The following is a 115,343-nucleotide window of genomic DNA, read 5'->3' on the forward strand; positions in this document are numbered from 1 at the left end:
CTGGGCCCAACCACAGCCGGGCGCATGGACTCCTATGTGGATTTACTGCAGTCCCACGGTGGCAGCATGATTATGCTGGCGAAAGGCAACCGCAGCCAGCAGGTGACGGATGCCTGTAAGAAACACGGTGGCTTCTACCTGGGCAGCATTGGTGGCCCGGCGGCGGTGCTGGCGCAACAGAGTATCAAGAGCCTGGAGTGTGTGGCTTACCCGGAACTGGGTATGGAAGCTATCTGGAAAATCGAGGTGGAAGATTTCCCGGCGTTTATCCTGGTGGACGACAAAGGTAACGATTTCTTCCAGCAAATCTCTGGGCGATGCGATAACTGCGCAATAACGAAGTAATCCTGCCGACAGACTGCGCTATGCAGTCTGTCATTTTGTTCTGATATTCATGCTATAAGTGACACTGTCACATTTTATTTCCCAATCTGTGCTCATCCTGTTCTTTATAACGCTACACAGGTATGAATTGACTATCTTTTTAGAGAAGACTTTTTTCATGCGGGAGGAAATATGGCTGAAAGCAGGATGGAACATGATTCAATGGGCGATATCGCCGTAGATGCGCAACGCTTATGGGGCGCGCAAACCCAACGTTCATTGATGCACTTTCGGATATCAACAGAAAAAATGCCTGGCGTATTGATTCACGCGCTGGCATTAACCAAACGAGCGGCGGCCACCGTCAACATGGATTTGGGTATTCTGGATAAGGTAAAAGGCCACGCCATTATCGCCGCAGCGGATGAGGTGCTCACAGGGAAGCACCAGGCTGAGTTCCCGTTAGCCATCTGGCAGACTGGTTCGGGTACGCAAACCAATATGAACATGAATGAAGTGCTGGCTAACCGGGCCAGCGAATTATTGGGCGGCGAAAGGGGGAATAACAGGCTAATTCATCCGAATGATGATGTGAATAAAAGCCAAAGCTCTAACGATGTATTCCCCGGTGCGATGCATGTGGCGGCGGTACTGGCGATACAACGTGATTTATTGCCTGCACTCGCCCGGCTTAAAGAGTGCCTCGAAGAAAAATCTGCCGCTTATATGGCGGTTGTGAAAATCGGGCGCACACACTTGCAGGACGCCACACCACTGACACTGGGCCAGGAAATAAGCGGCTGGTACAGTATGCTGGCAGATCAACAAGCTTACATCGAAGCAACATTACCGCAATTATATCCTCTGGCGTTAGGGGGAACAGCTGTGGGAACCGGGCTGAATTGCCCCCCTGGTTATGCATCCGGTGTTGCTGCTGTTCTGGCTCAATTAACTGGAGTGCCTTTTGAAAGCGCCACCAATAAATTTGCAGCGCTGGCAACTTGTGACCCGCTGGTGCGTACTCATGGTGCGCTGAAAGCTCTGGCGGCTTCATTAATGAAAATTGCCAATGATGTTCGCTGGCTCGCTTCTGGTCCACGTTGTGGTATTGGTGAAATCACCATTCCGGAAAATGAACCCGGCAGTTCAATTATGCCTGGCAAAGTGAACCCGACACAGTGTGAAGCACTGACCATGTTGTGCTGCCAGGTTATGGGCAATGATGTTGCGGTGGGAATGGGCGGTGCTTCAGGGAACTTTGAACTGAATGTCTACCGGCCAATGATCATCCACAATTTTTTGCAGTCCGTTCGTTTGCTGGCAGATGGCATGACAAGCTTCACTGAGCATTGTGCCAGTGGCATTGAACCCAACCAGGCGCGCATTACTCAGCAATTGAATGCTTCTTTGATGCTGGTGACGGCGTTAAATACTCACATTGGGTATGACAAAGCATCAATGATCGCCAAAAAAGCCCACCATGAGGGCACCACACTCAAAGAAGCGGCTCTGGCAAGCGGTTATTTGACAGAGGCAGAGTTCGATGAGTGGGTTCGCCCGGAAGCAATGACCGGCCTGGCTTCGGGCTGACTTGACTGGTGCTGGTAAGGTTAACATCCGTCATCCATCAGCCACAGATGCAGTCGCGGGATCAGTAGCCTCCCTTGCTGTGCAGAGGGTTTATGCCGCCAGGTGATACTGGCGGCTTCATAGTTCAGCAGTTCGCCAATGTCTGGTACAGCAGTGTGTTCCTGGCACAGAACTACTAAAGGTGAAGAGCAGGCGAGCTGTTGTTGCCTGCGTTGCCCGGCATACCATACACGGGCAATGGGCTGCACTTTTACCGGGCGGCGGATCTTGAGCCTGACCCGCTCGGGTAATGAGGCTACATCCTGATACTCGCGCGAAACATGGGCATACCATTGTTCCTGCGTCCAGGGTGGGACTGCGCGCTTTGCCTTCAGGCTCTTTTCCAGCATCGCCAGTACTTCATCACGGGTGAGATTTTTAATAATTTGCTTATTTGCCCAGCCAAAATTAATCGAGGAAGGGTTTTCTGGTCGCATAATCTGGCGCCAGGCGTTCAGGGTTATCAGGCCTGGCAGGTGTTGGTGCACCCACTCAAAACGGGCCGTTGGTGGCAAATTAACAGTTTGAGTAATAAGGGTTTTTAGTACCTGCTTATGCTGATTAATATCGTCAATCAGTGAGTTGAGTTCACTGTGTTGGTGATGATTAACAGCAACGCACAACGCACCAGGCAGACGCACAGCGGCTTTGCTGCTCTGCTTTGCTGACTGTTGTTGGATAAAAAAGTGGCGGAAATGGTGCAGGGCACGGGTGCGGGCCGCATGGCCGACAAGTGCAGTTACGCTGATTTCGTCAATGTCATCCTGTTCTGTACCTTTCAGCCGTTCTGGCAGAGCAAAAGTGCGTGCAGCAAGTAGCCGGCATTCTGCCAGAATCCCGGTAAGCCGTGCTGTCTGATGTTCAATATGGCTGAATGTTTTTTTGAGAGCCTGAGTACAATCCTGGTGTGCCATGTCAGTACCTGCCTGTGGCTAATCTGGTATATTATTTTAGTTACAACATACTCATAGTGTGGCACAAACTCCCGTCATTAGCCAATGTGCCCGGTCTGGCCGGATAGGGAATAAGTATCAAAGACGTTGTAAAGGCCAGCTAAAGCTCAGACGGGCACCACCCAGCGGACTCTTCTGTGCACTGACTTCACCGTTCATCGCCACCGCAATAGAATATACAATAGCCAGTCCCAACCCACATCCACCTGTGGCTCTGTCCCTGCTCGGGTCAAGGCGAACAAACGGTTCAAATACCCGTATACGTTCTGCTTCAGGTATCCCCGGGCCATCGTCATCCACAGATAATGTAGCCCGTTCACCGGAAACAACCAGCGCGACATGGAGCTGTTTTTCACTGTAGCGCAGGGCATTATTCACCAGGTTATCAAGCACACGTTCCATAAGACGCAGGTCAACCTGGCAAGTAAGTGCCTGTTGGGGAATATCCAAATCCAGTTCGCGCTCAGGGTGAATAAAGCGCACATCATCAATGCGCTCTTCAAGCCAGAGTGGCAAATCAATTTCTGTCAGGTTCAGTACTGTTTGCGGCCGGTCCAGCCGGGCATACGTCAGTAGCTCTTCAATCAACCCCTCTAACTGGCTGACATCCCGGTTTAACGCCTGGGATTCTTCTTCTGACAGCCGGTCACTCATTTCCAGCCGGTAACGTAAGCGAACCAGCGGGGTGCGTAATTCATGGGCGATACCATCTAACAGCTGCTTCTTACTGGAAATCAGCGTATTGACGTTATCGGCCATTTGATTGAACGCAACCCCCAGCCTTTCAAAGCTGGAGCCATTGTCAAAATGAATGCGCTCGTCAAGGTGTCCATCACCAAAACGCTGGGCGGCTGATTCAAGTTTCAGCATATCTTTCCAGTGTGGGCGCATCCAGATAAACACAGGAACGGCCAGAGATATGGCAATAAACGCCATGAGCGCGACATCCAGCAATCGCATTTGATGGAGGAAAAACAGATAAGGAACCGGACCAACCACCAGTGCGTAATGGCTGCGGGGAATACGTTGTAAAAAAGTATATTCCTGGTCCAGCGCAACAATGTCGCCTTCTTTCAGACGTTGCTCTGTGGCAGAGTCCAGATGGAAGTTGCTCAACGGTTCAATATGTAACTTGAAAGATAAATTGAAATCCAAATCGCTGAGTGTCTTATTCCAGTCTCGCGGGGGGATCTCGCGCAATTCGCTGCGCATCAGGTAAAGCGAACTCTTCATCAGGTCGTCAAGGGACTGGCGTCCGGCACGTTCTGCCGTGAATTTATAGACCAGTCCAACCAGCATTGCCATTAGCAGAAAGCAGACAAACAGCAGTAAATAGAACTGAATAAAAAGTTTCTTCATAGTCCACCGTAAGGTACGCACATAGAACAAGCCGCAACGACTGACACAAAAGGCTCAGAAATAGCGATGCAAAGTATACTCTGAAATGCGTTTTCGGCGACGAAATACCTGCGGAATGGTGCTAATGGTAATCCCGCGTCAGATGACAGGCAGGAGAATAATGTATACAAAACTATCTGGTTGGACCATAAAAAAAAGAGAAATTTTCGTTAAGGAAACTTCACGGCCTGCCGATAACCTCAATACGCAGGGGTGCAGCACTATCAGCCACTCTTCACACCGAAGGTGTTGATAGTGATTCACCTCATGTTGATAACCATAGCGTAGTGATACTTCTCAGGGCCGTGTTGATGTCGCCGGCCCTCTTTTTTTTCTGTAAACCGGGCTTAGTGCGAGGTTTCCCACGCGTGGGGAGCAAATAAGTAACCTTTATTGCGAATGGTTTTAATACGATAAGGTTCTGTTGCACTGTCGTGTAGTTTTTTGCGTAAACGGGAAATCGCAACATCAACACTGCGATCCAAACCATCGTAACTCACACCCCGCAAGTTTTTCAGTAACATGTCTCTGTCCATGATTTGCCCGGCGTGGCTGGCAAGTTCCCATAACAGTTCAAAATCTGCCGTTGACAGCAAAATAGTCTCTTTACCCAGAGTGACCTGGCGGTTAAGCGGATCAATACAGAATGTACCAAAATGAATGGCCTGCTGATGACGGGGGGCAGAGGCAGAAGCTGTCTGTGTTGAACTTTGCCGGGTTCCTGCATTCTGGCGTAAATGCAGACGTAACCGGGCCAGTAGCACCGCAGGAGGGGTCGTTTTTAGAATATAATCGCTGGCTCCCATTTCAAGTGACAAAATATGGTTCATATCACTATCAAGTGAGGTAAGTAAAACTATCGGGCCTTCCCATTTGGGGCGCAGGTCGCGGCACAATGACATCCCGTCTTTGCCTGGCAGCATTATATCCAGAAGAACCAGGTCCGGGTTTTCCCGGGCGATAACCATTTCAGCCTGATCTCCACGGGTTTCAATAATGACATCTATGTCGTGCTTGCCTAACCAGGCGGCAATTAATGATCCAACTTCCGGATCATCTTCAACGAAAACGATTTTAGTCATAATAGGTGGTGTTAGTTGTCCTGCTGAATGTACGAATATGCTTAGCGCAAATGCCGCCCGCCATCAACCGCGAAAGTGCGTCCTGTAGCATACTGACTACTCAGTAAGTAATCTACCAGATGGATGATTTCCTGTTCTCCTGGTGCAATTCTCATTAATGATTTGTCCAGTGCATTTTGGCGATAGCTGGCATTATCTTCAGGATTAAACATAATAAGGGACGGAGCAATAGCATTGACTTTAATACGCGGCGCTAATTTTCGTGCGAATGAGCGGGTTAAATTATCCAGCGCAGCTTTACTTGCCGCATAAGCAATATGTTTATCGCTGCCACGCTCAACTACATAATCAGTGAAATGTACAATATCGCCGCTGGCGGTTTCGCTGCTCCCGACAATACTGGCAAGAGTTTGGTTCAGTAGATAGGGGGCGCGGACATGAATTTGCAGCATGGCCGTCATGACATCAGCATCGCTGCTTGCACCACCTTCCGCAATCCACTGGCTGGCATTATGAATAATAGCGCGTAACCCCGCAGGATTCTGTTCTCTAATCTGACGGGCAAAATTCAACACACCTTCATCGGTGGAGAAATCAGCGGCAATACAGCAAACCCCGGCCTGTTCCAGCTCACCGATTACCGGGTAGTGGGTACGATAACTGATAATAACCGGTTGCCCACATGTAACAAAATGCTGTGCAAGTGCCAGGCCAATACGGCGTGCACCGCCTGTTATCACTATGGGTTGAGCCTGGCTCATTACGCTACCTTTTCATTATGGTTATGTTATGCAGTCAGTTTACCAGCATCCATGTCGCAGGGAAGGCCGCTAACAGAATCAAACTGATGCCAGCTTTTTCCAGCCACCGGAGTTGGGCATTATCCTGATGTGTCCGGCGGGCATAGAGAAATACAATTATGCCGGGTGCGTACAATACCACGGACAGCAATAAATGCATTAGGCCGGAAGCATACAATAACCAAATACCGTATACGCAGGCGCCATAACCAATAATTCGGTGTGCTGGTGACCGCGCCATTTTGACCAGAAACGCACCAACCAATAAATAAGGCACCAGAATCATTTCGGAGGCAATGTTCAACAGTGCGTTGTAATCCGCACCAGTCAGCCAGATAAGCACCAGGCAAGCCTGAACGCTGAGATTGGTTAACCATAATGAAGCTGCTGGCGCATTGTTTCTGTTTTGATGCGTGAAAATACGTGGAAATGCTTTATGGGTGGCTGCCAGTAAAGGGACCTCTGCTGCCATAATAGTCCAGCTCAGATATGCCCCGCATACCGAGACAATCAGACCTGCGGCAATAATCACTTCACCCCACGACCCCATCATTTCGACCATAATGCCCGCCATTGATGGATTCCGCATGGCTGCCAACTCCGGGCGGCTGACAACGCCCAGGGAGAGCAATGTAACGAATAAATAAACCACTAATGCCGCAATGACGGCCAGAATGGTGGCACGGCCAACATCCTTTTTGTGGCGGGCACGGGCAGAAACCACCACAGCACCTTCCACACCAATAAATACCCACAGAGTGATGAGCATGGTGTTTTTGACCTGCTCCCATACCGGCACACCCAGTGCGATACCAGTAAAGTCGAACTCAAAACGTGAAAACTCAAAGGCGAGGGCAGCCAGAACAATAAATAAACCCAGGGGTAATAATTTAGCCAGCGTGGCGACCAGGTTAATGCCTGCCGCAGTCTGAACCCCCCGCAGAACCAGTGCGTGAACAATCCATAACAGGCAGGAAGCACCAGCAATTGCCTGCCAGGTGTTACCATCGCCAAACAGGGTATGACCAGGGCTGTCAGTGAAAAAACTCAGTGCGGAGAAGACAATAACCAGGTAGGAGACATTGGCAATCACGGCACACAGCCAGTATCCCCAGGCTGAACAGAAGCCAATCAGCTCGCCAAAACCTTCTCGCGCATAGGTAAATATACCGCCATCCAGGTCCGGGCGAAGACGTGTCAGCAGCAACATCGCGCCAGCCAGAAGCAGGATCCCTATTCCGGTTATCGTCCAGCCAATCAGTAACGCTGAAGGGCTGGCTACGGCCGCCATATTTTGCGGCAGGCTAAATACACCGGCACCGAGCATGGAGCTCAAGACCAGCGCTGTCAGGGCCGCAAGGCCAAGTTTTTTTTCCATTAACAACCTGTCAGTAAATGCATCAATCAGAATAATTATTTCGTTAAGACGCATAAAAATGGTGAATTTTACTAAGGCGCGGGATTTTACGGGCTGTGAAAACTGCATGCAATGACTTAAACCAGAAAAAACGCTGAATGACAAAAAAACAAGCAGAATTGAGATATGCAAAGCAGAATGGCGCAGGAATGATTAGTAGGTGCCCAAAAGAAAAAAGTAGCCGGAAAACCGGCTACTTTCATGGTGGAAAATTTGTAGCAAGACAACAGTTATTTATTTGTACAGGTCTGCACTGATCGTCATATTGCCACCACGCTCCTGCCACTGGCGGGTAATGTGGTAGTATTTTGCACCTGCTTTTGCAGCGCGTTTGGCAACATTGTAAGAAACATCAGTCATACTGGAATAGTGCCCGGTGAATCTGATGCTGTCGAACGGCGCCATCTGAGCTGCGGTGATTTTATTCAACTCTTGAATCTTCGTTCCATCTGGCAGTGTGACAGTGTAACGGCCACCTTCAGAGGACTGCGTTTCGAAGAACCGACCAACATCACTGCTCAGCATCCCAGAAGAGGCCACTCCCGGAATTTCAACTTTCTTCGCGGCTGCACCACCTTCGGCAAGCAGTTTGCGGCCTGTCTCAGAGTCTGCCGGAATGGCATTCGGGCTCTGCAGTATACGTTTCTTCGCATCCGCCTTATAGATAAAAGCAGTGATCATCTGGTTGCCGCCCTGGTTAGTATCCATTTGGCGAACAATATAAAAAGATGCGGCACCTTTTTCTTTGGCGGCTTTCGCAATGGCGGCGTTCACGTCAGGTTGTGAGCGGTAGAACCCCTGAACAGTCACTGTGTCGAACGGCTCAAGTGCGATAGCCTGATCTTTAGGCAATTCCATCACACCTTCGATGACACGATTTTTGGGTTTGTCTGCTTCCCTGGCATCGGCATGGTAGATATCCGCAGTAACACGAGAGTTACCACTGTTACCATAATCGTGTGAGTCAACAATATAAAATGATGCTGCACCCATGCTGTCCGCTTTTTTGGACACGGCGGCAACTGCATCGCTAATGGAGTTAAAATGGCCGGTCAGAACAATACGGTCATAGGGTTTTAATGCAGCTGCTTTTTCTGGCGTCAGTTCAGTTGCGGCATGAGCCGATACTGCCACCACAGAAAAGAGCGTGGACGCCAGCAGGGTGTACTTAAAATTCATAGTTAATCCTTCGCCTTGCGCATAAAAAGTACTGATTACAGCATTATAATACTGTTGAGTATTGACCGATTATTGCATTGAAAAGCCTTACTGTCTTCGCCAATTTTGCCGGTAAATGCGTTTCCTCTCACGCGAAGCAATATTATTAAGCGATATCTGGTAAAAACGGTCACTTTATCAGTATATTCGTTAATACTTACCACTTTTATAAGTTAAAGTAATGTTAATTATTGCTAATACGTCAAAAATTGGATCGTGTTTTAACTGGCTTTTGTGGCTGAATATCTCACTTTTTTTTAAAATATAAGTAAAAAATATCACCTGGATGTGCACCTGACTACACTTTCACTGTTCAGATGAGAAATGTAAGACCTGGGATATAGATCACAGGCGTTATTTTCAGTAGGTTATAGAAACATTGTTACAACAGGATTTTCTTGCAGATTAAAAAGTCGTCAGTGGGTTAATGTGCCTGTTGTGCGTCTTTTTTCTCATTTTCATTAAAACCATCACGAGAATCGATGGAAGGGAAAACTATGCGTATTGGTGTACCTCTAGAACGCCTCAACGGCGAAACCCGGGTTGCCGCAACGCCGAAAACGGTGGAACAACTGCGTAAACTGGGGTTCGATGTTGTCATTGAACATGACGCCGGAAAACTTGCCAGCTTTGATGATGACGCTTACGTCCAGGCTGGTGCGGAAATTGTAGATACGGCACAAGCCTGGCAGGCTGACGTAATTTTTAAAGTCAATGCACCTGAACAAGGCGAAATTACGCAAATGCGCGATGGCGCAACGCTGGTTAGTTTTATCTGGCCTGCTCAGAATCCTGACTTAATGGCCATGCTCAGCGCGCGCAATATCAATGTAATGGCGATGGATGCTGTGCCACGTATTTCTCGTGCTCAGGCGCTGGATGCATTGAGCTCGATGGCTAATATCGCTGGTTACCGTGCGATTGTTGAAGCTGCACATGAATTTGGTCGCTTCTTTACCGGGCAAATTACCGCTGCCGGGAAAGTGCCGCCTGCAAAAGTCATGATTATAGGTGCGGGTGTGGCAGGTTTAGCCGCGATTGGTGCCGCCAACAGCCTTGGGGCAATAGTTCGTGCCTTTGATACCCGGCCTGAAGTGAAAGAACAAGTGCAAAGTATGGGCGCTGAGTTCCTTGAGCTTGATTTCGAAGAAGAAGCTGGCAGTGGTGATGGTTACGCAAAAGTTATGTCAGAAGCTTTTATCAAAGCGGAGATGGCGTTGTTTGCCGCCCAGGCTAAAGAAGTCGACATCATTGTTACTACAGCGCTGATTCCGGGCAAACCTGCGCCAAAACTCATTACCCGTGAAATGGTAGACAGCATGCAACCGGGAAGTGTTGTGGTTGACCTTGCTGCACAAAATGGCGGTAACTGTGAATACACCGTACCCGGCGAAGTTTTTGTCACGCCGAATGGTGTCAAAATCATCGGTTATACCGATTTACCGGGCCGTCTGCCAACACAATCATCTCAGTTGTATGGCACTAACCTTGTCAACCTGATGAAGCTGCTGTGTAAAGAAAAAGATGGCATCGTCACCATTGATTTTGATGATGTTGTGGTTCGTGGGGTAACCGTTGTGCGCGAAGGCGAAGTTACCTGGCCGGCTCCCCCTATTCAGGTTTCAGCACAACCGCAGGCACAGGCAGCACAACCGAAAGCCGTTGCGCCAGCAGCACCCGAGAAAGCCTCATCACCATGGCGGAAATATGCGCTACTCGCACTGGTGATAATCCTCTTCGGTTGGTTATCTACAGTGGCACCGAAAGAATTCCTTGGTCACTTTACGGTATTCGCTCTGGCGTGCGTTGTGGGGTATTACGTGGTCTGGAATGTGAGCCACGCGTTACATACTCCCCTGATGTCGGTCACCAATGCCATTTCCGGGATTATTGTGGTGGGCGCTCTACTGCAAATAGGCCATGGCGGCTGGGTCAGTTTTCTCAGCTTCATCGCGGTATTAATTGCCAGTATTAACATCTTCGGTGGTTTCACCGTGACTCAGCGTATGCTGAAAATGTTTCGTAAAAATTAAGGGGTAACAAATGTCTGGAGGATTAGTTACTGCTGCATACATTGTTGCCGCGATCCTGTTTATTTTCAGTCTTGCCGGGCTTTCCCGCCATGAAACTTCAAAACAGGGCAACGTGTTTGGTATTGCAGGGATGGCTATTGCACTGGTCGTAACCATTTTGGGGCCGGACACCAGCAATGTCGTATGGATACTGGTTGCTATGGTGATTGGTGGTGGGGTGGGTATCCATCTCGCCCGTAAAGTTGAAATGACTGAAATGCCTGAACTGGTGGCAATTCTGCACAGCTTCGTCGGCCTCGCCGCTGTGCTGGTCGGTTTCAACAGTTACCTTGACCATGCTCCTGGTATGGAAGCCGTAATGGAAAACATTCACTTAACGGAAGTTTTCCTGGGGATCTTTATTGGTGCGGTGACGTTTACCGGGTCTGTGGTGGCGTTTGGCAAACTGCGCGGTAAAATCTCATCAAAACCATTGATGCTGCCTCACCGGCATAAACTGAACCTGGCTGCTTTGGTGGTGTCATTCCTGTTACTTATCATGTTTGTGCGCACTGGCAGCGCGGGTACTCAGGTCTTTGCATTACTGGTCATGACCGTTATTGCCCTGGCATTCGGCTGGCATCTGGTCGCCTCCATTGGTGGGGCAGATATGCCTGTTGTGGTTTCCATGCTGAACTCCTACTCTGGTTGGGCAGCCGCAGCCGCAGGCTTTATGTTAAGTAACGACTTGCTGATTGTTACCGGTGCACTGGTTGGTTCATCAGGGGCAATTCTGTCGTACATCATGTGTAAGGCTATGAACCGGTCGTTTATCAGTGTTATTGCTGGTGGCTTTGGTACTGATGGTGCCTCTGGTGGTGAAGAAGTTACGGGTGAGCATCGCGAAATTAGTGTGGAAGAAACCGCTGAAATGCTGAAAAATTCCACTTCGGTGATTATCACTCCGGGCTATGGTATGGCTGTTGCTCAGGCTCAGTATCCAGTTGCGGAAATCACCGAGAAACTGCGTGCACGCGGTGTAAAAGTACGTTTCGGTATTCACCCGGTTGCCGGGCGCTTACCTGGGCATATGAACGTTCTGCTGGCTGAAGCCAAAGTCCCTTATGACATCGTACTGGAGATGGATGAGATCAATGATGATTTCGCCGACACCGATACCGTACTGGTTATCGGTGCTAACGACACCGTTAACCCGGCCGCTCAGGATGATCCGAAAAGCCCTATCGCGGGTATGCCAGTATTGGAAGTGTGGAAAGCGCAAAACGTAGTGGTATTCAAACGCTCAATGAATACCGGTTATGCTGGGGTACAAAACCCACTGTTCTTTAAAGAGAATACTCAAATGCTGTTTGGTGATGCCAAAGCCAGCGTGGATGCCATTCTTAAATTGCTGTAACTCTGAACAGTAGCTAACCACAACCCCGGATGCCATCATCAGGCAACCGGGGTTTTTTGTTTTTACGCATTAAGCTGGCAATAAAAAACCCGGCATTGGCAGCCGGGTTATTGATTAAACAAACTCTGTGTTTATGAGGCCTCAACACTATCTTCTGGCAATACGGGTGACTGGTAGTTATCGGGCTTTAATGCCAGCAGGTCGCAACGCAGGTGGTCAATAACTTGCTCCGCTGTATTCCCTAAAAATGCGGCCGAAAGCCCGGTACGCCCCACAGTTCCTAACACCACAATTCCTGCCTCAAGGTGAGTGGCTAAATCCGGGATGACTTCTTCCGGTAAGCCTTTTTCTACGTGAGTCAGGTTTTCTGGTATACCATATTGTTGGCGCAACGCTTTCATTGCCAGCAAGTGTTGCCCACGGATGGCATCATTGTAAATGCTGGGGTCGAAGTCGGGTAACTCTATAGCGATATTAATCGGTGTTGAAGGGTAAGCGCTGACCAGATGAACTTCGGTATGGTCGACTTGTTCAGCCAGGCTTATGGTTTCTCGAATCAGTTTCTCATTGAGTGCGCTGTGATAAGGCTCTTCACTGGACAGATTTACTGCAACCAGTGCTTTGCCACCAACGGGCCATTCCTGATCTTTTACCATCCATACAGGGCAAGGGCATTTACGTAATAAGTGCCAGTCTGTTGGTGTGAAAATTACGGACTCAAGTTTGTCATGCTGGTGGGTCATCTTCAGAACTAAATCATGACCACATGCCAGCACTTCCTGGATAATGGCTTCATAAGGACGGTTATGCCAGACCACTTTAATATCAATAGGAATGCCAGCTTCAAGATAATATTGTGCCTGTTCCCGGATCCATGCAGTCCGTTGGGCAATCACCCCTTTACGCATTGCTGTCCGCTCATCCGGAGACAACAATGTAGTCATTTCATAAGAAAAGTCATAGATCGGTAAGAACGCTTTAATGGTACCGCCAATCCGTTGATGCAGGTACACCGCACGCCGTAATGCAGGTTGTTCATCCTGATTTGGGTCGATAGCTACCAACATGTTATGAAACTTTGCCATACAAGGGTCTCCTTACAACAAACTGTAATTACAGCTTAAATTAAGAGTAACCTATAAGCAGGGAATGAAACAGAGGGAAAAAGCCTGCCGGATCAATAAATCAGTAAAATTTAACAATCCGGCAGTTCAGGAAGGATTACGCAACGCTTTTTGACTGTCCGGCCAGCACAGCCAGCTCGTCATTGTTTTCAATAGTAATATATTTGCCTTTAACTGCCAGCATGCCACTTTTCTGAAAGCGGCCTAATAAGCGGCTTATTGTTTCAACGGTCAAGCCCAGATAGTTACCTATATCACCACGAGTCATTGTCAGACGGAACTCACGCGGTGAAAAACCACGTTGGGCAAAACGGCGTGACAAGTTATAGATAAAAGCGGCCAGGCGCTCTTCAGCATTTTTCTTGGAAAGAAGCAGGATCATATCCTGGTCGCCTTTGATCTCTCCACTCATTAGACGCATCATTTGCTGACGAAGATTGGGCATTTTACCGGACAGGTCGTCCAGCGTTTCAAACGGAATCTCACAGACCATGGACGTTTCCAGAGCCTGAGCAAAGCTTGGATGGTGCCCGGCGCCAATCGCATCAAAACCCACCAGGTCACCTGCTAAATGGAAACCGGTAATCTGCTCATCACCTTGTTCTGTGATAGTGTAGCTTTTGATTGTTCCTGAACGAATAGCATAGAGAGATTTTAGCTCATCACCCGCTTTGAACAGTGTCTGGCCTTTCTGGATAGGCTTCTTACGCTCAATGATATTATCCAGTTGATCAAGCTCATGTTCGTTTAATGTGAACGGGATACACAACTGGCTGATACTACAATCCTGGCAGTGGATTGCACATCCGCCCGATTGTATGCGTCGTATAATTCGCTTTTCTGGGATCATAGGTTTGCTCAGGCCATAATTGATTTTAGTCAATTTTAACATCTTTTTGGCGGCAAGGTACAGTGTGACGAAACGTCCGGCAACTCGGAATGAAACAACCTGGCCAGAACAGGCCTGGCATCTTCTTGATATACCTGAAAGAGTTTTAGAACTTCTTGATATAGCAGATGTAAAAACGCACGAAATGTCACCTGTTGACTATAGAGAGGTTGCGAGTAAGAGCCATTTATCGCACTAATCGTGTGACCATTTGTCCGGTGCATCAGTATGCATTGCCTGGCTCAGTATTGTAAGCAGCAAAATAACGCGGTTGTCTCATAAAATACTTAACCTAAATTGTCAGTGTGGTGCTGATTGTAATTTCGATGCGGTTAAAAAATATACTTATATCGGGCCGGGAGGAATTTAACTTAGGTAAACATACAACATTGTATGTTAAATTTTGAACATCATTAATAGATGAAGACGTACAGTAATGCTATAAGGTAACGTGCTATTTATAGCAAAATACTGTAAGTGATAAATCTGGTAAAATATATTTTCATGAAAACCATTCTCATTAACTTAACCATATAATAACTTTTGGAGAACGATAAACAGGTAGTAAACTCTCCTGTACAATTAGCATTCATCAGTTTGTCAAATGTTACTTATTGATAATATGATATTTTTTTGCTTAAATGATATTTAAGTATTTAACTACCTGTTTAAAAAAAAGAGCCTGACGACATCAATCAGGCTCTCAATTTCACACAGCAAGCTAGTATCCATTTTGTATTTAACTGTGCTCCTTTATATGCACAGAATTAATTTTATAGCACAAACCTAAATTTTTCCTGTTGTATGCAGTGACTGATTTCACGAAATTTATCTAATGAACCATAAAAACCACTTAATGAATAAGGTTAAGTGCTTTCATGGGTAAGTAAATGCGATCTATTCCTTTCTTTTGAGTGAAAATAACCTTTATTTAAGTCTTGCTTAACTATTCAATGGAATAAAAGGCAGTCAAAGTCATACATACAGATTAATAAATGAGAAATGTAATCATTTTTATAGGATAAAACTTTATTGTGACAGTAAGCAGGTCATTGCTGGTTGCTACGCGCGTTACTCAACACAGGAGGCTTTCTGCATGTGACACGGTGGGCTGCAAGCCTTGTCGCAAGCAGTGTGATTTAAGGTATAGTATAAGGCCGGAACGGGTCTGATGGTGGAGGATTGGTAATGAACCCTGACGACAAAGCCTTTTTTCTTGACGCCATGTCTGATGTCAAACCACTCAAATCAAACCAACATGCACATCTGCAACCTGCCAAAAAGCCCGGTTTTGATAAACGTGTGTACTACCAGGAAGATGAAAACTTCCTGACAACCGGCTTTCTTGATGTTATTCCGCTGAGTGAACCGTTGTATTTTCAACGAGAAGGTGTGCAGCGAGGCGTAGTTGAAAAGCTTCGTAGTGGGAAATACCAACAACAGGCGAGCCTTAATTTGTTGCGTATGCCAGTGGCAAAATGCCGTCAGCAAGTGTTTGAGTTCATTGTTCAGGCTGAGAGCGCCGGGTTGCGTAACTTATTAATTATTCATGGGAAAGGTAGAGAAGACCGGTCTCATGCTAATGTTATTCGTAGTTTTCTGGCGCGCTGGCTCACTGAGTTTGAGAGTGTACAGGCTTTTTGTCGTGCTGCAGATAATCAGGGGGGCAGTGGCGCTTGTTATGTTGCTTTGCGTAAATCGCAGGCGGCTAAAGAAGAGACTCGGGAACGGCATGCGAAACGAAGCCGTTAACTTTTTAACCTTTGGGTACGGATATTGAGGTGGTATGAACGTTAAGGTTATTGCAGTAGATATGGATGGCACCTTTCTCACTGATCAAAAAACATATGACAAAGAAAGATTTATGCTCCAATACCAGGCTATGGGTGAGCAGGGGATTCGCTTCGTCGTCGCCAGTGGTAACCAGTATTACCAGCTCATTTCTTTTTTCCCGGAAATCAAAGACAAAATCGCCTTTGTGGCTGAGAATGGTGCGCTTATTTATGACCAGGGCGAACAAGTCCATCATGGCGAACTGAGTAAAGATGATACCCGCAAAATTGCTGATGTCCTCGCGCAGTTTGATGGAATCAATTATGTGACGTGTGGGCTCAACAGTGCCTGGTACCAGCAGGGAGCCAGTGAGGCGTTTATCTCGCTGATGAAAAAACATTATCATCGCCTGCAGCCAGTGGAGGACGTTTACCAAATTGATGACACCATCTTCAAATATTCACTCAACCTGGATGATAAACATATCCCGGAGTTGGTAAATCAACTGAATCATGCCCTGGATGGTGTTATCCACCCAGTTACCAGTGGTTACGGTTTTGTTGACCTGATAATTCCCGGTTCCCATAAAGCCAGTGGATTGCGCCGGTTATTGAAGCGCTGGGGAGTATCACCAGAGTACCTGGTGGCGGTAGGTGACAGTGCCAATGATGTGGAAATGCTGCACTATGCGGGTTTTTCGTTTGCTATGGGCAATGCCGCACAAGCTGTAAAAGATACCGCTGAATATCAGACTGCATCAAACAACCAAAGTGGTGCCCTGGACGTGATTGACGCAGTGTTGCAACACCAACCGCCATTCAAATAATTCTGCCCTGGCGCACGAATTAGCGCGCCGGGCAGTTACAGGCGTTCTACCAGAATAAACTCTTCAAACATCAGCGCCATCTCCGGCGAAAAGGTACCTTCCCGGGTGAAAAAAGCTTCATGGCCAGAACGCCATGAAGTGAGCGTTTTATCGTCTTCACCTTCCAGTGCTGCCAACTCTTCGCTCACATCACAAAAACGCAGGTAGCGCAGTACGCGAGTCTGAATGACACAAACGGGTTGTTGCCGGCTGTTAACCACAATGAAATATTCCCCGGGGTGAACGGGTTCACTCAGCCAGGAAGAATACGAGCTACAGGTTGCTGTTTTTTCACCAGAAACAACCAACCCGGCAAGGGTATCCATTAACTCCGCAGTGTCGCCAAAACTGGTGATACGAGCACCAGGGTATTTGTCTGTCATGTTTTGCATCATAAGTGTGCCTTATCGTTTAGCAGAACGGTAATCCGCAACACGCAGTAATGAGGCGCGCGAAGGATTAATGTAGCCCGGCGGTCAGTTTCTTAATTGTTTCCCTGAACCCGGTAACTGCTATGGCCCGGTTATCTGCCCGGTAGCGATCTTTGGGTGCCGGAGCAGAACTTTGTACTCCAATGATATCCCATTGATTATCTCTTTTAAGGAGTATGGGGGAACCGCTGTCGCCCGGTAAGGTATCACATTGATGGGATAAAACAGAATGTTGTGCCCAGCCGGTAATTAAACAATCACTGTCAGTATAGAGCCGGTCAAGGTGATCAAGTGGATAACCAGACTGTGTCACTTTACGCCCTGTTTGTTTAAGCGCGTTAATCAGTGCCTGGCGGTCACCATCAAATAACGGCAATGGCGTGATCCCGGAAGGGGGATTGCGCAGAATAACAATACCGATATCATCGGCAGCTGCAGAAGGTGGTACTATCCAGCCATCGCCATCGGGCTTGAGTTTATGGCCCAGCGCGCTATCGACACGGCCTTCAATGTCGTGAATCTCATATCGCCAGACACCTTTGGAAGAGATAAAACGTAGTGCAACGGCTTTGTCACGCTTGCCATGAGGGGGCATCAGCAAACAGTGACCCGCCGTCAAAGCAATATTGTCAGCAATCAGTGTCGCGGTACATAAGTTTCCACTGGCAGTTTCTAATTGCCCAATTGCGGCCCAGGGCGCGTCCTGTGGGTTACTGACAGCAACCCGGTTATCTTTACCAAAAAATAACGTCTTAATTTCCTGAGGGCTGAGATCCTCATCATCTGCATGAACCCACGCAGGTAGCAGAAACAATATTCCCAGCAGAATAACAGGAGCTTTGCGCATAACACTCTCTAAAGGCGTCACGGTGGATGATTCAGTTCCAGTCAGATAACTATAACAGGCTATAAATAAGAAGGAATAAAATCAGCAAACTATCCTGTTAAATGACCAGATAATTAAGGTTAAGGAATGTGATGGTGTGTGGTTTGTTTTTCTGTGTATCTTTGCCGTAAGAAAGATAAAAAAACACCCGGATAACCGGGTGTTTACCTGATAGTGCCGTACTATTAATTATGCAGCAGGTTTAGCAGCCGGTTTTGCGGCTTCATGTTTTTTCACCACTTTTTTGTGGTGTTTTTTGGCAGCCTGTGCTTTTTGAGCAGCCGGTTTAGCAGCTTCGTGTTTTTTAGCTACTTTCTTGTGGTGTTTTTTAGCAGCCTGAGCTTTTTGCTCAGTAGCAGCTTTTTTATGGGTTGCTTTTTTATGGGTTACTTTTTTGTGGTGAGTCGTTGCTTTATGTTGAGCAGTTGCTGCCGGTGCAGTAGCTGCAGCCGGAGTAGCAGCTGCAGGAGCAGCAGTAGTTTCAGCAGCGAAAGCAGCAGAAGACAGACCCATAGCAGCGGCAACAACCAGCGCCAGAACTTTATTCATTGCGAAATCCTCGAATTATTTCAGTGTTAAACCCCACTGCGGGGCCGTTGAAAGCACTATACGAGGGAAATAGCGGCGCTTCAGTATGTGAATGGTATCGGTATGTAACGGTATGTACAAAATATAAATGATGTAATTTATTGATATTTAATGATTAAAAACAATAATGCAGAGTGGTTAAAAAATATAAAGGCAAGCGGTAATGACTGCGCAGATAACCAGGCAGGTGAGGATGATTTCAAACCTGTAGCGGCTCAACATCCAGTACCTCCAAAAAACACCCGGTGTAAACCGGGTGTAAGTAGATAAAAATGGCAGGAATGCGGGAATCAGGCAGCAGGTTTTACAGCCGGTTTAGTGGCTTCGTGCTTTTTCACCACTTTCTTGTGGTGCTTTTGAGCAGCCTGCGCTTTCTGTGCAACCGGTGCAGTGGCTTCGTGTTTCTTCACCACTTTTTTGTGGTGTTTTTTGGCGGCCTGCGCTTTCTGTGTAGTAGCGGCTTTTTTATGTTTTTTGTGCATAACTTTTTTGTGGGATGCCGTTGCAACAGGCGCTGCCGCAGTTGTGGCAGCAGGGGTTGCGGGTGCAGCTGTCGTTTCAGCAGCAAAAGCGGCAGAAGAAATACCCATAGCGGCAGCAACAACCAGTGCCAGAACTTTATTCATCTCAGTACCCTCAGTAACTTCAGTGACCCCGATAGTGGGGTGATAATTACTATAAGTACCCGAATGCCGGTTTTCCGTGAGTCAAAGGTATCGGTATGTAACGCTTTGTACATGTGTTGAGTTTATGTATAAAATCAAGATGTTATTTTCATGCGTTTATTGGGCAATAAAATTAACCTGTACATCTTTGGGGCTGGCGTAGTAGGGCCATGACGTAACGATAAAATCGGCACCTGCTGCAACGAACTCGTGGATATTACCCGGATTAATACCCCCCGCTATTCCCAAACGGGTTGCCAGTCCTGCCTTCTCAATATGTGTTTTACACAGGCGAATATCAGACGGGCTGAATTTATCCAGTTGTAATATTTCGGCACCCGACTGCGCCCAGTGCATGGCATCTTCAATATCATGTACTTCTACAATTGCACGGTGCTCAGGCGCACGCTGTTTAAGCTGAAAAAGCGTCTTTCCGGAACAGGTATGAAAAAACTGCCGGTGTTCGGCAAACACCAGGATACTTTCTGATACGCCACACCGGTGCATTACGGCACCGCCAGCGTGTACCGCTTTTATGGAAAGGGCTTTCGTGCCGGGCACTTGTTTACGCGTACAGGCAACCGGAATGCCCTGAGCGCCATCCACCATTGCTCTGGCGGCGCTGGCTATCCCGCTGGCCCATTCCACTATAACCTGAGCGGATTTCCACACCGTAAGCAGCGTTTGAGCACGGCCGGATACACTGAGGATTGGGTCTCCCGGAGCCAGTTGTGAACCTGATGGTTGTAAAAAAACCAGTGAGGCACCTTTTAACTCGAACATGCGTGCGGCTTCTTCTGTGGCGCACAATGTCATGGGGAAGCGAGCCCGGAATTCAACGCGAGCAGACACTGTTGCCGGAATCAATAATGAAGTTGTCAGGTCACCCCATGGGGCATCGTCATGTAATAACTGCAGGATTGATTCGTCGCTGAGAACTCTGTCCATAAAAACCTCTCGTTTTGTATGGGAAATGTTCAGAGACATCATGACGCTCTTTCTGCGATGTGGCAATGGTAAGTATTGTGCGCTGAATGATATTGGGGCGATATCACCAGCATTATATTGTCTGGCTGGCAGGGAATCATGAAGTAGTATGCTTTACTGGCAAGCAGAGCAAGAATACAGGAAAGAAAAACCATGTGCTCCGCGCCAGGCATGCTTATATATTTCCGGCATAAAATAAAGCGTTTATGTATTTGCTGGGCCTGCATTAATTTGTCTCAATAGATTTAATCGAGGCAATTACGGCAGGGTAACCAGTGAATTTTCAACAACTACGTATTATTCGTGAAGCGGCCCGCTGCAATTACAACCTGACAGAGGTTGCTAACCGACTCTATACCTCGCAGTCGGGTGTCAGCCGCCATATTCGTGAACTGGAAGAAGAACTGGGTATTGCGTTATTTGTCCGGCGTGGCAAGCGCTTATTGCACATGACTGATCCGGGTAAAGAGCTTCTGGCGATTGCCGGGCGAATTCTTAATGATGCCGGGCATATTCGCAAACTGGCAAATATATTCAGCAGTCACGATAGTGGGCAGTTGGTTATCGCGACCACTCACACTCAGGCGCGTTACAGCCTGCCTTCGGTAATTAAAGAATTTCGCGCACTTTACCCTGGCGTACAGTTGGCCCTTAATCAGGGAACTCCGGAAGAAATCGTTGCGATGCTGGAGTCTGGTGAAGCAGATATTGGTATTGCAACAGAACGGCTGATGAATGCGCCCTCACTGGCAGCATTCCCATATTACCGTTGGCACCATGCTATTTTAGTACCGGAGAATCATGTACTGGCTCAAGAATCCGTTATCACACTGGGTGCACTAAATGCTCATCCAATGATAACTTACCGCCAGGGAATAACAGGGCGCTCGCGTATTGATAATGCATTTATGGCTGCCGGGCTGGCACCACAAATAGTGATTAGCGCACAAGACTCTGACGTTATCAAAACCTATGTGGAATTGGGATTGGGTGTGGGGATTGTGGCGGATATGTCCTGCAACCCGGAGCGGGATCATGGCCTGATTAAACTGAATGCAGAACATTTATTTGAAGCTAATACTGTATGGCTGGGCCTGAAACGCGGGCAATTACAGCGAGATTATATTTGGAAATTTATACAGTTGTGCAATCAGGAACTGGCGCCTGAAGCTGTAAAGGCCAGCGTTTTTGCTCCAGAGCCGGGCAGTGAACTTAACTTTGAAATATGATGGCAGAGAAGAACCCGTTTCTTGCTTTACTTTATTGTGAGGTATGCCGTGCTCAATTGTTTACTTTGGGCACGGCATGTGTGATGCATGTTTTTAGCAACAGGCAATCAGAGGGTTGGCCCGCTGAATAACTGCCGGTAATCAGGGCATTGATAAGGTGCGTGGAAATGTATCGTTGCTGGAGGGGATGAGAATACGGTCCAGCACACTGGCCTCAAGGTCGGCCAGTTTAGCCGAACCCCGTCTCCTCGGGTGAGGTAAATCAATCATTAAATCAAGCCCAATGCGGCCTTCTTCAACAAGTAATACCCGGTCAGCCATCGTGACGGCTTCTGACACATCATGTGTAACCAGCAACACAGTGAACCCCTGTTTTTGCCATAGCGACGTGATAAGCGCCTGCATTTCAATGCGGGTTAACGCATCCAGTGCGCCCAGGGGTTCATCCAGTAACAGCAGGCCAGGCTGGTGGATGAGGGCTCGCGCCAGTGCAACACGCTGTTTTTGCCCACCCGAGAGAGCAGACGGCCATTCTGTACCTCTTGATTCCAGCCCCACCGCTTTCAATGCTTTACCCGCTGTATCATGCCAGTCGCCTTTAAGCCCGATCCCAACATTATTGAGAACGCTCTTCCAGGGTAACAGGCGAGCTTCCTGAAACATCATCCGGATATCCTGTTGTGTCTGGCGCAGTGGCATGCCTCCTGCACGCAATTCGCCGCTGGATACCGCTTCCAGCCCGGCGAGCAGGCGAAGCAGGGTACTTTTACCGCAACCGCTACGGCCCACAATAGCGACAAACTGCCCGGCAGGAATGTGCAAATCAATGGTGTCCAGAATAGTTCGTGTTCCGTACTGCTTGCTGACACCATCCAGAACCAGGGGAAGCCCGGTATTCAAACGCGCGGGCCGCGAAGAGTTAAGGTCAGTCATGCGGTTTCTCCTGTTTCAGGCTGGAATGCCGGGTGCCAGCGCAGCCAGATATGCTCAAGAAATAGTGCAATGCTGTCTGCCAGTTTTCCCAGCAGTGCATAGAGAATAATGGCGACGACAACCACGTCCGTTTGCAAAAATTCGCGTGCGTTCATGGCCAGATACCCGATGCCAGCACTGGAAGAAATGGTTTCTGCCACAATCAATGTCAGCCACATCAGCCCCAATGAGAAGCGTATCCCCACCATAATGGCGGGAAGCGCGCCTGGCAGTATCACTTGCCAGAACAGGCTAAATCCATTTAGCCCATAGCTGCGCGCCATCTCCAGTAACCCGCGGTCAATATTGCGAATCCCGTGGTATGTATTCAGGTAAACCGGAAACAGACTGCCCAACGCCACCAGGAAAATTTTGGCTGTTTCATCAATGCCAAACCACAGTATTACCAGTGGAATAAGTGCCAGGTGAGGAATATTCCGTAGCATCTGAATGGATGTATCAAACAGCCGTTCGCCAAGTGGCGACAACCCTGTGATTATCCCGAGTAATAACCCAGCAGAGCCACCAATAGTGAAACCAGACAGCGCGCGCCATGTGCTGATACTCAGGTTGTGAAATAACTCCCCATCAACAGTAAGCCGCCAGAACGCGCGGATTACAGCTTCTGGTGAAGGAAATATCCGTGAGGATATCCAGCCGGTTTGTGCTGCGACTTGCCACAGAGCAACAAGCGCAAAGGGAACTAACCAGGGCTGTATCGCCCGGGTAACTTTTTTCATCGGTTATCCCTCTGGGCCTGTGCTGTTTTGTGTGGCACAAATTCATTGCCGATAATTTCTCCCTGGGCAGACAGCCTTCGTTGCGCCGGTGTTTCAGGAACGGCAACATCCAGTAGTGGGAATAATAACTCGCCAACGCGCCACGCTTCTTCAAGGTGCGGATAACCAGAAAGCACAAAGGTATCTATCCCCAGGCTGGCATATTCCTTTATACGTAGTGCGACTGTTTGCGGGTCACCGACCAGCGCCGTTCCAGCACCACTGCGAACCAGCCCAATACCAGCCCAAAGATTTGGGCTTATCTCAAGGTTTTCGCGTTTCCCATTGTGTAACTGCGCCATGCGTCTTTGCCCAACAGAGTCAAAGCGGTTGAGCGATTCCTGCGCTTTGGCAAGGGTTTCATCATCAAGCCGTGAAATAAGGCGATCGGCTGCCTGCCAGGCTTCTTCGTTTGTTTCACGAACAATGACGTGTAAGCGAATACCAAAACGTACTGTCCGGCCAAGTGCAGCTGCTTTTTCACGCACCTGTGCCAGCTTCTCTTTGACCAGCTCTGGTGGTTCACCCCAGGTGAGGTAGAGATCAACCTGTTCTGCGGCAAGATCCTGTGCCGCATCAGACGAACCACCAAAATAGAGTGGCGGATAAGGTTGCTGTACCGGCGGGTAGAGCAGTTTTGCCCCCTTAACTTTGATATGCTTCCCTTCAAAATCTACCTGTTCACCAGACAATAAGCGTCGCCATACCCGCGTGAATTCCGCTGAGGCTTCATAGCGTTCATCATGGTTAAGGAATACGCCTTCTGCTGCCAGTTCGTCAGGATTCCCCCCGGTAACAAGGTTAAATAACGCACGCCCATTGGACAGCCTGTCCAGGGTGGCCGCCTGCCGCGCGGCAAGGGTGGGCGAAACCACGCCGGGGCGCAGGGCAACAAGGAAACGTAGCCTGCGTGTGACCGGAATGAGTGACGATGCTACCAGCCAGGAGTCTTCGCATGAGCGGCCTGTCGGGATCAATACTCCACCAAAACCAAGGTGATCAGCAGCCTGAGCAATTTGTTGCAGGTATGCGTGGTCAACAACGCGCGCAGATTCGTCACTGGCAAGGTAATGGCCATCACCGTGAGTTGGCAGGAACCAGAAAATATTCAGACTCATGGTACATCTCCTGTATTTATTGGGCTGACGGGAAGTGCCAGATATGGCTGGCAACATCAACCGGGACGGGTATCAAATGGTTTTGATAAAAAAGGTCTGCCGTTTTCTGCTGTGCTTTCAGTGTTGCCTCATCGACAGGCGTGATAGTTATTTCAGGTCGGTGGTCGAGATAACTGGCAATGACCTTTTCAGGTAACCCCAGATTCTTTGCCAGCAGAGTAATACTCCGGGATCGTTGAGTACGGGTCAGCGCCTCGGCCTGAGTTAAAACCTGCAGAACTTGCCTGAGAAAAGGGCTGTGTTGTTCGGCAAAGCTGTGGGCAGCCAGATAAAAAGAACCGGCTCTGCTGATGTTGCTGCCATCGGCCAGCACTCTGGCATTACCCTGCAACAGCGCGGCGGAATAGTACGGATCCCAGATTGCCCATGCATCAACATCACCCTGTACAAAAGCCGCACGGGCATCGGCCGGTGTGAGATATACCGGACGGATGTCGCTGAATTTCAACCCGGCCTTTTGCAGTTGCAACAGCAATAAGTTATGTGCGCTGGACCCTTTCTGGAAAGCCACTTTGCGGCCTTTCAATTCTGTAACACTCTTAATGGCGCTGTTTTTTGCCACCAATATCACTTCTGCTTTGGGTTTTGGTGGCTCTGACCCTACATAGACAAGGCTGCCTCCTGCTGCCTGGGCAAAAATTGGCGGCACTTCACCTGTACTGGCAAGATCAATGCTGCCTACATTCAGCGCCTCCAGCATTTGTGGCCCGGCGGGGAATTCTGTCCATGTAATAGTGGTTTGCGGGAATTTTTTCTCCAGCAACTGCTCACTTTTTGCCATGACCAGCGCAACAGATCCTTTTTGGTAACCAATACGTAATTGTGCCGGGGTATCTGCGGCAAATACCGCTGACGCGATGCTCAGCAGGCTTATCAGCACAGTGGCGGTGAATTGTTTACTCCTTGAAAACATCGTGTGCTCCTTAAATCAGGCCGTTTGGCGCATCAGTGTATTTGGGTGATGATGGCGACTCAGTGCTTCAGTGAAGTTCTCCAGGGCAGTGAGTAAGCGTTTTTCCAATGCAGAAGAGAACAGCGTTGAATGTGCATCTATGGATATTTGGCTGTCTTCTGCGAAGACGCTGTGCAGGATCTCTTGTGCTTTGAGTGCGCAAAGTACGGGTTTTAGGCTGTAATCCACTGCCAGCATGTGTGCCAGAGAACCTGCTGTTGCCAGTGGTAACACCACTTTGTGTTCCAGTGCCCGTTCCCCAAGCAAATCAAGAAGTGTTTTCAGTACGCCTGTAAATGAAGCCTTGTAGATAGGGGTTGCGATGATAAGCCCATCTGCGCTGGCAAGTTGTGAGGTGAACGTGGCAAGAGCCGGGCTGTCGAACCTTGCAGTAAAAAGATCTTCATGTGGCAGGTTGTTGATGTGCCACGGCAGAACTTCAATCCCCTGGTTTTCCAGCCATTGCCCGGCACGGCTGAGCAGCGCGGTGGAACGGGAAGGGTAATGCGGGCTTCCCGCGAGTGTTAAAACACGCATAGCAACTCCTTATAACAAAAAGTTATTTATTTTTACTTATTAATAACAAGTTGGATGAGTGTGGCAGGTTGCCTGGAAGGACAGAAATAACTATTTCTGGAATACAAAGCTAAAAAATAGCTAAAGCACTAAGCCGTAGTAATAGCCATAGTGCGTACTGAACAATGCACTTACTGTTTGTACCATGGAAAAACAGGTGTTAATGCCGAAAGAGTGAGCAACTTTCTTATCAGACCAGGTGCAGGAAACTTGCGTTTTAAAAAATAGATAAGGCGTGCGCATACTGCTAATTTCGTTAGTCTTTGCATTATGACAAGTTTGTCATCAATGCGTCACCAGCCCAACAGTGTTACCCCTGTAAAGTGAGTTTCATACAGAGATTATTCAGTTGATAACACCAACTGATTTACAGAAACCACTAAATATCATGGAGTAACTGTTATGAAAAAAATTGCTTTGGCTATCGTAGTTTCTTTTGGAACAATGGCATCGGTTTGGGCTGCTGAACCACAGCATCTCACTGAAATAAGTGATACAGCGCACCACCAGGCCCAGCCTGAACATGAATCAATGGTCAACTGTGATATGAGTAGTAGGCCTGGGAAAAATGAATGGCACAACAAAATGATGGAGACGCAGGTATCACACACCACAGAAGATGGAAACGGGACAAAACCATTTTCCTCACTGAACGAACATGAACGTGCCGCCATTATGCATAAGTTCACACATAATGGGGAATCAGGCCCACATATGCGGGCATCAGAAAAACATTTGCAGATGATGCAAAAATCCGGTGACTCTATTTAAAACGTCTGCGCCAGTGAGTATCAGGGTTAAATTACCTGCAATTTTATCTGTGTTGGGTACTGTTCTGGTGCCCAATTCTGTTTCAGACCAAAACAGACATAAGGCTGTTTGCGATGTCATTGCGACAAGGATACCCAACTTTTTGCCGGATTTTATCTGGTATATATAAAACAGAGGGAGCAGTTGATGAAAATACTCATCGTAGAAGATGAAAAAAAAACAGGCGAATATTTGTGCAAGGGGCTGACTGAAGCAGGATTTGTAGTAGATCTTACCGACAATGGCTTAACAGGCTATCACCTTGCGAATACGGCAGAATATGATCTTTTAATTTTAGATATTATGCTTCCTGACGTGAATGGCTGGGATGTGGTTCGCATGCTGCGTTCAGCTGGAAAAGGATTACCAATCTTGCTGTTAACAGCCCTTGGTACTGTAGAACACCGGGTCAAGGGGCTTGAACTTGGCGCTGATGACTATTTGATCAAGCCTTTTGCATTTGCCGAACTTCTTGCACGTGTCAGAACACTGCTCCGCCGTGGTAATACAGTCATCCCTGAAAGCCAGTTTAAGGTAGCAGACCTGATGGTTGACCTTGTGTCCAGAAAAGTAAGCCGGGCGGGCAATCGAATTCTGTTAACAAGCAAGGAGTTTAGCTTGCTGGAGTTTTTTATTCGCCATAAAGGTGAAGTGCTTCCGCGTTCCCTGATTGCCTCTCAGGTGTGGGACATGAACTTCGACAGCGATACCAATGCGATTGATGTCGCTGTAAAGCGCCTGCGGGCCAAAATTGATAATGACTACGAACTAAAACTAATTCAGACAGTGCGTGGGGTGGGATATGCCCTGGAGACCCCGGATGAATATTAATTTACCCGGCCGGCCGTTTTCGCTGGCTCTGAGGTTGACGTTCTTCATCAGCTTGTCGACTATTTTGGGGTTTATTACTTTCACATGGATAATGCTGCATTCCGTTGAGGACCATTTTGCACAGCAGGATGTTAATGACCTCCAGCAATTCAGCACCAGGATCAATGAAATACTGCATTCACCAGCAGCGCAGGAACCACAGAGGGTAAAACAACTACAGGATTTGATCGCGGGCTACCGGGATATTTCGGTATTGATAGAAAATTCACATGGAGAAACGTTATTCAGTTCTCCACAGGGTTCTAAACTCCACCTTGCCAAAGAAGATGCCAGTTTTCTTTCCCACCTGAATAGTGACCTGAACAGTGGGGATGTGTTCCTCTGGAAAGCAGAGGTTAATTCGATAACTGGTAACCAGTCCCCCCTAATAAATAATCAAACATACCGGGTTATTGTTGCTTCGGGTCAGGCATCATTTGGAGGAAAACAACAGAGTTATCAGCTGATTATTGGGCTCTCAATTAACTTTCACCTCCATTATCTTGATGCGTTGAAGAAGAAACTAGTGGCTATTGCCATTGTGATAAGCCTTGTGATTATTTTTATAATCCACTTCGCGGTGAGACAAGGGCATCAACCTCTAAGAAAGGTAAGTAATACCATTAAGAACATCACTTCCGATAAGCTTGATGAGCGACTGGATTCATCTCGCGTTCCAATTGAACTGGAACAGTTAGTGATTTCGTTTAATTACATGATTGCTAAAATTGAAGATGTGTTTAACCGGCAGGCTAATTTTTCTGCCGATATTGCGCACGAAATCAGGACACCGATAACCAATCTGGTTACACAAACTGAAATCGCACTTAGCCAGAGCCGAACCCAGAAGGAACTGGAGGATGTACTTTATTCCAGCCTGGAAGAATACAACAGAATGACCAAAATGGTCAGCGATATGCTGTTCCTGGCACAGGCTGATAACCACCAGTTACTTTCAGAAATGGTGATATTTGACCTCAGTGTAGAGGTCGGCAAGGTTTTTGACTTCTTCGAAGCATGGGCAGAAGACCGCAATGTAGCACTACTATTTAACGGGCGATCATGCCTTATCACCGGAGACCCACTGATGTACCGTAGAGTGCTCAACAATCTTCTGTCGAATGCTTTGCGATATACTCCAGAAGGAAGAGTTATTACGGTATCGGTACTAGAGCGCGAGCACAATTTCGAGCTCACTGTTGAAAACCCAGGCGCTCCCATACCAGAGGAACATCTGCCACGGTTGTTTGATCGCTTCTATCGTGTAGACCCGTCCAGGCAAAGAAAAGGTGAAGGGAGTGGGATCGGGTTGGCAATAGTTAAATCAATAGTGGCATTACATCATGGTCAAATCCGTGTCGAATCCGATGCAGTTTCAACACGTTTCATTATATCGATTCCCCGGATGTAGCGACGCATTTCAATACTGAGGTAACGCCACTATTTTAATCGACATATCAATACTGTAGGAGTCTCCTTGTTTAAGCATGCGTAACCCCGGCCTGCCTGGAATATTATGTGCATTTACCTGATGTGACTGCGGTTCAAGGCATACAAAGTTGTCATTTCCATTCTGGTAAACCATTAGCCAGGGTAAATCACTGCTGAGAGTGATTTTTCTGAGTCGGTTTGTTATTTGTGCCACGCCATTCCACCCAGAGTAGCAATTATTTATCCATTTGGCAGATGGCACCCTGGGTTGAGAAAAATTCATATATCCGGGAATCTCTTCATGCCATTCATCGGCTAAATGGAATTCATTTTCTGACCAATATCCGGTTGATGAAAATTGCACTGTATCATCCAGAGATGTTTGAAAGAATGGGTGGAAACCCGCGCCATATGGTGCTGGCTGTTTGCCAAGGTGGATCAGCGTGATTTTTGCTGTGAATTGATTATCTATTAGACGATACTCAATGTCGGCAATATAATAATAGATACCTATTGGAGCTGGTTGTGAACGCAAAATAATATAGCTGTCTTTTATTTCTAATAAACGCCACTGAGTTAACCACCCATTACCATGAAGATAGTAGGGATCATTGAATGGCGATTGGGGAAGTGTGTATATCTTATCGCTCACAGAAAAACAATTACCCGCGATTCTGTTTGCAAAGGGTAACATAGGAAACATTGCGGACTCAGCAGGATGCCATATGTCTTTTACCAACCATTGCCGGAGAATATGCCCGCCATTACCCAGGCATTCAAGACTTAACAGGCATGCGCCGTTATCAGTTATCCGTGCCCGCAGGCACGGATTTTCAATAGTATAATTAGCCATTATCACCAGACTGTCAGACTGAGTGTTTTTTCGTTTCAAAAGGCACCGACTTTACTGTGGCGCTCAACATTTTTTGCTCGAGGACTTCCAGTGATACACCTTTAGTTTCAGGGATTTTCCGGAATATAAAGACAAAACCCATTGCACAGATCACGCCATATAACAAGAAACTGCCAGCTGCTCCCAACCCTGCATTAAGTAACGGGAACGTGTACGTCAATACAAAGCAGGCAACCCACAAAGCAAGTGTTCCTACCGACATAGCAAGGCCGCGCACCCTGGCTGGAAATATTTCAGACAATAATACCCATGTTACTGGTGCCAGTGTCAGCGCATAAACAGCGATAGCAGCCAGAACTAGTAGCAGCACAGGCAGGCCCATGGTTCCTGTAGCATAGGCTGTGGCAATCGCGGCATAAATCACCGTCAACCCACCAGCGCCAATCAACATTAATTTTCTGCGCCCGACTTTATCTACCAGGGGTAAGGCAATGATAGTGAAGATCAGATTAATGAGCCCGGTAGCCACAATAGATTTCAGTGTACTGTTAATATCAAAACCAGCAGACGCAAATATTTCCTGTGCATAATTGAATATGACATTAATGCCACACCACTGCTGAAAGACAGCTATTACCATGCCAATAAACAGAACAGGGCGGACATTTTTATCAAGCAGGGAACGCAAATGGACTTGCTGGTTATTTGCATGAGCCTGAGTAGTGGCCGTTTTGATTTCTGTGAATGTTGCATCGGCATAGTGCTGGTCACCTATTCTGGCAAGCATATTCCGGGCACTTTGTTCTTTTCCTGCACGCACCAGCCAACGAGGTGACTCAGGTACCAGAAACATCAGCACCAGAAACGCAATTGCGGGTACCACGCCTGCACCAAACATCCAGCGCCAGCCAAGCTGCCCATTCCAGCTTTGCTGAATATCAACCAGCGTCGCCCCTGTTTCCACCGGGCGAGCAATAAGCAAATTAACAATTTGCGCAGCCAGTACACCAATAACGATTGTTAACTGATTAATGGCGACAAAACGCCCGCGTTTTTCTGCCGGACTGACTTCGGCAATATACAGCGGACTAATAGCTGAAGCGATACCGATACCTAATCCGCCAATAATACGAAAGGCGATAAAGATATCGAAGTGTGTTGAGAATGCGATACCCACTGCAGAAGCGGTAAACAGGAATGCAGATAAAATAAGTGGAGTTTTACGTCCGAATTTATCTGCCAGCCAGCCTGCACTCATAGCGCCAAAAACGCAGCCGACCAGTGCTGAGCTCATAGCCCATCCTGAAGTGGCAGGGTCAGTAATCGAATAATAGGCTTCATAAAATGGCTTCGCGCCACCAACAACCACCCAGTCAAAACCGAATAATAAACCGCCGCAGGCTGCGACCAGACATATCATCCAGACATAACCCATATGCAGCTGATGTGGATCGTTTTTCATATCCATTCCTCTGAATTTAACTGTATTGTGGAAATAAGAGGGATGCCTCCCTCTTATTCGTAATTAATTATAAATATTTGCTTCGCAGGCGATATTAATTAAATGCGCCTTGTCATGAGCAGGGTTTATTTCAAGAAGTTTAGTAATACTTTGTTTGAATTTCTCATGTTCATTCAGCCCTAAATACCCCAGAGCACTGACAAACAGGCAATGCTGTAAGTGAAGTGATTTCTGGTCACTATCCAGAACAACTAAATCTGGCAGTGATACAGCAAAGAAGTCACTTGTCACTTCATCATTGCAATGTTTATCAGACCAGTTAATAAAGCTTCTGAACATCTGCTCGGCTTTATGTGGCTGGCCTGTTTTTTTGAAAGCCAGTGCCTGATAAAACAGATAATCAACGGGTTGATCATTATAATAGCGTCCTGCGTCAAGGCTTGAGCCACCTTTAATTGCTTCCTGATACTCTCTTTCTGCCTGGTGAGTTTCCCCTTGTTGTTCAGCACACCAACCCAGTAGATACCAGATATCATTATCACTTTGTCCTGCCAGACGTCCCTCGCCAAGATTTAACGGATAGGTTAATGCTGATGTCAGTAATTCGCGTGCGTCATTAAATTGCCCTTGCTGAATGGCGGCAATGGCCTGGCGTTGCTTATTGATCAAATACTGCCCGGTTATTCGGCCTTCACCCCCTTCCCAGGGGTGGAAGTCTCTCTCTGCCAGCGTTTTTGCAGCAAGAGCTATCTCGCCCTGAATATTCCACATATTCAACAGCTCAGCTGTAAGGTCATCACGCATCAAGGCAACATCAATTTTCCCGTTGAGTGCCTGTAATCGCAATGTGGGGGTTTGACCGGTAATTTTGTAAAGATAATCGCGTTCAAATAGCAGACGTGCATTGTTGGGTTCCAGAACGATGGCCCGCTGCAACGAAGCTTCTGCCTGTTTAAAGTCGCCGCGTTTATTCCATGCCCATATGCCTAACAAACGGTGGACCGGTGCAAAGTCGGGCATTTTTTCAACAGCGAATGACCAGCAACTTACCGCCTCGTCATAACGCTTTTTACTGTAGTGGAAACAGCCCAGTAAATATTGAGCAAAGCCGTAATCCTGCAGGTTATGCAGCATGTTGACTTCTTCAATAAGGTTGGGGAAACGTACTTTTAATGCAAAATTGTTTTTTGCCCGTGTAACAAGCTGGTGCTGTTCATCTCTGTTCCGTGTTAATGCGGCACGCCAGAGTAATGGCAGGGTTTCCTGGTTATCCAGCAACGCCAGAATAGACAACGCTTCTGTTGACATACCCAGAGTCACCAGCCAGCCTGCGAGAACCGAGGAATTAGTCCCGCGGCCATTGGCAATTGTCGCCAGCATATTCAGAGACGCCGGGCTCTGTGTAATTGCGTAATGGGCATAATGCAACGCATAGCTCAGTGGGTAGTCGACCAGATTGCTGTCAATATATTGCAGCGCGGATTCCTGTTTCCCGGTTTGCGCCTGAAGAAGGGCGCAAAGTGCCATTGCCAGGTTATTAGAGCCGTTAAAGCGCAGGCTTTGCTTGCAGAAACTAAGGGCTTTAGCTTTATTACCAGCAATGAGTTCAAGGCGTGCCAGGTGATAAAATGCTGTATCACGGCAGTCGGCGCTCCAACTGGATTTGAAATAATTGTCATATGCCTCTTTCAGCCGTCCTTGCTTCTCCTGAGCACAAGCCAGAATATGGCTGGCTTCACCTGATTGCGGGTTTTTGTTCAGTTTGTGCGCGCGTTGTAGTGCACTTTTTGCATAGCTTTCAGCTTCTTTCCAGTTAGCCCGGTTATATTCCAGTGTTGCCAGGGCAACATTGCAGCGATAATCATACGGGTCAATATCCAGTGCCCGCAGGTAGTAATCGTAAGGAGAGCGGCTGGCATTGAGGTACTGCTCAAGATGCTGACCAATGAAGAACAGCTCATCACAATTATTCAACTCTGCAGGGAGTGCAGGGGCAGTTGCTGGTGAAGGGAGTGGCGTCTCTTTGGGAATATGTTCAAGGTAAGAAAGAATATCCTGGCCATCTTCGTCTACCAGTGCCAGTGTCAGGCGTTCCGGATATAATTCACTGACCTTTTGTAACCATGCTTGTGCTGGTTCCAGCGTCAGAGGGGTGCTCCACAAAACTTGTTTATCACCCCGAAGCTCCAGTTTTACATGGTGTAAAGGCTCAATGGCATATACCCCAATTTGTATGGAGGTACTATCCCGTTCAAGTTTAATGGCGGCAGATGTGCTGGCATTCTGTAATGTTCCCAACTGGCTGTAAGGCAGAAAATTCTGCACAAATACTTTCTCTTCAAAAGGTGCAAGCCAGGTAAAATCAGGTTGGTTATCGGTAAATACACCGGTCATTAATTCAATATAAGGGCCGTTTTCATCGGTGAGATTACGATCCCATGCCTGGCCAAAGTCGCCATATCCCCAGGTCCATTGTTTCTTTCCGGGTGATACATGATGGTCAGCAATATGTAACAGACCACCATTCTCACCATGATGCCAGGCGCCAACAAAGTCATAGTCAGACTTATCGGCCATATAGGACGTGGGTACCGGGATATTTTTATAGCGGGAGATGTCCACACCAGCTGAATAATCAACTTTATAATATTCACCATGTGCTATTGGGAAAGAGGAAACAGCCCTGCGCCCATGGTCAAACACAGCAGTTACATCCGGGGGAAAGACACTCTGGTGGCCGTCACCACCTTTAACTGCCGGATTTGCCCACCATAAGAAATGGCGCGGTGTCGAGTTTGGGTTAAATATCTTACCAGTGATTTCGATAAGCGCTTTTTCAGGATATAACTTAAAACCGGTCATAACCTGTAAGCCACGCATGGGCTCAAGTTCACCCAGCCAAACAGTTGCTGCACCACTGTCATGCTGCTGGATATTTACATCTACAGGCATAAACGTTGTTGGCCTGTGGTGTTGCGGCCAGTTAAATTCAATACCGCCAGAAATCCAGGGGCCTACCAAACCAACCAAAGCAGGTTTGATAACTTCGTTATAGTATACAAAGTCACGCTGCATCACTTTGTCATAAGCGCGATGAATACGTCCCCCTAATTCAGGCAAGAGCATGACCTGAATAAAATCATTTTCGATCCAGATAGCCTGATATTCTTTTTCTTCATAATTGCCGGTGATCGTATCAATCACACCATAAGGATATACGGCACCAGATGATCCCTGATAAACCCTTTTTTCAAGAAACATTGGATTAGGATCTTCTGTATCAGTAGTCCATGTAGGCAATGTAATCGTTTCTTGCTTGACACTGACTTTGCTGTACATTTTTAACTCTCCACTAAAAAATGTAAGTTATCTATCGTATAATTGCACTCTAGACACAATTTTTTAGTACGTAATCCTGAATGATCACGGATTATACTAAAGGGAGTTTACTGAATGATTCATGTTGGGCTTAATAACTTCAGAATGCGGCAACTCAATAAAGAGCTCATTATGTCTCTGGTCTGGAGAGAAAAAAGAGTCACAAAGTCGCAGGTGGCAAAAAACACTGGCCTGTCAATTCCAGCCGTTACCAATATATTGGAAGAACTGATCGTTGAGGGGCAGCTTTCTCATTCAGATAAGAACCTGAGCAACCGGGGAATTAGTAGTGGTAGTTATCTCCTCCCGGAAACGAACCCTATGACACTGTGTCTTAACGTGACACCAACCACAATTGAAAGTCAGTTAGTTGATCATCAGATAGTACCTGTCAGTGAGTTGACCTGTGAATGGGTGTCAATGCCTGGCCCGGCAGTATTGTTAGATGTAATTGCGCAGAGGTATATAGATTGCCAGAAAAAATTCCCCAATAAAAAGATCAGGCTTGCTATTGCAATGCATGGGCAGGTAGATCCTGAAACTGGTGTTTCACAATATATGCCTCAGGCTCCGTGGCGAGAATCTGTTGAAGTTAAATATATTCTTGAAAACAGGTTAAAATGCCCGGTCATAGTTGATAATGACTGTGTTATGCTGGCATTAGCCGAAAAATGGCAAGGTCATAATGAAAATAAAGATATTTGTGTAATTAATGTCGATTATGGTATTGGCTCATCATTTATTATTAATAATACTATTTATCGCGGTAGTCTGTATGGAAGTGGCCAAATTGGCCATACCATAGTAGATCCGGATGGTAAAGCCTGTAGTTGTGGTCGTTATGGTTGCCTTGAAACAGTAGCCTCACTGAGCGCAATTAAAAAACAGGTAAGAATAAGCATGAAGCGTAGTTGTGGCTTATCGTCTGGTGAGGTTGAAAATATCAATACAGATATATTGACTGAACTATGGCGTAATAAAGATCCAGTGACCAGGGGAATTATTGAGGATGGTGCAAATGCCATAGGGCTCAGCTTGTATAATTTTCTTAATATATTAAATATTAACCAGATTTGGTTTTATGGCGCAAGTTGCCAGTTTGGTAATGAATGGCTGGAAATGATTACCCGGAATGTGAATGGCAATCCTTTTGATCCCAAAAATAATGTTAAAAGAAACGAAACAAGTATTCAGTTTGGGCGTTTGACCCGGCAGGAACAAATCATGGGGATTGCCTGGTTATATGTTGAGGAGAATTTATCTTCATTTCAGTGTTAGTTCGATTTTTTAGTGGGATATGGGCTGGTAACATAGAGCATGTTCAGTGGCAATCAGCAGGGTTGCTTTAGTAATATGTTATCAAGGCGTACAGGTTTCAGCTAGTGTGTTTTATTACCGTTAGGCTACCTAAAACTGGTGTACTGACAAAGTGAAAAAAAAGGTTTATCTTTGTTGGCGCTTATAGCGAATGAAATAGTTATTTACCCAAGGTTAACTGATGATTACATTTCGCCCAATGCGGGAGGATGAGTATCCGGGCTATCTGGAATACTTTATTACTGATTACGCTCGCGAGATTACAGAAAATTATAAACTTACTCCTGATGACGCTCTTACCAGAGCCAGGAAAGAAATAGCTGAAAGCCTGCCTGGCGGAGTAAAAACGCCGGGCCATGTGTTGGTATGTTTAATTTCTCACTCAGGTGATTCAGAAAAGCATATTGGGTACTTGTGGTATAAACCTGATGCCATTATGCGCTCTGTTTACATTTATGATTTTTACATCTTCGACACTTGCCAGGGGCAGGGGTTGGGGAAACATACGCTTTGGGAATTTGAGCATGAGATGCAGACGCAGGGGTTTGCAGAGATCAGGCTTCGCGTGGCTGGCGACAACGAGCGTGCCCGGCATGTCTATGAGGCAGTCGGTTTTGGAGTGACGGGAATCAACATGAGCAAGAATATTAAGAATTGAGGCTTTGCCGAAAAGAAAATAAGAAGAGGTAAGCCTGATGACAAACCTCATGTCCGCACAGAACGAGAGGATGTCACCCAATAAAAAACCAGAAAAATCAATTTATTGATTTTCGGCTGCTCACTAAAAAGAAGGAAAAACCACGCTTTTTCCTTCTTTTTCATCAATCTGAGGTGCGATTAAGCACCTCCGGTATGGTAGTTATAAATAACGCGTAATCAAGTGTTGGCGGAAATGGTCAGGGTTAAGTGACTCACCTGTCGCTTGTTTTACTAATTCATCTGTTGCCAGCAGGCAACCTTTATTCCAAATGTTGTTATTCAGCCAGTTAAATACAGGTGTCAGATCACCTGTGCGGATAATCTCATCTATATCCATTTTCTGGCGGATTGTCGCCATAAACTGCGCTGCGTACATGGCACCTAATGTGTAGGTAGGAAAGTACCCAAAACTACCATCAGTCCAGTGAATATCCTGCATACAACCGTCACGGTAATTATTCTGAGTGGAAAGCCCCAGTGATGCCTGCATTTTCTCATTCCACAAATCAGGAATGTCACCGACCTCAATATTACCTTCCATCAACGCGCGTTCTATCTCATAGCGCAAAATAACATGTGCCGGGTACGTCACCTCATCTGCATCAACGCGAATCAACCCGGGCGTAACACGGTGGTTCCAGGCAATGAAATTGTCTTCCTCAAGTGCTGGTTGTTGAGGGAAATGCTGTAAAACCAGGGTGCGCAGCTGTTTTAAAAACAGAGGATGGCGGCCAACCTGCATTTCAAAAAACAGGCTTTGCGACTCATGGATACCCATAGAACGCGCTTCAGCAACCGGCTGCCCCCGCCATTCACGCGGCAAATTTTGTTCATAACGCGCATGGCCGGTTTCGTGGATCACCCCAAACAGGGCACTAAACAGGTCATCTTCGCTGTACCTTGTGGTTATTCGTACATCATCCGGCACACCGCCACAGAACGGATGCGCACTGATGTCCAGCCGGCCAGCCTCAAAATCAAAGCCCAGCACTTTCATCACATCCAGGCCAGTTTCCCGTTGTAACGAAGTTGAAAACGGGCCTTGCGGGGGAACCAGAGGGAGACTGGCCTGGCGCGCCATAATTTCCTGAATCAAGTCTGGCAGCCAGATTTTTACCGAGCCAAACAGTGTATCGAGTTTGGCACTGCTCATACCAGGTTCGTACAGATTGAGTAATGCATCGTAACGAGAAACACCGGTTGCCTCTGCGCGCAACGTAGCTTCTTCCCGGGCCAGACTGACCACTTCTTTTAACAGCGGCTCAAAACTGGCCCAGTCATTACTGGCCCGTAAGGTGCGCCAGGCGTGTTCGCAGCGGCTCCCGGCAAGTGACTGCGCTTCAACCAGGTTACCGGGTAATACGGTAGCCAGTGCATATTGCCGGGTTATTTCATGCAGGTTAACCTGCTCGCTGCTACTCAAGGGTAATGTTTGTGCTTCGGCAATCCAGTCACCTACAACCGGTTCGGTCAGTAACTGGTGGCGCAATACTCGAAGCTCTGCCAGAGCTTCACTACGGGCGGCTGCGCCTTTCGGTGGCATCATGGCCTGCATATCCCAGCCGGCAATAGCTCCGAGGTGTGCAAAGCGGGACAGTCGCTGGAAACGGTGAGTAAGTTGCTGGTATGCGTTGGGCATTCTCAGACCTTATTTTCAGATTAACGAATCAGATAACGCATCAATAACACAGATATTGTATGCAAGTGAATAAGGCTCTGCAGATGGCTGTAAAACGTTGACAGGAAAAATAGCCTGAAGATTTCAGGCATGACGTGCAAACGGTATATATTTACCGCCTCTTATTCAGGTTGCCTGTTTGAGCATGCCATAAACAAGAGGCTTATTTTTCTAGTGTGCTTTGAAATGCAACCGGGCTCCGGTACACAGAGCCAGGCAAAGTAACAGGGCGATAAACCCGGCAACGCCCGGCCAACCAGCGTTATGCCAGAAAACGCCACCTAAGGTGCCCGCCAGGCTGGAACCCAGGTAATAACAGAACAGGTACAATGATGAAGCCTGGCCTTTGGCCCGGCGTGCGCGTTGCCCAATCCAGCCGCTGGCAACAGCGTGAGCGGCAAAGAACCCGGCCGAGAACAACAGCATGCCAATAAATATTGCCCACAGATTATTGAATAACGTGATAAGCACGCCACACAACATAATTGCCGTGAATAAAATCATGACTGGCCCGCGGCCATACTTATTGGTCATTGCTCCTGCTCTGGGGGAGCTCCAGGTACCAGTCAGGTAAACCACCGACAACAACCCAACCACAGCCTGGCTCAGGAACCAGGGAGCAGACATCAGGCGGTAGCCAATATAGTTAAATAATGTGACAAACGCGCCCATTAACAAAAAACCTGTCGCAAATAGCAGAGGAAGACCATCATCCCGCCAGTGCAGGCGAAAGTTAATCAGCAGCGTTTTAGGCCGTAGTGAAGCAGGGCGGAAATGACGCGAAGCAGGCAAAATGCGCCAAAACATTAAGGCGGAAGCCAGCGCAAAACAACCGATGAAACCCATGGCGATACGCCAGGAGAATAAGTCCGTCACCACACCGGTAATCAGGCGGCCACTCATGCCACCAATTGAGTTCCCACTAATATAAAGCCCCATAGAAAATGCCACTACGCTTGGGTGTATTTCTTCACTGAGATAAGTCATCCCTACAGCGGCAACACCACTGAGCGCCAGGCCTGTCAGTGCGCGCATAATCAGGATCCCTTGCCAGGTTGGCATAATCGTGGCAAGGATGGTACAAGCTGCCGCCAACAGAAGCGCCGCAACCATAATGGGTTTGCGCCCCATGGCATCTGAAAGTGGTCCGGTAAACAGCAAACCAACCGCCAGCAACCCAGTGGACATAGACAGTGAAATACTGGCGCTGGCAGCCGAAATGCCAAATTCGTGGGAGAGAATTGGCAAAATAGGTTGTACACAATAGAGCAACGCGAAAGTGGCCAGGCCTGCGGTAAACAGGGCAAGGGTCACACGCATAAACTGGGGAGTACCACGCTTGATAAACTCAGAACTTACCGGTGCTTCAGAAGGTTTACCGTCAATAACTCTGCCCGGTGCAGAGGTGACGATGGTTGTACGGCTCACACGAATCCCTAATTTTTCTCTCTTCCCCCGCATTCAATGGGACGGGGTAACCACCTGGTGTAGGGTAGGAATTTTCGATTATTCTGTCTAATATATTAATAATCTCAAATAATATTTATAAAGTATGAATATCGAATTGCGCCATTTACGCTATTTTATTGCGGTTGCGGAAGAGTGTCATTTTGGGCGGGCTGCTGCGCGGCTGAATATTTCCCAGCCACCACTGAGCCAGCAAATCCAGATTCTGGAGCAGCAAATTGGTGCACGCTTGCTGGCCCGCACCAACCGGAGTGTCAGCCTTACGGCTGCGGGGCAACAATTTCTGGCAGATGCACGGCAAATTCTTATCCAGGTCGAAGCGGCTGCAACTCGTGCGGAGCGATTGCACCAGGGGGAAATTGGCGAGCTACGCCTGGGTTTTACTTCCTCAGCGCCATTTATCAAATCTGTTTCGGCATCTTTATCCGCTTTTCGCCGCCAGTACCCCGGTGTGCATATGCAAACCCTTGAAATCAATACTCGTGCACAAATCGCGCCCTTGAGTGAGGGAGCGCTGGATCTTGGCCTGATGCGTAATACCACATTGCCGGATACGCTTGAATGGCAGGTCATTCTGCGTGAGCCATTGCTGGCGATGCTTCCCATGGATCATCATCTTGCCCGCCGGTCAGTAATTCCATTAACTGAACTGGCAAAAGAACCCTTTGTTTTTTTTGATCCTCATGTGGGAACGGGTTTGTACGATGAAATTCTGGGGCTATTGCGCCGATATAATTTGACTGCGCAAATTACCCAGGAAGTGGGAGAAGCAATGACGATAATTGGCCTGGTTTCCGCAGGCCTCGGGGTGTCGATTTTGCCGGCTTCATTTCGCCGGGTACAACTTAAAGAGATGGTCTGGGTTCCCCTTGATGTCCATGATGCGGTTTCAGAAATGTGGCTGGTCTGGTCGCGCCATCATGAGCAGAGCGCTGCGGCACAGCATTTCAAAAATCTGCTGTTAACATCAATCAAAGGCTAATAAAGGGTTAATAATTCGCCAGTACATGAGTAAAAATGTGCGTTAATTCACAAGGCTGGGTAAATATTTGACGGCGAGTACGGAAGTGCTTCACCATAGCGCTGAAGATTATTTCGAAGCGCGAAAATAAAGGGAGCCGTCCGTGGTGGTTGACAGCCAGCCAGGCCATATAGATCAAATTAAGCAGACCAATGCAGGTGCCGTTTATCGCCTGATTGATCAACTCGGCCCGGTTTCCCGCATTGACCTTTCACGCCTGGCGCAACTGGCGCCTGCCAGTATCACGAAAATCGTGCGTGAACTGTTGGAAGTGCATCTGGTTCAGGAGACTGAAATTCAGGAGCCGGGTAGCCGTGGCCGTCCGGCAATTGGCCTGCAGGTAGAAACTGAGGCCTGGCATTATTTGTCGGTGCGTATTTCTCGTGGCGAAATCAGCCTGGCATTACGTGATCTGAGCGGCAAAGCCGTGGTCGAAGAGAACATACCGTTTGCGCAGTCCGGCAATGAGCCATTTCTTGAGCGGCTTGTCAAAGAAGTGGATGCATTTTTTACCCGCAATCAGTCCCGCCTGGAGCGGTTAACGGCGATTGCTATCACTTTGCCCGGTATAATTGATACGGAAAATGGCATCGTGCACAGCATGCCGTTTTATGCCGATGTAAAAGAAATGCCTCTTGGTAGTACGCTGGAAAACCATACCGGTGTGCCTGTGTATATTCAGCATGATATCAGCGCATGGACTATGGCTGAGTCATTATTTGGCGCATCGCGTGGAGCCCGCGATATTATTCAGGTTGTTATCGACCACAATGTGGGTGCTGGTGTGATAACCGACGGGCGGTTGCTGCATGCTGGCAGCAGCAGTCTGGTGGAGATTGGGCACACCCAGGTCGACCCATGGGGGAAGCGTTGCTACTGTGGAAATCACGGTTGCCTGGAAACCATTGCCAGTACAGACAGTGTACTTGAGCTGGCACAGCAGCGCCTGGGCCAGTCGATGAGCAGCATGCTGCATGACCAGCCTTTATCCGTTGAATCCCTGTGTGATGCTGCGCTGAAAGGGGATTTACTGGCAAAAGATATTATTACCGGCGTGGGCACCAATGTGGGGCGTATTCTGGCAATTATGGTGAATTTATTTAACCCACAAAAAATACTGATTGGCTCACCACTGAACAGGGCCGCAGCTATTCTCTACCCGGCAATGACCAATTGCATACACCAGCAGTCGTTACCGGCATACAGCCGCCATATCCGGGTAGAGTCTACCCAGTTCAATAACCGTGGCACGATGGCTGGAGCCGCACTGGTAAAAGACGCGATGTATAACGGATCTTTACTCATCCGTCTGTTACAAGGGTAACAATTTGTCGTAACCACACTAAAAATTGCGCTACCTCAAACTGGCTGTCTGAGGATTCTTTTAGAATTTCTGCACTGAATTATTTATTCCATTAACTATCCCCAAATAATTTAAGTTGCAGAACAGGCCTGCTTACGTGGGTTTGAGTGTGGTCGCAATCACCTTTCCAACACAGTATTCGGCACATCTGGCAACTTGGAGTACGAGGGGCCTTTCTTCCCTTACAATATCGGTGGAGTCAGCCATGCTGAAGCGTTTTTTTGTCACGGGAACGGATACAGCTGTTGGTAAGACAGTCGTGTCCCGTGCGTTACTTCAGGCGTTGGTGTCAGCGGGACATACTGCTGCAGGGTATAAACCTGTAGCCAAAGGCAGTCAGGAGACACCGGAAGGGTTACGTAACCGGGATGCACTTGTGCTGCAATCGGTCTCATCGCTTGAATTACCTTATGATGCCGTCAATCCTGTCGCTCTGAGCGAAGAGGAAAGCAGTGTTGCTCACAGCTTCCCTATTAACTACAGCCTGTTATCTGATGGCCTGGCGAAGTTATCCGGCCAGGTTCAGCATGTGGTTGTTGAAGGTACCGGGGGCTGGCGCAGCCTGATGAACGACCTGCGGCCACTTTCTGAGTGGGTGGTGCAGGAACAATTGCCGGTACTGATGGTGGTGGGTATCCAGGAAGGGTGCATCAACCACGCATTGCTCACGGCGCAGGCTGTCGCCAGTGACGGTCTGCCGCTGCTTGGCTGGGTGGCTAACCGCATTAACCCATGTCTGGCGCACTATGCAGAAATTATTGATGTAATGAGTAAAAAAATCCCGGCACCGCTGGTAGGGGAAGTACCCTATTTACCACGGGCGGAACAGCGGGATTTGGCCCGATATCTTGATCTATCCGTACTGGGCCTTACGGTAAATCGAGTCCGGCCACAGCCAGCGTGACAGCACGGAAGCAATAACACTGGCCAGTAACAGGGCGGGTAACAAAGTATACTCGCCTGTCATTTCGCACACCATCAATGCCGCCATGATAGGCGCATGGGTGGTGGCGGCAAGTAATGCTGCCATTCCTGTCAGGCCGAAGCAGAGCACGCTTTCGGTATCCACGCCATGGAGCATTCCCCACAAACGCCCGGCACATAACCCTGTTGCCACACCAATAAATAAGGTGGGTGTGAAAACCCCGCCTGGGGCACCGGAACAACTGCTCGCCAGCACAGCCAACAGCTTACACAGTAAAATCAGGCCAATAAACCCGAACAGTGGAGGCTGGCTCAAAAATGCCTGAACAACGCTGTAACCATTACCCCAGACCATGGGAGTAAATGCAGAAAGGCAACCCACTATAGCGCCACCAGCCATCAGCCTGAGCGGTAAGGGCGCTATTTTTTGAAAGCCTTTACGGCTGGCGGACATCAGCCTGAGCAATAATGCTCCCCAGCACCCCATAACCACGCCAAGTAGCGCCATTTCCAGGTATTGAGAAGGTGATGGCGCGGTAAGAGGTATCACCTGGTAGAGCGTGGTTCTGCCGTCACTGAGCAGGAGTGTCACCAGTTGTGCACTCACCGCAGCAATTACCACTGGCCCAAGCGAAGCCAGCATTAAGGTGCCAAACAACACTTCGGCAATAAACAGGCTTCCTGCAAGCGGGGCATGATAGGCGCTGGCCATCCCGGCCGCAGCACCGCAGGCCAGCCATAATTTCCACTCTTCGCGTGGTGTCAGGTAGTGGCACAGTTTGGCAGCAGCTAGCGAGGCAAGCAATATCATGGCTCCTTCCCGGCCAATTGCGCTGCCGGTAGAAACCACAATCAGTGAGGCACCGGATTTAACCAGGCTGCGTTGTGTGTCAAGCTGGCCATCGCCACTTTCAATGGCTTCCATATAGTCGTCCGGGCCGTGAGGGTGTTGGTACGAATAGCGCTGCCATAGCCACAGTACCAGTCCGGCCAGTAACCCCCCTGTCGCGGGTGTCAAAATACGTCGCCACACAGGTAAGGCATCGGCTGCCGCAACCAGGCTGCCACCATGACTTCCCAAAACTGCATTTTCCAAAAACAGTAATGTTTGGCGAAATAACCAGACCGCGAGTGCTGCGGCAATACCTGTGACAACGGCCAGCAACAGGCGGCGCAACATACTGCGAATTTCCGGAAAAGGGTGAAGACGACGCATGGCAAAGATTCCCCAGAGTTAATCTTTATTTTAACTATCTATCAGTTGGTTAGCATTCTGGTTATAAGGTTATATTGAAACGAAATATAACAAAAGGTGACACTGTCACTTAAAGGCTGATTAATTAACAATCAGGCCTGACAATAGACCGCCAGGTCTGATGAGTTAAACACCATTCAGCGCCATAAAGGTTTATCAGCTACCGGGACTGGTGAGCCTGCCTGCCATTGGTGGAGAGTAACTTGTGTGAGTTGGCTCAGTGCAGAGTAAAAATCGCCAGGTTCACTTTCGCCCAGTACATTGAGAAACCTGGGAGCCCAGGGAAGTATATGCCACGCCAGCAGTTCGTTGGTGGCCTGTTCCTGGCCATTTTCCGCCAGCCAGGCAGCCAGCATAAGAAGGGTGCCAATATGGTCTTCCGGTTCATTCTGGTTGGTTTCATGTTGAATACCCAGTTGTTGCATCCAGCTACGTAACGCAAGCAAAGAGTCGCCAAACAGGACATTTTCTTTATCAAGCCAGACGGAACCCCAGGGGGGAGCAGGCAGGGCGTCTGGTCCAATAAATAACCGTTGCCACGTTTCATCCAGTTTCCGCCGCTGTGGCGCAGCGAGCCGCATTCTCTGTGCAATACTGTTCAGCCTGTCATCTGCCCAGGGCCAGTCTTGTAGCCAGCTACCGGACGTGAAAGCGTCAACTAACGAGTGCGTTTGTGGTGCTTGTGGGGAAAAATAAAACAGCGCACCCAGTGCGCGTCCTGTCAGGGCAATATTCTCCAGGCGGGACATGTTACACCTCAATTAACAGTGAATAAGTGGGCGTCCTCGCCCACAGAAAGTTCAGTTTTCTACAACCATACCAATAGTTACACCCAGACCATAGAACAACCCGCGGCCAGTCCATTCACCGAGAATAACCAGCCCCCATCCGCTGAGCAAGGCTGGTAACGATGGATTCTTGCGTCGCACCAGTGGGCAGGCCCGGCAACCCCGCCCTGATACCAGCAATACCATGTGTGTTGTTCGCCATTGAGCATAGTGAGAAAGCAAAGTAGTGGCCTGCTGTACTGAGCTGTGAATCCCGGCAAGAGGGAGTGTCTGCGCGTGGTGTAATACACAGGGCCAAAATCCAGCGCCCGTAACAGGCAGGATTCAACGCAAGACTGTTTTTCACCTTCAGCGACACGGGAATAACAGCCATCACAATACCTTCTCTATTTCAACGAGGTTGGTATGCTGCGGGTTGCCTTTCGCCAGCGGAGACGGACGCTGTGTGGTTAATGTGTTGACGCATGCGCCGTGGTCAATACGGTCCCCATTCATACTGGCATTATGCCATGCGCCCTGGCCCATAGCGGTTACGCCGGGCATAATGCGCGGTGTCACTTTCGCGGGAATACGTAGCTCTCCACGTTCATTAAATACCCGCACCATATCTCCTTGTTGGATGCCGCGCTGTTGGGCGTCAACTGGGTTGATCCACACTTCCTGGCGGCAGGCAGCCTGCAGGACATCAACATTGCCATAGGATGAATGAGTGCGCGCCTTATAATGAAATCCAAATAACTGTAAAGGCCACTGACGGCGGTCTGATGAATCCCAGCCTTCAAACGTGCTGGCATAAATGGGGAGTGGGCTGATGACCTCATCAGGTTTGATTTCCCACTGTCTGGCAATGTCTGCCAGCCGGGAAGAGTAAATTTCAATTTTTCCGGAAGGCGTTTTCAATGGATGCGCCACCGGATCATCGCGAAAGTCTTTATAGGCCACGAAATGCCCGTCCGGGTCTTTGCGCTTATAAATACCCATTTCACGCAGTGCTTCATATTGCGGGAGTTTGGGATCACGGGCGATCATTTTGCTGTACAGGTACTGCAACCATTCACGCTGGGTCCGGCCTTCAGTAAATTTCTGGTAAATATCCGGGCCGAGCCTGCGGGCAATTTCACTGGTTATCCAGTAAATGGGTTTACGTTCAAATTTTGCAGAGGTTGCTGGCTGGATAAATATCAGGTAGCCCATATTTCCTGCATAATCATTGGGAATAATATCTTCCTGCTCAACGGTCATCAGGTCTGGCAACAGAATATCGGCGTATTTAGCCGAAGCAGTTAAAAAGTTGTCGATAACCACGATCATTTCGCACTGTTTATCGTCCTGCAAAATATCATGGGTGCGGTTTATCTGGGCATGCTGGTTTACCAGCGTGTTGCCTGCATAGTTCCAGATAAATTTAATGGGCACATCGAGTTTTTCTTTACCTCTCACCCCGTCGCGCAGCGCAGTCATCTCCGGCCCACGGGTAATGGCATCTGTCCATGTGAAACAGGAAATCGCGGTTTTAACTGGGTTATTCAGTACTGGCATACGCTCAATGGTAATGGTCCAGGTCGATTCACGCGCACCACTGTTACCACCGTTGATGCCAACATTACCGGTCAGAATGGGGAGCATCACTATTGCGCGGGATGTCAGTTCACCATTAGCCTGGCGCTGCGGCCCCCAACCCTGGCAAATGTAGGCTGGTTTGGTACTGCCTATTTCCCGGGCAAGCTGGATAATTTTGTCGGCAGGAATACCCGTAATAGCCGATGCCCACTGTGGCGTTTTCGGCGTTTTATCCTCTCCAGCGCCTAATATCCAGGCTTTATAATGGCCATTAGCAGGCGCATCCGCAGGGAGTGTTTTCTCGTCATAGCCAACGCAATAGTCATCTAAAAATGCCTGGTCAACTAAATTCTCGGTAATCAGAACCCAGGCCATTCCCGAAACCAGAGCGGCATCCGTACCCGGACGAATGGGAACCCACTCATCCTCACGGCCAGCGGCGGTATCGGTGTAGCGGGGGTCAATTATTATCATTCTGGCATTGGATATTGCCCGAGCCTGCTCAAGGAAATAAGTGATCCCGCCGCCGCTCATGCGGGTTTCTGCCGGGTTATTGCCAAACATCACCACCAGTTTGCTATTTTGAATATCCGAAGTGCTGTTACCCAGGTTACTGCCATAGGTATAAGGCATGGCACAGGAAATTTGTGCGGTGCTGTAAGTCCCGTATTGGTTGAGAAAACCGCCATAGCAGTTCATCAGCCGGGTGACCAACGATGCCGAAGGTGAGGAGCGTGTGATATTGCCGCCAACAATGCCGGAGCTGTAATTGATATAGACAGCTTCATTACCCCAGGTTTTCACCACCCGCTTCAGGTTAGCGGTAAGGGTATCCAGAGCTTCATCCCAGGAGATGCGCCTGAATTTTCCTTCACCGCGTTTACCGACTCGCTTCATTGGGTAATTCAGCCTGTCCGGATGGTTCATTCTGCGGCGAATTGAGCGGCCCCGCAGGCAGGCGCGCACCTGGTGATCACCATAAATATCAAACCCGGTATTATCTGTTTCGACCCAGGTGACTTCATCATTAGTGACGTGCAGGCGCAGTGCGCAACGGCTGCCACAGTTAACTGAGCAGGCACCCCAAACCACTTTATCTCCGGCGGGAGCCATACCCTGTTTCACGGCCGCAGTGGCAGGGCGCAGGCCGAATGGCAAACTCACACCACCGGCGGCCAGTGCCAGCCCACTTAACATGCCAGATTTGACCAGCGTCCGGCGGCTGATACCGCTATGTTCATCGCTCGACATAACTCGCTCCATCGAAAAAATGAGTAACTACAACCTGAAAAGAATGGATGAAAGCGTAAATGGCTGCGCGGTAATGCCTGTGGACTACTACGGGCTTTTGCACAGGGAACGCTTCCGTCGTTTTTAGTTACCAGACTAATAATTTTTAATATGCAGTGTGGCAGGGTGGATGGAGTAAAATATTATTTCGTATCAAATATCAGCGGGTTTTGTGTGATAAAAAAAGGGACTGGCAGGGGAGCCAATAACAGGCGTGGCTCATCAAAGTATGGCCACGCCGGGGGAAGAAATGCTATCAGGGTGATGGCGTGTGCATTTCGCTGTCGCTGGTATTATCGGTGTTATCGCCTTTTTGGTAGAGAATTTTAAAGGTATCGTTTGCACAATGGCCAACTACCTGCGCTCCTGGTTGTTCTGCCTGGTCATTGGCTACAATCGAAAGCGAGAAGTTATCCGGGTCAACACCATTATGGATGATACGTTGTTCAATATCGGCTTTTACCCGTTCGCAGGATGCCGGTGCAGCCAGGGCAGAGAAGCTAAAACACAGTAACAATGCGGTAGGCCATAAAACGGCTTTCATCGGTATTACCTCCTGAATTTGTGTGATACCTCAGTCTGGCAGATAATAGGTAAAGTACTGTATTGCTTTATATCATTTAAACAGGTTAATTCTGATTTGCTAAGGAACTATGTGCGATACGTCATTCCAGTGAGTTTTATGGCGATTCTCCTCGCAGGTTGCGATGACAATCAGCCCCCTAAGGCACTGACGCCTGAAATGGCCAGTTTTTCTAATGAATTCGATTTCGATCCGGTGCGCGGCCCGGTAAAAAAGCTGACCGAAACATTGCTCAATGAAGATGGGAAAGTTGAGCGGCGCTTCCATGCCACGTTATCGCAGGAAGGGTGTTTTAACACAATGGATATGCATGATGTGTCGCGTAACACCGATTCGTCTTTACTCCTCGATGCTAATTACTATGTTAATGCTATTACTCAGGAAAAGCTGATTCGGCTACAGGGAAAATGCCAACTGGAGTCCATTCCTGCAGCAGGAGTGACATACCAGACCAATGACAATGATTTCGTGACAGGCGTGTCCAGTAAAGATTTGCATATCACCTATCGCTACGCGGCGAACGGGTTTCCTCTGGGGCGGGTAACCAGGAGAGGTGACCAGACGCTGGAGATCCGGAACATTCCAGTAAAAGACACGCGCAAGCTGCTTGATTACCAAACACAAACCTGGGTAAATGGTAAACAGGTTAGCCAGACGGTACAAACCTGCGACTATGACCGTCACGATAACCCGACAACCTGTGAGATAGAAAGTAACAGCGTTACGGCGCAACCCGAAACGCAAACCCGGTATACAGTAAAGTACGAAATTGAATATTACTGACAGTTACTGGCTGTGTGCCAGGCTGTGAGTACGCTTACTGCGCAGTGGGTTTCACCATCCCACTCGCGGGTATTTTGTGCAGTGCCATATATTGGTGCTGCAGAATATACATTCTGATGGTGTTGCGATATTCGCCATTAATAAAGAACTCATCTACCAGCTCACCTTCTACAATGAAGCCCAGCTTTTTGTAGATGTGAATGGCTTTGACGTTTTCTTTATCAACAATCAGGTAGAGTTTATATAGGTTGAGAACGGTAAACCCGTAATCCATAGCGAGTTTTGCAGCTCTGGATGCCAGGCCTTTACCCTGAAACTCTGGGGAGATAATTATCTGGAATTCCGCGCGACGGTGGACATGATTAATCTCCACCAGTTCAACCAGACCCGCTTTTTGCCCCTCGCACTCCACAACAAAACGGCGTTCACTTTGGTCATGAATATGCTTGTCATACAAGTCAGATAGCTCGACAAAAGCTTCATAGGGCTCTTCAAACCAGTAACGCATAACACTGGCATTGTTATCGAGCTGGTGGACAAAGCGCAAATCTTCGCGCTCCAGCGGGCGCAGTTTTATTTCATCAAACCCTGACATGTTTTATTCCCTGTGTTTGAGATGTGCTCCCGGCTGGCGGGAGCGGGAGAGGTTATTGAGCTATCTGACGGCCAGTGTTGCGGTCCAGGCAGCGTAATGTGTTCGGCTCCCAGTACGCATTAACATTGGCACTTTTCAGGCAACGGTCACGAGCGTCGAATGCTGCATCTTCCTTATCCCATTCTTTTTCAACCCGTTTATTAACCTTGTTACGCAAAGAACGCGTGTCATTCCATTGCTCTTTATCCATTGCTGCGTTTTGACGGCTCTGCGCGCTGTCACCTGACTCAATAATCAGTTTATCTGTCTTCGATAATGCAGGGGCTGAAAATGCCACAGCACTGGCCAGCAGGGCGACAGGCAGTAATGAAGTTAACAATTGTCCTGCTTTATTCATAGAGACTCCTTATTCACACAATCACCGGATCCTTGTTTTGTATTTACGCACAGGAAGGCCCGGGCACCTGCCGTAAATTATCACGAGTATATAACATTGTAATGCCAGCTCAACACTACCGGTATATCTCGTTGCAATTACATACAGGTTAATGATAAGTCCAGGACAGGCCCGGGTTTTATCACGGGCTGTTATCCGCAAGAGCCAGACTGTTCTTGCGAGTATCAAAACGCAATTTCATTTTATTTTGTGACTGTTATCACAATTAACTACCATTCTAGTCTTGTAGTAGGGGAAATATGTCGTACATCATGAAAGCACAACACTGAGTCTGCCAGGATAACGCCATCCTGGTTCAATCCGCTTAATGATGAGTTTAATAATGGAAAAGACGTTATTAGCAGCAAACGCAACCTGTCCAGCCTATGACAGAAATGCCCTTAAAACCCGCATTGTTCACCTGGGTTTTGGTGCGTTCCACCGCGCCCATCAGGGGGTTTATGCCGATATTCTTGCCGCTGAACACCAAAGCGACTGGGGTTATTGCGAAGTTAATCTGATTGGCGGCGAACAGCAAATTGCTGACTTACACCGCCAGGATAACCTGTATACCGTCGCTGAAATGTCCGCCGATAACTGGCAGGCGCGCGTAGTGGGCGTGGTAAAACGTGCCATGCACGTCTCTGTTGATGGCCTGGACGCGGTTCTGGAAGCCATGTGTGAGCCTCAGGTGGCTATTGTCTCCCTGACCATTACAGAAAAAGGGTACTGCCACTCCCCGGCAACAGGTGAACTCAACCTGGACAACCCGCTGATTGCCGAAGATTTACGCCACCCGCAACAACCGAAATCGGCTGCCGGTGTGATTGTTGCCGCGCTGGCATTACGCAAAGCGCGCGGTCTGGCGCCATTCAGCGTGATGTCATGCGATAACATGCCGGAAAATGGCCATGTTACCCGCAACGTTGTGCTGGCATATGCCCGCCAGGTTGATGCTGCGCTGGCAAGCTGGATTGAGCAGCACGTCACTTTCCCGTGCACCATGGTTGACCGTATTGTGCCTGCCGTGACAGCAGATACGCTGGCTAAAATTGAACAGATTACCGGGGTTGCTGACCCGGCCGGTGTTGCCTGTGAACCTTTCCGCCAGTGGGTGATTGAAGATAACTTTGTCGCTGGCCGCCCTGAATGGGAAAAAGCCGGCGCACAGCTGGTCAGTGATGTTATCCCGTTTGAAGAGATGAAATTACGGATGCTTAACGGCAGCCACTCATTCCTGGCGTATCTGGGTTATCTTGCCGGTTACCAGCATATTAACGACTGTATGGGCGACGATAACTATCGCCGTGCCGCACATGCCCTGATGTTGCGTGAACAGGCACCAACACTGCAGGTTCAGGGCGTTGACCTGGCGCGTTATGCTGATTTGTTGATTGAGCGTTACACCAACCCGGCGCTGCGCCATCGTACCTGGCAAATTGCGATGGATGGCAGCCAGAAGTTACCGCAACGCATGCTGGATTCAGTTCGCTGGCATCGCGCACATAACAGTGATTTCTCACTGCTGGCGTTGGGGGTTGCCGGGTGGATGCGCTATGTCGGTGAGGTGGATGAACAAGGCCAGCCCATCGAGGTGATGGACCCGCTATTGCCTGTTATCCGTGAAGCTACTGCCGCTTCGGCGGAAGATGATTCACGGGTTAAGGCTTTGCTGGGGATAAGCGCGATTTTTGGTACAGATTTACCCCAGGACCCGGTTTTTGTGGGCGCAGTTACCCGGGCCTGGCGTTCACTACTGGCGAATGGCGCAAAAGCGACGGTTGCCGCATGGGCTCAGGCGAATGCCTGATTGCCTGCTACTGGCACAGTGATTTATGTTTAATCAACCAAACCCGCTGCGGCGGGTTTTTTTACGCTCAGAGATTAGTCAGATGCCACTAAACAATCTCCAACTGGTCATTGCGAGCGTAAACTTGCCGGTGAATAACGCGAAACCGGCATTAAGCGGGCTTATTGCTCTTCCGTAAACCAGTCGCGGTTTTCCTGGCGGATTAGCAAAACAGAGGCGCTAATCTCAGCCAGATGCTGATGCATGGTTTCGTCCGCCAGTTGTTCATCATGCTTTTCCAGCGCCCGGAATATCGCCCAGTGCTGCTCCAGCAACATCTCATGAGGTGTAACGTGGTCAAGGCTCATAAAACGCACCCGGTCCATTGCCGCTTTAATATTCTCAATGGTCTCCCACGCCAGGCGACACTGGGCAATATCACACAGAATTTGGTGAAAATCGTCGTCCAGTTGGAAAAAATCGTTCAGCTGGTGGCGGTCAATTGCCGTGCGCTGCTGATTAAGGTTTTGCTCTAACTGGTAAAGTTGTGCATCGGTAACCAGTATGGCGGCCCGACGTACCACCGCGCGCTCTATCGCTTCCCGGACAAAACCGCCACTACGTACCTGGTTCAGGGAGATTTTGTTGACATAACTTCCGCGTTGAGGACGAATCTGGATCAGACCATTTTCTGCCAGTTTGATAAACGCCTCACGTACCGGCTGGCGCGAAACGTCAAAACGCAGTGACACTTCTTTTTCTGAAAGCGGGGTGCCGGGTGGAATCAGGCAGTGAACGATATCGCGCCGCAAAATGCGGTATATCTGCTGATTGACAGGTTGAGTAGGGTTGAGATGCGTTTCTTCGGTCATGGTTTGTCTTTTGTTAGAGTAAACCCAATGATTTTACCCTGTTTTTGGCGGTTCGCCCATACCCGGCTGGCAAGCCGGGTGGGGAAAATCAGGCGGAGCGATGGACAGTTAACCCACCAAACGTCTGGCTGACGGGCATCATTTCAAGTGTGTTGATATTGACATGCGCAGGCAGCGTGGCAACCCACCAGACTGCCTCGGTGACATCTTCCGGGCTCAGTGGTTGCGTGTTCTGATAGGTTTTATCTGCTTTATCGTCATCACCTTTAAAGCGCACATTGGAAAATTCCGTGCCCCCAACCAGGCCTGGTTCAATATCGGTTACCCGCACCCCGGTACCATTCAGGTCGGTACGCAGATTCAGGCTGAACTGGCGAACAAACGCTTTGGTTGCCCCATAAACATTGCCACCTGCATAAGGCCAGCTTCCGGCAGTGGAACCAATATTAATAACATGCCCGCGGTTACGTTCAACCATGCCAGGCAACACCGCGCGTGTCATATATACCAGGCCTTTGGTATTGGTATCAATCATGGTTTCCCAGTCATCCGCGCTGGCTTTATGTGCAGGTTCTAAACCCAGAGCCAACCCGGCGTTATTTACCAGAACATCGATATTGCGCCATTCGGCGGGCAATGAGCTGATAGCGGATTCAATCGCCGCACGATTACGTACATCAAGTTGAATGGTCAGCACACTGTCGCCCAGGGCGTCCTGCAATGTCTTTAAACGCTCAGCTCTGCGCCCGGTAGCAATAACTCTATGTCCGTTTGCCACAAAACGACGAGTGATTGCTTCACCAAACCCGGCTGTTGCGCCTGTAACCAGAATAAGCATCTGTGTTTCCTCTACATTTTTGCGTGGTTTTGCCCATGGACGTTCAGGCAGTGGTGATACAGCAAGTGATTGTTCGGTAACCCGGATGACCCGCACGACTGCCTGAAACAGAAACTATACCTTAGCACGCAAAACATAAGCTTGAGAACTCTGCCCGGATGACGACAGCAACGCGATGTTCCTTAATGGTGCAACTGAACCATTAAAGTGCAGCCAGCGTACGCGAAAATGTGCGGTAAACCGGCCTGATAAACTAAAATAATAAAGGGCAAACGGTTGCTTTAATATGCAACCGTTTGCGCCTGAGAAAAATAGCCTGCTGTTGCGCAAATGAAATGAAAATATATAACTTAATGAATAATAAATGAAAAATATAAAAATAAAATTGGCACTCTGATTGCAAGTTACCTGTGACGATATGGTTATTTTATTCATCTGCATAATATAAAGAGGGGTAACCCTCATTAAAGAGGCTGATTATGGCTGTTAACTATACTCAGGCTATCCGGGGGCAATTTTTCGATATTACCCAGCCCTCAGACGATCCTGCCGCCATCGCTGAGCATGCCCGTTACCTGGAAGACGGCCTGTTATTAACAGAAGGCGGGCATATTGTGGGACTGTATAACTGGTCTGAAGGCAGCCAACTGCTGCGCAGCACCGATGATGTGGCTGATTACCGCGGAAAACTGATTGTGCCCGGGTTTGTCGATACCCACCTGCATTATCCGCAAACCGAAATGATAGGTGCCTGGGGAGAGCAACTGCTGAGTTGGCTGGAAACCTATACCTTTCCCGTTGAACGCCAGTTTGAAAGTGAAGCCCATGCTATTCAAATGTCGGCTTTTTTCCTGAATCAATTACTCAGTAATGGCACCACAACCGCACTGGTGTTTGGCACGGTCCACCCACAATCAGTGGATGCGTTATTTCGTGTCGCCTGGCAACTGGGCATGCGCCTGATAGCGGGCAAAGTGATGATGGACCGCAATGCGCCAGACTACCTGACAGAAACACCTGAACAGAGCGAACAACAAAGCCGCGAACTGATAACGCGCTGGCACAACAAAGGGCGACTTAACTATGCGCTCACTCCGCGTTTCGCCCCCACGTCGTCACCTGAACTGCTGGCAGCGGTTGAGCGCCTGCGCACAGAGTTTCCGGATACCTGGCTACAGACACATTTAAGTGAAAACCCCCAGGAAGTTGCCTGGGTGAAAAGCCTGTGGCCCGAACAGAAAAATTACCTTGGCGTTTATGACAGTTACCGACTGACCGGGCGTCGCAGCGTATTTGCTCACGCCATTCACTTAGATGACGACGAATGGAACTGCCTGCAACGCACTGAATCTGCCGTGGCTTTTTGCCCTACATCCAATCTGTTTTTAGGCAGTGGCCTGTTTAACTTGCAGCGCTGCCAGCAACAACGAGTGCGTATTGGTATGGGAACAGATGTGGGCGCAGGGACCACATTCAGCATGTTACGTACTCTGGGGGAAGCCTACAAAGTGGCCCAGTTGCAGTCATTTCGCCTCAGTGCGTGTGAAGCATTTTACTACGCCACACTCGGTGGGGCTCACGCACTGGATCTGGACAGCTGTATTGGCAATTTTATGCCGGGCAAAGAAGCTGATTTTGTGGTGCTTGACCCACAAGCCACTCCACTACAGCGCCTGCGCGACAGCCACTGCCGGGATATCTACGAACGGTTATTTGTGCTGATGACTCTGGGGGATGACCGCAATATCTGGCAAACCTGGGTAAACGGCCAGCCTGTATGGTCCAGAGATAAGTGTGAGGTGGCAGCATGATTACTTTTTTACATAACCGGAAACGTACCATTGTGCGAGATATTGACCCCGGCACCACGGTACTGAACTGGCTGCGCGGCCCGGCCGGTTGCCCGGGCACCAAAGAAGGGTGCGCATCTGGCGACTGCGGAGCCTGCACGGTAGTGGTTGGCGAAGCGCAACAAGGCAAAATGGTATGGAAAACAGCAAATAGCTGCCTGATGTTGGTGAGCCAGTTACAGGGCAGGCAACTCATAACGGTGGAAGATCTTGCGCAGGGGCGGCAGTTACATCCCGCACAGCAAACTCTTGCTGACCACCATGGCTCCCAGTGCGGTTTTTGCACACCAGGTATTGTGATGTCAATGTTCGCTTTACAGAAAAATGCCCCCGGAGCAGACCGCCACACTATTGATCAACACCTGGGGGGGAATCTGTGCCGCTGCACAGGATACCGGCCAATTATTGAAGCTGCACAGGCTCTGTGTCAGTTACCTGACAATGACCAGTTCCAGGCAGATTCAGCCGCCATCGCGCAACAACTGGCACAAATTACCGGTGAAGAACAGAGCACTACCACCGAATTGGCGGGTGACGGCCACCGTTGTCTGTTACCAAAAGATATCACAAGCCTTGCCCGGCTGTATCAGCAATACCCGCAGGCTCACTTACTGGCAGGCGGAACCGACCTGGCACTGCAAATCACCCAGTTTTACCGCCCGCTGCCCTTGCTGATTAGCCTTAACTATGTGAAAGAACTCAGCACCATCACCGTGACGGATGCCATGATAACCCTGGGGGCGACAGCCCGCCTGGCAGACATTGGCCGTGAACTACAGGGTCATATTCCGGCATTCAGTGAGATGCTCACTCGCTTTGCTTCCTGCCAGGTTCGTAACCAGGCAACCCTTGCCGGTAACCTGGCAAACGCTTCGCCAATTGGCGATGGTGCCCCGATGTTGCTGGCTCTGGGGGCCAGCCTGACGTTGCAGTGCGGTGAACAACAACGTGAACTGTCACTGGATGATTTTTTCCTCGATTACCGCAAAACCGCGCTGGCACCCGGAGAGTTTATTCGTGCCATCCACATCCCAAGAGTGACAGTGTCACCTTCATTTCAGGCATGGAAAGTGTCGAAACGGCGTGAAGACGATATCTCGACAGTATTTGGCGCCTTTAACCTGCACCATAAACAGGGGGTGATCACCACCGCCAGGGTAGCCTTTGGCGGTATGGCGGCGGTGCCCGCCAGAGCACTGGCCTGTGAAGCGGCACTGTGTGGCAAGCCATTATCTGAAGCCACATTAACCGTAGCCTGCAAGGCGCTGGATGCGGATTTTTCGCCATTGTCAGATTTTCGCGGCACAAGCGGCTACCGTTTGCAGGTGGCGAAAAATTTATTGCGCCGTTATTTCATGAGCCAGCTACAAGGTTCAGACCTGGTGGAGGTGAGTCAGTATGTCGGGTAACCCAGTCAGCCTGGATGAACAGGCACTTAAAACACAATTTCTCAACACATTCGATCAGGGTGTCGGTCGCCGTCAAAAACATGAAAGTGCGGATAACCAGGTAAGTGGTAAAGCCACTTATGTGGATGACCGCCTGATCTTGCCGGGTATGCTCTATTTATGCCCGGTACTCAGTGAACACGCTCATGCCCGTATTCTTTCCGTTGATACTGACGCCTGTTACCAGGTGCCTGGTGTGGTCAGAGTGTTCAGCTGGCAGGATGTACCTGGTGAGCTGGATATCGGCCCGCTGGCTCCCGGCGACCCGCTGTTTGCAAAAGATACCGTGGAATATCATGGACAGGTGGTACTGACGGTTGCCGCTGAAACTCAGGAAGCCGCCAGAGCGGGCGCACTTGCGGCTGTGATTCGCTACCAGCCACTTGATGCCGTGCTGGATGTAGAAGAAGCACTGGCCCGTGAACTGTATGTTGAAGCACCCCATGTCCAGCAGCGAGGCGATATAGCAAAAGCGCTTGATACTGCACCCCGGCGTATTTCAGGGCAGTTCCATATTGGCGGCCAGGAACATTTTTACCTGGAAGGGCAGATTGCGGTGGTACAGCCTGGCGAAGATAACCAGGTACAGGTGTGGTCTTCCACCCAGCATCCTACCGAAGTGCAGAAACTGGTGGCATCGGTATTGGGTGTCAGCATGAATAAAGTGACTGTGGATATGCGCCGCATGGGCGGAGGGTTTGGTGGCAAAGAAACCCAGGCGGCAGGTATTGCCTGCCATGCAGCTCTGGCCGCCAGCCTGACAGGGAAGCCGGTAAAAATGCGCCTCTCACGGCGTGACGATATGCGTATAACGGGCAAGCGCCACCCGTTTTTTGTCCGGTATGATGTAGGATTCACTACAGAGGGTATCCTGCATGGCGTGCATATCGATCTTGCCGCCAACTGTGGTTATTCCCTTGATCTGTCCGGATCAATTTGCGACAGGGCGATGTTCCACGCCGACAATGCCTACTACCTGGGCGATGCCCGCATAACCGGTTACCGTTGCCGGACCAATCTGGCTTCCAACACGGCCTATCGTGGTTTCGGCGGGCCTCAGGGCATGGTGGCAATTGAACAAATCATGGACAGAATTGCCCGCGAATGCGGTCTGGATCCACTTGTCGTGCGCCAGCGTAATTTCTACGGAGCGCCAGGGCGTGATATGACCCATTACGGGCAGCAGGTCACCCATAACCTGGCTGAAGTGCTGGCAAGCCAACTGGTTGACAGTGCCCGGTATGCAGAGCGCCGGGCAGACATCGCCACCTTTAACCGCAATAATCCGGTACTGAAGCGAGGGCTGGCGATGACGCCGGTGAAGTTTGGTATCTCTTTTACCTCAAGTTTTCTTAACCAGGCTGGCGCACTTATCCTGATTTATACCGATGGCACGGTACAGCTTAACCATGGTGGTACCGAAATGGGCCAGGGGCTGAATACCAAAGTGGCGCAGGTGGTGGCGCAGGTGCTGCAAATCCCGCTGAGTGCCATTCAGGTAACACCCGCCAGCACCGGGAAAGTCCCCAATACATCGCCTACCGCCGCTTCATCCGGAGCTGATCTGAACGGTAAAGCAGCAGAAATTGCAGCCCAAACCCTGAAACAACGCCTGACCGACATGTTGTGCGGTCTGCATCAGTGCACAGCAGGCGAAGTGGTATTTCATAATGGTGTGGTGCAGGTTCCGGGCAAACATTATGCGTTTGCCGAAGTGGCAGCTTTGGGCTGGCTAAACCAGGTGCCACTCTCCGCAACCGGCTTCTATAAAGTACCGGGCATTCATTACGACCGGGCAGCAGGCAAAGGTTCGCCGTTTTATTACTTCTCCTGGGGTATGGCCTGCGCCGAGGTGCTGGTGGATACCCTCACCGGGGAATACCGCTTGCTACGCGCAGACATTCTGCATGATGTGGGGGATTCTCTGAACCCGGCGCTGGATATCGGCCAAATTGAAGGCGGGTTTATTCAGGGCGCAGGATGGTTAACCACCGAAGAGCTGTGTTGGGATAAAAACGGGCGCTTGCTGACAGATGGCCCCATGAGTTACAAAATTCCGGCAATCAGCGATATTCCGCCTGATTTAAGCGTCAACCTGCTGGAAAACCACCCGAATCCGCAGCAAACGGTATTTCGCTCCAAAGCCGTGGGCGAACCCCCATTTATGCTGGGGATCGCGGTATGGTGTGCTCTGCAGGATGCCATAGCCAGTGTGGCTGAGTACCGGCTTCATCCGTCTCTGGATGCACCCGCCACCCCGGAGCGAGTGTTGTGGGGCGTAATGGCCATGCAGGAGGCCTGCAATGAACCAACCCGATGACTGGATTGATATTTTGCAACAACTGCGCGCAGCCGGTAAACCTTGTGTATTGCTGACTGTTCTGAATGAAAAAGGCTCCGTTCCCCGGGGCGATGGCACCAAAATGGTGGTTACTGCCGGGGAAACCTGGCTGACAATTGGTGGCGGTAACCTGGAGTTCCAGTGTATCGCCCAGGCCCGCACGATGCTCCAGGCACAACAAACCATGCCTCACCTGGAACATATCGCGCTGGGCGCCCGCACAGGCCAGTGTTGCGGTGGCATGGCAAGCGTGTTATTCGAACCATTATTGGCCCCGTCCCCGTCGGTAGTTGTCTTCGGCGCAGGGCATGTCGGGCAGGCGCTGGTGAACCTGCTCGGCACATTGCCCTGCCAGGTCACCTGGGTGGATGAGCGCCCGGGGATGTTTGCAACCGCTCCCTCTGGAGTTATCTGCCGCCAGGTGGATGACCCGAATGACGAAGCCCGGAGTGCAGCACCGGGCAGTTATTTCGTGGTTATGACCCACCATCACCCGCGCGATTTAGAGCTGGCAGAAACCATTTTGCGCCGCGATGATTACCGCTACTTTGGGTTGATTGGGTCGCGCACTAAACGCCAGCGCTTTGATTACCGGCTGGAAGGTAAGGGGATTACCTCTCATCAACTGGCGAAAATGCGCTGTCCGGTTGGGTTACCAGATGTCAAAGGAAAACTGCCTGCCGAAATAGCCGTTTCCATTGCCGGAGAATTGATTGCTGTCTGGCAGCAAGATGCCTAAGCTTGGGGAAGAACATCACTGATAACAAGGAGAACCAGTGGACAATCCTTTTTTCACGCCATCATCGCTCCCTTATGGCGCTCCGAACTTCGCCGAAATTCGTGTTGAGCATTACCGGGCAGCTTTTGATGAAGCGGTGAAACGTAAACGTGCTGAACTGGCCGCTATTCTTGAGTGCACAGAGGCGGCAACATTCGAAAATACCTGCCTGGCGCTGGAAAAAAGTGGGCAGATGCTTGACCAGGTCACCGCCGTCTTTTTTGCCATGGCGAGTGCAGATACCAACCCGGTTATTCAGCAACTGGAAGAGGCATTTGCGGGTGAACTGGCTGTACTGGCAGATGAAATCTGGCTCAATGGGCAACTCTTTGCGCGCGTCGATTCCCTGTATCAGCGCCGTGAGACGCTGGAGCTTGACCCAGAATCAGCCCGCCTGCTGGAGATAACCTGGCAACGTTTTACGCTGTCTGGCGCAACCTTACCGCCAGGCAAACAGGCACGCCTGAGCGCGCTGAACTTACAGGCGGCGCAGCTTTCCAGCCAGTTTAACCGCCGCCTGCTGGCAGCGGACAAAGCTGGCGGGCTGGTGGTGGATAACCCGGAGGCACTGGCCGGGTTATCACCCGCTGAACAGGAAAATGCCCGGCAGGCGGCGGCAGAGAAGGGCCTGGGTAACCAGTGGCTGATTCCGTTACTGAATACCACACAGCAACCTGCACTGGCCGAACTGCACAACCGGGCCACCCGTGAAGCGTTATTCCACAAAGCCTGGTCGCGTGCTGAACAGAATGATGAAAATGATACCCGGGAAATTATTTTGCAACTGGCAGCAATACGCCAGGAGCAGGCCGCATTACTGGGGTTTGCCGATTACGCCAGCTGGAAAATGGCCGACCAGATGGCACAGCGCCCGGCAGCCGCATTGCAGTTTATGAATAACCTGGTACCGGCGGCAAAGCAGCGGGCACAGGCGGAACTTGCTGCTATCCAGAAAAAAGTGGATGACGAAAACGGTGATTTCGCAGTGAAACCCTGGGACTGGGCCTTCTATGCAGATCAGGTTCGTCAGGATACATGGCAACTGGATGAAGCCGCGATTCGGCCCTATTTCCTGTTAGACCGCGTGCTGCAGGATGGCGTGTTCTGGGCAGCCAGCCGCCTGTTTGGCATTACCTTCACTCCTCGCCCGGATATCCCGGTTTACCACCCGGATGTGCGGGTATGGGAAATCCACGACAAAGACGGCTCCGGGCTGGCACTGTTCTACGGAGATTTTTTCGCCCGCGACAGCAAAGCAGGTGGTGCGTGGATGGGTAACTTCACCGGGCAGTCCACATTGTTGAGCACAAAACCGGTGATTTATAACGTGTGTAATTACGCCAAACCCGCAGCAGGGCAACCGGCGCTTATTGGCTGGGATGATGTCATCACTCTGTTCCATGAATTTGGCCACACGCTGCATGGGTTGTTTGCCAGCCAGCGCTATGCAAGCCTGTCTGGCACAAATACCCCGCGGGATTTTGTTGAATTCCCTTCGCAAATCAACGAACACTGGGCCAGCTACCCGGAAGTGTTCAGCCATTATGCCCGCCACTGGGAAACCGGTGAACCTATGCCTGAAGCCTTGCGCCAGCGCATGCTGAATGCCGCGTTGTTTAATAAAGGCTACGATATGACTGAGTTGCTGGCTGCCGCACTGCTGGATATGCACTGGCATAGCCTGGCAGAAGGTGAGCAGGTGGCTGATGTCGCGGCATTTGAAGCGGCGGCTCTGGCGAAGTCACATATTCATCTGCAGGCGGTTCCGCCCCGTTACCGCTCAAGCTACTTCGCCCATATCTGGGGAGGTGGCTATGCCGCCGGGTACTACGCCTACTTATGGACACAAATGCTGGCTGATGACGGCTTCTGCTGGTTTGAAGAGCAGGGTGGGTTAACCCCGGAAAACGGGCAACGTTTCCGCGATGCCATTCTTTCTCGGGGTAACAGTAGTGACCTTGCTGAACTGTACCGCCAGTGGCGCGGCCACGCCCCACAGAGTGAACCGATGCTGAAACATCGCGGCCTTGCGTAATAATCAACAGGCCCTTGTTGTCAGGGCCTGAATAATTCCATATAGCAGCTTTAACATTATTTATATAATGCCTGCATTAAGTATCCGCTGTTAGTCATCCCGTTAATGTTTAATAAAATTTAATATATTAGTTAATTCAATAGATCTGCTCTGAATGGTATTCAGCTCATGAATAACCAGATAACGGCGGAAAAAAATCACTGTTTCTATCACATAAAATTAATTCTGGTTATGAAATTTTGTGACAGCAGTGAATACTGTTGCGGTATTTTAGTGATGCCCGTTTTTTAATGGCAAGAAAATGGGTAAAGGATGCTTATAACTGAAGGGAAGACAGATGGTCACGCAAAAAAATACCGTTTTTTTTAACCACAATCACCATGTTATTTATGTCCGCGGGTGCACATCATTACTGGACGTTCTGGCCTTTGAAGGCAAGGAAACGCTCAGCCAGCCGTTCCATTACCGCATTGAGTTTACTTGTGCCGATAAGGCATTAGACCAGGCGGATTTTCTGCTGAAACCCGCCGGGCTGACCTTGCATGCCCCGGTAGCACAGCCCTGGGGGAGATGTAAACTCGAACCTGTCAGGACTATTCATGGTGTGGTCACAGGTTTTGAGTACCTGGGGTCATCAAGAGATGAAGCGCACTACGCGCTGGTGCTGCAACCAAGAATGGCTTTACTGAGCAACGCAAACAATAATGCTATTTTTCAGGATATGTCTGTACCACAGATTGTCGAAAGCATTCTGCGTGAGCGCCATAATATGCGCGGCCAGGACTTTCTCTTTTCGCTTACTCATAAATACCCGCGCCGTGAACAGGTTATGCAGTATGGTGAAAGTGACCTGCGCTTTATTTCCCGCCTGTTAAGTGAAGTGGGGATTTGGTTTCGCTTCACGCCAGATACTCGCCTGAAAATTGATGTAATTGAATTTTTTGACAGCTCTCATGGCTATGAAAAAGGCCTGGTTTTGCCCGATATTCCACCATCAGGGCATAATGATAATGGCGTTGACGCAGTATGGGGAATAGAGCGCTATTACCAGGTTGTGACACAGAAAGTCAGTGTTCAGGATTATCATTACCTGAATGCCGGGGCCGATATGCATGTTCAGGTGGATATTACCCGTGGCGACAGCACAACCTATGGCGAGGCATATCATTGGGGGAGCCATTACAGCGAACCCGGCGACAGGTTTACCCGCCCGTTGCCAGTTGAAACCGGGGTGTTTTATGCCCGGTTACACCACGAGCGTTACCTTAATGGCAAAGCGGGCATGGCAGGGAACAGTAATTGTGCGGTGCTGGCACCGGGCAAGGTTGTTAACCTGGCTGACCCGGCTCAGGAAGGCGGTAGTTTATCGCCAGGCATGCTGGTTACCAGCATAAGCTGTTCAGCACGCCGGGACAGCTGTTTCACAGCTCATTTCACCGCACTGCCATTTACTCATGACTACTGCTTTCGCCCCCAACTCATTCCTCACCCGCAGATGTCCGGCACCGTGCCAGCCCGTGTCACCAGTACCACAAAAAATGATATCTATGGCCATATAGATAAGCATGGCCGTTACCGGGTCAAACTGCTGTTTGACCGCGCTACCTGGCCCGAGGGGAGCGAAAGCCTGTGGGTTCGCCAGGCCCGGCCCTATGCGGGGGAGACATTTGGTTTCCATTTGCCGTTACTCGCGGGCACCGAAGTTGCCATCGCATTCGAAGACGGCAACCCGGACCGGCCTTATATCGCCGGGGCGTTGCATAACAGCAGCCATCCGGACCTGGTTACCATCCGAAATTACCGGCGCAATGTACTGCGCACACCAGCGAATAACAAAATCCGGCTGGAAGATGCCAGAAACCAGGAACATATCAAAGTCTCCACTGAGTACGGCGGAAAAAGCCAGCTCAATTTAGGACATTTGGTGAACAGCGAGCGCCAGATAAGGGGGGAAGGGTTTGAACTCCGTACCGATTTGTGGGGCGCCATTCGGGCAAAAAATGGCGTATTGATCAGTGCAGATGCCCAGCCATCTGCACGGGGTGAGCAGCGGGAAATGCAGGCGGCAATCAGCCTGCTTAAAGGCGCGCTGCTTGATTTAACGCGCTGGGGCAGTATTGCGCCGGTTCACCAAAATTTCCCGCCAGATACTGCCGGGCTGGAACACCTGGTTGAAGGTGCGGCAGGTTTAAGTTCGCCAGTTGTTGTGTTGAGTGCTCCACAGGGTATCGCTGCCGTTACTCCGGCCTCTGCTTTATTACACACTGGCAAAAGCCTGCATTTGCAAAGCCAGGGCGAGGTGCAAATAGCCACCTCAGCGCGCCATGCTGTTAACGCTGCTAAGTCAATATCGTTGCTGGCACACCAGGAAGGAATGCGCCTGGTATCGGCAAAGGGCCCTCTTGCGGTGGAATCTCATAATGACACCCTCTCGCTGTCTGCGTTACAGGATATCTCAGTCCGGTCTGTGCAGGGGCAACTTACACTCACTGCCACAAAAGGTATAACCCTGGCCTGTGGCGGGGCCGCCATTCATTTATCGGCTCAGGGCAATATTGAAATTTGCAGCAAAGGGCCACTCATTCTCAAAGGTGCTCATTGCTGGCTTCCGCCAGAGACGTTTTCTTCTTCATCAGCAGGCATGCCAGCCTCTGCGGCAGCTATACCCGCAGCAGTATGTGAAGGTTGCCTTCAACGTGCGCAAGAGCAGGCGACAGGAGTGGTTCTCCGTGGATAACACCGTGTTACCTCAGGCACTGGCAGACCAGTGGCAGGCGCAGGTGCAGTATTTACAAAGCAGTGTTGGCGTGCCGCATATTGATGCCATCATCGATTTATCCGGCGATACGCTACCCTGTTTGGCAACTTTACCTGCATTATCGCCGCAAGCGCAGTGGTCATCTTTATTCGCCGGGTTGCCGGAATCAGCCCTGCAGGATCAGGGCCCGGTGCTGGTGCGCCTGCATAATAATGCGTGGCAACATCAGCAATGGCTCGGTGAACTGATGCGCTATTACGCGGGCAGGCACCGTTTATTATTGCTGGTATCGCCACTCGCTTTCTCGGTTTTGCAGCAACAACTGTGCTCACTGACGCAATTTTTCTGGGGCAACCAGAGCGGTATCTTCCGTTTTTACGACCCACGCATATTCCCTGAACTTTTTAATCATGTCCTGACTCCCGGGCAACAAAACGCGTTCAACCAGCTTGGCTATTTTTGGGGCTGGCTGGATCGCGATAACCAGCAAACCTGGCGAGCTGGAAAATTCCGGCCTCATTCAGATGCGGTTTTCCAACCCCATGAATTGCAGTTCACCGATAAGCAAATAGATGCCATTGGCTGCATCAGTGATGCCGATATCGCAGCACGAATGTATACCGGTACCGGGCTTACACCAGAGGTGTTGTTTGGCCGCTGCCTGGAGGCCGCATTTGCCGCAGCCCGTTCAGCCAGCGGCACACTTGAAGACTATCTCGATACCACCGTTCATAACTCCGGTAAGGCGCATGCCGCTGAATAAAACCGGGGATAGAGCTGCCAGGGAATAAACAACAGGAGCAGGAGATGAATAAAAAAGCCGTGTGGCTGGTGCCGTTATGGTTACTGGCCGGGTGTGCCGGGGCCGGTTATGGCGATTATACCGCCGGGGATTTGCGGGGGTTTAACCACCATGCCAGTGAAGGAATTAACTGGTTCACGGTTAACGGCTATGGCGGGCGGACGACAGGAAACAGTTGCTGTGTGCTGTTACCCCGCAAATGGATACCTGGAATGGAGGTGCTGGTTGAGTGGGAGGTGGATCCAAAAACAGCCTCACCGTTTCCTGGCTATACCGACAGAGAGAAGTTTGATAAATGGGCAACGGAAGTCAGAGCCAGTTTTCGCCGCTACAGTGCAGTGGTACCGGTACCGGAATATGGGGAACAGCGTTGTGGTATGACGGTGCATTTTTTGCCCTGTAACCAGGTAAAAGTGACCACGGTGTGTATGGGTTATGGCACACCGGATTACCCGATTAAAGAGCCGTTAAATATGCCGGAGCCTGAAAACTGCCCGGTGGCCGCAGCAGTGAATACCGCGGTGCATAACGGATAAGCCACGGGCAGGAACGGGGGTTACCCCGCAGGGAACAAACAGGGCAGTGAACAACAACAGGAGCAGGAGATGAATAAAAAAGCCGTGTGGCTGGTGCCGTTATGGTTACTGGCCGGGTGTGCCGGAGCCGGTTATGACGATTATACCGCCGGGGATTTGCGGGCAAAAAATCATGTCGCCGGCCAGGTAATTAACAGATTCGGTGTGAATGGTTATTCGGCGCCAGGGCTGGGAGGCGGGTATTGCTGTGTGCTGTTACCCCGCAAATGGATACCGGGAATGGAAGCACTGGTTGAGTGGGAGGTGGATCCCAATCCCCGGGCCATCATTCCTCTTAAAAAGGAAGGGTTCGGATATGAAGAAGAAGCCTATGCCCGGCATGCAGCACAATACCGCCGCCACAGTGCAGTGGTACCGGTACCGGAATATGGGGAACAGCGTTGTGGTATGACGGTGCATTTTTTGCCCTGTAACCAGGTAAAAGTGACCACGGTGTGTATGGGTTATGGCACACCGGATTACCCGATTAAAGAGCCGTTAAATATGCCGGAGCCGGAAAACTGCCCGGTGGCGCAGCAGTGAATACCGCGGTGCATAACGGATAAACCACGGGCAGGAACGGGGGTTATCCCACAGGGAACAAACAGGGCAGTGAACAACAACAGGAGCAGGAGATGAATAAAAAAGCCGTGTGGCTGGTGCCGTTATGGCTACTGGCCGGGTGTGCCGGAGCCGGTTATGGCGATTATACCGCCGGGGATTTGCGGGCAAAAAATCATGTCGCCGGCCAGGGAATTAACAGATTCGGTGTGAATGGCTATTCGGCACCAGGGCTGGGAGGCGGGTATTGCTGTGTACTGTTACCCCGCAAATGGATACCGGGAATGGAGGTGCTGGTTGAGTGGGAGGTGGATCCGGATCCTTATGCAATATTACCCCCTTTGGGAACAGATCTTTTTCGCGAGGCCTATGCCCGGCATGCAGCACAATACCGCCGCCACAGTGCAGTGGTACCGGTACCGGAATATGGGGAAAAGCGTTGTGGTATGACGGTGCATTTTTTGCCCTGTAACCAGGTAAAAGTGACCACAGTGTGTATGGGTTATGGCACACCGGATTACCCGATTAAAGAGCCGTTAAATATGCCGGAGCCGGAAAACTGCCCGGTGGCGCAGCAGTGAATACCGCGGTGCATAACGGATAAGCCACGGGCAGGAACGGGGGTTACCCCGCAGGGAACAAACAGGGCAGTGAACAACAACAGGAGCAGGAGATGAATAAAAAAGCTGTGTGGCTGGTGCCGTTATGGCTACTGGCCGGGTGTGCCGGGGCCGGTTATGGCGATTATACCGCCGGGGATTTGCGGGGTATAAACCACACACCGAACGTTATCAACTTTGTGAAAGTTAACGGCTATGGCGGCCCCAATATTTCAGCTTATGGCGATGGAGGTGGGTATTGCTGTGTGCTGTTACCCCGCAAATGGATACCGGGAATGGAGGTGCTGGTTAAGTGGGAGGTTACCCCCGTATCTGACACCCCGATTCCGGGTTTCGAGGAATGGGAAAAATATCTTGCATGGGAAAAAGAACTAAAAGCCAGTTTTCGCCGCCACAGTGCAGTGGTACCGGTACCGGAGTATGGGGAACAGCGTTGTGGTATGACGGTGCATTTTTTGCCCTGTAACCAGGTAAAAGTGACCACGGTGTGTATGGGTTATGGCACACCGGATTACCCGATTAAAGAACCCCGTAATTTGCCGGAGCCTGCCCAATGCCCAAATTAAACCACCAGGGTGCGCAGCCCTGCTGGGCGCCACCGGCTTTTCCGGAAACAGGGCGGCTGGCATTACTGCCACAGACCGTTAATGGCAATTACTTGCGACAAGTGCAGGAAGAACAGCACCACCGCCAGGCTGTTAACCAGCAGCAGGGAATGCGGGCAATGCCGGTGTGCTGCCAGAGCCTGCATATCAGCCTGTTTTTTGATGGCACCGGAAACAATGAGTATCACGATACTCACGTAGCCCAGCCCCCCAGCCCGTCAAATATTGCCCGTCTGTTTCATGCCACTCCCGAAATATTTGAACGAGGCTATTTCCGTTACTACATGCCCGGTGTGGGTACGCCATTTCCGGAAATCAACGAGTTTGATTACAGCTCTGCCGGCCTGGCTTTTGCCCGGGGTGGGGAAGACCGCATTAACTGGGCGCTGTTGCGCCTGGTGGATGCGCTGATGTACACCCTGACACCCGGGCGCGATCGCCTGAATGATGATGTTGCCCGTAACCAGCTAGCGCAGATGCGCGCCCACTGGCCAATAACCGGTGAAGTTAATCGGCGTATTGCCATAAATAACCTGCTGGCACCACTGCGTGAGCGGGTGGCGCTGGTGCGCCCGAAGCCACTGGCAATTAAGCTGTTTGTATACGGTTTTTCCCGCGGGGCCGCCAGCGCACGCACCTTTGTTAACTGGTTGGCAGAACTGTTTACTGCCCCGGCAGAAGGTGAAACGCCAGAAATGGCACTGCTGGGGCTGCCGGTACGGGTGCATTACCTCGGGTTGCTGGACACCGTGGCATCGGTAGGGCTGGCAGACCTGGTGCCGGGCGCTACCGGGCATATGGGCTGGGCGAATAACACCCTGCAATTGCCCGATGAAGTGCGCTACCCGGGCTATGTGCGGTGCTGTGACCACTTTGTGGCAGCCCATGAGCAACGCCAGAGCTTCCCGCTGGATTCAGTGCGCCGGGCGGATGGCAGTTACCCGCAGGACACCCGTGAAGTGGTTTACCCCGGAATGCATTCCGATGTTGGCGGAGGCTACCCGCCCGGCGACCAGGGAAAAGCGCGCGGCGGAGATGGCGAGCTGTTATCGCAAATTGTTTTGCATGATTTATACCGGGCGGCTTTTGCTGCCGGTGCGCCTTTGACGATCCGCAATGATCTGATAACACCGGGGGTTCTCTCATTTCAGCCATCAAAGGAAATGCCAGGTCCAGTAGTGACTGAGTTCAGTATTTCCCCAGTCACCATCCGCCGCTTTAATCTCTGGCGCGCAACCTTGCTGGAAACCACTGCCTTACCCGATACCACCCCGCCTGCCAGTGATCATGCAGATGCCTGGCAACCTTACCGCCTGGCGCGGGTGCTGGAAAGCGTATTGAACAACCAGATGGGCTGGATAACCGCCTGGCGCATTGGGCGCTATGCCCGTAACAGCCTGCTGGTACAACCCTTTTTCCTACAGGCGCCTCAGCATAACGCGGAGCAGGCAAAACAGGCTCAGCAGGCACAGGCAGAACGCGAGCAGCAAAGGCGCAAGGCGCGTAACCGGGTGAACCGGCAAGAGGCTGGCTGGCAGAGGCAGATGGAGCCGGGCAATAAATGGGAACCCACCCAGTCACAGCACCAGTTGCGCGAAGCCGCACGGGAATTTGAGCACGACTACCGCGGGTGGTTCCGGGTCATGAATGGTACTTACCGGAGTAAAACCCGGCAGTTCCTGCTGGATGGCGTACTGAAATACCCGGTATTTATGCTCAAAGGGGAAGATGAAAAAGCAGAGTACGACCAAATGAAAGCCGCCGGTGACGGGCTGTACTACCAACTGTTTACTGATGAACTGGGAAGTGGAACCCGTGAGATGCCGGGGGCCGAATTACTGGCGCTGTATGACGATCATATTCATGACTCCCGGGCCTGGTTTATGCAAAGTGAACTGGGCAGCAGGGAGCCATGGGGTGACTATTTCCGCTACCGGATGCTGTTCTTTGAGCAGCGCGCTAACAAGCATTTGCGCCTGATTTACCAGGACGGGCGGGTAGTTGGCGCGGGTGAACCGGGCCGGGCAGTGGAATATACCGTAATTTCCTGGGATAACCGCGGCCAGGTTGCCGACCGGCACCAAATAAAAGACCTGGCGACCGGCGAATACACCGTGATTGAAGACACCGCGTTGCTCGCTGTGGATGACCACCCGGATGAACTGGCGGCACAGTGGCATGCCCGGCTGATGCAGGAAGAGCACGACGCCAGGATGCAGGCTGTTGCCGGGCATATTACTGGCGCTGGCGCGAAATTTATCGGGTAGCTTCTGCAGCTGCCCAGAAACGGACTGAACAACAGATAAAAAGGGAAGAATATGCGGCATATTGTTCGCCAGGATGACACATTACTCGAGTATGGCGGCAGAGTGCTGGCCGGGCATAACCTCTGTTTTGGCAAAGGGATTGCCTGTGTGGGCGACCCGGTAATGTGTAACCGGCATGGCCTGACGGTGATTGCTGAAGGCAGCACACTGTCCACATTAAATGGCGTACCAATAGCATTACATGGGCACCGGTGTGCCTGTGGTTGCACCCTGGTCAGCTCATCTCCAGATTGCCGGTGTGCACAATGAGGGCGTTTCAGTTTGCCCCCGCACTCCGGGCTGCCTCTCCACCCCGAAACCGCCGCTGGGCGCAGGCTGGTATGGTGCTGGTATTGCTGTCTGTCACCTTAAGCCTGGTGCTGGCAGGAGAAAAAAGCAGCCCAACATTGTTAGTGGTTACCGCAAGCTTTGCCAGTGCGCTTGTTCTGCTGTGCTGGCTTTCCCGCCAATTGTATTACCGCACTTCATTACATTTACAGGCGGACTGGCAGTATCGCACAGACCAGGAATATGCTGCCTGGTGGCAACACCATACACAAACTTTTGCGCTGCAGGATGTCGTACTGATTGGCCCTGCCGGGGTATCACCAGCAGACTGGCAAGGTTTCCTGAACCAGCCACCAGGCCCGTCAACCGGCTGCAGTAGCGCAATAACGAATGGCCTGCTGTTTTCCACCCGGCCTGGTGAACGGGAAACCCAACTGGCGCAGATGCTTGCGCGCCAGTGGCATACCCAGTGTAGTGGTCAGGTGTACCGGCCACCCATATCGTGCTACTGGCAAGGGAGTGAAACTGCCTGGCAGGCATTTTCAGCAGAAGTGAGCCTGTTATTTCCGTCACTTTGCCTTCCCGTGCACCCAGAACCCTGGCAAGGGGCGAACACACTGGCAGGCCTGGCTGCCCATTTCGCATTAACAGCAGAAGAGAATCAGCAATGGTTCCTTGTTGCCGGTTGCCTTTCTGTGCCCGCAGGCGGCGGCTCAGAGCCCGCGGGTGAATCTGCGTTGCTCTGGAAAGTCACCGCTAAAGGGCCGGTAACCCTGGCGCGCGGTGAGGTGTTTTCTCAAGGCAAACATACCGCAACCCAGGTATGCCAGCAGGCTCAGCAACAAAGCGGGTTAACGCACCCACCGGAACACTGCGTGTTGTTTTCACCAGCAATACCCCCGGATTTTGCTCATTGCGGCTGGAACCTTTCCCGGCATGCGCAGGACCCATATTGGGGGCGAACCGGGGAAAATGAACCACTGATTGCGGTCTCACTCGCTGCATTACTGGCGCTGCACCAACAAACCTCGTGTGGCTGGATTGCCACCGACCCGCAGTACCAACTCACTTTAGGAATAGTAAAATATCATGGATAAGGACAAGGCAAATCAGCGCAGCCATTCTGGCTGGTATACCGTGGCGGTTGGGGTCGCTCTGGCAGTATTGGTGGTGTTTTTATACGGTGTGTTGTACTGGTATTTCGCCACCGATGCCTCGCAGGAAACCAGCGTGATTATTTCTGTGGTGGTGCGCAGTGGGTTGCTACTACTGGTATTGTTATCGCTAATGGTTCTGGCATGGTCTGGCATGCAACTCAGGCAGCTGGTTCGCATCAGGCAGGCCGCTCGCCTTCAGCCTGAGCCACTCAGTGCAGCCACCGGAGCAGGTGTGCGTCTTGCTGAACAAATTCGCCACCGGCTGAAGATGCGCCACCGCCTGTGGTGGCGTTCTTCTGTTCGCCTGGTGCTGGTGGTCGGAGATAACCACGCGGTGGAACAATTGTTGCCAGGGCTGGTGGCGGAAACCTGGCTTGAAAGTGAGCACCTTGTTTTTATCTATGGCGGAGATGGCAGTGCGCATGGGTATCAGGCGCCCCTTGCCGCTGTGCAACGGTTGTGGCGCTTCCGGCCACTGGATGGCATTGTGCGTGTGCTGGGTGTGGGGGCGCAATTATCACCACAGGCCAGTGACAATGATTTGCGTATGCTGGAAGACATTGGCCGGGTTCTGCGCTACCAGCCTCCGGTCTGGTTATGGCAGTTGTGTGCCAGCAAATGGTCACAGAGCGGGCGAGAGGAGCAACCTGTCGGCGCTTACTTCACGGCACGGGCAACCGCGCAAGAAGTCCGCACCCGTCTGGAAAATCTTACCCCGGTACTGCGTGCTCAGGGAATGCTTCAGGTATCTGAAAACCAGGATTATGATTTTCTGTTGCGCCTTAGCCAGCAACTGCAGGATGGCGGCATAGCGCACTGGGAACAGCAGTTGCAACCCTGGTTGTATGCCTCCCAGCCACGGGTTCCGCTCCGCGGGTTGATGTTCAGCCTGGTCACCTGTCATGAGCCTGTACCAGAAGGTAGCGGTGTGAAGGGCAACTCTACGGCGGTATTCACTCATGCGCTGGTGTTACCACCCCGGCTTGCCGGGCTTATTGCGGCAAGCCGCCATACCAAAGGGCTGCGACCCGGGAATGCCTGGTTCACGGGTGTGGCGGCCGGGCTGGTGGGCCTGCTGGCGCTCTGGGGCGTTGGCCTGCTGGTTTCGTTTATGGTGAATTACCATGCGGTGGCGGCCACAGCACAACGTATTCAGACCCTGGAGTCTCAGGCAACCACACCCGACCAGCAACTGGTGGCATTACACGCACTGGGTAACCATATCGAATGGCTCCAGAATAAAAACAGCCATTTTTCTCCGTGGTACCTGCCTGGCGGGTTTAATGTTAATCCGCGCATACTGGATGCATTGATGCCTGTATATATCACGGCCTACAACAGGCAGGTCCGCGACCAGTCCGCCAGACAGTTACGTGAGTCTCTACAGGCATTCATCCAAATTCCGCCAGAAAGCGCACAGAGAACAGCACTTGCCGGGCAGAGTTACAACCAGCTTAAAGCCTGGTTGATGATGGCGATGCCAGAAAAAGCCGACACCCAGTTTTATACCCAGACACTGAAATCCGTCTCGGGTGCGCCAGCAGGAATATCTCCTGCGCTGTGGGAAACACTGGCTCCGGATCTGTGGGCTTTTTATATGGCGCATTTAGCACAATGGCCTCAGTGGAAAATCTCCCCGGACATCACTCTGGTTGCCAAAGTTCGTGAAGCATTATTGCAACAGTTAGCGCACCAGAGTGCGGAACAAAACCTCTATAACCAGATTATCAGCAATGCCCGCGCCAATTACCCCGACCAGACGCTGGAAACCATGGTACAGGGTACGGATGCCCGGCGTGTGTTTGTCTCCAATGAAGTCGTGCCAGGTGTATTTACCCGCCAGGCGTGGGAGGGCAGTATTCAGCAGGCCATTGCGCGTGCAGCAACAGCCCGGCAGGAAGAAATTGACTGGGTGCTAAGCGACAGCAACGCTTCTGTCAGCGCAGACGCGGTATCTGCAGACGCGCTTAAGGCCAGCCTGTCAGCACGTTACTTCGCTGATTTCGCCGGCGCCTGGCAGCACTTTCTTAATAACCTGCAACGCCAGCCTGCCAGAACGGTATCAGAAGTAACCGACCAGCTAACACTGATAAGTGATGTGCGCCAGTCCCCGTTGATTGCGTTACTGAATACCCTCGCTTTTCAGGGGCAAACCGGGCAAATAAACCGCTCGCTGCCAGATACACTGATTCAGGCCACAATGGAAAAACTGGGCGGCCATGAGCCTGTGGCTATTGATACACTTCGGCAGTTACCTTCAGGCGGTGCCGAACAACACTTCAGGCCGATATTGCAGGTGATGGGCATTAATTCCCGGGCTTATGGCGACTCGGGGAATCAGCCACTGAGTTTACAGGCGTGGCTAACCCAGATAACCAGAGTCAGGCTGCACTTGCAGCAAATTATCAATACGCACAACCCTCAGGAGAGTATGCAGTTGCTGGCGCAAACCCTGTTTCAGGGGCAACCGCACGACTTCACTGAAACACGCCAGTACAGCAACTTGCTTGCTGCAAGCCTTGGGCAAGAGTGGCAGGGGTTTGGTGAAGCTATTTTTGTCGGGCCAATGAATGATGCATGGAACAGTATTTTGCAGCCCTCTGCCGCCGGGTTAAATAATAAATGGCAACGGACGGTACGGGCAGAATGGCAGGCCACTTTTTCTGGCCGTTATCCTTTCACCACTGCTCAGGGTGAAGCCTCATTGCCCGCGCTGGCGGACTTTATTCGTAAAGATTCCGGGCGTCTGGCGCGTTTTGTGGCCGATGAACTCGGCGGCATTGTGAAACTTGAAAGCCGCCGCTGGGTAGTTAACCCGGCGCATTCCCGGGCAGTTCACATTAATCCGGATTTTTTAGCGGCAATTAACCAGCTTAATGAGATAGCCGATATTCTGTTTATTGATGGCGGCCAGGGCGTTCAGTTTGAACTCCAGGCAAGGCCATCGCCCGGGGTGGTGGAAACGCAACTTAATATTGACGGGCAAAAACTGCACTATTTTAACCAGCAGGCAGACTGGCAACTATTCCGCTGGCCAGGCGAAACCTACAAACCCGGTACCTTACTGACATGGCACCGCGCCGGGGCGGGAACCCGGTTATATGGCGATTACCCCAGTGGCTGGGGTTTACTCCGCTGGCTGGAAACGGGGCAATATGAACAACTGGATAACAGCCGCTGGCTGATAACGTTTATTGCCCCGGATGGCGCGCAATTACAGTGGGTGTTGCGTTCGCAAGTGGGTAAAGGGCCCCTGGCATTGTTAGCCTTAAGAAGCTTTCGGTTACCTGAAAATATCTTTATTGTTGACCAGACCATGTAAAACTACAGCCAGAAACGGGAGGCATTGTGTTAGAGAACTATTTTGGGCAACGACCGACGCAGGCAGAACAGCAGCGGTTACTGGCCGTGCAGGCCGCACTGGAACTGGTGCAGGCAACAAGCGTGGTTTCAGGGGATCCTGACAATACTACAGCGCATATTACAGCGCTTGATCTGGCAGCGGTGAGCCGGGATATCGCAGGGCTGGCAGATGCGATTCAGGCCGCGCTGGTGGTTCGTTGAGTAAACCGCAGCACACATCAGAAAAGAAACGGGAAATGCCGACATCGTCATTTCCCGCAAAAATACTGAGATTGCTTATTGCGGCATTCCTTCGCGTGACACCGCACACTCTAGGTGCCAAACATTAAGGCAAACTTAAGTAGTGATGCCGAAAGTAAAATATTTGTTATTGATCATGTTTTCACAATGCAATAAACAACATTAAGGAGCAGAAATGTTAACTGTATGGGGAAGAAAAACATCGTCGAATGTCCAGGCATTAATGTGGTGTATTGGTGAGCTTAATCTGCCTGTAAACCGGATTGATATTGGCCATCGTTTTGGCGGTAATGATACTGCGGATTTTTTGGCGATGAACCCCAATGGCACGGTGCCAGTTTTGCAGGACGGAGGCAATGAACCTTTGTGGGAAACCGGGGCCATATTACGCTACCTGGCTTCTGAATATGGAACAGCGGATTTCTGGCCGCACAGCAACCGCGAAAGGGCACAGGTCGATAAGTGGGCCGAGTGGGCAAAGCTGAATATTGCCCTCAATTTTACCGCGCCAGTGTTCTGGCGAGTGGTCCGTACCCCTGCGGCCCAGCGTGATGAAGCTGCTATTGCTGCGGCACTGAAAACCTTACATCACTTTATGGCAATCGCGGAAAAACAGCTGCAACAACACACCTGGCTGGCAGGTGATCAGTTCAGCCTTGCTGATATACAGTTCGGCCACATACTTTACCGTTACTATGATATTGCCATAGAACGCCCGGTGTTCCCGGCAATTGAAGCCTGTTTCCAGCGGTTACACCAGCGCAAGGCCTGGCTGGACCATGTGCGGGTGTCTTATGAAGAGCTCAGAGCAGTGTAGAAAACAGGAAAGAGGCGGGCACGGTTATTTCAGGTATTGCCATGCATAAACAACAATAGCGACAGCAATCAAAACCAGTGTGGATTTTCTCATTTAACTCAATGCCTCGTAAAAAACAGGAATCCTGCAATAACAGAGAAAAGAGAACAAGGAGCGCATTGCCTGTTTATGCGCTTTGTCACATGAATACTGTTGTGGCAGCCTGTGCCACAACAGTATTCACCACAAATTAGTGCATGCCGAGGCGAATCAGTTCAACAGGTGCGAACTGGCCTTCTGCGCCATCCACTTCTACTGTTGCCTGGCGACGTAAATCACGAGCACTCAGCCCATCGGCATGAATTGCCTTAATCACCCCTGTAAGGCCAGTGCCATTAATCATCACACGGCTGCCAGTTGTAATTACGTTACGGTTACGATCATAGGTCATCATTGTGGTTTTCTCCTCTAAAAACGCGATAAAACGGATATCGGTATATATCGGCAGCAACTATTCTGAGCGCCTTAAAACACGACATCAATCACAAAATTGGGCGTTTATTGACCTGGGTCAAAAGTTTTCTTGCGTGATAATTAACACGGGCGGGGCAATTTTGTCTGCCGGATTACTTTCCGGAGTATGGCGAGACACTTATTTTCTGCAGAGCGACAAGTGCAGTAAAAAAATCCCCTGGCAAGGCGCTGCAGGGGATAAAACTACACTCAAAATGAATCGTACCTAATATAAAGTATGGCGAAGAGGTTACCCCGGTAAGCTTTTTTAGCCAGATAAATAACCCGTCAGCCATTCCTCTTTAGTTATTTCTGAAGACCGGAAATAAATAAAAAGACACAGTATGGATAAATATAACAGCTACTGGTGTTGTTCTGTGTTACCAGAAAAAATACAATAATAATTGCACAATAAAACTGCTTATTTATGTTGGTTGCAGTTAGAATGTAAAGCCTGGTGTGGCGTAAATTTCATTACAAAATAGCTCAGGCTGTCAGCCATAAGTCAATGTGTTTTACCATCGCATAGATAAAGTGATTAACCACAGTCGATTCGAAGAGCATCGCTACCCAAACAACGGAAATACAAATCAGCGCTACATCATAAATATAAAATATCTTATTTACTTTACCCATGGTGGCATCTCCTTTAGTGATGATGCTGGCGTATTTTTTAGCTGAGGTAAATTGCAGCCAGCAACGAAATTATGGTCAGTTATGTGGGGTAAATATGTGATGGATCTCGAATAAAAAATTTATACTTTGTTTGTGGTTTTTAATTTTATTTTCATGATTTACTGTGTTTTTAACTAAAACTTTATAATATTACTAATTGATAATTATGGCGGCTTACCACGAAGTGAGTAACCAGGTTCAGTACCTGGAGTAACAGGTTATACCCTCTATTTTCTTACAGCCAGGTGAAGTGGCAGGCAATAAATAAAAAAACGCCCTTTACACATAATGTAAAGGGCGGCTAAGTACAGTGAGACGATTCAGATAGCATTAGTCGTTCCATTTGTGGCTGAGGCAGGCGGCGAGTAAACCTGCACCAACAAACAGCACGACAGCGGCAAATACATAACTCAGTTCAATGGACATAATGCGCCTCCAGCCGGTGTGAGTTTGCATTTACGGTGCGCTTTAACACCGTATTACTCACTATATCGGCTGAAAGTTAAACAAACCTTAGGCTTTGTGTAAGAGTTTCTCCTGAGTGGTAAAGGTTTTTCGATAACGGCGCGGGGAAACATTCAGGTATTGCTGAAAGTAGCGCCGCATCACACTGGCAGTGCCAAAACCCACAGCCTGAGCAATGTATTCAACCGGCCTGTCACTCTCTTCCAGCAGTTGCCTGGCTTTTTGCAGCCGTTGTTGCAATAGCCAGCGAGCAGGTGTGGTGCCGGTGGCGTCAGAAAAGCGCCTGAGCAAAGTACGTGAACTCATACCACAGCGGTTCGCCAGTGCTTCAACACTGTGCGAACAGTGCAGATGCTGGTGCAAATAGTCGAACAAATCACCCAGTCGGCTGCTTTCATACTCCTTCGCCACAGGCGCGGGAATAAACTGCGCCTGCCCACCATCGCGGTGCGGGGGGACAACCAGGCGCTGAGCCACCAGGTTGGCAGCGTGAGGGCCGTAATCTTTACGCACCAGGTGCAGGCAGAGATCAATCCCCGCTGCACTCCCGGCTGAAGTCAGGCACTGGCCCTCATCTATATACAGCACATGTTCATTCACCCGGATTGCCGGGTAACGGGCCTGCAATTGTGCCGCATAACGCCAGTGGGTGGTGGCTTGTGCACCATTCAACAGGCCTGTCGCGGCAAGCACAAACACCCCTGAGCAGATGGAAACCAGGCGGCATCCCCGGCTTGCAGCCTGGCGCAGGGCATTGAGCAGTTCTGGAGGAACCGGCGTCTCAGTACCGCGCCAGCCCGGAATAATAATAGTATCAGCCTGCTCTAACAGCTCAAGGCCACCATCCACCATAATGCGAATGCCGCCTGTCGCGCTTAACGGCCCTTCATCCAGCGCCGCCACTGCAAAGCGGTACCAGTTTTCCCCCATTTCTGGGCGGGGCAGGCCAAAGACCTCTGTTGCGACGGAAAACTCAAAGGTACACAACCCCTGGTAAGCCAGTACAACAATCAGCGGTTGGTGCGGTAAAGATTTTGTCATATTCAGTGCGTTATTTGGCATGAAGTGGCGTGGCCTGGATTTATGGGACAGTGCAATCTGTGCATACCATACATCACAGGAGAAAATGAATGAATCCCGTTACCCAATATCCGGCAGCACCAGCCAGCCAGGCACTGGCCTGGTTTCACCAGAAACTACAGTTTGAGACGGACTGTGCGGATGTACACAGTGCGCTTTCTCAGGGAAATACCCCCGGGTTTGTTCTGCTGCATGTTGTCGGCGGGGAAGCGCAGTTTGCCCGGCGGCATATACCCGGGGCCGTTCATTTGCCCCATCGCGATATTCGGCCTGAAGTTATGGCACGCTGGCCGGAAGACACACTGTTTGTTGTCTACTGTGCAGGGCCTCATTGCAATGGCGCGGACCAGGCGGCGATGAAACTGGCGGCTCTTGGCCGCCCGGTTAAATTGATGATTGGTGGCCTCACTGGCTGGGCAGATGAAGGATTTGGATTCGCGTCAACGGAAAACGCCACTGAACATGAATAATTTTCATGATACGTGAAATTTTCTCGTTTGTTGTGCAATCGGTGGCGTGACATTATTCTGGACATGTAGCCATCCAGAAGGCCGTTATTAACAATAACAATTATCACGGGAAGAAACTTTCCCGTGACAAGGAGAAGACAATGCAGCGCCCAGAAGCTCCCTTTCGTGCCGAGGTAGTAGGCAGTTTTTTACGCCCTGATTCCATTAAGCAGGCTCGCGAGGCTTTTGCTGCGGGGGCTCTCAGCGCCGAAGCATTACGCCAGTGCGAAGATGAAGCCATCCGCCAGGTGGTGGAGCAGCAATGCGCCTGTGGGTTACATGTGGTCACAGATGGGGAGTTTCGCCGGGCGTGGTGGCATTTTGACTTTTTCGACGGGTTACAGGGTGTGGAACGCTTTGAATCTGACCACGGTATCCAGTTCAACGGCGTGCAAACCAAAGCCCATGGTATTCGGGTCACCGGCAAGTTAGGGTTTGGCGACCACCCAATGCTGGAAGATTTCCGTTACCTGAAAAGTATCAGCGGCAACGCAGTACCGAAAATGACTATCCCCAGCCCAAGCGTACTGCATTTCCGTGGTGGCCGCGAAGTCATCGACCGTAACGTTTACCCGGAACTGGACGCCTATTTTGACGACCTGGCAACCACATGGCGTGATGCCATTGCTGCTTTTTATGCCGCAGGCTGCCGCTACCTGCAACTTGATGACACCGTATGGGCGTATTTGTGTTCAGATGAACAGCGCCGCCAGACGCGCGCTCGCGGTGATAACCCTGATGAACTGGCGCGTACCTATGCCCGTGTACTGAATACAGCGCTGGCAGATAAACCCGCTGATTTAACGATTGGCCTGCATGTATGCCGGGGAAATTTCCGCTCAACCTGGATTGCAGAAGGGGGTTATGAGCCGGTGGCTGAAGTGCTGTTTGGTGGCGTGAATGTTGATGCTTTCTTCCTTGAGTACGACAACGACCGCTCCGGTGATTTTGCACCGTTGCGCTTTATTAAGCCCGGTCACCAGCAGGTTGTTCTGGGGCTGATTACTACGAAAAATGGTGAACTGGAAAATCCCGGGGCAATTAAGGCACGTATAGAGGAAGCGGCGCAATATGTTGCTAAAGAGCAAATTTGCCTTAGCCCGCAGTGCGGTTTCGCATCAACGGAAGAAGGCAACAACCTGACTGCTGCCCAGCAGTGGGACAAAGTAAGCCTGGTTACCCGTGTGGCCAGCCAGGTCTGGTAATACGCTTTCCTCGATATTAGTTTCACATTATACAGCTTCACGAAATATGGCCCGCAAAACGGGCCATATCTTTTCCCATTTCATCCTCAGCCAAACCAAATACCTATGCTCAGGTGGTTATTCAGCCAGTTTGCTTATGTTTAATTGAGCAGTGCACAGCACCGGGGCGTAAATGCCCTGCCTTTGTTCAATTCAGGTGCGTTTTTGCCACGGCCAGGCTGTGTTTCAGCCAGATAACAGATGTGTTTTTATCTATCTCTTTGTATTAAAAAATAATTAATATTTGGCATCGCATTTGCAACTGGGATTCCATCTTGTATACCAGATGGGATTCCAGGAATGAGTACAGTTGAATATGGGCAAACACTGGCAGAATGGCGGGCGCAGTACACGCAAAACCCGCACATCGTCAGCTCTGTGCTGACCCGCTATGTAAGCCAGTTTGACCGGGCGGATAACGCCTGGATCTACCTTGCCAGCGAACAGGACATTCTTACTCAGTGCGCAGCGTTGCTGGATGCGCTGGAAGATGGCTCCAAAACACTGGTTGATATGCCACTGTTCGGCGTGCCTTTTGCAGTCAAGGACAATATCGATGTGGCGGGGATGCCAACCACTGCCGCCTGCCCGGCATTCCTTTACCACCCGGAAGTTGATGCCACGGTTGTTGCCCGCCTGAAGAGCGCCGGTGCAGTGGTGATTGGCAAAACCAATCTGGATCAGTTTGCCACCGGGCTGGTGGGCACCCGTTCACCTTATGGCGCTGTGGTTAACACATTTAACCCGGATTATGTCAGTGGAGGGTCCAGTTCAGGCTCGGCATCGGTTGTGGCCCGTGGTCTGGCGGCATTTTCGCTGGGAACCGATACCGCCGGTTCTGGCCGGGTACCTGCCGGTTTCAATAATATTGTCGGCCTGAAACCCACCAAAGGCTGGTTCTCTGCCCAGGGGGTGGTGCCCGCCTGTCGCCTGAACGACACCATTTCTGTATTTGCTCTGACTGTTGATGATGCCTGGCAAGTGGCGCAGGTCGCGGGCGGCTATGATGCTGGCGATGCCTACTCACGGGTTCACCCGGGAACAGCCCCGGCACAACTGAGCAACGCCCCCCGTTTCGCCATTCCTGAACAGTGTGAGTTTTATGGCGACAGCCAAAGTGAGCAGGCCTGGCAACAGGCGCTGGCACACCTGGTTGCACAGGGTGTGGAGCTGGTTCCCATCGATTTTACGCCGTTTCGCCAGCTCGCGGAGCAACTCTATTACGGTGCCTGGGTGGCAGAACGTACCGTTGCGGTAGGGAGCATGTTAGACCAGCCACCAGAAACCATGGACCCAACCGTGCGCCAGATTGTGGCAAATGGCAAAGCCTGGACCGCCTGTGACGCCTGGCAGGCGGAATACACGCGAGCAGGGCTGGCACGCACAATCCAGCAAGTATTAGCGGCAGTGGATGCGCTGGTGGTGCCCACTTCGCCAACCATCCACACGCTGGCAGAAATGGCGGAGGAGCCGGTTAATTACAACTCGCAATTTGGTACTTACACCAACTTCACCAACCTGGCAGACCTGAGTGCGCTGGCGGTACCCGCCGGGTTCCGTCAGGACGGTTTACCCTTCGGTATCACGCTTATTGCACCTGCGTGGCACGACCTTGCACTGGCTGCATTCGCCTGCCAGTGGCAACAACAGCAGGCGCTCCCTCTCGGCGCGACGGGGCGCCCATTAACAGCGGGGGCATCTATCACGCCCACCTTGCCGGAGTGTTATGTGCGCCTGGCCGTTGTTGGTGCGCACCTGCGTGGTATGCCGCTTAACCACCAACTCACCACCCGTGATGCGGTGTTTGTCGAAGAGACGGTCACTGCTGATGACTACCGCCTGTATGCACTGGCAGGCCAGGTTCCGGCTAAGCCCGGGCTCGCACGGGCAGAGCAGGGTAATGCCATTATCGTTGAGTTATGGGATGTGCCGCTGGCACGTTTTGGCGAGTTTGTGGCTGAAGTCCCTGCACCGTTGGGGATAGGCAGTGTCACGCTGGCAGATGGCCGGGTCGTGAAAGGGTTTATCTGTGAACCTCAGGCGCTCGGCGCCGCCACAGATATTACGCAATGGGGTGGCTGGAAAGCCTGGCTTGCTCACCAACATCTTGCCTGAGGAAGACGCATGTTTAACACGGTACTGATAGCGAATCGGGGTGAGATCGCCTGCCGGGCGATCCGTACATTAAAAAAGATGGGCATACGCAGTGTTGCTGTGTATTCCGAACCTGACCGCAATGCGCAACACGTCCATGATGCGGACGAAGCAGTCGCTTTGGCTGGCGAGAAAGCCAGTGATACCTACCTGAACATTGACAAAATAGTGGCAGCGGCAAAAGCGACCGGGGCACAGGCTATTTTCCCCGGCTATGGCTTCCTGTCTGAACGGGCAGAATTCGCTACCGCCTGCGACGAAGCAGGCCTGGTGTTTATCGGCCCGACAGCACAACAAATTGCCGACTTCGGCCTGAAACACCGGGCACGGGAACTGGCACAGGCAGCGGGTTTGCCCATGACTCCCGGTACCGGTCTGTTACAAACCCTCGACAGTGCCCTGGTTGCCGCGCAGGAGATTGGCTACCCGGTTATGCTCAAAACTACCGCAGGTGGCGGTGGGATTGGCCTGAGTTGCTGTGAAACCCCTGAAGCTCTGAGCGAAACCTGGGCCAGTGTGAAACGCATGGGGACACAATTTTTTGGTGATGACGGTGTTTTTCTGGAACGTTTTATTGCAAAGGCGCGCCATATTGAAGTGCAGATATTTGGCGATGGTAAAGGCCATGTTGTGGCGCTGGGTGAGCGCGATTGCTCACTGCAACGCCGTAACCAAAAAGTGGTTGAAGAAACACCCGCCCCGAACCTGCCGCAACGCACCCGGGAAGCGTTGCATGCCGCAGCAGTGGCACTGGGTAAGCAGGTTAATTACCGTAGTGCCGGCACTGTTGAGTTTATCTACGATGCAGATACTGATGCTTTCTGGTTCCTGGAAGTAAACACCCGTTTGCAGGTGGAACACCCGATAACTGAAATGGTTACCGGGGTGGACCTGGTAGACGCGATGGTTACGCTGGCTGCGGGGAAAGCACCAGACTGGCAGGCTATGGCACGGGCGCCACAAGGCGCGGCTATTGAAGTCCGTGTCTACGCAGAAGATGCCTTAAAAAACTTCCAGCCCTCACCGGGTGTGCTGACCGATGTCTTTTTCCCTGAGGGAATTCGGGTTGATGGCTGGGTATCTTCCGGTAGCGAAGTCAGTGCCTTCTATGACCCGATGATAGCCAAAATCATTGTGCACGGGGCAGATCGCCACCAGGCGCTGGCAAAACTCCAGGACGCGCTGGACGCGACCCGGTTACAGGGTATCGCCACCAACCTGGACTGGCTGCGCCAGATTATTACTCTGCCGGAATTTACTGCCGGTGTGATGTGGACCCGTTTGCTGGACAGCGTTGAGTGGCAGCCGCATGTTATTGAAGTGCTGCAACCTGGCACCTGGAGCAGTGTACAGGATTACCCGGGAAGGACTGGCTACTGGGATATTGGTGTTCCGCCGTCAGGCCCAATGGATGATTACGCTTTCCAGTTAGCCAACCGTATTGTGGGTAACCACCCGTCAGCCGCGGGTCTGGAATTTACTTTGTTGGGGCCAACGCTGCGTTTCCATTGTGATGCCGTCATTGCCCTTACCGGAGCAAATTGCCCGGCGACGCTGGATGACAAACCCGTTGCTTTATGGCAACCCATCGTGGTGAAAGCAGGCCAGGTTCTGTCACTGGGCCGCGCCAGCACAGGGTGCCGTACCTATCTGGCGGTGCGTAATGGCCTGGATGTACCGGTTTATCTGGGCAGCCGTTCAACTTTTGCCCTGGGGCAATTTGGTGGACATGGCGGGCGCACCCTGCGCGTTGCAGATACGCTGGCGATTTCCCAGCCGGATTTACCGGCATGTACAACGCCTGCGCCCATCGGTTTACCTCAGGTTCCGGAGCCTGCGCTTATTCCCGAGTACGATACCGTGTGGGATATCGGCGTGCTGTATGGCCCTCACGGCGCACCCGATTTCTTTACGCCGGAATCGATGGAAACCTTTTTCAGCAGCGAGTGGGAAGTCCATTACAACTCCAACCGGCTGGGTGTCCGCCTGATGGGGCCCAAACCAGAATGGACGCGCGCCGATGGCGGTGAAGCTGGCCTGCATCCTTCCAACGTACATGACTGCGAATACGCCATTGGCGCGATTAACTTCACTGGCGACTTCCCGGTGATCCTCACCCGTGACGGCCCAAGCCTTGGTGGGTTTGTATGCCCGGTCACCATCGCCCGGGCTGAGTTGTGGAAAGTGGGGCAGGTGAAGCCCGGCGATAAAATTCGCTTTCATGCTATCAATTTTGAATACGCCCAGTCACTGGACATCGCCCGCCAGGTGGCCGTCACCAATTTGTGTGCAGCCAGCACCTTGCCGGATCGGCATCCGGCAATCAGCCCGGGGAAAACCAGCAGTGCGGCAATTCTGGCTGAACAACCGGCACAGGGCGATATCCCGGCAGCCGTCTGGCGCCAGGCCGGTGATAACTACCTCCTGATTGAGTATGGCGACAACGTTCTCGACCTGGCTTTGCGCCTGCGGGTGCATTTGCTAATGGAAGCCTTACGCGCCAGCGGCCAGCCGGGTATTGAAGAGCTCTCGCCGGGTGTGCGTTCACTGCAGGTGCGTTACGACGCACAGCGCATATCACAAAGCCAGCTAATGGCCTTGCTACTGGAGCTGGAAGCGCAGTTAGGCGATGTCAGTAAACTGCGTATTCCGTCGCGTATTGTTTATTTGCCTATGGCCTTTGAAGACAGCGCCACGCTGGGTGCGGTTGAGCGCTACCAGCAAACAGTCCGCCAGCAGGCCCCCTGGTTGCCCAATAACGTGGACTTTATTCAGCGCGCCAACGGTCTGGCACACCGCGATGAAGTTAAAAATATTATTTTTGATGCCAGCTACCTGGTGCTTGGCCTGGGGGATGTGTACCTCGGTGCACCTTGCGCAGTACCTGTCGACCCGCGCCACCGCCTGTTGAGTTCTAAATACAACCCGGCACGCACCTGGACGGCTGAGGGCACAGTGGGTATCGGCGGCATGTATATGTGCATTTACGGCATGGATTCCCCGGGAGGCTATCAACTGGTCGGGCGTACTGTGCCTATCTGGAACAAATTCCTCAAAAACAGCCAGTTTGGTGATGAGCCCTGGTTACTGAAATTCTTCGACCAGGTGCGTTTCTACCCGGTAAGCGAAACCGAACTTACCGAATTCCGCGATGCCTTCCGTGAAGGCCTTGCCACCGTGCGAGTAGAAGAGAGCACCTTTGATTTTGCTGAATACACCCGGTTCCTGGCGGATAACGCCCAGGATATCGCAGATTTTCGCTCCCGCCAGCAGGCGGCCTTCGCCTCGGAAGTGGTGCACTGGCAAAACCAGATGGAAGACGAGGCGGTGGAGGAAACCTTTGCCGGCTGTGAGGCGGATGAGGAAGTTGACGGCCACCTGGTGAGCGCGGACCTCAATGGCAATATCTGGAAAATTCTGGTCGAACCGGGCCAGAAAGTGAAACAAGGCGAACCACTGATTGTGGTGGAAGCCATGAAGATGGAACTGATGGTGGAAGCACCTTGTGACGGCGAAGTTATCCGTATCAGTTGCCAGCAAGGGCGGCCAGTAGCGCCGGGCGATGCCTTGCTCTGGCTGGATAACGCCAGTTAAGTGAAGACGCCGCAGGCACCGGTGGCACCGCGGCAAAAAAGAGAACTGTACCCACATGACAAATATCAGCAAAGCCCCGCGAACCCAGGGGCAGGCGGAACGGATTTATCACCAACTGAAGCAGGATATTTTTGATTTCCGCCTGCTTCCCGGTGACCACTTCAGCGAGAGTGAAATCGCAGCGCGGATGGGCGCGAGCCGCACACCGGTTCGCCAGGCTTTGTACGCACTTGAGCAGGAAGGTTACGTCGCTGTCCAGCCGCGTAGTGGCTGGCAGGTAAAACACATTGATTTTGATTACCTGGAATCGCTTTACGACTTAAGGGTGGTACTGGAACTGGAAGCGGTGAAGCGTTTATGCGCACTGCCGCCAGACAGCCAGCCTGCCATCCTGCTGGCACTGAAAACATTCTGGACGGATTCCGCACCACTCCCCGACGGCCAGGAAGTGGCCCGCTATGACGAGCAGTTCCATATGGATCTGGTCATGGCGGCGGGTAACCCGGAAATGGCGCGGGTTCACCGGGATGTCACCGAAAAGATTCGCATAGTCCGGCGTATGGACTTCACCAAAACGCCCCGTGTCGAGGCAACTTACGCTGAGCACGGTGCCATTTTGCAGGCCATCATGGCGCGCGAGACCGAGGAGGCTCAGAACCGACTACAGCAGCATATTGCACAAAGCCAGAAAGAAGTTCGTACGATAACGCTTCATACGCTGCACCAGGCGCGGCAGCAGAAGCTTTGAAATGCGGCATTGCCGCGGACCTCTATTTATCAGGAGTGAATTTATGCACCGTCGTACTCTGTTAAAAGCTTTTGCCTTATCCGCATCCGTTATCAGCATGGGGCTGGCGTTTAACGCTTATGCCGCTGATACCATCAAGGTCGGTATTCTGCACTCTTTGTCTGGCACGATGGCGATTTCAGAGACACCACTGAAAAATATGGCATTGATGACCATTGATGACATCAATGCCCATGGCGGTGTTTTGGGTAAAAAACTGGAACCTGTGGTGGTTGACCCGGCCTCCAACTGGCCGTTGTTTGCTGAAAAAGCCCGCCAGTTACTGACCCAGGATAAAGTCGCTGTGGTATTCGGTTGCTGGACATCAGTGTCCCGTAAATCCGTCTTGCCGGTATTTGAAGAACTGAATGGCCTGCTGTTTTATCCGGTGCAGTACGAAGGCGAAGAGATGTCGCCCAACGTATTTTATACCGGTGCGGCACCTAACCAGCAGGCCATTCCGGCGGTTCAGTACCTGATGAGCGAAGACGGTGGCGCGGCCAAACGTTTCTTCCTGCTGGGTACCGATTACGTTTACCCGCGCACCACTAATAAGATCCTGCGTAACTACCTGCACAGCAAAGGGGTACAGGATAAAGACATCGAAGAGGTGTATACCCCGTTTGGTTACAGTGATTACCAGACTATTGTTGCCAATATCAAAAAATTTGCCGCCGGCGGGAAAACCGCAGTTATTTCCACTATCAATGGCGACTCCAACGTGCCGTTCTATAAAGAGCTGGCAAACCAGGGTGTGAAAGCGACCGATATCCCGGTTGTCGCTTTCTCCGTTGGTGAAGAAGAACTGCGCGGTATCGACACCAAACCCCTGGTGGGCAACCTGGCTGCCTGGAACTACTTCGAATCACTGGATAACCCAACCAACAAAAAATTTGTCGCTGAATGGAAGGCTTACGCTAAATCTCACAATCTGCCAAACGCCGACACCGTAGTCACCAACGACCCGATGGAAGCCACCTGGGTGGGTATGCATATGTGGGCGCAGGCGGTAGAAAAAGCAGGAACCACCGATGTGGATAAAGTGCGTGCGGCAATGGCCGGGCAAACCTTTAAAGCACCATCGGGTTACACACTGACCATGGATGCCACCAACCACCATCTGCATAAACCAGTCATGATCGGTGAGATTGAAAGTGACGGGCAATTTAACGTGGTGTGGCAGACTGATAAACCCGTGCGTGCCCAGCCCTGGAGCCCCTATATCCCTGGGAATGAAAACAAGCCGGATTACCCTGTTAAATCAACGGGTAAATAACGTTTTCTCCTCCCGGTAACGGGAGGAACCCTCGCCTGGAGGAAATCATGAAACCTGTGCTTATCATACGTCTGCTACTGGTGCTGGCGTGTTTGCTTTCGCGTGTTGTCTGGGCAACCGATGCCGATACCTTTGTCAGTGCCAGCCGTTCCGCGCAGGCCAGCCTGTTGCAGCAGTGGGCAGCAGCACCAGATAAAGCCCGGTTGCCGCTGCTGAAAGCACTGAAGCAGGAAGTGCTGGTGGCAGACGACAATCACCATGCATTCAGCAAACAGAACAGCAACCTGCTGCCTCTGGGCGCGGCGGCCACACCGGAAGGTGATATTCACCCGGTCAGGTTAACCAACCGGCTGCGGGTTTTGGTCGCGGGTGCGCTGGCAACACATCAACTTTTAAGTGACAACGTCACGGAACGTCTGCAGGGTGCCAAAAATTTAGTGGATGACAGCCAGGGAACTCTGATTCCGCTGATTACCCGCCAGCTCGCCAGTGAAACAGACCCGAAAGTGAAAGCCGCGCTGCAACTGGCCCTGGCTAACCTGCAACTGGGTAGCCCGGATGCAGCAGTACGGCTGGCAGCTGTAACCAGACTGGGGCAGGACAGTGACCCGGATGTCCAGGCGCGGCTTCACCCAATGACAGACCCGGCTCATGAGCCCGATGCCCGGGTGCGTGCCGCCGCACAGGCAAGCCTGGATAAAATTCATCACCGCTTAATGCTGGGCGATATTCTCGGCCAGGCGTTTATGGGGATTTCCTTAGGTTCGGTGTTATTACTGGCCGCGCTGGGGCTGGCAATTACCTATGGCCTGCTGGGGGTCATCAATATGGCTCATGGCGAAATGTTGATGCTTGGCGCATACAGTGCCTGGATGGTGCAAAACCTGCTGCACAGCTTCGCGCCAGGGCTGGAAAGCCTGTACCCGGTAGTGGCATTGCCGGTCGCCTTCTGTGTGACCGGTGGCCTTGGCATGGTGCTGGAGCGCACGATCATTCGCCATTTATATGGCAGGCCGCTGGAAACGTTGCTGGCAACCTGGGGGATTAGCCTGATGCTGATTCAGATTGTGCGGATGGTGTTTGGCGCGCAGAACGTGGAAGTGGCCAACCCGGGCTGGTTGTCCGGCGGCATCCAGGTGTTGCCTAACCTGATCCTGCCATGGAACCGCCTGGTGGTTATCGCATTTGTTTTGCTGGTGCTGTTCTTTACCTGGCTTGTGTTAAACAAAACCCGCCTGGGTATGAATGTGCGTGCGGTTACGCAAAACCGGGCCATGGCTGCCTGCTGTGGGGTACCGGTGGGGCGTGTTGATATGCTGGCGTTTGGGCTGGGTTCTGGCATTGCCGGGCTGGGTGGCGTGGCGCTTTCGCAGTTGGGGAACGTTGGCCCTGAACTGGGCCAGGGGTACATCATTGATTCTTTCCTGGTGGTGGTTCTCGGTGGTGTGGGCCAGCTTGCCGGAAGTGTGGCGGCTGCATTTGGCCTTGGGATCTTCAACAAAATTCTTGAGCCACACACCGGTGCTGTACTGGGCAAAATATTGATTCTCGGGCTGATTATTTTGTTTATTCAAAAACGGCCGCAGGGATTGTTTGCCCTTAAAGGGAGGGTTATTGACTGATGACACAACCAATCACACTAACGCTTTACCAGAAAGCGCCACGCCTTGCTCAGGTTGCGGGTGGCATTCTGGTGCTGGCACTGTTTATTCTCCCGTTTCTGGCTTTGCTCCCGGCGGAAAACCCGTTAAGTATTTCGGTATGGACATTAACCCTGCTGGGTAAAATCCTCTGTTACAGCGTGATGGCGGTGGCGCTCGATTTGGTCTGGGGTTATGCCGGAATGCTCTCACTGGGGCATGGAATATTCTTTGCTCTTGGCGGTTATGGTATGGGTATGTATCTCATGCGCCAGGCTGCGGGCACCGGCCTGCCTGATTTTATGTCTTTCCTGTCATGGAACCATCTGCCCTGGTTTTGGGTGGGCAGTGAACATTTTCTCTGGGCATTGATGCTGATTATTCTGGTGCCTGGTTTACTGGCACTGGTATTTGGCTTCTTCGCCTTCCGCTCGCGCATTAAAGGTGTGTACTTCTCGATTATCACTCAGGCATTAACCTGGGCCGGAATGTTATTGTTCTTTCGTAATGAAACCGGCTTTGGTGGTAATAACGGGTTTACCGGTTTCACCACGCTGTTAGGGTTTTCTGTTACCGCCACCAGCACCCGGGTGGGTTTGTTTATTGCTTCACTTACCCTGTTGCTGGTGAGCCTGGGCGCAGGGTTATGGCTGGCGCGCAGCAAATACGGCCGCGTGTTGACAGCGGTGCGCGATGCAGAAAACCGCCTGATGTTTTGCGGTTACGATCCCCTGGGATTCAAATTACTCATCTGGACGCTTTCCGCTGTACTGTGCGGCCTTGCCGGGGCGCTGTATGTGCCACAAGTCGGGATTATTAACCCCAGCGAAATGTCGCCGACAAACTCGATTGAAGCGGCTATCTGGGTCGCTCTTGGTGGCCGGGGAACACTAATTGGCCCGGTTATTGGCGCGTTTGCGGTGAACGGAGCCAAAAGTATTTTTACCGTGGTGTTGCCGGAATACTGGCAAATCTGCCTCGGGCTGCTTTTTATTCTGGTGACCCTGTTCTTACCGCGTGGTGTGGTGGGTTTGCTGCGCAAAGGAGATAAATAATGGCGATGCAGGATACGCTTTTTACCCGACAGCTACCGGCAGACCAGTTCCGCGAACAGACAGACCCGGTACTGCAACTGGAAAATATCAACGTCAGTTTTGATGGTTTCCAGGCGCTAACCAATCTGTCCATGCGCATTGGTGTTGGAGAACTGCGCTGCGTGATTGGCCCAAACGGTGCCGGGAAAACAACGTTAATGGATGTCATTACCGGGAAAACCCGACCCCAGAGCGGGCAGGCGGTATATGACCAGTCGGTTGACTTGCTCAGGCTGAACTCAGTGGAAGTGGCCCGTAAAGGTATAGGGCGTAAATTCCAGAAACCTACCGTATTTGAAGCCCTCAGCGTGTTCGAAAACCTGGAAATAGCGCAGAAAACGCATAAAGGTGTGTGGGCCACGCTCAGAGCGCGGCTTAATAGCGAGCAGCGCGACCGCATCGACAGCGTGCTGGCGCTATTACATTTATCACAGGAGCGCCATCGTGCGGCAGGCGCGTTGTCTCACGGGCAAAAACAATTTCTGGAAATAGGTATGTTACTGGTACAGGAGCCGCACTTACTGCTGCTGGATGAACCTGCGGCAGGCATGACAGATGCGGAAACCGAATATACCGCAGAGCTCTTTCGTGGCCTTGCAGGCCAGCACTCTTTAATGGTGGTTGAGCATGATATGGGCTTTGTTGAAACCATTGCAGATTCTGTGACTGTATTGCATCACGGGCAGGTACTTGCCGAAGGCTCACTGGCTGAAGTGCAGGCCAACGAGCAGGTGATTGATGTTTATCTTGGCCGCTAAGGGGGCAGCATGCTGGATGTAAGTAACCTGCAACAGTACTACGGTGGCAGCCATATTTTACGCGGGGTAACCTTCACGGCCAGGCCCGGTGAGGTCACTTGCCTGCTGGGGCGTAATGGCGTGGGTAAAAGTACATTGCTGAAATGCCTGATGGGGCTTATTCCTGCCAAATCCGGACAGGTAACCTGGAACGGAGCGGATATTACCCACCGTAAGCCGTATCAGCGGGTCAATGCCGGAGTGGCTTATGTTCCCCAGGGGCGTGAAATTTTCCCGCGCCTTACTGTTGAAGAAAACCTGCTGATGGGTTTATCCCGTTTCCCGGCAGGCAAGGCAGGACAGGTACCAGAAGAGATTTATCAGTTATTTCCAGTGCTGAAAGAGATGAAACAGCGCCGTGGTGGTGACTTGTCTGGCGGCCAGCAACAACAACTGGCTATCGGGCGGGCACTGGCCTGTAAACCAGGGTTGTTGATCCTTGATGAGCCGACAGAAGGTATTCAGCCTTCGGTGATTAAAGAAATCGGCCAGGTTATTCGTACCCTCTCTGCCCGGGGGGATATGGCGATTTTACTGGTCGAGCAGTTCTACGATTTTGCCGCAGAACTGGCCGATCAGTATCTGGTGATGTCGCGCGGCACCATTATCCAGCAAGGCGCTGGCGCACAAATGGAAGCTGACGGTGTGCGCGGGCTGGTGGCAATCTGACATATGACAGCCATTATTCACTGGCAGGGTGCGCGGCACGGGGTGTGTTGCGCACTTCCATACCGAGCAACATTAGCCACCAGGCGGCACAAATCGCGACAATAAAAGCACAAAACAACACCGGAGCCGGAAACCAGGTCAGCATATAGCCGGTGACCAGTGGGTTTGCCGCTGCGCCAAGGTTGCCAATGTTCTGCGCGGAGAAGTAACTGGCTTTCATGCCCGGCGGTGCAATGTGGTCAATCAGCATATATTCACCGGGCACGTAAATCAGTTCGCCAAAGGTAAAAACAACGGCCGCAATCCCCCAGAAAACCAGGTTATTTCCGGCGTATAAAAAACCCAGCAGGCCAAGGCTGAAACAGACCGAACCAATAAACATCCACCCTTTTAAGCGCGACGGGCGCAGTTGTTTACCTACCCAATACTGGAAGCTGACCACGACCAGTGCGTTGATGGGTAACACCACACTGACCACTTTTTCAGCCAGCGCGTTATCGGCAACAACCAGCACATACTGGGACAGAAACGACACAAATGAACCGCACACCAGTGAACTGAGAAAACCCGACAGCGTGAAATAGCCCAGTGCTTTATCGTGCAGTAAAACCGAGAGGGACCAGGAGTCAGGCGTTTTTTCGTCTGTACCTGCTATTTCATTGCTGGCCCGGTACGCCGGCTGCTGGGCAGGCACTCGCAAGCCAATTAACACAAATGGCAGTGAGGCACTGAGTGCCGCGAGCCAGAAGGGCAGGTGCACATTGTACAGCATGACCATCGTGCCGAGCGGTGGGCCAATGGTCCAGCCAATATTGATGAAGGTGTAGTTGAGCGAAAAAATGCCCGGTCGCCGCACGGGTGGCAGTGTGTCGGAAAAATAACCTTTGAGGACCGAGGCAAATACCGAGTATGAGCAGTTGATCACCGCATAAAAAGCGACCGTCATCCACGGTGTCTGGCTAAGAGGAATGCCAATAAACCCGGCAATAAAACAGCCGGTGGCAATCAACATATAACGTTTTTTATCGAACCGGTCTGCCAGCATGCCAAATGTCAGGCTGAACGCCACACCAATGACCAGGGCAAACGTCATTGCCAGTCCCACTTTATCCACACTCATCCCATACTGGCGGTGCAGGTAGATGGTCATAAAAGGCAGCGTCATACCACGGCCTAAGGTGATGCATAACGAAGCCAGGAGCAGGATGAGCACTGGTCCATCAGGTAAACGCTTTTTGTTATGTTTCATGGGGAGAAAATACGCAATGTAAAGAAATCTTTAGTTACATAGCAATAACATGCCTTCCCTGAGGCTGTACAGCGCCATAAGGTGTCTGTATGTGCTTTTCGTGCGGAGAAAAATCTGGGTGTCGCCATTTTGTTAAATTTCTATTAACCTGGTGTATTAGTAACTCAATGATAAAAACAGGAACAAAGGCTAACAGGCTATGACAAAAAAAGATGGATTGCTGGCAGTGATGGTGGTGGTTGTCTGGGGGTTAAATTTTGTGGTTATCAAAGTGGGGTTGCATGGTATGCCGCCTCTGTTACTGGCGGGGTTGCGTTTTCTGCTGGTCGCCTTCCCGGCGTTACTTTTTGTCCGGCGCCCCAACGTTCCTTTTCGCCTCCTGGCCGGGTATGGCCTGACCATCAGTTTTGGGCAGTTTGCGTTTTTATTTACCGCGATTAAGTTTGGTATGCCTGCTGGTCTCGCTTCGCTGGTGCTTCAGGCACAGGCATTTTTTACCATTTTGTTGGGCGCCATCTTTTTCAACGAGCGTTTGAGTGTGAAACAACTGGTCGGTATTACACTCGCAGTGCTGGGCATACTGGTGCTAATTGAAGGTAGTCTGACCGGGGAAAATATTGCGCTTAGTGGTTTTATGCTGACGCTGGCCGCAGCATTCAGTTGGGGATGCGGGAATATTTTTAATAAAAAGATCATGCAGCTGTCACAACCGCCAGCCATTATGTCGCTCGTCGTGTGGAGTGCACTGATCCCGGTTATCCCTTTTTTGCTGGGTAGCCTGGCGTTTGATGGCCCACAGGTAATTATGTTGAGTCTTCAGCACATTGATTTAACAACAATACTGTCGCTGGCGTACCTGGCCTTCCTGGCCACTATTGTGGGCTACGGTATTTGGGGCAGCCTGCTTGGGCGCTATGAAACATGGCGTATCGCTCCGTTGTCATTACTGGTACCCGTTTTTGGTATGGGAAGTGCCGCGTTGCTGCTGGGTGAACACCTGAGTTTGTTGCAGCTTGCTGGCGCAGTGCTGATAATGCTGGGGCTGTATATTAATGTTTTTGGCTTACGGTTGCCGCAGGGCGTTCGCCGGGCGCGTTCCACATCGCTGTAACAAGAGCGGCAGCCGGGTGGAAGTTACCGATGACCATCTGATGGCCATCTGGTGGTCATCGGAGGAGCACCGCTTAGCGGTGCGTGTTGTTATGGTAAAACGCCACACCCAGGTTTTCGTTGCGTTCTTGAGCCACATCGGGTTTTGCGCTGTTAAGGCTGGTATTGCTGGCAGAAGGTATCAGCATCGCGCCATGCCCTGTTTGCCGGGGAATAAATTCGCTGGGTTGTTCTGCAATAACACTGCCTGCCACTAAAACCAGAAGTAGCGCGGCACCTTGTGCTAAATGTTTCATGTTTCCTTCTTACACCTTTGCAGGTGGTATTAAAAAAAGCGACCAGCAGACATAAAGCCTGTGGCCGTTTTGCGGTATTACTTAACGGTGTTACAGGGCCTGCAATTAGTTCATGCAGTAGTGCTGCTGCCCGTCATTGTTGAGTGGGAACAAAAACTTTCCCTGGGTCGGGGCATTATTCGCAACACGGTATTTGTGCGGCGGAATAGAAAAATAGTTCTTAAAGGTTCGCGTCAACGTTTGTTGAGACTCGAAACCATAGCGTTCAGCAAGATAAAGAATTGGCTCATCGCTTTCTTTCAACTTCTGCGCGATTTCCGTCAATTTGCGATTGCGGATATACTGGCCCAGTGAGTGTCCTGTTTCTTTCTTGAACATCCGTTGCAGGTGCCATTTTGAATAGCCGGAGCGCTGGGAAACTTTCTCCAGTGACAGCGGGGATTCCAGGTTATCCTCAATCCAGTCTAAAATGCTGTGTACGGTAATCGCATCATTATTTCGTCTGGACATAGCTTCACCTCATCTGTTTAGAGCAGAATTTTTTTCAGCAAACATTCAAGTTGTGCAATTTCTTCTGCCGTCAGGTTTTTTGTTAATTCTTTATGCAGGTCATGCCCCACTAAACGGTGGCAGTACTGGCATAACTCACGGCCTTCTTCCGTGAGTTCGACGATGACACACCGTTTGTCGTCAGGGTTCGGGCGACGTGATACCCAACCTTTACACGCCAGACGATCCAGCATGCGGGTAAGGGCACCCATGTCGACCGAGAGTGATTTACTTAAGTCTCCCGGTGTAATAGCCACCTCACAGAAGATGGAGCACAGCACTTTAAATTGCGGTGCAGTCACATCCTGCGGGGAGAGATACTCGGTTAACAGACGGTCTTTCTTTTGATTCACCAGGTGGATCAGACGGCCCAGCGGGATGATTTCATTGAACAGATCGCATGTCGTTTTCACAATTCTTTGCCCAGGCAAATAGATTAATCACGCGAGATACTATTGCCCAGGCAAGGATAAGTCAATCATATAGCGACCTGGATCACACAAAGTGCTAAAACGCTTAGTCTGATAAAAATATACATACGTAATAATAAGAGATGCACATTGTTCTCCCTGAGAAATGTGAGCTAGCATTTATCTCTGATTTTATTGGATTAATCGTAAAGCAGCAGAAGGACAAAGGAACACAAAATGCTCGAACTCGTTAAAGCAGTCAGTCTTGGGCTGGTCGTATTATTGCCTTTGGCGAACCCTCTCACCACGGTAGCGCTGTTCCTTGGGCTGAGCGGGAATATGAATACCCAGGAGCGCCATCGTCAGTCACGCCAGGCTTCAATTAATGTATTTATTATTATGATGGTAGCCTGGTATGCCGGCCAGGTGGTGATGAATACGTTTGGGATTTCGATTCCCGGGCTACGTATTGCAGGTGGGTTGATTGTGGCATTTATTGGTTTCCGTATGCTTTTCCCGAAAGAAAAACCCCACGAAATCCCGGAGGCTAAATCTAAATCAGAGGAGCTGGCCAGAGACTCCGGGGCCAATATCGCTTTTGTGCCGCTGGCGATGCCTTCTACTGCCGGCCCCGGGACCATCGCCATGATAATCAGTACAGCATCGACCGTACATCACACTACGGAATTTCCCCATTGGGTGCTGGTGGTGGGCCCTCCAGCAACATTTTTGTGCGTTAGCCTGATTCTGTGGGGCTGCCTGCGGGGTTCCGGGGCGGTGATGCGCATTGTGGGAAAAGGGGGAATCGATGCGATTTCCCGTGTTATGGGATTTTTGTTGGTGTGTATGGGCGTTCAGTTCGTGATTAACGGTGTTCTGGACATCATTCAGCATTACCCCGGGCACGCCTGATTGCCACTGCAAAATAAAACGCTCTGTCAAAGACAGGGCGTTTTTACTTGTGACTGGTATTCATGCCACCCGCTTAATCGCTGCCAGTGGATTAATGGCTCGGCTGGCGTTCCAGGCTTTGCGGCCAGCGGCGGAAAATGACCACCGACCACACCAGTGCGGCAACAGCGGGTAGTGCGCCCAGGTAGCCGATGGCTGACATAGACAGGTGCAGGCTTATCTGGTTGCCAAGCAGAGCTCCGGCACCAATACCAATATTAAAAATCCCGGAGAACAGGGACATTGCCACATCGGTTGCATCGGGTGCCAGCGACAGAACTTTAACCTGCATACCCAGCCCAATTATCATAAAGGCGATGCCCCAGAACAGGCTCAGGATGATAAGCGCGTTTGCTGAAGCGGACGCAGGCATCAGCAAGGCCAGACAGCACACCAGAACCCCAATGGCGCAACTGACCAGGCCTGAGGCGTGCTGATTACCAAGCTTACTGAAGATGATACTGCCGATAATCCCGGCGCCACCAAGAATCAGCAACAATACAGTGGCGAAGTTGGCGCTGAAACCGGCAACTGTCTGTACAAAAGGCTCAATATAGCTGTAGGCCGTGTAATGTGCGGTAACCACAACCACAGTAAGAACATAAATACTGACCAGCGCAGGTCGGCGGAACAACACAGGCAGGCTTTTTAATGAGCCGGAATGTTCACTTGGCATACGCGGTAACAGTTGCATCAGGCACACCAGCGTAACTAACGCGCCAACGCCAATGGCAAAAAAAGTGGTGCGCCAGCTAAAGTACTGGCCAATAACGCGACCCAGTGGCAACCCCAGCACCATGGCTAATGCAGTGCCGGTTGCCAGAAGACTGAGTGCCTGAGCGCGTTTACCCGCAGGGGCAAGGCGAATGGCCAGAGATGCAGTAATTGACCAGAACACCGCGTGGGAAAATGCAACGCCAATCCGGCTAATCACCAGCACGGTAAAATTCCAGGCCAGGAATGAAAGTGCATGGCTGGCAATAAACAGCAAGAAGATACCGATCAGTAACTTTTTGCGTTCCATCTGGCTGGTTAACAGCATAAAAGGCAACGACATCAGCCCGACCACCCAGGCATAAATTGTCAGCATTATCCCCACCTGAGCGGTACTCATGCTGAAGCTTTCGGCAATATCCGATAACAGCCCGACAGGGACAAATTCAGTGGTATTAAAGATAAACGCGGCAATAGCGAGGGTCAGAACCCGAAGCCATGCAACACGGCGGGAAACAGTCATGGATGTGTTCATTGTTTGAGTCTGCGCAGGTGTTCCCATCAACGGTGGGGCGATGATAAAACCAACAATTCAGGCGTACAAGAAAAATTGTGATCCACATCTCTTTTTTTACATTTCAGTACAAGTGAGCTCTCACACAATGGCACTGCGGGGTTGTTCTTTTCCCGGCCGTCTGGACCACTATTGCGGCAGACGGGCAATATTTGCCTGAATAATACGCGCGGCTTCGTCAAACTTAGCCTGTTCCTCTTGCGCCAGTTGCAGCTCAATAATTTGTTGCACGCCACTTTGTGCCAGTACCGCAGGGACACCAATGGCGATACCTGTTTTTCCGTACTCCCCATCCAGTACACAGGAAATCGCCAGTGCGCGGTGGCTCCCGGTGAAAATATTACGGCAGATCTCCGTAATGGTGCCGGCAATACCAAACTCGGTACAGCCTTTACCGGCATAAATTTCAAACCCCAGTTTACGCACTTTTTCAGCAATGGCGTTTGTGTCCAGCACCGTGCCGGTACGCCGTTTCCAGACATCACTCACGGGCGAACCGTATACAGAAGAGTGCGACCAGACAGGGAACTGTGCGTCGCCATGTTCACCCAGAATGAAAGCATCAATACTCTGCGGGCCAATATCCAGTGCCTGAGCCAGGGTGCGGCGTAACCGGGTGGTGTCCAGCCACACTCCGGTGCCAATGACTTGCTGGCGGGGTAAACCGGATAACTGCCACACCTGCCAGGTAATAATATCGCAGGGGTTTGTGGCAATCAGGAAAATGCCGTTAAAACCATTAGCCATCATTTCAGGAACCAACTGCTTCATAATACGGGCCGTATTGGTCAGTTCATCAAGCCGGGTTTGCCCGGGCTTGAGCGGCCCGCCGGAAACGGTAATGACGGCGATATCCACATCAGCACAATCACTGGCATCACGTTGGGTAATGGTTACCATACCGGGCATATAAGCGGCGGCGTCGGACAAATCCTGGCAATGGGCTTCAGCCCGGGTTTTATTCAGGTCAACCAGAACCAGTTCTTCACAAATATTTTGGTTGAGCAAAGCCCAGGCAGCGGCAGTGCCGACATTACCTGCGCCAATAATCATTACCTTACGGGGTTTGGTGTTCATGTGTGTTCCACAGAATTTAAGCAAACAGAGCTACGTTACACCGCGCCAGGTGCGGCTAAAAATTATTTTTGCTTATTATGAAGGACCCAGCAGGTTGAGCAATGCACGCAATTGCGGGGTCAGGCTGTCTTTCCGCCAGATTAACGCTGTTTCGCGCCAGCGCCAGGCCTCATTCACCGGCCAGATATTCACCTGATGCGCGCCCGGCATAATTGCCAGCATTGCTCTGGGGATCATAGCCAGGCCTGCTCCGGCAATCACGCAGGCCAGGATCCCATGCCATGATTCCATCTCATAAATTTGCCCCGGGCGGGCATTATCAGCCTGAAACCAGGATTCGAAATGATGGCGGTATGAACAGTTGGCCTTGAATGCATACAAACTGGCGCCGTCCACCTCGCGGGCCCGGTGAACTGGGGGATGGCTGCCGGGGGCAATAATCACCATCTCTTCATTACACAATGGCCGGTACTCAAGGGCCGGGTTTTTAAAAGGCACGTCGGTGAATGCCGCTGCTAACCGGCCATTGAGCACTGACTCTATCATATCGCCGGAAGGTCCTGTGGTAAGCGTCAGTTGTACCGAGGGATAACGCCGGTTAAAACGCGCCAGAAGTTCCGGAATGCGAATAGCCGCAGTGCTTTCCAGTGAGCCCAATGGCAACAACCCTGATGGCACATCACCCGTTACAGAAAAGCGTGCTTCATTCGCCAGCGCCAGCAGGCGTTTACTGTACTGGTAAAAATTTTGCCCGGCGGGGGAAACGCGCAAACGTTGGTTCTCACGAATAAATAAACTCACGCCCAGTTCTTCTTCCAACTGGCGTATACGGGTGGTCAGGTTGGATGGCACCCGGTGCACCTGGCGGGCGGCCTCACTGATACTGCCCGTTTCAACCACACTAACAAACATGCTGAGTTGGGTAAAATCCATGGTTTTCTCTAAACGTGAATGGTTTTTTTCTAATTATTCAGTTTTCATAATAACCAGGCAAGACTATTGTGGCCGGGTAGCAAACTAAGGAGCATCTTATGACCGCAAAAAATTCCAATAGCCAAACCTGCGCTATCAATCCGGCAACTGGCGAAGTGCTTTCATCACGGCCTTATGCAAGCCAGGCGCTTATAGAGCAAGCAATTACCCGGGCTGCCAGTGCCAGCAAAGTATGGGGTAACACGCCACTGACACAGCGTGCAGCTGCAATTACTCGCCTGGCAAGTGTGCTTGAAAGCCAGGCTCAGACACTGGCTCAGACAATTACGCGTGAAATGGGTAAGCCGATTCGCCAGTCCAGAGCGGAAGTGGCTAAATGTATTAACCTGTGCCACTGGTATGCAGAGCATGGTCCGGGGATGCTGGAGAACCAGCCAACTCAGGTACCCGGTCAACAGGCAGAAATCGCCTTTCGCCCACTGGGAGTGATTCTGGCGGTGATGCCATGGAACTTCCCACTGTGGCAGGTATTACGTGGTGCTGTACCAATGCTGATTGCCGGAAATACTTATCTGCTGAAACATGCTCCTAACGTTCCGGCAAGTGCCGGGTTACTGGCTCAGGCATTTATCGATGCGGATTTTCCGGTAGGAGCTTTTGCAGAAATTAATGCCAGTAATGACGGTGTCAGTACACTGATTGCCGACCAGCGGGTAGCTGCTGTGGCCTTAACGGGGAGTGCGCGTGCTGGTGAGGCCATTGGTGCTCAGGCAGGCAAGGCACTGAAAAAATGTGTGCTTGAACTCGGTGGCTCTGATCCCTTTATAGTATTAAACAGCGCTAACCTGGATGACGCGGTAAGCGCTGGTGTGGCCGGGCGTTTTCAAAATACCGGGCAAGTTTGTGCCGCCGCGAAACGGTTTATTGTTGAAGCCGGTATTGCTGAGGCCTTTATTGAAAAATTTGTGGCTGCCACCCGTAACCTGGTAGTGGGCAACCCAGAAGACGAGCAAACCGATATTGGCCCGATGGCGCGTTTTGACCTGCGTGATGAACTGCATCGCCAGGTAGAAAATACGCTAAGCCAGGGCGCAACCTGTGTTCTGGGAGGCGAGAAACTGCCTGGTGAGGGAAATTATTATGCCCCAACAGTACTCACTGGTGTGACACCAGAAATGACGGCCTTTCAGGAAGAGATGTTTGGCCCGGTGGCGGCAGTGACCATTGCCCGGGATGCAGAGCATGCGCTGGAACTGGCAAACCTGAGCCAGTATGGCCTGTCAGCAACAATCTATGGTGATGAACATCAGGCTTTACAAATGGCAGGGAAGCTGGAATGCGGCGGGGTATTCATTAATGGCTACAGCGCCAGTGATCCGCGGGTTCCTTTTGGGGGTGTAAAACGTAGTGGTTTTGGCCGTGAACTTTCACATTTTGGGCTTTATGAGTTCTGTAATATCCAGACGGTCTGGAAAAATCGCTGCTGACGTCAGTTGATTGTGTTTCTTACACCTTAATTAAAACGCCGGAAGACCGCACTGTGCTTCCGGCAACCGGGTAACGGTTAGTTACTGGTGTTTTTGAAGTGTATATGCTGTGTTAATTTTTATTTATCAATTGATTATAAAATGTTTTCTATGTAACTGACTGGCCTGGGTACCCAGTTGGTTTGTGCCGTCAGACCTGGACTTTGTTGTCACTAAAACGTCATCTTCCCCCGATACACTCACTGCATATTTCGCTTTCTTTTCACATTTTCTTAAGTTAAATCATGAAGATAAAATTAATAAAGGCATTACTGCCACAGCGATTTCATTTCCGGGGTATGGGTTTGCTCAGCGGTCTGGTTTGTGTCATTGGGTTGTTCTTGCTGGTTCAGGTGATATCCACCACCGGACTGGCCTTACTGTTAGGCCAGGTGCGCGCGCAGGTGGCTCAACAGGCGGTTGACCAAAATGCCCAACGTCAGATGGATGAAGCCCGTGTTGGGCTTTTGACAGCAAGCGACCTGGTTAACCGCGCTGGTGTCTGGTTTATGCAGGATAAAGAAACGGGCTCGGTAGGTAGCTGGAACAGCCTCGCGGATGATGCTGCTTCGGCGTTGAAAACCAGCCAACGGGCATTTGAGCTGTTTCGCCAGCAGGCACCTGGCACTCAGCAAAATAAGGCGCTTATCCAGAGTTATCTGCAATTCTATGGCGGCCTGAAAGAGCAGGTCGACAGCCTGCGGGAAACCCAATCGATAGACAGTTTCTTCGCAGTGCCTGTACAGGCATTTCAGGCGCAATTTAACCAGGATTTTGCGCAATACAAAGCCGGTCGCGACCAGCAACGCCAGCAGGGAGACAAACTGTTACTGGCGGGGCTGAACCAAATGCAGACGCGTTCACTCAGCGCCCTGGTTGTAGTGCTGGTTGTGGCGATTTTTACCGGTAGCGGGTTGTTGTTTTGGGTTATTCGTCCATTACGGCGTTTGTTGCAACACCTCGACAGGCTGGCTGATGGCGATTTATCTGTGCTGCCAGCGACCCCGGTACGTTTTAACCGGGAAGTCAGTGAGCTCTGGCAACGCCTGATGGCAATGCAACAGGGTCTGCGGCAAGTGGTCATTGATGTACAGAGCGCAACGCACAATATGGCCGGGCAAATTGCCGCCATGCATGATGAAAACCAGGTGTTATCCCTTCAGGCTACCGAGCAAAGCCATATGCTGACTAAAGTTACCGATGGCATGCGACAGTTGTCAGGCAGTGTGGATGAAAATACCCGTTTTGCGGGTATCGCAAATCAGCGTGCCGACGAAGCCCGTAGCATAGCCCGCGGGGGTGACGAGATGATGCAGGCTGTTAACAGTTCTATGCAGGCAATTGAAGCGCAGTCTGATGAAATGCGCGGTATTGTCTCAATGATTGAAACTGTTGCCTTCCAGACCAATATTCTGGCGCTTAACGCCGCTATTGAAGCCGCTCATGCCGGTAACCATGGGCGAGGGTTTGCTGTGGTGGCTAAAGAGGTGGGTATTCTGGCACGTAAAAGTACGCACTCAACACAAACAATACAGCAGTTGATCAATCACTCTCTGGAAGGCATCTCTCAAGGGGCAGGTGCTGTTGCCCGCCTTGAGCAAAATCTTGCGTCAGTAACACAACTGGTTACTGCGATGACCAGCCTGCTCAATGATATTGCCGCCGCGTCATTACACCAGGGAGAGAATATCCAGATGGTCACCGGCCAGATAACTGCACTGGATGAAGTCGCCAACCGCACGGCGAACCTGGTGCAGCAAAGCCAGGTGGGTGTAAGGCACCTTTATGAAGGTCAGCAGCAGCTTACCACTGCGGTGGCGCGTTTTCGTTTAGCCTGACCAGGTGTATACTGCCCGCCACTTTTATTGGCAGAGGTGGCGGGCGTGGCACAACACTTGGATAATCAGTTACTGGCGCAGATACTTGAGACTGCCAGACCTTTAATCGGCAAAGGGAAAGTTGCCAGTTATATTCCTGCTCTGGCAGAAGTTTCAGGAAATAAACTGGGCATTGCCATCACCACTGTCAAAGGAGAGCGCTTTCAGGCCGGTGATGCCAGTGAGCGTTTTTCGATTCAGTCGATTTCCAAAGTGCTCAGCCTGGTGCTGGCAATGACACGCTACGATGAAGACGAGATCTGGTCCAGGGTGGGGAAAGATCCTTCTGGTCAGCCGTTTAACTCCCTGGTTCAGCTTGAACTGGAACAGGGGAAGCCGCGTAATCCTTTTATCAATGCGGGTGCGCTGGTGGTCTGCGATATGCTGCAAACACGCCTCAGTTCGCCGCGTCAGCGCATGCTGGAAGTGGTTCGTCTGCTCTCTGGTGTACCTTCACTCACTTATGATGAGCGTGTGGCCCGCTCTGAATTTGAACATTCAGCCCGCAACGCAGCCATTGCCTGGTTAATGAAATCATTCGGCAATTTTCATAATGATGTCACAACGGTGCTGCACAACTATTTTCATTATTGCGCCCTGAAAATGAGCTGTGTGGAACTGGCCGACACGTTTATGTTTCTTGCCTGTCAGGGGTGTACACCCGCCTGGCCATACCCGGTACTGACCCCACAACAAACACGCCAGGTTAATGCACTGATGGCAACGAGTGGTATGTATCAGAGTTCAGGTGAATTTGCCTGGCGCGTTGGAATACCCGGGAAGTCGGGCGTTGGTGGCGGTATCATTGCCGTGGTTCCTCATGAGATGTCTATTGCTGTATGGAGCCCGGAACTTGATGACTTTGGTAATTCTCTTGCGGGGGCCGCAGTGCTGGAAAATTTGATTGCGGCACTGGGGCGCTCTGTTTATTAAAAGAGGGTGCAACTAAGATGGAATCCATGGAGGTACTTTTTCAGCGCCTTGGGCGTTCACAATTTCGCAGCCGCTTTCATCTGGGTGTGAAAGAGCGTGAGTATTGTCTGAAAAAGGGCCCCGAGGTTGTGTGCCAGCACGCGGCAGATTTTATTGCAAAGCGGCTGGCTCCCGCCAGTATTCCTAATGACGGGAAACAAACACCTTTGCGCGGGCATCCGGTTTTTATCGCCCAGCACGCCACGGCGACATGTTGCCGTGGGTGTCTGGCCAGGTGGTACGGGATCCCCGCAGGTATTCCACTGACTGAAAAGCAACAGCATGACATTGTGGGTGTTATCTATTATTGGCTGCATTTACAAATGATTCAGGAACCAGATAATCTGAAAAAAACGCAGTGATAATGGCAAAGCAGGGAAAATAAATCGGATAAAACTGTTAAAATTTAGGTTATATTCGAATTGTTTTGATTTGTTAAGCGGCGGTGTAAACCGCAAAAGACGGGTTCTCAATTCGAAGTAAAATAATGGCGAAAAATCGGTTTCTTTCCCGGGAAAAGCCGCTTACCAGCGCGGTTTCTCTCTTTGTTATCACCACAGTATTTTACTTTTTCGGTGCCAGTTTACGGGTGGTCGAAGCGCTATCGCTTTTCTGGCCACTTAATGCAGTACTGGCGGCCGTTTTTATTCGCTATCCTTTCCTGAATAATCCGTTTTATTACGCATTGTGCTATGCGGCAATGATAATTTATGACGGAGTAACCACGTCCTGGGGCACGGCATCGCTGCTGATTAACTTTTCCAATATGGTGTTTATTATCACCGTGTCATTGTTGGTTCAACGCGAAAAGCGGCGCTCGACCATTGCTTCTCCACTGCCGGTTCATGCCCTGAGCCTGTTTAATTACTGTATTTTTGCTGCTGCGTTATGTGCCTTATTTGGTGCTGTTGGCTCAATGCCCGTAGATCGCCACGCGTTTTATCCGCTATTTGCCGACTGGTTCAGTGAACAGTTTTCCACTGGGGTGCTGATCCTGCCTTGCCTGCTTTCTATGGCTCGCCCACAATGGCCCCGCCTTAGCCTTGAAAACCTGTATCCGCTGCTTGGCGTGGTTGTGTGCATGGTGGCTTCAGTGGGGATTGGGGGAGCCGGAAGTCTGGCCTTCCCGTTGCCTGCGTTAATTTGGTGTGCCACACGCTATCCACTGCCTTTTGTGTGCCTGATCACACTCATAACCGGGATGACGGAAATTGTACTGGTGGCAAATTCTATTATCGAAATCCATATGACATCGCCGCTGTACGTCAACCAGATGTTCTCCGCGCGTTTGGGGATTGCCACCATTGCATTATGCCCGTTGATGGTGTCGGTGAGCGTAGAAACCATCAATGCGCTGGTGCGTAAGGCATCACGCCGGGCGGATTATGACTACCTGACACAAGTCCTCTCACGTTCAGGGATTTACGAGAAGCTGCGCAATGAGTCAGATTGCCTGGCACCCAGTAACCGTCAACTGGCGGTAATACTACTGGATATTGATCACTTCAAAAATATTAACGATACCTGGGGGCATGACTGTGGGGATAAGATCCTCGCTGAGTTCGCCGCAGTTGTAAATAAAGTGGTGGGCGATAAAGGCTGGTTTGCCAGAATGGGTGGGGAAGAGTTTGTGATTGTATGCCCGGCGATGTCCAATGCAGATGCCATTCTGCTGGGTCACCAGATTCGCGAACGGGTAGAACAGCACCAGTTTGCCTGGAAAAACCATATTCACCATATAACGGTAAGCCTTGGCCTGTCCTGGACTGCCTGCGCTTCTGCATCGCTGGAAGCCTGCTTTAACGCGCAAATGACGGAAGCTGACCGTTACCTTTACCAGGCAAAACAATACGGACGCAATCAGCTTTGCGCCCAAAACGTTCCCGTTATGGGCCGGGCTGCATCATGAAGGTGATGCCAGGTTTTTGTGACATTGTCACTTTTGGTGGGGGTTTGTACTGCGAAGGCCCTGGTAATCAGCGTGTTGGTTTACTGCCGTAATGACGCAATCATATTCACTTTGGCGGTATTCAGGTGGTTACGCAATGCCCGTGATGCCGCTAAATCATCACCACAAATCATCGCGCTGAGAATCGTCATGTGCTCATCCACCGCCACAATATTTCGTTGTTTTAAATCACTTTCATCCCACTGGTAGTGGAAATGGAAAATAACAGAAATAATCTCAAGCGACTGGTTAAAAAAGATATTGTTTGCGGCTGAAAGCAATAGCGCGTGGAAGTCACGGTCCAGACTGGCAAACATGCGGTAATTGTCACCGATCGTGCCACGCATTGTTCTGTGGCGGGCCAGGAGATCTCTTGCCTGTAGCCAACTGGGGTTGTCGGCTGGCAGATTCATGAAACGCTGCAAAGAATGGGTTTCCAGCATTTCGCGCAACTCAAAGAGCTGCTCTGCCCAGGCTTTATCAAACACTTTCATTCGCCACGTACCCCGACGTTCACTTTCAGTCAGCGAATAGCGGCTGAATTTCAGCAAGAATTCACGCACAACTATCGGGCTGACTCCTGCCTGTTTTGCCAACTCAACTTCGGTGAATTGATCCCCTGCACGTAACTGCCGTTGGTTGATCATCTGGTAAAACGTGCGTTCAAATATCCGTTGTTGCGCTTCGGCGGGCACCCGGGTTTGTTGGTAGCCATCCTCTTCCTGCGGCATGCGGACAATAACATATTGCCCTTGCTCCACGACCAGAACCTGGCGCTGTACCAGGTGTTCCAGAATATGGCGTACAGTGGTGCGGCTGATATTGAACATATCAGCCAGCGCATTTTGCGAAGGTAACGGCGATACCAGATGGCCGCGAACCAGGCTTTCAATAAACTGATTAATGACGTTGTGGCGCAGGTTTTGCGTCCGGCTCATAAGCAGTATCGTTTCAGTAACAAAAGAACAATTAAATACCAATTAAAAACCACTTAGTGTGATATTGATCGCATTGCCATACTAAAGGAGAGGGTATTTCAGGCCGGATCAGGTGAGATGTGCAACAGAAAGCGTAGCCGGTTATAGCCGGTTTACCATGACTCCACAGTTTGCATAATACAGGACTACATCGTGAAAACCCTTAATCGTCAAGATTTTCCCGGCAACGCTTACCCGGATCGTATCATCCAGTTTGGTGAAGGTAACTTTTTGCGTGCTTTTATCGACTGGCAAATTGACCTGCTGAACGAAAAGACCGACCTCAACGCCGGGGTAGTGATTGTTCGGCCGATTGACAGCAATTTCCCGCCGTCATTGAGCACTCAGGATGGTCTGTATACCACCATTATTCGTGGTCTGAATGATCGCGGTGAAGCCGTCAGCGAATCCCGCCTGATTCGTTCGGTAAACCGTGAACTGAATGTCTACCAGGACTATGATGAATTCCTGAAACTGGCGCATAACCCGGATATTCGTTTCGTTTTCTCAAATACCACTGAAGCGGGCATAGCCTGGCATGAAGGGGATACATTTCAGGATGCACCAGCTGTCAGCTTCCCGGCAAAATTAACCCGCCTGTTGTTTGAACGTTACAGTCATTTCAATGGCGCAAAGGATAAAGGTTGGGTGCTGATCCCTTGTGAATTGATTGATTATAATGGTGAAGCACTGCGCGAACTGGTACTGCGCTACGCCATTGCATGGAATCTGCCTGGCGCATTCAGCCGCTGGCTGGAAGAGTCCAATACATTCTGCTCTACGCTGGTGGACCGTATTGTTACTGGTTATCCGCGTGATGAAGCCAGTGCCATTGAAGAATCACTGGGTTACCACGACAGTTTTTTGGATACTGCTGAACACTTCTATTTGTTTGTTATCCAGGGCCCACAATGGCTTGCCAGTGAGTTGCGCCTCGACCAGTTGCCACTCAATGTGCTGATCGTCGATAACATTAAACCTTATAAAGAACGTAAAGTTGCTATTCTGAATGGCGCTCATACAGCACTGGTACCGGTGGCATTCCTGGCCGGGTTAAACACTGTAGGTGAAGCCATGTCTGATGGTGAAATCTGCGCTTTTGTTGAAAACGCCATTCGCGAAGAGATTATTCCGGTGCTGGATCTCCCGAAAGATGAGCTGGAATCATTTGCCCGTGCAGTTGTTGGCCGCTTCCGTAACCCGTACATCAAACACCAGTTGCTCTCTATTGCCCTCAACGGGATGACTAAATTCCGTACCCGTATTCTGCCGCAACTGCTGGCAGGGCAGGCAACGACTGGCAAATTGCCGGCCCGCCTGACATTCGCTCTGGCTGCGCTGATTGTTTTTTACCAGGGTGAACGTAACGGTGAAACTTATCCGCTGCAGGATGATGCTCACTGGCTCGAGCGCTACCAGCAATTGTGGGGTGGCGTGCGTGACAAACAGGTCACCGTCCGCCACCTGGTCGACGTTGTGTTGTCCGACAGCGACCACTGGGAGCAGGATTTAACTAACGTTCCTGGTCTTGCAGACCAGGTTACCGCCAATCTGGAATCTATTCTGAAGCTGGGTATGCGTTCAGCGGTAAAACCACTGTGCTAATCCCGTAACCGTAAGATTTATGCAACCCCGATACTGGCATTCTTGGTACCGGGGTTTTTTATTCGGCGAACTATAGTTACAACATACTTATTGATATAAATAAAACCCTACGCAGTAGCACCACATTAAGGCTCTGCAGTGATGAGAAGGGCAACTGGAAAGCCGTAACAATCAGGTTTTCAAGTGGTTAACTGACCTTGCAGGTTTTCAGAAAAATATTCAATAAATCATAAATACCTATGCATTTGCTCTTGTTCCTGGTGTTTAACAGGCGAATAATTCGTTATGTTATTAAATATATAGCGAGGGGATAATGAATAAAACATTTCGGCCACTGGTCTTATTAATTGGCTTTTGTATTGTGAGCACTTCGGCTATGGCATCGTCCGATATCAAAGTGACTTACGCAGGTTCTATGGGCAAGGTGATGGACCAAAAACTGGGGCCTGCTTTTGCACAACAAAACCATGTGCAATACCAGGGGCAGGGACAAGGCGCTTATGGCATGGCGCGTTTACTGGCCAGTAAAAAAGTGCAGGCAGACGTGTTTGTATCCATCACTCCCGGGCCAATGCAAATACTGAAAGATGCCGGGTTGATTGATACCGCTGTTCCCGTAGCGAGCACCAGTATGGTCATTGCCTGGAACCCGCACAGCCAGTATGCATCTCAGTTTGCTGCTGCCAGTGGTAAAGATGATTCATGGTTAAAAGTACTGGTCGAGCCTGGCGTGAAATTCGGGCGTACTGACCCGGACAGTGACCCGAAAGGCCAGAACATCGTGTTCACCTTGCTGTTGGCCGACAAATATTATCACCAGCCAGGTCTGGGTGAAAAAGTGATGGGCGGAGTGCAAAATCCGGCACAAATTCATATAGAAGGTGGGTTGTTAACCCGGCTTGAAGGCGGCCAGGTTGATGCGGCAGCAGGCTATGAGAGCGAAGTGATTTCCGCCAAACTACCTTATGTGGCATTACCAGATGAAATTAACCTTAGTAATCCGGACATGGCCGCAAAATGGTATGACCAGGTGAGTTTTACCATCAAAGACAGTAAGGGCCAGGACAAAGTGTTGCATACGCAACCATTAGTCTATTACGCCGCTGTTTTGAAAAATGCCCCGGATGGTGTGAAAGAAGGTGAGAAGTTTGTGCAGTTCATGCAGGGGAAACAAGGCCAGTCACTGTTCAAAGAGAGTGGCTATGCTTCACCTAAGGGTTCGGCGCTCTATGCTCAATGATTTTTTTAAGCACAACGATGCGCCGTAATCGCGTTTTTTGGTTGTCTGTACCGGCACTGGCTTTATTGCTGGTGCCTTTTATTACGTTAATTACGCAAACACCATGGATGGGCTTTCATCTCGCCTGGGGCGACGGCGATGCGATAACCGTTTCTCTGACGCTGGGTATGGTGGCGATGGCGGTTATCGTTCTGGCCGGTACACCAGTTGCCTGGTGGCTGGCAAAAGAAGGTGGCCGTGTATCCAGAATTGCGGAGTTAATTGTGCTGGTTCCGCTGCTAACTCCACCACTGGCAATGGGTATTTTACTGGTTTCCGCCTGGGGTCCCTACAGCATACCAGGCCTGGCACTTAGCCGTTTGGGAATGTCATTAGTGAATAACCCTGCGGCATTTGTGTTAGCTCAGGTCTATGGTGGGTTGCCGTATTTTATCATTGCCGCACGCTCTGCTTTTTATGGTGTGCCTCAGTCTATTTTAGAGGCCGGGCAAACCCTGGGGGCGGGGCGGTGGCAACGGTTCTGGCATTTAGCTTTACCAATGGCAAGTAAAGGACTTGCCAGCGCAGTGGCACTGGCGTGGGTAAGGGTCGTGGGCGAGTTTGGTATTGTGATGATTTTCGCCTTTTTCCCCCAGGGAATGCCGGTAAAACTATATATCAACTTACAAAATGACGGGATCAATGCTGTCTACACACTTGTCTGGTTGCTGTTGCTGTTCACTCTGCCATTGCCTTTATATTGCTTTTCACGGGCACGCAATGTATCTGGTGTGAGATAGTTGTTATCTCTGGCTTATAATTCCATTTAAATTGTCATTTGTGGTTTTTTATCACAATTGTTTGCCATTGCTTGCACAACTTTGAATGTGGGGCTTACTATTAAACAAGATGACTAAGCCCTATGCTTTCTTCTTGATAGTTTCCACCTTGCCTGAGGTGGCTTAGCTTTACTCTGACCCGCCTGTGGCGGGTTTTTTGTTATTTGAACGCTGGAATGTGTCTAAGGTAAATCTCAGGATTGTTCCCCCCGAATAAGTTACAGTGTGTGGTTTTTATTGATGCGAAGTATTGCCTGAGATAATATTCAGTAAATAGTTAAAGGACTATAATATATGCATATCATTGACGCACTACTGGCTTTTTGTGCTTATTTTTTCATCGGTTCTGCTCTGGTTGTGTTATTTCTAAATGTTTACTCTAAAATAACTCCACATAATGAGTGGGTGCTGATCAAACAAGGGAATATGGCGGCATCACTTGCTTTTAGCGGCGTGCTTCTGGGGTATATTATTCCACTTGCCAGCGCGGCTATCAATTCTGTAAGTATTCCAGATTACCTGCTATGGGCTGTAGTTGCCTTTATTGTCCAGTTGCTTGTCTACGTGGGTGTTCGCCTCTATATCTCTGAATTAAGTGAAAAAATAACTAATAACCATACTGCGGCAGGTCTGTTTATGGGCGCAGCTGCTTTGGCCGGTGGGATTTTAAATGCGGCCTGTATGACTGAATAGTGGCAACTTATGTCGAAGAAAAGAAAAAGCAAACTGAGTTACAAGAGTACCGCACCAGGTCAATACGCAATTAGTTCTACTCGTGGTTCTGGGAATCCATTTGAAAAAAAGAAAAGCCCCTATGCAGGAACATGCCTTAAATTGGCGATTATGGGCGGAGCGGCTTTTTTCGTCATGAAAGGATGTACCGATAACGAGTCATCGGATAATGACGGTGATGGAGTATTCTATTCAACAGTACAAGATTGTATGAAAGATAATAATACACTCGATGTTTGTACTGATGCCTGGCTTAATGCCGAGAAATCTTTTGTTGGCGAAGTGCCTGGTAACCTGACGCTTGATCAGTGCCAGCAGCAGTTTGAAACGTGCCGTTTTGATTACACCAGTTACAGCTGGGCCCCAGTTATGGCGGGTTTCTTATTGAGTAAGCATGTGCGCAAGGACAAAGATGAAGATCATGCCTACAGCAGTGGCGGGGGAACTTACGCATCACGCCCTGTGTGGAGAACAGCTGATCGCAGTTTTGCCTGGCATGTCGGCCGCGGGGCTGACAGTGAGCGGCGCGGCATAAAATTTTATACACGTAAAGTTGCAACTTTGTCTCGCGGTGGCTTTGGTCGCTCAGCCCACGGTGGGCACTGGGGAGGATAGGGATGTTACGCCACGATGTACCTGTGCGGCCTGCTCTGGATAAACTCGCACACCAGCACGGTTTCGATTTTCATGTTATCGATAATGAAATGTACTGGGATGAACGCCGTGCCTACCGTTTTACATTGCGCCAAATTGAAGAGCAAATAGAACAACCCACCGCAGAACTCCACCAAATGTGCCTTGATGTGGTTGACCGTGCGGTTAACGACCAGCAGATGATGGAGCAACTCGCTATCCCGCCGCTTTACTGGGATGCAATCGCCCAGAGCTGGCACCAGCGTGACCCCTCGTTATATGGCCGGATGGATTTTGTCTGGTGTGGGCAGGCCCCGGTTAAGTTGCTCGAATATAATGCCGATACGCCAACTTCACTGTATGAGTCGTCCTATTTTCAGTGGCTGTGGCTGGAAGATGCACGCAACAACGGCATTATTCCGCGTAATGCAGATCAGTATAATTCCATTCAGGAACGGTTGATTGCTCGTTTTGCGGAACTCTATTCACCAGAACTGCTGTATTTTTGCTGTTGTGAAGGCAGTAATGAGGACCGCACCACGGTACTGTACCTGGAGGATTGCGCCAGGCAGGCAGGGCAGGAGACACAATTTCTGTATATGGAAGATATTGGGCTGGGCGTTGGTGGAGAGCTAACCGATCTTGAAGATCATGTGATCCGCCGGGCATTCAAGCTTTATCCGCTGGAATGGATGATGCGAGATGAAAACGGTCCTTTATTACGTAAGCGACGCCAGCAATGGTATGAGCCATTATGGAAAAGTGTGCTCAGCAATAAAGGCCTGTTACCTCTGTTATGGCGTTTTAACCCAAATCACCCCAATTTGTTGCCCGCCTGGTTTGATGGTGAAAAGTCCCTTTCTGAACCAGGTGAAAGTGTGGTGCGCAAGCCTCTGTTTTCTCGCGAAGGTGGCAATATCACTGTATTAGACAGCCAACAGCATGTTATTACCCAAACAGATGGCAATTATGGTAGTGAACCTGTTATTTATCAGTCATTTAAACCATTGCCACGTTTCGGTGACAGCTACACGCTTATTGGTAGTTGGGTAATTGATGATGAAGCGGCTGGCATGGGGATTCGTGAAGACAGTTCACTAATAACTAAAGATACCTCACGCTTTGTGCCACATTATATTGGTTGAGCTATACATTTATACATAAGGCAGGCAATGAGAACCATCACTGTTGTGGCATATGATCCCCGGTGGCCTGAAATGTTCACGGCAGAAAGCCAGTTGTTACAGCAGGTATTGCCAGGTGGAATAGCCAAAGCCATTCATCATATTGGGAGCACTTCGGTGCCGGGTTTAGCTGCCAAACCGGTTATTGATATTTTACTGGAGGTGCCAAACCTGGCTGAACTGGATGCGTGTAATACTCAAATGCAGCAAGCCGGCTATATTGCTCGTGGCGAGAACGGCATTGCCGGCCGACGGTATTTTGTTAAAGGTGGTGAGCAACGCAGCCACCAGGTGCATGCGTTTGTTACTGGTGATGAGCAGATTACAAAGCATGTAGCATTCCGCGATTATCTGCTAACCAACCAGCAGGCAACTGAGCAATATGCCAGCGTGAAGTACGCAGCAGCGCAGGCATGTAATAACGATAGTCAGCGTTACTGTGAATTGAAAGCTGGCTTTATTGAACACCATCTGCAGTTGGCAATGTTGTGCCGGAAATGGTAGCCGGGGGAACAGGTCCGCGGGTGCCTGGTTACCGGGAGTAAAATCCTGAAGGTCGAGTTTCGATAGCATTTGTAATAACAGGCTGCAATTGCAACCGGGTGATGAAACGTACAGATAAAGCTGTTTAAGAGATTCAACGACCAGGACAATGACAACCGCGAAATGCCAGATTCTGCCTCAATACGCTTTGGTGCGCATAATGTATATTATGTTAAATGATATTTACCACCTATATTAG

At 50.5% G+C, this 115,343-nt stretch carries 102 protein-coding genes and 1 pseudogene; 58 read left to right on the forward strand and 45 right to left on the reverse strand.

The features are described from left to right. Both A9B99_RS00005 and fumC read left to right on the forward strand, forming a co-directional pair. The coding region (locus A9B99_RS00005) for a fumarate hydratase C-terminal domain-containing protein (protein WP_197499239.1) at positions 1 to 345 on the forward strand (345 nt) is incomplete at its 5' end. Between the two features lie 171 nt (positions 346 to 516). Beyond that, complete coding sequence (gene fumC / locus A9B99_RS00010) at positions 517 to 1,914, forward strand: class II fumarate hydratase (RefSeq protein WP_064593361.1); 1,398 nt, start codon at positions 517 to 519, stop codon at positions 1,912 to 1,914. A gap of 20 nt (positions 1,915 to 1,934) precedes the next feature. Here fumC and tus read toward each other — a convergent pair whose 3' ends face one another. From tus to ydgH, 6 genes are all read right to left on the reverse strand, one after another. Continuing rightward, positions 1,935 to 2,867 carry a DNA replication terminus site-binding protein gene (tus, locus tag A9B99_RS00015; protein ID WP_064593363.1) on the reverse strand — a complete coding sequence of 311 codons (933 nt, stop codon included), beginning with the start codon at positions 2,865 to 2,867 and terminating at the stop codon, positions 1,935 to 1,937. A 117-nt stretch (positions 2,868 to 2,984) separates the two neighbouring features. Then, on the reverse strand, positions 2,985 to 4,265 hold the full coding sequence (gene rstB, locus A9B99_RS00020) for a two-component system sensor histidine kinase RstB (protein WP_064593365.1): 1,281 nt from the start codon (positions 4,263 to 4,265) through the stop codon (positions 2,985 to 2,987). A gap of 386 nt (positions 4,266 to 4,651) precedes the next feature. Next, positions 4,652 to 5,386, reverse strand: coding sequence for a two-component system response regulator RstA (gene rstA, locus A9B99_RS00025; RefSeq protein ID WP_064593367.1), 735 nt, complete (start codon positions 5,384 to 5,386; stop codon positions 4,652 to 4,654). Positions 5,387 to 5,427: 41 nt separating this feature from the next. Further along, a complete protein-coding gene (folM, locus tag A9B99_RS00030; protein WP_064593369.1) occupies positions 5,428 to 6,147 on the reverse strand; it encodes a dihydromonapterin reductase in 720 nt (239 codons plus the stop codon). Between the two features lie 34 nt (positions 6,148 to 6,181). Beyond that, positions 6,182 to 7,564: an amino acid permease gene (locus tag A9B99_RS00035; RefSeq protein ID WP_064595403.1), complete on the reverse strand. Its 1,383-nt coding sequence runs from the start codon at positions 7,562 to 7,564 to the stop codon at positions 6,182 to 6,184. 273 nt (positions 7,565 to 7,837) lie between these two features. After that, complete coding sequence (gene ydgH, locus A9B99_RS00040; protein ID WP_064593371.1) at positions 7,838 to 8,782, reverse strand: DUF1471 family protein YdgH; 945 nt, start codon at positions 8,780 to 8,782, stop codon at positions 7,838 to 7,840. Between the two features lie 536 nt (positions 8,783 to 9,318). Between ydgH and pntA the strand changes: the two genes are divergently transcribed. Together pntA and pntB are read left to right on the forward strand one after the other, a co-directional pair. Next, on the forward strand, positions 9,319 to 10,854 hold the full coding sequence (gene pntA / locus A9B99_RS00045) for a Re/Si-specific NAD(P)(+) transhydrogenase subunit alpha (protein WP_064593373.1): 1,536 nt from the start codon (positions 9,319 to 9,321) through the stop codon (positions 10,852 to 10,854). Between the two features lie 10 nt (positions 10,855 to 10,864). Then, positions 10,865 to 12,250, forward strand: a complete 1,386-nt coding sequence (gene pntB / locus A9B99_RS00050; RefSeq protein WP_064593378.1) for a Re/Si-specific NAD(P)(+) transhydrogenase subunit beta — start codon at positions 10,865 to 10,867, stop codon at positions 12,248 to 12,250. 131 nt (positions 12,251 to 12,381) lie between these two features. Here the strand turns inward: pntB and uspE are convergent, their stop codons facing one another. Both uspE and fnr read right to left on the reverse strand, forming a co-directional pair. Next, complete coding sequence (gene uspE / locus A9B99_RS00055; RefSeq protein WP_064593379.1) at positions 12,382 to 13,335, reverse strand: universal stress protein UspE; 954 nt, start codon at positions 13,333 to 13,335, stop codon at positions 12,382 to 12,384. A gap of 136 nt (positions 13,336 to 13,471) precedes the next feature. Next, positions 13,472 to 14,224 carry a fumarate/nitrate reduction transcriptional regulator Fnr gene (fnr, locus tag A9B99_RS00060; RefSeq protein ID WP_156518990.1) on the reverse strand — a complete coding sequence of 251 codons (753 nt, stop codon included), beginning with the start codon at positions 14,222 to 14,224 and terminating at the stop codon, positions 13,472 to 13,474. Positions 14,225 to 15,451: 1,227 nt separating this feature from the next. On the opposite strand from fnr, the gene smrA reads away from it, so the two are divergent. Continuing rightward, the gene (gene smrA, locus A9B99_RS00065) at positions 15,452 to 16,015 is read left to right on the forward strand and encodes a DNA endonuclease SmrA (protein WP_064593384.1); all 564 of its coding nucleotides are present in this window, start codon (positions 15,452 to 15,454) and stop codon (positions 16,013 to 16,015) included. A 34-nt stretch (positions 16,016 to 16,049) separates the two neighbouring features. Beyond that, complete coding sequence (locus A9B99_RS00070; RefSeq protein ID WP_064593390.1) at positions 16,050 to 16,862, forward strand: Cof-type HAD-IIB family hydrolase; 813 nt, start codon at positions 16,050 to 16,052, stop codon at positions 16,860 to 16,862. A gap of 35 nt (positions 16,863 to 16,897) precedes the next feature. Here A9B99_RS00070 and A9B99_RS00075 read toward each other — a convergent pair whose 3' ends face one another. From A9B99_RS00075 to modD, 6 genes are all read right to left on the reverse strand, one after another. Continuing rightward, positions 16,898 to 17,296: an ASCH domain-containing protein gene (locus A9B99_RS00075; protein WP_064593395.1), complete on the reverse strand. Its 399-nt coding sequence runs from the start codon at positions 17,294 to 17,296 to the stop codon at positions 16,898 to 16,900. Positions 17,297 to 17,360: 64 nt separating this feature from the next. After that, a complete protein-coding gene (locus A9B99_RS00080; RefSeq protein WP_064593400.1) occupies positions 17,361 to 18,179 on the reverse strand; it encodes a trypsin-like serine peptidase in 819 nt (272 codons plus the stop codon). Between the two features lie 228 nt (positions 18,180 to 18,407). Next, positions 18,408 to 18,767, reverse strand: a complete 360-nt coding sequence (gene asr, locus A9B99_RS00085; RefSeq protein ID WP_064593405.1) for an acid resistance repetitive basic protein Asr — start codon at positions 18,765 to 18,767, stop codon at positions 18,408 to 18,410. Positions 18,768 to 18,944: 177 nt separating this feature from the next. Then, entirely contained in the window at positions 18,945 to 19,028 is an 84-nt protein-coding gene (ydgU, locus tag A9B99_RS24555) for a small membrane protein YdgU (RefSeq protein ID WP_462677333.1), read from the reverse strand. 68 nt (positions 19,029 to 19,096) lie between these two features. After that, entirely contained in the window at positions 19,097 to 19,432 is a 336-nt protein-coding gene (gene asr / locus A9B99_RS00090; RefSeq protein WP_064593407.1) for an acid resistance repetitive basic protein Asr, read from the reverse strand. A gap of 156 nt (positions 19,433 to 19,588) precedes the next feature. Further along, positions 19,589 to 20,419, reverse strand: coding sequence for a ModD protein (gene modD, locus A9B99_RS00095; RefSeq protein WP_064595405.1), 831 nt, complete (start codon positions 20,417 to 20,419; stop codon positions 19,589 to 19,591). 314 nt (positions 20,420 to 20,733) lie between these two features. Here modD and cbl point away from each other — a divergent pair, with 314 nt between their 5' ends. Next, entirely contained in the window at positions 20,734 to 21,687 is a 954-nt protein-coding gene (gene cbl / locus A9B99_RS00100) for an HTH-type transcriptional regulator Cbl (RefSeq protein WP_064593409.1), read from the forward strand. Positions 21,688 to 21,828: 141 nt separating this feature from the next. On the opposite strand, the gene ssuB is transcribed toward cbl, so the two are convergent. Genes ssuB through ssuE form a run of 5 tightly spaced genes read right to left on the reverse strand, consistent with a single transcriptional unit; the run spans position 21,829 to position 26,105 of the window. Then, on the reverse strand, positions 21,829 to 22,620 hold the full coding sequence (ssuB, locus tag A9B99_RS00105; protein ID WP_064593411.1) for an aliphatic sulfonates ABC transporter ATP-binding protein: 792 nt from the start codon (positions 22,618 to 22,620) through the stop codon (positions 21,829 to 21,831). After that, entirely contained in the window at positions 22,617 to 23,399 is a 783-nt protein-coding gene (gene ssuC, locus A9B99_RS00110; RefSeq protein ID WP_064593413.1) for an aliphatic sulfonate ABC transporter permease SsuC, read from the reverse strand. The genes ssuB and ssuC overlap by 4 nt, the downstream gene beginning before the upstream one ends. Continuing rightward, positions 23,396 to 24,556 (reverse strand): FMNH2-dependent alkanesulfonate monooxygenase, encoded by a 1,161-nt coding sequence (ssuD, locus tag A9B99_RS00115; RefSeq protein WP_064593415.1) that lies wholly within the window; start codon positions 24,554 to 24,556, stop codon positions 23,396 to 23,398. The genes ssuC and ssuD overlap by 4 nt, the downstream gene beginning before the upstream one ends. 16 nt (positions 24,557 to 24,572) lie before the next feature. Further along, on the reverse strand, positions 24,573 to 25,529 hold the full coding sequence (locus A9B99_RS00120; RefSeq protein ID WP_064593418.1) for a sulfonate ABC transporter substrate-binding protein: 957 nt from the start codon (positions 25,527 to 25,529) through the stop codon (positions 24,573 to 24,575). A 15-nt stretch (positions 25,530 to 25,544) separates the two neighbouring features. Next, positions 25,545 to 26,105 carry an NADPH-dependent FMN reductase gene (gene ssuE, locus A9B99_RS00125; protein WP_064593420.1) on the reverse strand — a complete coding sequence of 187 codons (561 nt, stop codon included), beginning with the start codon at positions 26,103 to 26,105 and terminating at the stop codon, positions 25,545 to 25,547. A gap of 441 nt (positions 26,106 to 26,546) precedes the next feature. On the opposite strand from ssuE, the gene A9B99_RS00130 reads away from it, so the two are divergent. The 3 genes from A9B99_RS00130 to A9B99_RS00140 all read left to right on the forward strand — a co-directional run bounded on the left by A9B99_RS00130 (position 26,547) and on the right by A9B99_RS00140 (position 29,235). Continuing rightward, positions 26,547 to 26,915, forward strand: coding sequence for a hypothetical protein (locus tag A9B99_RS00130; protein ID WP_051691477.1), 369 nt, complete (start codon positions 26,547 to 26,549; stop codon positions 26,913 to 26,915). Positions 26,916 to 27,101: 186 nt separating this feature from the next. After that, complete coding sequence (locus A9B99_RS00135) at positions 27,102 to 27,785, forward strand: copper/silver response regulator transcription factor (protein ID WP_036113513.1); 684 nt, start codon at positions 27,102 to 27,104, stop codon at positions 27,783 to 27,785. Next, positions 27,775 to 29,235 (forward strand): Cu(+)/Ag(+) sensor histidine kinase, encoded by a 1,461-nt coding sequence (locus A9B99_RS00140; protein WP_064593422.1) that lies wholly within the window; start codon positions 27,775 to 27,777, stop codon positions 29,233 to 29,235. The genes A9B99_RS00135 and A9B99_RS00140 overlap by 11 nt, the downstream gene beginning before the upstream one ends. A gap of 9 nt (positions 29,236 to 29,244) precedes the next feature. On the opposite strand, the gene A9B99_RS00145 is transcribed toward A9B99_RS00140, so the two are convergent. The 3 genes from A9B99_RS00145 to A9B99_RS00155 all read right to left on the reverse strand — a co-directional run bounded on the left by A9B99_RS00145 (position 29,245) and on the right by A9B99_RS00155 (position 34,909). Further along, positions 29,245 to 30,108: an aldose 1-epimerase gene (locus A9B99_RS00145; protein WP_064593424.1), complete on the reverse strand. Its 864-nt coding sequence runs from the start codon at positions 30,106 to 30,108 to the stop codon at positions 29,245 to 29,247. 13 nt (positions 30,109 to 30,121) lie between these two features. Continuing rightward, a complete protein-coding gene (locus A9B99_RS00150; RefSeq protein WP_064593426.1) occupies positions 30,122 to 31,570 on the reverse strand; it encodes a sugar porter family MFS transporter in 1,449 nt (482 codons plus the stop codon). Between the two features lie 63 nt (positions 31,571 to 31,633). Continuing rightward, on the reverse strand, positions 31,634 to 34,909 hold the full coding sequence (locus A9B99_RS00155) for a DUF5107 domain-containing protein (RefSeq protein ID WP_064593427.1): 3,276 nt from the start codon (positions 34,907 to 34,909) through the stop codon (positions 31,634 to 31,636). Positions 34,910 to 35,023: 114 nt separating this feature from the next. On the opposite strand from A9B99_RS00155, the gene A9B99_RS00160 reads away from it, so the two are divergent. Next, positions 35,024 to 36,226 (forward strand): ROK family protein, encoded by a 1,203-nt coding sequence (locus A9B99_RS00160; RefSeq protein ID WP_064593429.1) that lies wholly within the window; start codon positions 35,024 to 35,026, stop codon positions 36,224 to 36,226. Between the two features lie 220 nt (positions 36,227 to 36,446). After that, on the forward strand, positions 36,447 to 36,923 hold the full coding sequence (locus tag A9B99_RS00165; RefSeq protein ID WP_064593431.1) for a GNAT family N-acetyltransferase: 477 nt from the start codon (positions 36,447 to 36,449) through the stop codon (positions 36,921 to 36,923). 201 nt (positions 36,924 to 37,124) lie between these two features. Here the strand turns inward: A9B99_RS00165 and A9B99_RS00170 are convergent, their stop codons facing one another. Both A9B99_RS00170 and A9B99_RS00175 read right to left on the reverse strand, forming a co-directional pair. After that, a complete protein-coding gene (locus A9B99_RS00170; protein ID WP_064593433.1) occupies positions 37,125 to 38,603 on the reverse strand; it encodes a carboxypeptidase M32 in 1,479 nt (492 codons plus the stop codon). A gap of 210 nt (positions 38,604 to 38,813) precedes the next feature. Beyond that, positions 38,814 to 40,070, reverse strand: a complete 1,257-nt coding sequence (locus tag A9B99_RS00175) for an MFS transporter (RefSeq protein ID WP_064595407.1) — start codon at positions 40,068 to 40,070, stop codon at positions 38,814 to 38,816. Positions 40,071 to 40,194: 124 nt separating this feature from the next. On the opposite strand from A9B99_RS00175, the gene A9B99_RS00180 reads away from it, so the two are divergent. The 3 genes from A9B99_RS00180 to bioD all read left to right on the forward strand — a co-directional run bounded on the left by A9B99_RS00180 (position 40,195) and on the right by bioD (position 43,397). Further along, entirely contained in the window at positions 40,195 to 41,091 is an 897-nt protein-coding gene (locus A9B99_RS00180) for a LysR family transcriptional regulator (RefSeq protein ID WP_064593435.1), read from the forward strand. Between the two features lie 142 nt (positions 41,092 to 41,233). Further along, positions 41,234 to 42,454, forward strand: coding sequence for a sugar metabolism global transcriptional regulator Mlc (gene mlc, locus A9B99_RS00185; RefSeq protein ID WP_064593436.1), 1,221 nt, complete (start codon positions 41,234 to 41,236; stop codon positions 42,452 to 42,454). Positions 42,455 to 42,698: 244 nt separating this feature from the next. Next, entirely contained in the window at positions 42,699 to 43,397 is a 699-nt protein-coding gene (bioD, locus tag A9B99_RS00190) for a dethiobiotin synthase (protein ID WP_064593438.1), read from the forward strand. Here bioD and clcB read toward each other — a convergent pair. From clcB to A9B99_RS00215, 6 genes and pseudogenes are all read right to left on the reverse strand, one after another. Then, positions 43,347 to 44,633 (reverse strand): voltage-gated ClC-type chloride channel ClcB, encoded by a 1,287-nt coding sequence (gene clcB / locus A9B99_RS00195; RefSeq protein ID WP_064593440.1) that lies wholly within the window; start codon positions 44,631 to 44,633, stop codon positions 43,347 to 43,349. The two genes, bioD and clcB, sit on opposite strands and share 51 nt — an antisense overlap. Before the next feature lie 176 nt (positions 44,634 to 44,809). Continuing rightward, on the reverse strand, positions 44,810 to 45,421 hold the full coding sequence (gene dmsD, locus A9B99_RS00200; RefSeq protein WP_064593442.1) for a Tat proofreading chaperone DmsD: 612 nt from the start codon (positions 45,419 to 45,421) through the stop codon (positions 44,810 to 44,812). A gap of 51 nt (positions 45,422 to 45,472) precedes the next feature. Further along, positions 45,473 to 45,682 (reverse strand): DmsC/YnfH family molybdoenzyme membrane anchor subunit, encoded by a 210-nt coding sequence (locus A9B99_RS00205; RefSeq protein ID WP_231889136.1) that lies wholly within the window; start codon positions 45,680 to 45,682, stop codon positions 45,473 to 45,475. Between the two features lie 64 nt (positions 45,683 to 45,746). After that, positions 45,747 to 45,837: pseudogene (locus A9B99_RS23995) on the reverse strand (dimethyl sulfoxide reductase subunit B); the annotation flags it as partial. Beyond that, positions 45,833 to 48,271 (reverse strand): selenate/tellurate reductase subunit YnfE, encoded by a 2,439-nt coding sequence (ynfE, locus tag A9B99_RS00210; RefSeq protein WP_064593446.1) that lies wholly within the window; start codon positions 48,269 to 48,271, stop codon positions 45,833 to 45,835. The gene ynfE and the pseudogene A9B99_RS23995, both read right to left, overlap by 5 nt. 295 nt (positions 48,272 to 48,566) lie before the next feature. After that, a complete protein-coding gene (locus A9B99_RS00215) occupies positions 48,567 to 48,854 on the reverse strand; it encodes a DUF1161 domain-containing protein (protein WP_064593447.1) in 288 nt (95 codons plus the stop codon). Positions 48,855 to 48,965: 111 nt separating this feature from the next. Between A9B99_RS00215 and A9B99_RS00220 the strand changes: the two genes are divergently transcribed. Further along, the gene (locus A9B99_RS00220; protein WP_074388744.1) at positions 48,966 to 49,676 is read left to right on the forward strand and encodes a YnfC family lipoprotein; all 711 of its coding nucleotides are present in this window, start codon (positions 48,966 to 48,968) and stop codon (positions 49,674 to 49,676) included. Positions 49,677 to 49,710: 34 nt separating this feature from the next. Here A9B99_RS00220 and speG read toward each other — a convergent pair whose 3' ends face one another. Continuing rightward, positions 49,711 to 50,271 carry a spermidine N1-acetyltransferase gene (gene speG / locus A9B99_RS00225; RefSeq protein ID WP_064593452.1) on the reverse strand — a complete coding sequence of 187 codons (561 nt, stop codon included), beginning with the start codon at positions 50,269 to 50,271 and terminating at the stop codon, positions 49,711 to 49,713. A gap of 52 nt (positions 50,272 to 50,323) precedes the next feature. Next, on the reverse strand, positions 50,324 to 50,668 hold the full coding sequence (locus tag A9B99_RS00230; protein ID WP_064593453.1) for a DUF1283 family protein: 345 nt from the start codon (positions 50,666 to 50,668) through the stop codon (positions 50,324 to 50,326). 382 nt (positions 50,669 to 51,050) lie between these two features. Here A9B99_RS00230 and A9B99_RS00235 point away from each other — a divergent pair, with 382 nt between their 5' ends. After that, complete coding sequence (locus A9B99_RS00235; protein WP_064595409.1) at positions 51,051 to 52,517, forward strand: mannitol dehydrogenase family protein; 1,467 nt, start codon at positions 51,051 to 51,053, stop codon at positions 52,515 to 52,517. A gap of 161 nt (positions 52,518 to 52,678) precedes the next feature. Here the strand turns inward: A9B99_RS00235 and A9B99_RS00240 are convergent, their stop codons facing one another. Next, positions 52,679 to 53,368 (reverse strand): GntR family transcriptional regulator, encoded by a 690-nt coding sequence (locus A9B99_RS00240; RefSeq protein ID WP_064593454.1) that lies wholly within the window; start codon positions 53,366 to 53,368, stop codon positions 52,679 to 52,681. A gap of 88 nt (positions 53,369 to 53,456) precedes the next feature. Beyond that, positions 53,457 to 54,206, reverse strand: coding sequence for a bifunctional NADP-dependent 3-hydroxy acid dehydrogenase/3-hydroxypropionate dehydrogenase YdfG (ydfG, locus tag A9B99_RS00245; RefSeq protein WP_064595411.1), 750 nt, complete (start codon positions 54,204 to 54,206; stop codon positions 53,457 to 53,459). Between the two features lie 479 nt (positions 54,207 to 54,685). On the opposite strand from ydfG, the gene guaD reads away from it, so the two are divergent. From guaD to A9B99_RS00330, 17 genes are all read left to right on the forward strand, one after another. Continuing rightward, positions 54,686 to 56,017 carry a guanine deaminase gene (gene guaD, locus A9B99_RS00250; protein ID WP_064593456.1) on the forward strand — a complete coding sequence of 444 codons (1,332 nt, stop codon included), beginning with the start codon at positions 54,686 to 54,688 and terminating at the stop codon, positions 56,015 to 56,017. Further along, positions 56,014 to 57,465 carry a xanthine dehydrogenase small subunit gene (gene xdhA / locus A9B99_RS00255; protein ID WP_064593458.1) on the forward strand — a complete coding sequence of 484 codons (1,452 nt, stop codon included), beginning with the start codon at positions 56,014 to 56,016 and terminating at the stop codon, positions 57,463 to 57,465. Before guaD ends, xdhA begins: the two co-directional genes overlap by 4 nt. Further along, positions 57,455 to 59,824, forward strand: coding sequence for a xanthine dehydrogenase molybdopterin binding subunit (xdhB, locus tag A9B99_RS00260; protein WP_064593460.1), 2,370 nt, complete (start codon positions 57,455 to 57,457; stop codon positions 59,822 to 59,824). The genes xdhA and xdhB overlap by 11 nt, the downstream gene beginning before the upstream one ends. After that, positions 59,808 to 60,584: a xanthine dehydrogenase accessory protein XdhC gene (gene xdhC / locus A9B99_RS00265; RefSeq protein ID WP_064593462.1), complete on the forward strand. Its 777-nt coding sequence runs from the start codon at positions 59,808 to 59,810 to the stop codon at positions 60,582 to 60,584. Before xdhB ends, xdhC begins: the two co-directional genes overlap by 17 nt. 37 nt (positions 60,585 to 60,621) lie before the next feature. Further along, entirely contained in the window at positions 60,622 to 62,658 is a 2,037-nt protein-coding gene (gene dcp / locus A9B99_RS00270) for a peptidyl-dipeptidase Dcp (RefSeq protein WP_064593463.1), read from the forward strand. 337 nt (positions 62,659 to 62,995) lie between these two features. After that, positions 62,996 to 65,395 carry a type VI secretion system Vgr family protein gene (locus A9B99_RS00275; RefSeq protein WP_064593465.1) on the forward strand — a complete coding sequence of 800 codons (2,400 nt, stop codon included), beginning with the start codon at positions 62,996 to 62,998 and terminating at the stop codon, positions 65,393 to 65,395. After that, the gene (locus A9B99_RS00280; RefSeq protein WP_064593467.1) at positions 65,388 to 66,179 is read left to right on the forward strand and encodes a DUF4123 domain-containing protein; all 792 of its coding nucleotides are present in this window, start codon (positions 65,388 to 65,390) and stop codon (positions 66,177 to 66,179) included. The genes A9B99_RS00275 and A9B99_RS00280 overlap by 8 nt, the downstream gene beginning before the upstream one ends. A gap of 44 nt (positions 66,180 to 66,223) precedes the next feature. Beyond that, positions 66,224 to 66,754 carry a DUF3304 domain-containing protein gene (locus tag A9B99_RS00285; protein WP_064593469.1) on the forward strand — a complete coding sequence of 177 codons (531 nt, stop codon included), beginning with the start codon at positions 66,224 to 66,226 and terminating at the stop codon, positions 66,752 to 66,754. A 69-nt stretch (positions 66,755 to 66,823) separates the two neighbouring features. Beyond that, complete coding sequence (locus tag A9B99_RS00290; RefSeq protein WP_064593471.1) at positions 66,824 to 67,336, forward strand: DUF3304 domain-containing protein; 513 nt, start codon at positions 66,824 to 66,826, stop codon at positions 67,334 to 67,336. 92 nt (positions 67,337 to 67,428) lie between these two features. After that, a complete protein-coding gene (locus tag A9B99_RS00295) occupies positions 67,429 to 67,935 on the forward strand; it encodes a DUF3304 domain-containing protein (RefSeq protein WP_064593473.1) in 507 nt (168 codons plus the stop codon). 92 nt (positions 67,936 to 68,027) lie between these two features. Further along, complete coding sequence (locus tag A9B99_RS00300; protein WP_064593474.1) at positions 68,028 to 68,540, forward strand: DUF3304 domain-containing protein; 513 nt, start codon at positions 68,028 to 68,030, stop codon at positions 68,538 to 68,540. Beyond that, positions 68,528 to 70,846 (forward strand): T6SS phospholipase effector Tle1-like catalytic domain-containing protein, encoded by a 2,319-nt coding sequence (locus A9B99_RS00305; protein ID WP_064593477.1) that lies wholly within the window; start codon positions 68,528 to 68,530, stop codon positions 70,844 to 70,846. The genes A9B99_RS00300 and A9B99_RS00305 overlap by 13 nt, the downstream gene beginning before the upstream one ends. 51 nt (positions 70,847 to 70,897) lie before the next feature. Next, positions 70,898 to 71,155 carry a PAAR domain-containing protein gene (locus A9B99_RS00310; protein WP_064593479.1) on the forward strand — a complete coding sequence of 86 codons (258 nt, stop codon included), beginning with the start codon at positions 70,898 to 70,900 and terminating at the stop codon, positions 71,153 to 71,155. Beyond that, a complete protein-coding gene (locus tag A9B99_RS00315; protein WP_082917795.1) occupies positions 71,152 to 72,270 on the forward strand; it encodes a hypothetical protein in 1,119 nt (372 codons plus the stop codon). The genes A9B99_RS00310 and A9B99_RS00315 overlap by 4 nt, the downstream gene beginning before the upstream one ends. Then, on the forward strand, positions 72,263 to 75,652 hold the full coding sequence (locus tag A9B99_RS00320; RefSeq protein ID WP_064593481.1) for an ImcF-related family protein: 3,390 nt from the start codon (positions 72,263 to 72,265) through the stop codon (positions 75,650 to 75,652). Before A9B99_RS00315 ends, A9B99_RS00320 begins: the two co-directional genes overlap by 8 nt. A 26-nt stretch (positions 75,653 to 75,678) precedes the next feature. Continuing rightward, positions 75,679 to 75,894 carry a hypothetical protein gene (locus tag A9B99_RS00325; RefSeq protein WP_064593483.1) on the forward strand — a complete coding sequence of 72 codons (216 nt, stop codon included), beginning with the start codon at positions 75,679 to 75,681 and terminating at the stop codon, positions 75,892 to 75,894. 214 nt (positions 75,895 to 76,108) lie between these two features. Further along, entirely contained in the window at positions 76,109 to 76,750 is a 642-nt protein-coding gene (locus A9B99_RS00330; RefSeq protein WP_064593485.1) for a glutathione S-transferase family protein, read from the forward strand. Between the two features lie 229 nt (positions 76,751 to 76,979). Here A9B99_RS00330 and ydfZ read toward each other — a convergent pair whose 3' ends face one another. The 3 genes from ydfZ to ftrA all read right to left on the reverse strand — a co-directional run bounded on the left by ydfZ (position 76,980) and on the right by ftrA (position 79,444). Next, positions 76,980 to 77,183, reverse strand: a complete 204-nt coding sequence (gene ydfZ / locus A9B99_RS00335; protein WP_064593487.1) for a putative selenium delivery protein YdfZ — start codon at positions 77,181 to 77,183, stop codon at positions 76,980 to 76,982. 545 nt (positions 77,184 to 77,728) lie between these two features. Then, complete coding sequence (locus tag A9B99_RS23685) at positions 77,729 to 77,878, reverse strand: hypothetical protein (protein WP_156518958.1); 150 nt, start codon at positions 77,876 to 77,878, stop codon at positions 77,729 to 77,731. A 552-nt stretch (positions 77,879 to 78,430) separates the two neighbouring features. Then, entirely contained in the window at positions 78,431 to 79,444 is a 1,014-nt protein-coding gene (ftrA, locus tag A9B99_RS00340) for a transcriptional regulator FtrA (RefSeq protein ID WP_064593489.1), read from the reverse strand. A gap of 68 nt (positions 79,445 to 79,512) precedes the next feature. Here ftrA and A9B99_RS00345 point away from each other — a divergent pair, with 68 nt between their 5' ends. The 10 genes from A9B99_RS00345 (at position 79,513) to urtE (ending at position 93,226) form a co-directional block, all read left to right on the forward strand. Next, entirely contained in the window at positions 79,513 to 79,932 is a 420-nt protein-coding gene (locus tag A9B99_RS00345) for a rhodanese-like domain-containing protein (protein WP_064593491.1), read from the forward strand. A gap of 140 nt (positions 79,933 to 80,072) precedes the next feature. Then, on the forward strand, positions 80,073 to 81,176 hold the full coding sequence (locus A9B99_RS00350) for a cobalamin-independent methionine synthase II family protein (RefSeq protein ID WP_064593493.1): 1,104 nt from the start codon (positions 80,073 to 80,075) through the stop codon (positions 81,174 to 81,176). A gap of 339 nt (positions 81,177 to 81,515) precedes the next feature. Continuing rightward, positions 81,516 to 83,330 carry an allophanate hydrolase gene (gene atzF, locus A9B99_RS00355; RefSeq protein WP_064593495.1) on the forward strand — a complete coding sequence of 605 codons (1,815 nt, stop codon included), beginning with the start codon at positions 81,516 to 81,518 and terminating at the stop codon, positions 83,328 to 83,330. Positions 83,331 to 83,339: 9 nt separating this feature from the next. Then, on the forward strand, positions 83,340 to 86,963 hold the full coding sequence (gene uca / locus A9B99_RS00360) for an urea carboxylase (protein WP_064593497.1): 3,624 nt from the start codon (positions 83,340 to 83,342) through the stop codon (positions 86,961 to 86,963). A 55-nt stretch (positions 86,964 to 87,018) separates the two neighbouring features. Continuing rightward, positions 87,019 to 87,711 (forward strand): GntR family transcriptional regulator, encoded by a 693-nt coding sequence (locus tag A9B99_RS00365; protein ID WP_064593499.1) that lies wholly within the window; start codon positions 87,019 to 87,021, stop codon positions 87,709 to 87,711. 43 nt (positions 87,712 to 87,754) lie between these two features. Further along, positions 87,755 to 89,026 carry an urea ABC transporter substrate-binding protein gene (gene urtA / locus A9B99_RS00370; RefSeq protein WP_064593501.1) on the forward strand — a complete coding sequence of 424 codons (1,272 nt, stop codon included), beginning with the start codon at positions 87,755 to 87,757 and terminating at the stop codon, positions 89,024 to 89,026. A 56-nt stretch (positions 89,027 to 89,082) separates the two neighbouring features. Continuing rightward, positions 89,083 to 90,648 carry an urea ABC transporter permease subunit UrtB gene (urtB, locus tag A9B99_RS00375; protein ID WP_405027765.1) on the forward strand — a complete coding sequence of 522 codons (1,566 nt, stop codon included), beginning with the start codon at positions 89,083 to 89,085 and terminating at the stop codon, positions 90,646 to 90,648. Continuing rightward, positions 90,648 to 91,721 carry an urea ABC transporter permease subunit UrtC gene (gene urtC / locus A9B99_RS00380; protein WP_064593505.1) on the forward strand — a complete coding sequence of 358 codons (1,074 nt, stop codon included), beginning with the start codon at positions 90,648 to 90,650 and terminating at the stop codon, positions 91,719 to 91,721. Before urtB ends, urtC begins: the two co-directional genes overlap by 1 nt. Beyond that, positions 91,721 to 92,518 carry an urea ABC transporter ATP-binding protein UrtD gene (urtD, locus tag A9B99_RS00385; protein ID WP_064593506.1) on the forward strand — a complete coding sequence of 266 codons (798 nt, stop codon included), beginning with the start codon at positions 91,721 to 91,723 and terminating at the stop codon, positions 92,516 to 92,518. The genes urtC and urtD overlap by 1 nt, the downstream gene beginning before the upstream one ends. 9 nt (positions 92,519 to 92,527) lie before the next feature. Then, on the forward strand, positions 92,528 to 93,226 hold the full coding sequence (urtE, locus tag A9B99_RS00390; RefSeq protein WP_064593507.1) for an urea ABC transporter ATP-binding subunit UrtE: 699 nt from the start codon (positions 92,528 to 92,530) through the stop codon (positions 93,224 to 93,226). 13 nt (positions 93,227 to 93,239) lie between these two features. Here the strand turns inward: urtE and A9B99_RS00395 are convergent, their stop codons facing one another. Next, positions 93,240 to 94,475 (reverse strand): MFS transporter, encoded by a 1,236-nt coding sequence (locus tag A9B99_RS00395; protein WP_064593508.1) that lies wholly within the window; start codon positions 94,473 to 94,475, stop codon positions 93,240 to 93,242. A gap of 199 nt (positions 94,476 to 94,674) precedes the next feature. Between A9B99_RS00395 and eamA the strand changes: the two genes are divergently transcribed. Next, the gene (gene eamA, locus A9B99_RS00400) at positions 94,675 to 95,586 is read left to right on the forward strand and encodes an O-acetylserine/cysteine exporter (RefSeq protein WP_064593510.1); all 912 of its coding nucleotides are present in this window, start codon (positions 94,675 to 94,677) and stop codon (positions 95,584 to 95,586) included. Positions 95,587 to 95,659: 73 nt separating this feature from the next. Here the strand turns inward: eamA and marB are convergent, their stop codons facing one another. The 3 genes from marB to marR all read right to left on the reverse strand — a co-directional run bounded on the left by marB (position 95,660) and on the right by marR (position 96,843). Next, complete coding sequence (gene marB, locus A9B99_RS00405) at positions 95,660 to 95,881, reverse strand: multiple antibiotic resistance regulatory protein MarB (protein WP_064593512.1); 222 nt, start codon at positions 95,879 to 95,881, stop codon at positions 95,660 to 95,662. Between the two features lie 105 nt (positions 95,882 to 95,986). Continuing rightward, a complete protein-coding gene (marA, locus tag A9B99_RS00410) occupies positions 95,987 to 96,391 on the reverse strand; it encodes an MDR efflux pump AcrAB transcriptional activator MarA (RefSeq protein ID WP_064593514.1) in 405 nt (134 codons plus the stop codon). 17 nt (positions 96,392 to 96,408) lie between these two features. Next, entirely contained in the window at positions 96,409 to 96,843 is a 435-nt protein-coding gene (marR, locus tag A9B99_RS00415; RefSeq protein ID WP_064593516.1) for a multiple antibiotic resistance transcriptional regulator MarR, read from the reverse strand. 234 nt (positions 96,844 to 97,077) lie between these two features. Here marR and A9B99_RS00420 point away from each other — a divergent pair, with 234 nt between their 5' ends. After that, the gene (locus tag A9B99_RS00420; protein ID WP_064593518.1) at positions 97,078 to 97,752 is read left to right on the forward strand and encodes a MarC family NAAT transporter; all 675 of its coding nucleotides are present in this window, start codon (positions 97,078 to 97,080) and stop codon (positions 97,750 to 97,752) included. A 91-nt stretch (positions 97,753 to 97,843) separates the two neighbouring features. On the opposite strand, the gene A9B99_RS00425 is transcribed toward A9B99_RS00420, so the two are convergent. From A9B99_RS00425 to ptrR, 3 genes are all read right to left on the reverse strand, one after another. Beyond that, positions 97,844 to 99,028 (reverse strand): sugar transporter, encoded by a 1,185-nt coding sequence (locus tag A9B99_RS00425; RefSeq protein ID WP_269448055.1) that lies wholly within the window; start codon positions 99,026 to 99,028, stop codon positions 97,844 to 97,846. 180 nt (positions 99,029 to 99,208) lie between these two features. Next, positions 99,209 to 100,156, reverse strand: a complete 948-nt coding sequence (locus A9B99_RS00430; protein WP_064593521.1) for an L-lactate dehydrogenase — start codon at positions 100,154 to 100,156, stop codon at positions 99,209 to 99,211. Positions 100,157 to 100,231: 75 nt separating this feature from the next. Continuing rightward, positions 100,232 to 101,089, reverse strand: coding sequence for a putrescine utilization regulator PtrR (gene ptrR / locus A9B99_RS00435; protein ID WP_064593523.1), 858 nt, complete (start codon positions 101,087 to 101,089; stop codon positions 100,232 to 100,234). Between the two features lie 98 nt (positions 101,090 to 101,187). Here ptrR and A9B99_RS00440 point away from each other — a divergent pair, with 98 nt between their 5' ends. From A9B99_RS00440 to A9B99_RS00460, 5 genes are all read left to right on the forward strand, one after another. Beyond that, positions 101,188 to 102,576 (forward strand): aldehyde dehydrogenase family protein, encoded by a 1,389-nt coding sequence (locus tag A9B99_RS00440; protein WP_064593525.1) that lies wholly within the window; start codon positions 101,188 to 101,190, stop codon positions 102,574 to 102,576. Between the two features lie 284 nt (positions 102,577 to 102,860). Next, positions 102,861 to 104,453 (forward strand): methyl-accepting chemotaxis protein, encoded by a 1,593-nt coding sequence (locus A9B99_RS00445; RefSeq protein ID WP_064593527.1) that lies wholly within the window; start codon positions 102,861 to 102,863, stop codon positions 104,451 to 104,453. A gap of 45 nt (positions 104,454 to 104,498) precedes the next feature. Further along, positions 104,499 to 105,425 (forward strand): glutaminase B, encoded by a 927-nt coding sequence (gene glsB, locus A9B99_RS00450; RefSeq protein ID WP_064595415.1) that lies wholly within the window; start codon positions 104,499 to 104,501, stop codon positions 105,423 to 105,425. Positions 105,426 to 105,442: 17 nt separating this feature from the next. Then, a complete protein-coding gene (locus A9B99_RS00455; protein ID WP_064593529.1) occupies positions 105,443 to 105,826 on the forward strand; it encodes a DUF4186 domain-containing protein in 384 nt (127 codons plus the stop codon). Positions 105,827 to 105,951: 125 nt separating this feature from the next. Next, positions 105,952 to 107,373, forward strand: coding sequence for a sensor domain-containing diguanylate cyclase (locus tag A9B99_RS00460; protein ID WP_064593531.1), 1,422 nt, complete (start codon positions 105,952 to 105,954; stop codon positions 107,371 to 107,373). A gap of 80 nt (positions 107,374 to 107,453) precedes the next feature. On the opposite strand, the gene A9B99_RS00465 is transcribed toward A9B99_RS00460, so the two are convergent. After that, complete coding sequence (locus A9B99_RS00465; protein ID WP_064593533.1) at positions 107,454 to 108,350, reverse strand: GntR family transcriptional regulator; 897 nt, start codon at positions 108,348 to 108,350, stop codon at positions 107,454 to 107,456. A gap of 192 nt (positions 108,351 to 108,542) precedes the next feature. Between A9B99_RS00465 and A9B99_RS00470 the strand changes: the two genes are divergently transcribed. The 7 genes from A9B99_RS00470 to A9B99_RS00500 all read left to right on the forward strand — a co-directional run bounded on the left by A9B99_RS00470 (position 108,543) and on the right by A9B99_RS00500 (position 115,105). After that, a complete protein-coding gene (locus tag A9B99_RS00470; RefSeq protein WP_064593535.1) occupies positions 108,543 to 109,994 on the forward strand; it encodes a tagaturonate reductase in 1,452 nt (483 codons plus the stop codon). A gap of 313 nt (positions 109,995 to 110,307) precedes the next feature. Further along, positions 110,308 to 111,234, forward strand: coding sequence for an extracellular solute-binding protein (locus A9B99_RS00475; protein WP_064593536.1), 927 nt, complete (start codon positions 110,308 to 110,310; stop codon positions 111,232 to 111,234). A 17-nt stretch (positions 111,235 to 111,251) separates the two neighbouring features. Next, positions 111,252 to 112,013 (forward strand): molybdate ABC transporter permease subunit, encoded by a 762-nt coding sequence (locus A9B99_RS00480; RefSeq protein WP_064595417.1) that lies wholly within the window; start codon positions 111,252 to 111,254, stop codon positions 112,011 to 112,013. Positions 112,014 to 112,346: 333 nt separating this feature from the next. Continuing rightward, a complete protein-coding gene (locus tag A9B99_RS00485; RefSeq protein WP_064593537.1) occupies positions 112,347 to 112,745 on the forward strand; it encodes a DUF350 domain-containing protein in 399 nt (132 codons plus the stop codon). 9 nt (positions 112,746 to 112,754) lie between these two features. Next, positions 112,755 to 113,399, forward strand: a complete 645-nt coding sequence (locus A9B99_RS00490; RefSeq protein WP_064593539.1) for a DUF1190 domain-containing protein — start codon at positions 112,755 to 112,757, stop codon at positions 113,397 to 113,399. Between the two features lie 2 nt (positions 113,400 to 113,401). Next, complete coding sequence (locus A9B99_RS00495; protein WP_064593541.1) at positions 113,402 to 114,562, forward strand: glutathionylspermidine synthase family protein; 1,161 nt, start codon at positions 113,402 to 113,404, stop codon at positions 114,560 to 114,562. Between the two features lie 27 nt (positions 114,563 to 114,589). Next, on the forward strand, positions 114,590 to 115,105 hold the full coding sequence (locus tag A9B99_RS00500) for a GrpB family protein (RefSeq protein ID WP_064593543.1): 516 nt from the start codon (positions 114,590 to 114,592) through the stop codon (positions 115,103 to 115,105). The last annotated feature ends 238 nt before the right edge of the window (positions 115,106 to 115,343 follow it).

Source organism: Mangrovibacter phragmitis, from assembly GCF_001655675.1.
Taxonomy (GTDB): Bacteria; Pseudomonadota; Gammaproteobacteria; order Enterobacterales; family Enterobacteriaceae; genus Mangrovibacter; species Mangrovibacter phragmitis.

Coding starts and splice junctions, on each gene's coding strand:
- marB (WP_064593512.1), bottom strand. CDS start 95,881: ATGAAACATTTAGCACAAGGTGCCGCGCTACTTCTGGTTTTAGTGGCA.
- A9B99_RS00215 (WP_064593447.1), bottom strand. CDS start 48,854: ATGAAAGCCGTTTTATGGCCTACCGCATTGTTACTGTGTTTTAGCTTC.
- A9B99_RS00480 (WP_064595417.1), top strand. CDS start 111,252: ATGCGCCGTAATCGCGTTTTTTGGTTGTCTGTACCGGCACTGGCTTTA.
- pntA (WP_064593373.1), top strand. CDS start 9,319: ATGCGTATTGGTGTACCTCTAGAACGCCTCAACGGCGAAACCCGGGTT.
- A9B99_RS00075 (WP_064593395.1), bottom strand. CDS start 17,296: ATGATGCAAAACATGACAGACAAATACCCTGGTGCTCGTATCACCAGT.
- A9B99_RS00165 (WP_064593431.1), top strand. CDS start 36,447: ATGATTACATTTCGCCCAATGCGGGAGGATGAGTATCCGGGCTATCTG.
- xdhB (WP_064593460.1), top strand. CDS start 57,455: ATGTCGGGTAACCCAGTCAGCCTGGATGAACAGGCACTTAAAACACAA.
- A9B99_RS00130 (WP_051691477.1), top strand. CDS start 26,547: ATGAAAAAAATTGCTTTGGCTATCGTAGTTTCTTTTGGAACAATGGCA.
- A9B99_RS00475 (WP_064593536.1), top strand. CDS start 110,308: ATGAATAAAACATTTCGGCCACTGGTCTTATTAATTGGCTTTTGTATT.
- ssuC (WP_064593413.1), bottom strand. CDS start 23,399: ATGAAAAAAGTTACCCGGGCGATACAGCCCTGGTTAGTTCCCTTTGCG.
- A9B99_RS00460 (WP_064593531.1), top strand. CDS start 105,952: ATGGCGAAAAATCGGTTTCTTTCCCGGGAAAAGCCGCTTACCAGCGCG.
- xdhA (WP_064593458.1), top strand. CDS start 56,014: ATGATTACTTTTTTACATAACCGGAAACGTACCATTGTGCGAGATATT.
- rstA (WP_064593367.1), bottom strand. CDS start 5,386: ATGACTAAAATCGTTTTCGTTGAAGATGATCCGGAAGTTGGATCATTA.
- A9B99_RS00285 (WP_064593469.1), top strand. CDS start 66,224: ATGAATAAAAAAGCCGTGTGGCTGGTGCCGTTATGGTTACTGGCCGGG.
- urtC (WP_064593505.1), top strand. CDS start 90,648: ATGACACAACCAATCACACTAACGCTTTACCAGAAAGCGCCACGCCTT.
- A9B99_RS00300 (WP_064593474.1), top strand. CDS start 68,028: ATGAATAAAAAAGCTGTGTGGCTGGTGCCGTTATGGCTACTGGCCGGG.
- A9B99_RS00430 (WP_064593521.1), bottom strand. CDS start 100,156: ATGAACACCAAACCCCGTAAGGTAATGATTATTGGCGCAGGTAATGTC.
- urtE (WP_064593507.1), top strand. CDS start 92,528: ATGCTGGATGTAAGTAACCTGCAACAGTACTACGGTGGCAGCCATATT.
- ynfE (WP_064593446.1), bottom strand. CDS start 48,271: ATGTCGAGCGATGAACATAGCGGTATCAGCCGCCGGACGCTGGTCAAA.
- ydfZ (WP_064593487.1), bottom strand. CDS start 77,183: ATGATGACCTATGATCGTAACCGTAACGTAATTACAACTGGCAGCCGT.
- A9B99_RS00155 (WP_064593427.1), bottom strand. CDS start 34,909: ATGTACAGCAAAGTCAGTGTCAAGCAAGAAACGATTACATTGCCTACA.
- A9B99_RS00080 (WP_064593400.1), bottom strand. CDS start 18,179: ATGCGCAAAGCTCCTGTTATTCTGCTGGGAATATTGTTTCTGCTACCT.
- A9B99_RS00140 (WP_064593422.1), top strand. CDS start 27,775: ATGAATATTAATTTACCCGGCCGGCCGTTTTCGCTGGCTCTGAGGTTG.
- xdhC (WP_064593462.1), top strand. CDS start 59,808: ATGAACCAACCCGATGACTGGATTGATATTTTGCAACAACTGCGCGCA.
- marA (WP_064593514.1), bottom strand. CDS start 96,391: ATGTCCAGACGAAATAATGATGCGATTACCGTACACAGCATTTTAGAC.
- A9B99_RS00490 (WP_064593539.1), top strand. CDS start 112,755: ATGTCGAAGAAAAGAAAAAGCAAACTGAGTTACAAGAGTACCGCACCA.
- A9B99_RS00240 (WP_064593454.1), bottom strand. CDS start 53,368: ATGACCGAAGAAACGCATCTCAACCCTACTCAACCTGTCAATCAGCAG.
- A9B99_RS00145 (WP_064593424.1), bottom strand. CDS start 30,108: ATGGCTAATTATACTATTGAAAATCCGTGCCTGCGGGCACGGATAACT.
- ptrR (WP_064593523.1), bottom strand. CDS start 101,089: ATGGATTTTACCCAACTCAGCATGTTTGTTAGTGTGGTTGAAACGGGC.
- uspE (WP_064593379.1), bottom strand. CDS start 13,335: ATGGCAAAGTTTCATAACATGTTGGTAGCTATCGACCCAAATCAGGAT.
- A9B99_RS00230 (WP_064593453.1), bottom strand. CDS start 50,668: ATGAATAAAGCAGGACAATTGTTAACTTCATTACTGCCTGTCGCCCTG.
- A9B99_RS00350 (WP_064593493.1), top strand. CDS start 80,073: ATGCAGCGCCCAGAAGCTCCCTTTCGTGCCGAGGTAGTAGGCAGTTTT.
- asr (WP_064593407.1), bottom strand. CDS start 19,432: ATGAATAAAGTTCTGGCACTGGTTGTTGCTGCCGCTATGGGTATTTCT.
- A9B99_RS00495 (WP_064593541.1), top strand. CDS start 113,402: ATGTTACGCCACGATGTACCTGTGCGGCCTGCTCTGGATAAACTCGCA.
- A9B99_RS00295 (WP_064593473.1), top strand. CDS start 67,429: ATGAATAAAAAAGCCGTGTGGCTGGTGCCGTTATGGCTACTGGCCGGG.
- A9B99_RS00150 (WP_064593426.1), bottom strand. CDS start 31,570: ATGAAAAACGATCCACATCAGCTGCATATGGGTTATGTCTGGATGATA.
- urtD (WP_064593506.1), top strand. CDS start 91,721: ATGGCGATGCAGGATACGCTTTTTACCCGACAGCTACCGGCAGACCAG.
- A9B99_RS00275 (WP_064593465.1), top strand. CDS start 62,996: ATGGTCACGCAAAAAAATACCGTTTTTTTTAACCACAATCACCATGTT.
- ssuD (WP_064593415.1), bottom strand. CDS start 24,556: ATGAGTCTGAATATTTTCTGGTTCCTGCCAACTCACGGTGATGGCCAT.
- A9B99_RS00425 (WP_269448055.1), bottom strand. CDS start 99,028: ATGACTGTTTCCCGCCGTGTTGCATGGCTTCGGGTTCTGACCCTCGCT.
- A9B99_RS00330 (WP_064593485.1), top strand. CDS start 76,109: ATGTTAACTGTATGGGGAAGAAAAACATCGTCGAATGTCCAGGCATTA.
- fumC (WP_064593361.1), top strand. CDS start 517: ATGGCTGAAAGCAGGATGGAACATGATTCAATGGGCGATATCGCCGTA.
- folM (WP_064593369.1), bottom strand. CDS start 6,147: ATGAGCCAGGCTCAACCCATAGTGATAACAGGCGGTGCACGCCGTATT.
- dmsD (WP_064593442.1), bottom strand. CDS start 45,421: ATGTCCCGCCTGGAGAATATTGCCCTGACAGGACGCGCACTGGGTGCG.
- A9B99_RS00465 (WP_064593533.1), bottom strand. CDS start 108,350: ATGAGCCGGACGCAAAACCTGCGCCACAACGTCATTAATCAGTTTATT.
- smrA (WP_064593384.1), top strand. CDS start 15,452: ATGAACCCTGACGACAAAGCCTTTTTTCTTGACGCCATGTCTGATGTC.
- A9B99_RS00310 (WP_064593479.1), top strand. CDS start 70,898: ATGCGGCATATTGTTCGCCAGGATGACACATTACTCGAGTATGGCGGC.
- A9B99_RS00345 (WP_064593491.1), top strand. CDS start 79,513: ATGAATCCCGTTACCCAATATCCGGCAGCACCAGCCAGCCAGGCACTG.
- ssuE (WP_064593420.1), bottom strand. CDS start 26,105: ATGCGTGTTTTAACACTCGCGGGAAGCCCGCATTACCCTTCCCGTTCC.
- atzF (WP_064593495.1), top strand. CDS start 81,516: ATGAGTACAGTTGAATATGGGCAAACACTGGCAGAATGGCGGGCGCAG.
- speG (WP_064593452.1), bottom strand. CDS start 50,271: ATGTCAGGGTTTGATGAAATAAAACTGCGCCCGCTGGAGCGCGAAGAT.
- A9B99_RS00305 (WP_064593477.1), top strand. CDS start 68,528: ATGCCCAAATTAAACCACCAGGGTGCGCAGCCCTGCTGGGCGCCACCG.
- A9B99_RS00235 (WP_064595409.1), top strand. CDS start 51,051: ATGGAAAAGACGTTATTAGCAGCAAACGCAACCTGTCCAGCCTATGAC.
- tus (WP_064593363.1), bottom strand. CDS start 2,867: ATGGCACACCAGGATTGTACTCAGGCTCTCAAAAAAACATTCAGCCAT.
- A9B99_RS00420 (WP_064593518.1), top strand. CDS start 97,078: ATGCTCGAACTCGTTAAAGCAGTCAGTCTTGGGCTGGTCGTATTATTG.
- guaD (WP_064593456.1), top strand. CDS start 54,686: ATGGCTGTTAACTATACTCAGGCTATCCGGGGGCAATTTTTCGATATT.
- fnr (WP_156518990.1), bottom strand. CDS start 14,224: ATGATCCCAGAAAAGCGAATTATACGACGCATACAATCGGGCGGATGT.
- A9B99_RS00120 (WP_064593418.1), bottom strand. CDS start 25,529: ATGTTTTCAAGGAGTAAACAATTCACCGCCACTGTGCTGATAAGCCTG.
- A9B99_RS00455 (WP_064593529.1), top strand. CDS start 105,443: ATGGAATCCATGGAGGTACTTTTTCAGCGCCTTGGGCGTTCACAATTT.
- A9B99_RS00445 (WP_064593527.1), top strand. CDS start 102,861: ATGAAGATAAAATTAATAAAGGCATTACTGCCACAGCGATTTCATTTC.
- rstB (WP_064593365.1), bottom strand. CDS start 4,265: ATGAAGAAACTTTTTATTCAGTTCTATTTACTGCTGTTTGTCTGCTTT.
- A9B99_RS00160 (WP_064593429.1), top strand. CDS start 35,024: ATGATTCATGTTGGGCTTAATAACTTCAGAATGCGGCAACTCAATAAA.
- A9B99_RS00180 (WP_064593435.1), top strand. CDS start 40,195: ATGAATATCGAATTGCGCCATTTACGCTATTTTATTGCGGTTGCGGAA.
- A9B99_RS00170 (WP_064593433.1), bottom strand. CDS start 38,603: ATGCCCAACGCATACCAGCAACTTACTCACCGTTTCCAGCGACTGTCC.
- ssuB (WP_064593411.1), bottom strand. CDS start 22,620: ATGACTGACCTTAACTCTTCGCGGCCCGCGCGTTTGAATACCGGGCTT.
- bioD (WP_064593438.1), top strand. CDS start 42,699: ATGCTGAAGCGTTTTTTTGTCACGGGAACGGATACAGCTGTTGGTAAG.
- urtA (WP_064593501.1), top strand. CDS start 87,755: ATGCACCGTCGTACTCTGTTAAAAGCTTTTGCCTTATCCGCATCCGTT.
- modD (WP_064595405.1), bottom strand. CDS start 20,419: ATGGACAGAGTTCTCAGCGACGAATCAATCCTGCAGTTATTACATGAC.
- ydgU (WP_462677333.1), bottom strand. CDS start 19,028: ATGTTGAGCCGCTACAGGTTTGAAATCATCCTCACCTGCCTGGTTATC.
- A9B99_RS00070 (WP_064593390.1), top strand. CDS start 16,050: ATGAACGTTAAGGTTATTGCAGTAGATATGGATGGCACCTTTCTCACT.
- eamA (WP_064593510.1), top strand. CDS start 94,675: ATGACAAAAAAAGATGGATTGCTGGCAGTGATGGTGGTGGTTGTCTGG.
- A9B99_RS00135 (WP_036113513.1), top strand. CDS start 27,102: ATGAAAATACTCATCGTAGAAGATGAAAAAAAAACAGGCGAATATTTG.
- A9B99_RS00500 (WP_064593543.1), top strand. CDS start 114,590: ATGAGAACCATCACTGTTGTGGCATATGATCCCCGGTGGCCTGAAATG.
- ftrA (WP_064593489.1), bottom strand. CDS start 79,444: ATGCCAAATAACGCACTGAATATGACAAAATCTTTACCGCACCAACCG.
- uca (WP_064593497.1), top strand. CDS start 83,340: ATGTTTAACACGGTACTGATAGCGAATCGGGGTGAGATCGCCTGCCGG.
- ydgH (WP_064593371.1), bottom strand. CDS start 8,782: ATGAATTTTAAGTACACCCTGCTGGCGTCCACGCTCTTTTCTGTGGTG.
- A9B99_RS00320 (WP_064593481.1), top strand. CDS start 72,263: ATGGATAAGGACAAGGCAAATCAGCGCAGCCATTCTGGCTGGTATACC.
- A9B99_RS00365 (WP_064593499.1), top strand. CDS start 87,019: ATGACAAATATCAGCAAAGCCCCGCGAACCCAGGGGCAGGCGGAACGG.
- A9B99_RS00315 (WP_082917795.1), top strand. CDS start 71,152: ATGAGGGCGTTTCAGTTTGCCCCCGCACTCCGGGCTGCCTCTCCACCC.
- A9B99_RS00440 (WP_064593525.1), top strand. CDS start 101,188: ATGACCGCAAAAAATTCCAATAGCCAAACCTGCGCTATCAATCCGGCA.
- A9B99_RS00035 (WP_064595403.1), bottom strand. CDS start 7,564: ATGGAAAAAAAACTTGGCCTTGCGGCCCTGACAGCGCTGGTCTTGAGC.
- A9B99_RS00485 (WP_064593537.1), top strand. CDS start 112,347: ATGCATATCATTGACGCACTACTGGCTTTTTGTGCTTATTTTTTCATC.
- ydfG (WP_064595411.1), bottom strand. CDS start 54,206: ATGCTTATTCTGGTTACAGGCGCAACAGCCGGGTTTGGTGAAGCAATC.
- pntB (WP_064593378.1), top strand. CDS start 10,865: ATGTCTGGAGGATTAGTTACTGCTGCATACATTGTTGCCGCGATCCTG.
- A9B99_RS00290 (WP_064593471.1), top strand. CDS start 66,824: ATGAATAAAAAAGCCGTGTGGCTGGTGCCGTTATGGTTACTGGCCGGG.
- asr (WP_064593405.1), bottom strand. CDS start 18,767: ATGAATAAAGTTCTGGCGCTGGTTGTTGCCGCTGCTATGGGTCTGTCT.
- A9B99_RS00395 (WP_064593508.1), bottom strand. CDS start 94,475: ATGAAACATAACAAAAAGCGTTTACCTGATGGACCAGTGCTCATCCTG.
- clcB (WP_064593440.1), bottom strand. CDS start 44,633: ATGCGTCGTCTTCACCCTTTTCCGGAAATTCGCAGTATGTTGCGCCGC.
- A9B99_RS23685 (WP_156518958.1), bottom strand. CDS start 77,878: ATGGGTAAAGTAAATAAGATATTTTATATTTATGATGTAGCGCTGATT.